Here is a 112,173-nt window from a genome sequence, read left to right as displayed (position 1 = left end):
AGGGTTAAACGTTGTAACGGAGGAGGCGAAGCGCGCGACGGGGTCATTCCGGCCCCGTGCCTGGACAGGCAGCTCGCGCGTTTCGCTGGCTTCAACCGTATCGGGCAGCGTGGTCAAGCACCCCGACCGCTCACGGTCAGATCACCCCGCACGCGACGCGGTCGCCACCACCGCCCAGCGGCATGGGCATGTCGGCGTGATTGTCGCCACCTGCGTGAATCATCAACGCGTGGCCCTTGATGTCCGAGATTTTTTTCAACCGCGGCGCCAGCACCGGATAGGTGGCCATGCCGTCGGCGGTGACGTAGACCGCGGGCAAATCGCCCAAGTGGCCTTCGCCATAAGGTCCGAGGTGTTTGCCGGTCTTTTTCGGGTCGAAATGTCCGCCAGCGGCCAGTGCCGCGCCTTTCTTGCCGTCTTTGGTGCCAGCATCACAGCTGCCGTTTTCATGCACGTGAAAACCGTGAACGCCCGCAGGCAACGAACTCAGCTTGGGCGTGAACACCAGCCCGTAGGCGGTTTCGCTGATGGTGACTTGACCGATGGGTTGTGGCGCGCCGTCGGCGCTGACCAGGTTCATGGGGACATCGAGTGTGGCCGCCTGGGCACCGAGGGAAAGCGAGCCGAGAAGACCGAGCCATAGATAACGTTTCATAAGCGTTCCATCGAAGGGATGAGGGTTCGACGTTCAGGTTTGCTGAACGGCCCGCAGCGTTCGGGGCTGCCTGGGTTTTGAGTGCTCGGTGCTCAGGAGGTTCGCACTGAGTGTTACTCAACGCAGGTGCTGCGGCGGAATGGCATAGGTGCCGACGACATGGGCGACTGCGTCCGGTATACCTTCGGAGTACAGCGACACCTCGCCAATGGCCAGCGTCTTGCCGACTTTCATCAACTGGCATTCACCGATGATGCGCCGACCCGCTTCGGGTTTGCGCAGGAAATTGATGGTGAGGCTGGTGGTGACGGTCAACGGCACGATGCCGATGACGCCCAGCACCGCGACATACAACGCAACATCGGCCACGGCCATCAGCGTCGGCCCGGACACCGTCCCGCCAGGGCGCAGGTCAGCATGATCGATCACCTGGGAGATCGTCGCCCGTTGATCACCCACCGCTTCGACGACGATCCGGGTCTGCGGAAACTCACGGGCGATGAACGCCGAAATCTCTTCCTTGCTCGCCATCTTGTTCTCCTGCGGTGTGGGGGAGACCAGACTCGATGAGCGAAGGCTTGCTTGTCAATGTGCTGTTTGAGCGGGTTGCTATGGCGACACCCCTGCACTCCTTGTGGGAGCGAATTCATTCGCGATTGGCCATCCCATCCAGCAACACTCTATTGGGTTCCAACGTGGGTCTGGTTACACAATGAGATCGCCTGACATATCCCGATATACACGCATGAAGTCACCCCTTCTCAGTGCAACTAATGTAGGTCATTCATTATGGCGAGATAACGAGGCACGGATGCCCAACCCACCGCAATCGCACAGCCTGCGTAAAGGGCGAGTTTCTGAACCGGGCAGGATCTACCTCATCACCTCGGCCACCGAAAAGCGCAAGCCGATCTTTTCTGACTTCCATCTGGCGCGGCTGGTGGTTGAGGAGATGCGCCGTGCTGAGCGCAACGAATGTGCGACCTCGTTGGCATGGGTCATCATGCCCGACCACTTCCATTGGCTGTTGGAGCTAAAGTCAGGATCGCTGGCGCAATGGGTGAAACAGATCAAAGCCTGCAGCGCGGTCGCGATCAATCGCGCTAACCATAGTAAAGAGCGCATCTGGCAGCAGGGTTTTCATGATCGGGCCCTGCGCTACGAGGAAGATTTACTCAAGGCTGCCAGGTATATCGTCGCCAATCCTGTAAGAGCTGGCTTGGTGAGGCGAGTGGGTGACTATCCGCTGTGGGATGCCATATGGATATGAAGGTCGGCAGATAATCCAGGCATTAACCGATAAAAGCCGGGGCACAGCGAAACGGGCAATCCCGATGTGTCGCCTGAAAAATTTTCGCGAATGAATTCGCTCCCACAGGAAGTTCGGTATAGGGCCGGGCGTTGAGTGTTTCAGCCCACAGCACTCAGTGGGCTTAGCTTCAGAACTCTGAGCATGAGCGTTTGGTTTTTCATAATGGATCGGCGTCTGTTTAGAGGAATCGACTTGCACCACTGAACGAATGGACAGTTTCAAAGAGGTCGTGCCCGTATTTAGTTTTCTGGGCTGTTCACGTTGTGGGAGCGAGCTTGCTCGCGAAGACTGTGGCCGGCGCCATGCATGTTCATCCGTCTCACTGGCCTGTTCGCGAGCAAGCTCGCTCCCACAGTGTGGGTGTCGGTCTGCCAGACAGTGCACTGGAGGGTTGCCGTTGCGCAAACCGAGAGGACAATCCCGCCATTCCTCAGCTAGTCTTGCCCTTCGATTCGGCAGTTCCCACGGACGTTGGCAGACGGTGATGGAGCAGGGCGCGTATGCATAAGCTGGTCATCGGTATCGATCTGAGCACGACCACGTGCAAGGCCATTGCCTGGGATGTGCGGGGCATGCTGGTGGCGCAGGCGCGGGCGCCGCTGGCGTTGTCCCGGCCGGCACCCAACGCCTACGAGCAGGACCCCGAAGACTGGTGGCGGGCCACGCAATGTGCGCTGAAGTCTCTGCTGGCAATGATCGAGGGCAAAGTCATCGCCGCGGTCTGCGTGGTCAATCAGCGCGAAACGGTGGCGGTCACTGACGCCGAGGACCGGTTGCTGCGGCCGGCGATTCTCTGGCTCGACGAGCGCCGCAAGGACGAAGTGGCCGCGCTCTGTCAGCGCGTCGGTCACGAGCGGTTGCACGCCATCACCGGCAAACCCCACGACTGGGCCCCCGCCATTTACAGCCTGGCGTGGATGGCGGATGCCGAACCCGAGCGCTTCAGGCAGATTCGACATGTCTACGAACCGCACGCCTGGCTGGTACGCAAGCTGACGGGCGAGTTCCTTACCAGTTGGGCCAGCGCCGATCCGTTTGGCGCTTTCGACATTCACACGCATGCCTGGGCCGAGGACGTGCTCCAGGCGCTGCCCATCCCGCTCAGCACCGCGTGTTTTCCCAACGCTGCTGCCCCGGGCTCCGTGCTGGGCACGGTAACCGGGCAGGCGCAGGCGCTGACCGGGCTTCCAGCGGGCACGCCGGTGGTCGCGGGCGGTGGAGACGGGCAGGCGGGCGGGCTGGGCATCGGTGTGGTCAGTGCTGGCACCGCGTACCTGAATCTGGGCACGGCGATTGTCTCGGGGGTGTATGCCGACACGCCGAGGGTGGACGAGGCTTTCCGCACGATGTGTGCCATCGACCGTCAGGGCTATGTGCTGGAAACCTCGCTGCGCTCCGGCACCTTGCTGATCAACAGCCTGTTGCGACAGTTTTTCGAGATTGACGTGGTCGCTCAACCGGACAGCCTGATTCGTCTTGAAATCGAGGCGTCGCGGGTGGCGCCTGGCAGCGCCGGTCTGATCCTGCTGCCGTACTGGAACGGTGTGATGAATCCGTACTGGGATCAGGACGCACGCGGATGCCTGTTGGGGTTGTCGCCGGATCACGGACGCGCGGAAATTTACCGGGCGGTGCTCGAAGGCATTGCCCTTGAGCAAGCCGTTGCCACACAACGCATGGTCCAGGCCACGGGCGAGCCGGTGAACACGTTCGTCGCCATCGGCGGTGGGGCGGCCAGCCGTCTGTGGTGTCAGATCATTGCCGACATCACCGACCGGCCGGTGATCCGTGCCGCGACCCAGGAAGCCTCCAGTCTGGGCGCCGGCATTGCGGCGGCGGTCGGTGCCGGTTGGTACGAAGACTTCGCCAGCGCGGCGCAGGTCATGACCCAGGACGGCGAGACGTTCTTGCCGAATCCGGCCTTGCGCGAATTTCACCAGGAACTGTTGGCGCTCTACAGCGAGCTGTACCCAAGGCTGCGTGACCTGTATCCGCGCCTCGCGAAGCTCAACCGGCGCTGAAACCGCCATCGACCGTCAACGTCACGCCATTGATCATCCCGGCATCGTCGCTGAGCAGGAAGGCGATGGTCGAGGCGATTTCGCTCGGCTGCACAAAACGTCCCAACGGAATGCGCGCGAGCATCGACGCGGCCTTGACCGGGTCGCTCCAGGCCTTGTCGGCCATCGGTGTCAGGGTCACCACCGGGTTCACGCTGTTGACCCGGATGCCATGCGGCCCCAACTCCACGGCCATGACCCGCGTCATTGCGTCCAGCGCGGCCTTCGAGGCGCAATACGCCAGATGATCACGAGTGCCGACGGCGGCGGCGAGGCTCGAGACGTTGACGACAGCGCCCGGCATACCGCGTTTGATCAGGTCCCGGGCCACCACCTGAGCCACCACCATGGGCGCGCGCGTGTTGACCGCCATCAAGTGATCGAAGGTCGCAACCGACGTGTCGAGAAACGACTCCAGTTCCACGACGCCCGCGCAGTTGACCAGCAGGTCGATTGGCAGCATCGAGGCGACAGCGGCCTGGGTCGCCGCGACATCCGCCAGATCCACTACCAAGGTGTGGTCGCAGTAGGCAAGGTCGGCCGCATTGCGTCCAAGGGCGATGACCTGTGCACCGCAGCGTGCCAGCCATTGCACGGTTTCACGGCCGATGCCCTTGCCGGCCCCGGTCACCAGAATGCGTTTGCCCATGAAGTCGTGAGTGGCCATGGCGGTTGCTCCAGCGTCAGTTGTCTTGTTCGAGCAGTTGCTGCGCGGCGCTTTCGTCGATCACCAGTTCGTGAACGACGTTGCGCAGCAACACCGCGCGAATGATCTCGGCCTTGTACGGCCCACCCGATACCAGCACCACCTTGCCGATCTTGCGCAGGTCTTCAAGATCCAGCGAAATCGCGCGTCGGTTCAACGGGTGATTGACTTCAATGCCGTCGCGATCCAGCCAGCGCCCGAGCAGATCGCCCACGGCGCCGGCGGCGCGCAGTGAGCGGGCGTCTTCGGGATTGACCAGCCCCAGTTCCAGCATCAGCGAGCGTTCGCTGAGATCGCCGACCGTCAACAGCGCCAGATCGGCCTGACGTGCCTTGCCCAGTACATCCTGAACCGAGGCTTCTGCCAGGATCATGTCCCGGTACGGCTCAGAGGGCGCGAACACCGGGGCCGCGAGGTAGTAGTAGGAGCCGCCGAACAGGCCCGCCAGACTAGAGGCGATTTCCACGGTGTTGTTTGCCGACCCGTAATGCAGGCCGCCGAGCAGCGACACCACGGTCATGTTGGGCAGCGCCCGGCCTTGCAGTTCACGCACCGCCTGACGAAGGGTGCGGCCCCAGCCCACGGCGATGATGCAGCCATCGACCAGATACTCCTCGATGCTCGGCGCAACACCCACCCCAAGCACGCGAAAGATGGTCGCCGGATCGTCCGGGGACGGCACCACGGTGACCCGCTCCAGGCCAAACCGCTCCTGAATCCGCTCCTCAAGCTCGATGCACGAGGCCAGCGGTGAATTGATGCGAATCTGCACCACACCGGTTTCACGGCACGTCGCCAGCGCCTTGTTGACCCGCACGCGCGTGATGCCGAGACGGTCGGCGATCTGCTGCTGGGTCATGTTGTTGACGTAGTAGTACCAGGCGATGCGGATGTTCAGTTGATCCTCCGCGTTCACCGTTTCGGTGTCGGCGGTCAGTTCCGAATAGCGATTCTGCACGGCAATGTCCTTGGTCAAGCCTGATTCGCGGCACGCCTTACTTCACCGCGCCCATGGTCAGACCTTGTACCAGATGCTTGGAAACCATCAACGCGAAAATAATCACCGGGAACACGATCAGCGTGCCGGTGGCCATGATCTCGCCCCAGGGCAAATCGTAGCCGCTCATGAAACTGGTCGCGGTGACCGGCGCCGTGCGGGCGACGTTGCGGGTCAAGACCAATGCGTAGAGCAACTCGTTCCAGGAAAAGATGAACGAGAAGATCGCCGACACGGCAACGCCCGGCATCGCCAGCGGAAGGGCGATGCGCCAGAAAATGGTGAAGCGCGACGCACCGGACAAGCGGGCGGCTTCGTCCAGGTCCTTCGGCACGCCACGAAACTGATCCGTGCAGATCCACACCACGATGGGCAGGTTGAAGGTCAGGTAAATCAGGATCAGCACCAGATGCGTATCGATCAGGCCCAGGTTGCGTGCCATGAGAAAGATCGGCAGCGCGACGACGATCGGACTGAGCATGCGGTTGGTGATGAACCAGAACCACAGGTCCTCCTTGCCCTTGAACTCGAAACGCGCCAGCGCATAGGCGGCCGGCGTGCCGAGGCCCACCGCCAGCAGCGTGGTGCAGACGGCCACGATCAGCGAGTTGCCGAGGCTGTGCAGCACATCGCGCTCGAACAACACTTTGACGTAGTTATCCAGGTGCGGCGTGAACGCCCAGATCGGCGGCGAGGCGAGGGCTTCTGCTTGCGTCTTCAAGCTGGTGGCCACCATCCAGTAGAAGGGGAAGACCGCGAACAGGAAGATCGCCAGCAGGCCAACGAGATGCCAGGCGTTGACCCTCATGCGAGGGCGTGCGTGTGCAGGGGTGCTGGCCATCGTTGGAACGTTTGCAGCAGGAACGGTGGCCATGTCAGATCTCCCGGTAAACGAATTTGATGTACAGGCGCGCCAGCACGATGGTCAGAATCAGCATCAGGATCGCCTGGGCCGAGGCCACCCCCTGATCGAACACCCGAAAGCCGACGCGCTGGATGTACACGCTCACCAGTTCGGTGGCAGCACCCGGCCCGCCACGGGTCATGGTGAACACGGTGTCGAACATCTTGAGAATGTCGGCGGTGCGCAAAATCAGAATCACCGTGGCACTGGGCAGCAGGAAGGGCAGTTGTACATAGCGCACGATCTGCCAACGGCTGCGGGTTTCCAGTCGCGCCGCTTCTTCGATTTCATTGGGGACCATGGTCAGCCCCGCCAACAGCACCAGTGCGCAGAAAGGGGTCCATTGCCAGATGTCCATCAGGGCCACGGCAATGAACGCGTTGGTGGTGTCGCCCAACCATTCGACCGGCCCCGCGTTGAGCATCGCCAGCAAGGCGTTGGCGACGCCGAAGTCGCGGTTAAAGATCAGGCGCCCGATCAGACCGGCGACGGCGGGTGCCGTGGCCAGTGGAATCACCAGGCTCATGCGCGCCAACAGCTTGAACCCGGACAGGCCCGGCTTGTGCAGCATCAAGGCGATGATCAGGCCCAGCGCCAGCTGAATCGGCACCACGGTGACCAGAAACAATCCGGTACGGCCCAGCGCTGCCCAGAACGAGGCGTCGTTGAGCACATTGAGGTAGTTGTCGAAGCCGATGAACGGCGTCGGGTCCTTGGGGCGCGCCAGGTTGTACTGGCGGAACGAATTGACCAGCGCGAACACGGTCGGAAAAATGCCGATCAGCGCCAGCGCGACAGTGGCGGGCGCAAGGAAGGAAAATGCAGCCCGGGTGTTGTTCCACAGCGTCGGGAACACCGGTTTTTTGTGGTTGGACATATCACATTCTCAGAGCATCTGTTTCTGCCAAAGGCGTAGGAGCGCGCTTGCCCGCGATTGCGATGCGAATGTCACCCTCGCGACGCCTGTACGGACGCCATCGCGGACAAGCGCGCTCCTACAAGGGGCTTTCTATTTCAGCAACTTCACCTTGCCGTCGTAGTAACCCGCTTTCTTGAGGATGTCCTCCATCTTGCTGCCGATGGCCTTGGCACCGGCCTCAACGCTGGACTTGCCGAGCATCATTGAGGTGCCGTTTTCGCCGACCACTTCAGAGATTTCAGGCCATTGCGGGAAGCGTGGACGATAGTCCGGTACGCCGCCTTCCCACGAAGTCACCATCGGCTGAACAAACGGGTACTTCTTCTGCACGTCCGGGTCTTTGTAGACCGACATCCGGCCACTGACGCCTCCCGCTTCCAGGTAAGGTTTGGCCATGGCTTCAGAGGTGACCCACTGAATGAACAGCCACGCGGCCGCTTTCTGTTTGTCGCCGGAATTGGCGTTGACCCCGAGCGAGAAACCGCCCAGCGCAGGCTTCAGACCCGCTGGCCCCTTGGGCTCGGTGGCGACCGCCAGGCAATCGGTGATTTTCGATTTGGCGGGGTCGGCCAGGGTGCTGTAGAACGCCGACCATTCAGTGATCATCGCCACTTTGCCTTGGGCAAGGGCGTTGACGGCTTCGTTATGGTCATAGTCGACGATGCCCGGCGGCATGAATTTCATCAGGTCCTGACGGAACTGCAGACCTTCCTGAGAGGCCTTCGAGTTGAGGTTGGATTTGAAGTTGGCGTCCAGCAGCGAACCGCCGAACGGCCAGAGGAAACGCATGAAGCTGTCCGCCGACTGGGTTTCACCGCGCCGCGATTGCAGGGCATAGGCGTAACGGTCCTTGGACTTGTCGGTGAGCTTGGGCGCATAGACCTTGAGCAACTCATCCCAGGTCGCTGGCGGTTTGTCGAAACCGGCGTCCTTGAGCATGCATTTGTTGTAGAACAGCAGGCCCGAGTAGTTATCGAAGGGCAGTCCGTAGGTCTGACTGTCCCAACTGCCGAACGACTCGAGCAGGATCGGGAAGAAACCGTCAAGCTTCAGGTCCGGGTCGGCCAGCTTGGCGTCTTTGGTGAACGTGGTGATCGGCTCCAGCCAGCCATTCCCGGCGAACTCACCGATCCACACCACGTCGGTCAGCACCACGTCCAGAGGTTCGGCGCTGCTGAAGCGCAGCACTTCCTGCTCGCGGGTATTCTCGTACGGGATGATTTCGTAATTGACCTTGATCCCGGTCTTTTTCTCGAATTCCGGCAGCAGCTTGATGGCAGCAGCGTAGCCGGGGCGATCGAGAAAGATGGCTTTGATTTCGGTGCCTTTATAGGGCGCTGCGGCTTCTTCCAGTGTCCAGGCCTGAGCAGCACCAGACCCCAGCGCGACGGAAAGGGCGAGGGCATTCCATACCAGCTTCTTCATTACGTGACCTCATTATTATTGTGGGCGAGGATTACGCGTTGTCTGCGCTCACGCGCATCGGGAGTTACAACTTCTTATGAGTCAGTCTCTTGCTCGGCGTTGGGCAAAATGATCGTTTTCAGCGCACCGTCGAGAAACTCCGAGGGGTAACTGAAAGCCTTGGTGGCGTGTTGAAGGTCGAAGCGGTGGGTGACCAGGCAATCAACATCCACCAAGCCTTGCGCGACCAGTTGAATCGCCCGGTCGTACACATGGCCCATGCGCCGTGACAGGCGAATGTCCAGCCCCTTTCGACGCAACAATGAGGCGCTCAATGGCGCGTATTGATCGCCGTCGGGAATGCCCACCAGCACCACTCGACCGCCAATGCGCGCGGATTGCGCGGCAATCTGAAACCCTTCGGGCGAATTCGTCGCTTCCAGAACCAGATCGACGCCGCGGCCATCCGTCCACTCGGCAATCGCGGCGTGGTCGGCGGCCACTTCATCGGCACCCAACTGGCGGGCTTTCTCGGTGCGGTAGTTGATCGGGTCGATGGCGTAAATGGCTTTTTTGCACATCATCCGCGCCAGTTGCAGCAGGCACAGGCCGATAGGGCCGCAACCGATGATGGCGACCGTTTCAAACAGTTTTTTGCTGCCCGCCAGGTCCATCGCATGAATCGCCACGCCCAGGGGTTCGAGCATGACGGCCTGGACCGGCGTGAAGTGGTCGGGAACGGGATAAATCTGGCTGGGCGAGACCACGATGTACTCGGTCATGGCGCCGTGGGTGTGGGGCGGCGAACCCAGGAATTGAACGTGCGGGCAGAGGTTCACATGACCGCGATGGCACCATTCGCACTGGCCACAGGGTTTGGCCGGATCAACCGCAACCAGCTGGCCGGCTTTCAAACCCAGCGCGGGTTGATCCTCGACCACGCGGCCGGCGAATTCATGCCCGGCGATAAAGGGCTGCGTGATACGTGCATGGCCGATGGCGCCTTCCTTGTAGTAATGCAGATCGCTGCCGCAGACCCCGACAGCGCTCACCCGCAACAACACTTCGTCGCCAACCGGCACCGGCACCGGCTTTTCACCGATGCGGATGTCACGGATGCCATGGATGTATGCAGCCCGCATTCGGTGCGCTCCTTGACATTTGTATTTTTAGAATTACAAATGATCGTAGGACGAAATAGTTTGATGTCAAGTGCGCTACCGTTAATGGATCGGTATGCGTGCCTACGAAGTTTGCATACGGTCATCCAACAACAATAATTTCAGGGGACACGATTTTGACTGAGCTCAGTTTGAGTGGCGTCGAGAAAGCCTATGGCGACATCAAGGTGTTGCATGACATCCACCTGAGCATCGAAAGCCGCGAATTCGTGGTGTTCGTCGGGCCTTCCGGGTGTGGCAAGTCGACCTTGCTGCGCTGCATTGCGGGGCTTGAGAGCATCACCCAAGGGCAGATCCGCATCGGCGCGCGTGACGTGACGTTCCTGGAACCGGCCGATCGCGGTGTGGCGATGGTCTTCCAGTCCTATGCGCTGTACCCGCACATGTCGGTCTACGACAACATCGCCTTCGGCCTCAAGATGCAGAAAATCCCGAAGGACCAGATCGAGGCCAAAGTGCGCAACGCTGCGCGCATCCTGCAACTCGATCCCTTGCTGGATCGCAAACCCAAGGCACTGTCCGGCGGGCAGCGGCAGCGTGTGGCCATTGGTCGAGCGATCGTCCATGAACCGGAAGTCTTTTTGTTCGACGAGCCACTCTCCAACCTCGACGCCTCGCTGCGGGTGCAGATGCGTATCGAGATCGCCAAACTGCATGCCGACCTGCAAGCAACCATGGTCTACGTGACCCATGACCAGGTCGAAGCCATGACCCTGGCCGACAAGATCGTGGTGCTGAACAAAGGCTGCATCGAACAGGTCGGCTCGCCACTGGAGCTCTACCACCATCCACGCAACCGCTTTGTTGCCGGCTTCATTGGCTCGCCGCAGATGAGCTTTTTGAAGGTGTCAGCGGCGGCGGTCAGTGCTGAGGGGGTTGAGGTGATCCTGCCCGGGGGCGGGCGTCTGTGGGTGCCGGTGCAGGGCGAGGGTGTGAAGGCGGGTGATGCGCTGACCTTGGGGCTGCGTCCTGAGCATCTGTCCGAACGGGGGCAGGGAGACGCGCAGATTCCGGCGAAAGCGCTGGTCGTGGAGCACCTCGGCGGAGAGACGTTTACTCACGCCGAGACCGCTGACGGCAGTGACCTGATGATCAAGGGCGACGGCATGTCCCAGGTCAAGGCCGGGCAACCACTGGCGATTGGCGTGTCCGGGGGGCGATGCCACCTGTTCGATGCGCAGGGACAGGCGTTGCCGCATCGGGTCCATTACACCGCGCGGGCGACTGAAAATAGCCTGCAATCACCCGGTTCAGCGGCGGTTGCGGGGTAACGGTTTAGCGCTCGGTAATGCCAGAGAGGTCATCCCAGAGCGGTTTCTTATAATTTTTTCTTCAGTGATGGCCTTTTGCGCCGATACAGCCCTGGGCCCGATGCGTTATCGGGCAGATGTTTAAACCAAGGAGCTGTAGATGCGTATTACCAGTGTTTTGATGTTGGCGGGCACCTTGCTGCTGACCGGTTGTTCGTCGCTGATGCAACCTGTCGATAACCAGACGGTGCAGCCAAGCGCGCAAGACGGCGCTCAAGTCGTGTTCATGCGCAGTGCGTTTACCGCCAAGGCGATCGACGCATCGCTGTATGACGTCACCGGCGGCAAGACGCAATTCGTCGGCATTCTGTCCAACGACACCAAGATCGCTTACCCGACCGCCCCAGGCCATCGCACCTTTATGGTCGTGTCCGAAGCCGCCGATTTCCTGGAAGCCGATCTGGCGCCAGGCAAGACCTACTACTCGATGGTCACTCCCCGCATGGGCATGTGGAAAGCACGCTTCTCCCTGTGGCCGGTGGCGCGCGATCCAAAGGCTGAATACAGCCTGCAATCCAAGGATTTCAAAGACTGGATCGGCGACACCAAACTGGTCACCAACTCACCCAAATCGCTGAACTGGTTTGAAACCCACAAAGCCGATGTCGAAGCCAAGCGCGTTGAATACTGGCCGGTCTGGCAGAAGAAAAGCCCAGCTGACCTGCAATTGCGCACCTTGCAGGCCGCTGACGGACAGTAACCTGCTGTAAGTCCTGACGTCAGCGGGTCGCACGTCTTACCCATTTGGTAATCATGTCGCCACAGGTAAGCCGTGCAGCGCAAAAGCGATTACTGCGCCTGAACCTGCGCCAACGCGCCCAACTGATCAGGCTTGCCCGCCACCACCACCAGATAACGCCGCTGCTCGGGTGTGTCGTTCTGCACGATCTGTCGGATCGGGCCGATAGTGTTGACGATGGCCGACCCCGCCGGGTTGGTCATGAAGGCTGACAACGGCTGCAGGTTGCCACTGCCATCCGGCTTGTCGGCCAGTGCCAGGGTGTAAGGCTGCTTGGGTTCAAGGCCCGTGACCGCCGCTTGCAACACTTGTGTCAGGCCCTGGTTGAACAGCGTGACGCTGGTGGGTGCTTGATCCGCAGGCTTGCCAACCGCGTTCAAACTCAGGTGCGCAGCTTGCCCGGCCACCCCCAGCGGCTTGAGGTTGTCGGTGCCAGCACCTTTCTCCACTGCCTTGGGCACATAGGCAATCGCTTGCGGCGCCTGGCCAATCGGGATGTTGGCGATGACCTTGTTGCTCAACGTGTCAATCACCGCAAACGCATCGGCGTTTTCCAGGCCCACATAAATACGGCTGCCGTCACCCGACGGCCAGATGCCGTGAGGCAAGTTGCCGACCGGGATCGTCGCAACTTTCTCGAACGTATCGGTGCGATAGACCTGCACCTGATTCAGCCCACCCACGGTGATGTAGGCGAACGAGCCATTGGCGTTGTTGACCAGGTTGACGTGGTTGGCAATCGGCCCGATGTCCAGCGTCTTGATCAGCTTGAACGGAGGCGTGGCTTCAAACACCTGCGCTTTGCCGACATCCTTTAGCGTGAACCAGACCTGCTTGCCATCGGCGGACGCGGCGATATTCGGGCAGAACGGGCTGGCTTGTGGCACGTGGCCGACGATCTTGTGATCGGCCACGGACACCACCACCGTTTCCGGATTGAACGAGGAGCAGATGTAACCGTATTTGCCGTCCGGCGAGAAAATCTGCATGCCGGGCCCTGCCGGTGTCTTGATGCGAGTCTTTTCCTCGAAGGTCTTGGCGTCGATCACCGATACGTAATCCTCGCCGCGCACGGTCACCCACACCTCTTTGCCATTGGGGGTGAAAAACGCTTCATGGGGCGCTCGCCCAACGTAGGTCTTGTGCTTGACGGTGTTGGTTTGCGTGTCAATGAACGACACCGAGTTGGTGCCGATGGAGACCACCGCCAATGTCTTGTGATCCGGCGAGAAGCCTAGTCCGTGCACCAGCACTTCGCCTTTGTACAGCGGGCTCAGGTTACCCGGCTGTGGGTCGCCGAGGCTGATTACCCCGAGCAGTTTGTTGTCTACCGGATCGGTGACCGATACGGTATTTGAGAATTGCTCGGCTGCGTAAAGGCGATCCTGATGGGAGATGGGAATGTCCTTGGCCGAGGCCTTGCCGGGAATCTGTCCGGCGAAACTGGACATCGAAGCGGTTATCAAGGCGCAGGTCAGCAGCGCCATAGGAAAACGAGGGAGGTGCATGAGATTTCCTTCTTTTCGTGAAGTCAGGGAGTGACGATCAGGGCTGTGCCGTGATCGGTGCCTGGGTCGGGGAGGCGACAGAGGGCGGCAACGGATCGCCGATGGCCAGGCGCATCGCGGCGATTTCCTGCTGTTGCTCGACGATGATTTCCTGGGCCATGCGCTTGAGCTGTTCGTTGTGGCCGTACTTGAGCAGGGTCACGGCCATGTCGATGGCGCCCTGATGATGCGCGCTCATCATCGCCACGAAATCGCGGTCAATGTCGCCGGTGGGTTTGCTGTCCATGCCGGCCATCATCGTTTCCATGGCGGCAGCGTTTTCGCTGAGGAAGGGAGCCTCGGCGCTCACGGGATCGGGAGCCCCGTGCTCATGGCCTTCGTGACCCATGGCGGCGGACACCGCGCTCATCAGTAGCAGCGCGACGCCGCAGCGCAATGAAGGGCGGGTGAGTCGTAACATGTGCGTTTGCTCCTGTCTGAAAGCGTTCACAGGCAGGACGCACGGCGCAGCGGGTTATTCCATCGGCAGGTGCATCATTCGATTTCCGACGCCGACTCCCCCAAGTGATCAATGTGCGTGAAGCGCTCGACCAGAAAGTCGATCAGGCTTCTCACGCGGGCGGACAGGTGCAGTTGCTGCGGGTAGACCGCGTAGACGTCTGCCCGGGTCGGGGTCTGGTCTTCGAGCACCAGGCGCAGGCGGCCGCTGCGCACATAACGGGCGATGTCCCACTCGGCTCGCAGCAGAATGCCGTAGCCCTCCAGCGCCCAGTTCAGGGCGACCTCACCGTCGTTGCACCCCAGCGCGCCGCGCACCTTGATGTTCTGCGTCTTGCCGCCGTTGGTGAAGCTCCAGACGCCGTAGGGCGTTTCGTTTTGCCGCAAGAAAATGCAGTTGTGCTGTTGCAGGTCGGCCAGCCGCGTCGGCACGCCATGCTTTTCCAGATACAGCGGCGAGGCGCACAACAGGCGGCGGTTGGAGGCGATCTTACGCGCATGAAACGCGGCGTCCGGCAGGGTGCCGAAACGGATGCCCAGATCGAAGCCGTGGGTGGCGAGGTCCAGAGGGTGATCGCTGATTTCGAGCTGGATCTCCACCTCCGGGTAGCGCGCAAAAAACGCCGCGAGCGCCGGGCCGATATAGCGCCGGCCAAACCCCAAGGAAGCATTGACGCGAATCAGGCCCTTGGGCGTGGCGCGGCTGCTGCTCACCAACTGTTCGACCTCCTCGATCTGCGTGAGAATTCGCGCCGCGTGGGAAAAGTACAGCTCACCCTCGGTGGTCAGGCTCATGGATCGCGTGGTGCGGTTGACCAGACGAATGCCGAGCCGCGCTTCCAGTGCGCTCAGTCGCTTGCTCACGGCGGGCGGTGTCACCCCCAGCTCCCGCGCCGTGGCGGCTAGGCTGCCTTGTTTGGCGAGGAGGTAGAAAAACTGCAGATCCAGGGACTGATTCATTCGTAACTCAAAGTTATGGATGTAGTGATTCTGGGGCACTCACTGCGTGGCGCTCACTACATATACTCCGCTCACACCCTGCTTGAACAGCCCGGTTCAGGCGGCATAACAAAAACGTGACGAGAGTGGAGTTGATCATGAACGCATACAACATTGCAGCGATCCCAGGCGACGGCATCGGCGTTGAGGTCATCGCAGCCGGTGTGGAAGTGCTGCAGGCCTTGTCGAAAAAATCCGGCTTCGCGCTGGAGTTCAAGCACTTCGACTGGAACTCGGACAATTACCTGAAGAATGGCTACTACATTCCCGAAGGCGGCCTGGCTGAGCTCAAGACGTTCGACGCGATCTTCTTCGGCGCAGTCGGCGCCCTCAATGTGCCGGATCACATTTCCCTGTGGGGCCTGCGTCTGCCGATCTGCCAGGGCTTCGATCAGTACGCCAACGTGCGCCCGGCGCGCGTGCTGCCCGGCGTGAAAAGTCCGCTGCACAACGGCGACCAGATTGACTGGGTGGTGGTGCGCGAAAACTCCGAAGGCGAATACTCAGGCAATGGCGGACGCGTTCACCGTGGTTTGCCGGAAGAGGTTGCCACCGAGGTGTCGGTCTTTACCCGTGCCGGTGTCGAGCGTATTCACCGCTTCGCGTTTGAACTGGCGCAAAGCCGGCCCCGCAAACACCTGACCATGGTCACCAAGTCCAACGCCCAGCGTCACGGCATGGTCTTGTGGGACGAGATTTTCTACGAGGTGGCCAAGGACTTCCCGGACGTTAAAGTCGACAAGGAGCTGGTGGACGCCGTGACCACGCGCATGGTGCTCAAGCCTTCAACGCTGGACGTGATCGTCGCCACCAACCTGCACGCCGATATCCTGTCGGACCTGGCGGCGGCGTTGTCGGGCAGCCTGGGCATTGCACCGACGGCCAACCTCAACCCGTCGCGCCAATTCCCGTCGATGTTCGAGCCGATTCACGGTTCGGCGTTCGACATCACCGGCAAAGGCGTTGCCAACCCGGTCGCCACCTTCTGGACCGCGGCCATGATGCTGGAGCACCTCGGTGAGCCTGCTGCCGCCCAGCAACTGATGTCGGCCATTGAGGCCGTCACTGAAAGCGGGTTGCACACGCCGGATCTGGGCGGCACGGCGACCACGCGGCAGATCACCGATGCAGTGCTGGCGCTGATCAATCGCTGAGGCGGCGCATCGATTCAAAGTAATGCAGTTATCGCCGAGGGGCAGGGCCCCACCTGATCCCTCGGTACTTCCTGACAACAATAAAAATCAGGGCCCTGTCATGAAAAGAATACTTGGCAAACTCTACGTACAAGTCCTTATCGCGGTCATTCTCGGCGCCATCGTCGGGGTGTTCGTTCCCGAAACGGCCACCGCGCTAAAACCCCTGGGCGACGCGTTCATCAAGCTGATCAAAATGCTGCTGGCACCGGTGATTTTCCTCACCGTGGTCTCGGGCATCGCCCGCATGGAAAGCATGAAAGAGCTGGGGCGCGTCGGCTTCCGCGCGCTGCTGTATTTCGAAGTGGTGTCGACGTTGGCGCTGGTGGTCGGGTTGGTCGTGGTCGATGTGTTCAAGCCGGGCGCCGGCATGAACATTGATGCAGCCACGCTCGATACCTCAAGCCTGGCGACCTACACCACCGCCGCCAAGCACGCCTCGTTCATGGATTTCATCATGAACATCATTCCCGACACCATCGTCGATGCCTTCGCCAAGGGCAACGTGCTGCAGATTCTGCTGTTCTCGATTCTGCTGGGCGTCGCGCTCGCTCAGGTCGGCCCTCGCGGCAAGGTCTTCGTCGACGCGCTGGACAGCCTGATGCAGGGCATGTTTCGCATCGTCAACATGGTCATGCGTCTGGCGCCGATCGGCGCGTTCGGCGCCATTGCCTTCACCATCGGCAAATACGGTTTCGGCTCGCTGTTCTCCCTCGGCAAACTCATGGCGTGTGTGTACCTGACGTGCGCGGTGTTCGTGATTTTCGTGCTCGGGCCCATCTGCCGTTACAGCGGTTTCAGCCTGTGGAAGTTCCTGCGGTTCATCAAGGAAGAACTCTTCACCGTGCTGGGCACCAGCTCGTCGGAGTCGGTGTTGCCGCAGATGATTTCCAAGATGGAAAAAGCCGGTGTGTCGAAACCGGTGGCCGGGATGATCATTCCTTCGGGGCTGACGTTCAATCCCGACGGTCAGGCGATCTATTACACCATCGCCGCGATTTTCATCGCGCAAGCCACCAACACGCCACTGACCCTGACCGATCAATTGATCGTACTGGCCGTGCTGATGTTTACCTCCAAAGGCTCGGCAGGCGTCACCGGTTCAGGTTTCATCATCCTCGCGGCCACCCTGGCATCGCTGGGCACCATTCCAGTGGCGGGGATGGTCCTGCTGTTGGGTGTTGATCGCTTCATGTCCGAGGCGCGGGCAATCACCAACACCATCGGCAACGGCGTGGGCACCATGGCCATCGCCAAATGGGTGGGCGCGCTGGACACGGAGAAGATGAACAGGGCGCTCAACGGCGAGCCTGAACCGGAAAAGGCCGAGTCTGTCGGGCCCGAAAAGCCGGCGGTCACTGCGTCGAATGCTCCCGGGTTGCTGCCGGCGCTCAGTCGCGTGTCACAGGGCTAGCGCAACGTTATTCCGGGCGTGCAGTGGATGAACGTCGATGACTTCAGCCACTGCGAGTCCGGGTAATAAATGAACACCAGTTGACCGTCCTTGAGCGTGTCGATTACCGGCCGCGCGGCGGCAGTCGGCACCGCAGGGCAACCATGGCTTCTGCCGATTCGCCCGTTTGCACGGGCGAAGTCGTTGCTGACGTAATCGGCACCATGGATGACCACGTCCCGTTCGAAGGCCCGGTCGTTTACCCCCGGCTCAAGGCCGTCCATGCGCAGCGAATAACCGTTGCGCCCGATATAGGTCTCGCGGGTGCTGTAGAGGCCAATGCTGGACGCCAGGCTGTCCGGCGCGTTGGAAAACTGCGTGGCCAGGTTATCGCCGCTGTTGCGGCCATGGGCGACCAGCTCGTGGAAGAGCAAGGTGCGCGTGGCGAGGTCGAAGACCCACAGGCGCTGCTCGGTCGAGGGAAGCGAGTAATCGATAACGGCGAGTTTTGTGGTGGGCGTGTTGGACGTCGACATCCGGCATTGCGCCGATTGCACGGCCAGTTCGATGACCTGAGGATTGGCGTCCGGCGCGGCACGGATCAGGGCGGCGCTCAATCCCTGCCCGCTTTCGGCGCAGACCAGCGCGGGGCACAGCGACGCGATCATCATCAGTAAAAACAGCTTGGTTGCCATGCATTACGCTCGCTGGGAAACGGCATTGCCACCCCTCAATATCGTCAACCGTGCAACGTGGTTGCAAGCACCACTCGTCCCGACGCTGAAAGCCGTTGCATAAAGTTAAAACGCCACTATGCTGCTTCCAGCGAGCTGGTCTCAGGTCGCAGTAGGTCTTTGGCGTCTCCCAACAACACCCATAACCCGTCGACGACTGCTTGCGATGTTCCGGTTCACCCGTGGCGGACCTGCCTGGATGGCGGCCAGCGGTGAGGCGGGTGCAGGTGCGATCGGCCTTGAACAGAAGGTTCGACGATGCGCCTTATTTGCCTTTCAATCTGCCTGCTGATGGCGACGTTCGCGGGCCAGTCGCAGGCGGCTGACGCGCCTCCGGCGCCGGAAGCCGTGGTCAGCAAAGCACAAGTGCTGGAAGAAAAAGCGGCTGACAAGGACGGTGCGACACCGGCCGTGCCCAAGAGCGAAATCATCACCCAATCCGAAGCCCAGGCCGTTGACCCTGAGGGTGCGGCGTCGGTGGACGATGCCATCGTCTGCCTCTCGCGCACGATCTACTGGGAAGCCAAGGGCGGCACTGATGCGGACATGTCGGCGGTGGCCAACGTCGTGCTCAACCGGCTGGGCCATGAGGGCTATCCGGACACGATCTGTGGCGTGGTCAAGCAGGGTTCAGAGAAGAAGGCCTGCCAGTTTTCCTGGTGGTGCGACGGGCGTTCCGATCAGGTGAAGGAAGATGATCGCTACGCCGCCTCCAAGGAAATCGCCCGCAAGGCGCTTAACCAGCAACTCACCGACAGCACCAAGGGCGCCATGTACTTCCACGACCGCAACGTCAAACCCGCTTGGGCCAGCGAGTACATCAAGACGGCAGAGACCGGGAAGTTTCTTTTTTACAAACCGAGGGACGGGAAAGCGAAGTAGGGTGTAGATACCTGATCCAGCGCACAGCGGGTGTGTCGATTCTGTCTCCCACAGGGACCGAGTCAATGCGCGCAGCGAGGATGCAGTCCAGGTGGAAGTGAGCGCGCTCGCGAATGCGGTGTATCAGCGACGTCATTGCCCAATGACCCACCGCATTCGCTACCCTCGTAACCTCGGACGTCTCCTACAGTGATCGAGTCAGTCCGCACAAGACAGCGGCGGGCGTTCACATGGTGGCTACTGCTTCACCCCAAACATCGCGGTCCAGTAAATGCCGGCGTCGCTTTTCGGATCGGTGGCGTAGGCGGCGCCCAGGTCGCGGAAGTCGGGGTTCATCAGGTTGGCGCAGTGACCGGGGCTGGCGAGCCAGCCTTCGACCACCTTGCGCGCGCTGTCTTGCCCGGCCGCGATGTTTTCGCCGATTTGCTGCCCGATATACCCGGCGAGTTCTGCCCGGTCGCCGGGGGTGCCGCCGTTGCGGCCTTTGTGATCGAAGTAATTGTTGTTGGCCATGGAACGTGTGTGCCCCTCGGCAGCCGTGGCGAGGGTGTCGTTCCACGCCAACGGCGCAGCGGCCGAGAACGGTTGACCGCCACACTGATGCGGCACGCTGCGGGCGGCGTTGATCAGCCCAAGTATTTTCTGCCCCTCGGCCTGGGCGTTGCCCAACCCACCGGCCAGCAAAGGCCGTGCCAGCACGATGCGCCAGTCACGGTCATTGCGGCTCACGCCCACGTCGACAAACTGCGGGTCCAGGACCACCTGACAAAAACTTTCCTGAATGGCTTTCATTGCCGACGCCGCGTCACGCGGGCCGGACAACGAGATCGCCTGGACGGTCACCATGGGATAGGACGCTCGGGCCAGCACCTGTTGCAGATCCACGCTGCCGGTGGGCGGCAGGTTAAGGCGTGAATCGGCCGTCAGGGGAGGGAGTTCTTGAGACACGACGTTGGCGCAGGGTTGCGCCTGGCTGCGAAAGCTGTTGATCGACTGCACCAGTTGCGTTTCTTCACTGGCCTGCGCGGTGCCGGTGACCATCACCAGCCATGAAAAGGCGGCAAGACCCATAGAAAATGATGTGAGGCGCATGAAGATCTCCCTTGAACTGACTGCGGCCATGATGCGCGATTTTGCCTGTATCGAAATAGTCTGAACGAAACAATCTGAACGAAACAATCCACGGAGGTTGCAATCGAGTGACTGCTTTTTGCAATCGTTGCGATAAAAATGCTGCGCGTACCGTGGCCGCGCGAAGGGATTGCCGGGCGGCAGACGCGGCGCGATGGGTCATTGCGTGGTGACAGGGGACAGCAAGCCTGCCCATTCCTTCAACGCATGACTGTTATCACCCGAGCCCGTCTTCTTGGGGGCGGTGAGGATTGAGAGGATGAGCGCCTTGCTTCACTCATCACTCACAAGGAATACCGCCATGACCCTCCAAGCCAAACTCGACGCCTTTAAAGCTGACTTCGTTGCAGGCAAGCCTCCGTACAACGCCCCGGCACCCGTGCACGTGATCATGAAGCGCGCCACGGATGAACTGATCGCATCCGGTCAGGCCCAACGCACACTGAAAGTGGGTGACAAGGCGCCGGTCTTCACCCTCAACGATCCCGAGGGCAATCCGGTGTCCTCCGCCGAGCTGCTGGCGAAAGGGCCGTTAGTGATCAGTTTCTACCGGGGTGTCTGGTGCCCGTACTGCAACATGGAGCTGCAGGCACTGGAAGAAGCCTTGCCTCAGTACCGTGAACTGGGCGCGAATCTGGTGGCAATTTCTCCACAGGTTCAAGCCAACAGCCGCAAATCGGTGCGCCAGAACCACCTGACCTTCCCGATTCTCAGTGACGTTAAAAGTCAGGTGGCCGAGGCTTTCGGTCTGCGCTTCAAACTGCCGGATTACCTGATCGACCTGTATAAAGGTTTCGGTAATGACCTGCCGACCTTCAACGATGACGCCAGGTGGGTACTGCCGATGCCGGGTCGTTTCGTGATTGGTCAGGACGGGTTGATCACGTACGCCGAGGTCAATCCCGATTACACCCTGCGTCCAGAACCGACCGATCTGTTGCCAGCCTTGCGCGGCTGAGCAGTGTTGTGAAACCAGGCTGCCACCTCCCGTGGCAGCCTTTTTGGCGTGCAGGCTGTTGCAACCTTCGTGTATCAGCGATGCTGCGCACTGCCCGAAGAGCAATTGAAGAAGGAGTGCTGATGGACCGTCTGGCCGCGATGGAAACCTTTATCTGTGCCGTGGAAACCGGGTCGTTCTCGGCTGCCGCCAAGCGTCTGGGCGTAGGGCAGCCCGCGGTGTCGAAGTCCATCGCCTCGCTGGAGGAAACCCTGGGCACGCGCCTGTTGTTACGCACCACACGCGGATTGACGCCAACCGAGGCCGGGCAGGCTTACTACGACGCCGCCAGACTCACGGTCGATCACGCCAACGAAGCCGATGCCGCAGTGCGCGGGGTGGGCTCGGGCTTTACCGGGCGCTTGCGAATCAGCGCCGCAACGACCTTTGCCAGCCTGCATGTGGTGCCTTATCTGGGGCCATTGCTCAAGCAGCATCCGGGGTTGAACATCGAGGTGATTCTCGATGATCGCAGTGTCGACCTGGTGGAAGAGGGCATCGACGTGTCGCTGCGCATGGGTGTGCTGGACGACTCATCGATGACGGCGAAAAAGATTGCTCAAGGACGGCGACGGGTGATTGCCACGCCTGCGTATCTGGCGTGCCATGGGACTCCTGTCCATCCACGGGATCTTGAAGGGCACCAGGCGGTGATCTATAACCGCGCCGGGGGCGGCGATACCTGGCCGTTGCGCCGGGGAGACGAAACACACAGCGCATCGGTGGGCGGGCGTTTGCGCGTGTCGGCCGCTGAAGGGGTTCGCGCGGCGGTGAAAGCCAACCTCGGCCTGGCGATGGCCTCCGAGTGGATGTTCGCGCCGGAGCTGGCGAGCGGTGAAGTGGTGACCGTGCTGGATGACTGGACGTTACCGTCCATTGACCTGTGGGCGGTGTTCCCCGCAGGCCGCATGACCAGCGCCAAGGCCCGGGTGTTCGTGGATTACGTCGCCGCGCTGCTGGGCAATGAACGCCCAGACAGCGTTTGAGCGGACCGTGGGTTACAGCGTCGCCTTGACCTGCAAGCCGACGATCAGGGTGTTGTCGATGTCCTCGCCATAGAACGCGCCCGGTTCAATGATGTACTGCACCGAGGGGCGCACGGTCAGCCATGGCGCGATCTGTGCGCCGTAGGTCATCTCCACCAGACCTTCGCCGCTGGCCAGGTCAGGGAAGTCCTGACCGTTGGCCAGCGCTGCGTTTTCCTGCACGTCCCGGCTGCGCGAGTTGAAGAAGGCGCGACCGTAGCCGATGGCGACGGTGTCGTTGGGGCGGGACACAAAGGTTTTTTCAGGGCAAAGCCGGTCGAGTCCCAGCGACGGAACGGCGCGGCGGCAGCGCTGGCATTGGAGAACTGACCGAACACGTGGACATTGCGGCCGCTGACATCACTTGAGTTCCAGATCGCCTGGTCCATCAGGAAATACGAACCCTCACGCCCGGCGACTTCCTTGCTCGTGCCGATGCGCGGGGCGTCGGACGTGTCGTAGTAATAGCCGACGCGATACTCGCCGGGCAGCTCGCCGAGCACGTTGTAGATCGCTTCGATGGGCAGAATGTTGCCCGTGCTGTCTTTGGGCGCTATGTCCCAGGCGCGACTGGATTCGCCGTTGCTGGCGGCGTCGACCTTGAATGCGGCGACCTGCAACGCGAAGTTCGGCGTGAAGCGGTACTTGGCCATCGCCCCCAAGTGGGCGTTAGGGTAGTTGCTCCAGCCGCTGCCGCCTGACATCGCCAGTGGATGACCGCAGAAACCAGCGTTCATGAAGTTGCACAGAATCCCGCTGCTCAGGCCGCCCAGGTCGTTGCCCATCGCCATGTAGCCCAGCTTGACGTTCAGTGCAGGGGTGAAGAGGGTGTTTTCGTAGCTGAGCTCGGTCAGCCGCGTGTACAGGCCGCCGTAGTTTTCCTGCACCGGCAGGCGGTTGCCCACCAGATCGCCGGATCCATCGTTGCCGCGTCGGTCGTTGAGCCTCAACTGCACTTTGCCGCCGCTTTCCAGGCCCAGCAGTTTGCCGAGATCAAACTGCGCACCCAGCTTGATGTTCTGTGAATAGCGGGTGCCACGCTGTTTGCCGCCGTGAGCGTTGTAGACCGTCTCCCCGCTGTAGTCGCCGGTGATTTTCACGCCCTGTGCGGCCAGTCGGCTACGGCTGCCGTCCCAGTCACCCGTCATCGTCGACTGCTCCAGCCAGTCATCGGCCAGGGTCGGCGCGGATGCGGCCATTGCCAATACGGAGCCGACGACCAGCGCTGTGGAAATGCCACGGCGCGAGCCGGGTTCGAACGTGAATTGCGAAGGATTGCTCATTGATCAACCTGAAGGGCAGTCGCTCGTCACGGGGACGACAGCGTAAAAAGAAGAGGGCCGCGCGCGGGCGCGCTCGCAAGCGGGCGCAATGAAACCATAAAATGGACTAACTGGTTAATCTGTTTTTGCGATGACGGGTATCGTTGCTGTCCATAGTCATCAGGTTGCGCACAGCCATTCAGGCCTGACGGCGCGTTGAAGCTTGAAGTTGTTGCGAAGGGGGCGGGTGTACGGGCCATCCCAGCCGTTCAATTCAGGTCCTTCAATTCAGGTGCTGGGATCACGCCAGCGCCTGGATCAACCGCTTGAAGGCAGGCAGCGCCGGGTTGTCGTTATCCCTGCGCGACACTCGATACAGCTCCGCATGCAATTGCGCATCGCTGAGCGGGCGAAACGCGAGGTTTTCGCTGTGCAGCTGCGTGGCCGAGGCCGGAACGATGGCCACACCCAATCCCGCCTTGACCATGCTGATCACGGTGTGGGTCTGCCCCACGTGATAAACGTAACGCGGGGTGACGCCGGTCATGGCGAACAGCCCTGCGATGCAGTCGTAGAAATACCGGCCTTCATCGGGTGCATACATCACGAACGGTTGCAGATCGAGGTCGCGCACGACGATGGCGCGCTTTTGCGCAAGCGGGTGCTGCTGCGGCAGCGCAACCAGCAAGGGTTCACGACTGATCAACTGGGCGTCGAGGGTGTCGTGATCACTGACTTGCCTGACGAATCCCACGTCGATGCGGTGGGCGGCCAACGCGTCGAGCTGCGCGCTGGACACCATTTCCTTGAGCGTGAACTGCAACCCCGGCAGTTCCTGGGCGGCACGGGTCAGCAACGCTGGAATCATCTGGTACGCGCTGACGGCCGTAAACCCCAGCGTCAGGTTGCCGGCTTCACCCCGCGCCAGGCGCCTAGCGCCTTCCGCGGCCTGATCGGAGAACGCCAGAAGGTGCCGGGCGTCCCGTAAAAAGCCCAGACCGCCGGCTGTTAGTTTCACCGAGCGATTATTGCGTTCCAGCAGCTGGATACCCAACCCGCGCTCGAGCAACTGAACCTGACGACTCAACGGTGGTTGCGTCATGTGCATTCGCGTCGCTGCCCGCCCGAAGTGCAGCTCTTCGGCCACGGCGACGAAACAACGCAACTGGTGTAATTCCACGATTCAATATCCGCATCAGTCCATACAGTCTCTATGTTAGACCTGAATCGATCGCTGCTCCTATCATCGGCGTGAGAGTTGTACGACAACAAAAACAAAATGCCCGCCTTCAACGGAGCGGGTGGGAGACACATCATGCTCAGCAAGTCCCTTCCCGCGGATTTCGTCGACGCGCAAGCGAAGGTCGGCCGCCACCGTTTTCTCATTCTTTCGATGATCTTCATTGTCACCGTGGTCAACTATGCGGACCGGGCGACCATGTCCATCGCCGGCACTGGCGTGGTCAAGGACCTGGGGCTGGACCCGATGATGCTCGGGATGATTTTTTCAGCATTCGCCTGGGCCTATGCGCTGGGGCAGATTCCGGGTGGCTGGCTGCTTGATCGCTTTGGCGCGCGTCGCGTCTATGGCTGGAGTCTGGTGCTGTGGTCGTGCTTTACGATGGCGCAGGGCACCGTGGGCTGGTTTGGCCTGATGGGCGCCTCGGCCGCGATGAGCCTGTTCGCCATGCGCTTCATGCTGGGGCTGGTCGAGTCTCCGGCGTTTCCCGCCAACAACCGCATCGTGTCGTGCTGGTTCCCGACCAGTGAGCGCGGCACCGCGTCGGCGTTGTTCAACTCGGCGCAGTACATGGCCGTGGTGCTGTTCACGCCGCTGATGGCCTGGCTGACCCACGCGCTGGGTTGGGAACATGTGTTTCTGTGGATGGGCGGGCTGGGACTGGTGCTGAGCCTGTTCTGGTTCGCGCTGTACCGCGAACCCCACAGCCACAAGCGTTTGAGCAGCAAGGAGCTGGACTACATGCGCGAAGGCGGCGCTTTGGTGGATCTGGAGCTCAATCGCAAGGCGCAGAAGAACAAAGCGACGTTCAAGGAAATTAAACAGCTGTTCACCAGCCGTACGCTGTGGGCGATTTATCTGGGGCAGTACTGCATCACTGCGCTGACGTATTTTTTCATCACCTGGTTCCCGATTTACCTGATCAAAGGCCGTGGCATGACCATCATGGAAGCCGGCTGGGTGGCCGCGCTCCCGGCGATCTGCGGGTTTTCCGGCGGCGTGCTGGGCGGGATGTGCTCGGACATGCTGATTCGTCGTGGCGTGCACCCGTCGGTCGCGCGCAAGACGCCTTTTCTGATCGGGATGGTGATGTCGACCGTGCTGGTGATGGCAAACTTCGTCGACGCCAACTGGATCGTCATCGCGCTGATGGCCTTCGCTTTCTTTGGCAAAGGTCTGGCGGCGGTGGGCTGGGCGGTGCTCTCAGACACCGCACCCAAAAACATGGTGGGCTTGAGTGGTGGGGTGTTCAACGGTATCGGCAACATCGCCGGGATCATCACCCCCGTAGTGATCGGCTACATCGTGGCCACCACGGGGTCGTTCAATATCGCGCTGTGGTTCGTGGCGGCACACGGGCTGTTGGGTGTTTTCGCCTACGGCGCTTTGGCCGGCCGGTTTGAGCGGGTGGAGTTGCGCTGATCCCTGGCTGAATTCACCCGGCGCTGCGCGACGCGAACACGTCCTTGAGCACCGGCGCGGCGGACATCGCCTTCGGCCAACCCACATAGAACGCCAGATGAGTCACCACCTCGGCCGCCTGTTCACGTGTCAAACCGTTGTCCATGGCCCGGTTGAGGTGGAACGTCAGTTGTGCCGACTGGTTCTGCGCGATCAGTGCGGCGACCGTAATCAGGCTACGGTCCCTCGGCGTTAGATCAGTGCGGCGCCAGAGGTCGCCGAACAGCACATCGTTGGTGTAGCGCGCCAGCCCCGGCGCAGTGACGCCCACCGAGCCTTCAACCGCGGCACGGCGTTTGGCTTCACTCTCCTCATTCAGTGTGAGCGGTTCGCTCGGCGGTGGTGTGATCTGCTCGGGATCAAGGCCCCGTTCAGCAAACACCTGCTTCGCCACGCCCACCGCCGACATCGCGTTGGGCCATCCGCTGTAAAACGCCAAATGGGTGATCAGGCCGGTGATCTCGACGGGTTTGACGCCGTTGTCCAACCCCAGCTTGATGTGCCCGGTCATCTGCGCGGTCTGTCCACTGGCGAGCAGGGCGGCGAGGGTGATCAGGCTTCGGTCGCGAGGGGGCAGGTCCGGACGTTTCCAGACTTCGCCAAACAGCAAGTCCGTCGTGTAGCGGTAAAGCTGCGGGGTGACTTCAAGGACATCCGGCGACGGTTGGGGGTCAGGGCGGGACTTGCCTTCCTCTGCGCCCGCCAACGCTGAGAAGAACACACTGGCGAGCGTGGTTGCGATCAACTTCATACCTTTGTCTCCTGAAAAAGGGTCCATCTTAGTCAACCCTGACGGGTGGATTAAGGGGCGTGCGCGGGATGCCGTCATGAGCAGCGTTCACCAATGGAGGACGCTGCGCGTGATCCGGAATTATTTGGGATGAATAACAGGGAGTTCGCCACGGCGGGAAAAGCCCTGCCGCCAGTACTGCGCAAACGCAGGACTGGGGCAGGCGTGGGATGAGCTCAGCGGGGCGGGATCACCGGTTGACGGCTTTCTGCAAGTGAGCCGGGTAACGGTCACCGACAATCTCGATGGCCTTAAGGGCCGAGTCGATGGCCTGCAGATCGGTGGCGGTCAGGACGATGTTGGCGGCACCGACGTTTTCCTCAAGCCGATTCAGTTTGGTGGTGCCGGGAATCGGCACGATCCAGGGTTTCTGCGCCAGCAACCAGGCGATGGCGATCTGTGCGCGAGTGGCGCCTTTGCCGTCCGCAATCGTGCCCAATACGGCCACCAGCTGGGCGTTGGCCTTGCGGTTTTCTTCGCTGAAACGCGGCAGGCCCTTGCGGAAGTCGTCGTCAGCGAACGTGGTGTCAGCGTCGATGGCGCCGGTGAGAAACCCTCTGCCGAGCGGGCTGAACGGCACGAAGCCGATGCCCAGTTCCTCCAGTAATGGCAGGATTTCCTTCTCCGGCTCACGCCACCACAGCGAGTATTCGCTCTGCAGCGCCGCCACGGGCTGCACCGCGTGGGCGCGGCGAATCGCATCGGCACCCGCTTCGGACATGCCGAAATGCCGGACCTTGCCCTCGGCGATCAGGTCCTTAAGCGTCCCCGCCACGTCCTCAATCGGTACGTTGGGGTCCATACGGTGCTGATAAAACAAGTCGATGCGATCGGTCTTCAAGCGTTTGAGCGACGCTTCGGCCACGGCGCGAATGGTCTCAGGGCGGCTGTCCAGACCTTGCGGCGGTTCGCCGTTCTTGAAACCGAATTTGGTGGCGATCACGATCTGGTCGCGAAAGGGGGCGAGCGCCTCACCGAGCAGTGCTTCGTTGGTGAAAGGGCCGTAGGCTTCTGCGCTGTCGAAAAACGTGACACCGCGCTCGAAGGCGCCGTGGATCAATTTGATGGCGGCGGATTTCTCCGTCGCAGGGCCGTAGGCGAAGCTCAAGCCCATGCAGCCAAGGCCGATGGTGGACACCTGCAGACCGCCTTTACCCAGTGTGCGTTGTTGCATGTTCTGTCTCCTTCGATAGGTTCGAACTACCTTATATTCATGTACCTTCTTCAACAATCCGCTCAACGTTGCATGGCTACATGAGGTTAATTCATAAATGATTCGAGCCGACTTGCCGGAACTGACGGCCTTCATCGCCATTGCCGAGCACCAGAGTTTCAGTGGTGCGGCCCGGGTGCTGGGCGTGTCGCCCTCGGCGCTGAGCCATTCGATGCGCAACCTGGAGGCGCGGCTGGAAATGCGTCTTTTCAACCGCACCACGCGTTCGGTAGCATTGACCGAGGCGGGCGAGCAATTGCTGCAGGGCGTGCGCCCTTTACTCAATGACCTCACCAATGTAGTCAATGAAGTCACTTCCGCGCGTAATACCCCGTCAGGTTCGATTCGGATCAGCGCTTCAGAGTCGTCGATCAGAACGCTGATTCACAACGTCGTCCCGAAGTTTCTGGAGGACTACCCACAGATCCATATCGAGCTGATCGCCGACAGCCGGTTGGTGGACATCGTGGGCGAGGGCTTCGATGCCGGCATCCGGATTTTCGACGATGTACCCAAAGACATGATCGCGGTGCGTTTCGGCCATGACATTCACTTTGGTGCGGTGGCATCGCCTGCGTATCTGTCGCGGCATCCGGCGCCTCAGCTGCCCCATGACCTGAAAGCGCACCGCTGCATCCGCTTCAAGTTTGCCAGTGGTGCGCTTTTTCGCTGGGAATTCGAATACATGGGGCAGAGCACCAGCGTCGACGTTGACGGGCCGATGACGATGGACAACATCAACATGATGATCGAAGCCGCGCTGAACGGCATCGGCATCGCCTGGGCGCCGCTGACGCAGGTCGAGGACCATCTGAAAGAAGGGCGCCTGGTGCATCTGCTGCCGGAATGGAGCCCGACCTATCCCGGTGTCTGCCTGTATTACCCGGCCAACCGTCACCCGCCAATGGCCTTGCGGTTGTTTGCCGAAGCGGTACGGGCGTGGGCGCAGTCGCGGCAGCCCAACTGATGTCATCGGCATCGATCCATTTGGGTCGGTTTTCTGACTCGCACCGGCACGCCACACGCTCTTTGAATTGGAACCATGAGGATCATCAATGGCCCGTGACAGTTACAACGACCTTCTTGCGTTTCTGGCCGTGGCCCGAGAGCGCAGTTTTACCCGCGCGGCGGCTCAGCTTGGGGTGTCCCAGTCGGCGCTGAGCCATACCATTCGCGCGCTGGAGACTCGGCTCGGCGTGCGCTTGCTGACCCGCACCACCCGCAGTGTTGCGCCCACAGAAGCGGGAGAACGGCTGTTCAACAGCCTGGCGCCGCGCTTCGAAGAAATTGATGCCGATCTCGCGGAAGTTCTGGCGTTTCGTGACCAGCCGCGCGGCACGATTCGCATCACCGCGACGGACTATGCTGCGAACTCGGTGCTCTGGCCGCGTCTGCTGACCTTTCTGCCTCAATACCCGGACATCAAGGTCGAAATCATGACCGACTATGGGCTGACCGACATCGTCGCCGAGCGTTACGACATCGGTGTGCGCCTGGGGGATCAGGTCGCCAAAGACATGATTGCCGTGCGCATTGCGCCGGACATGCGGATGGCGATCGTCGGTGCTCCCGGCTACCTCAAGGACCACCCGGCGCCTGAAACACCGCAGGCGCTGACGCAACACAACTGCATCAACCTGCGTTTACCGACCCATGGCGGATGTTACGCCTGGGAACTGAGCAACGGCGACACCGAGGTTCAGGTCCGCGTCGAGGGCCAACTGACGTTCAACGGCGCGTACCAGATGCTTGAGGCGGTCCTGGCCGGGTTCGGTCTGGCGTACATTCCCGAAGACCTCGCCAGACCCTACGTGGCGTCCGGCCGGTTGCAGTGGGTGCTGGAGGACTGGTTTCCGACGTTCCCCGGGTTTCACCTCTATTACCCGAGCCGTCGTCAGTCGTCCCGTGCGCTCACCCTGGTGGTCGATGCCTTGCGGCTGTCGAAGGGGGCGGTTTGAAGCCCTCATCGACGCATTAATGTGTTCTTTTCCATGAGATGTGCTCATAGCGGCATACCCTTTGCGGGGCTTAATCGCTCCTTTCGAGGCACGTTTTTCGGCGTGTCCCCGGCAACGTCAAGCAGGACTTACGATGCAACTGGAATGGCTGGAAGACTTCATCGAACTGGCACGTACGCGCAGTCTGTCGCGGGCGGCGGAGAACCGTTGCGTGACACACCCGGCGTTCGGGCGGCGGATTCGCGCGCTGGAAGACTGGGTCGGTGCGCCGCTGATCGAACGCAAACAACCGTTGTCGCTGACCCCGGCGGGGTTGTTGTTTCTGGATGCAGCGACGCAGTCGATGGAGTTGCTGCTGGCGGCCCGCGCGCAGTTTCAGAACATCGGCCTTAACCGCGATGAGCCGCTGCGGATCGCGACCGGCCGCACCTTGGCCAGTGAATTCTTCCCGGACTGGTATCAGTCGCTGCACGAACAGTTCGGCGCCTTTGCGGTGTCGCTGGTCACGGGCGGCGCACAGGAAGCGATCGTCAAGTTGTCAGCGGGCGAGGTGGATTTGCAACTGATCTTCTCCAGCCCACTGACCCGTATCCTGATCGACAGCGAGCGCTTTGACTCGCGAGTCCTGGCGCAAGAGGTCTTGTTGCCGGTCAGTGCGCCCGATGGTCAAGGCCTGCCCATGTTCTCGATCCACCCCGACAGCGATGCATCGAGCATTCCCTGGCTGGGGTTCTCGCCGACGCTGTCGTTGCGCGGCGTGCTGGCGCAGCACCTGGCCAGGCTGCCGCAACGTCTGGCCCTGCGAATGATCTATCAGGCTGATTCCTACGAGGCGATTCTGGAAATGGCCAGACGCGGCAACGGTCTGGCCTGGCTGCCCAGAATGGTGGTGCAGGAAGCGCTGGCCTCGGGACAGTTGGTCATCGCTGGCGGCCCTGAGATGCACATCGGCTTTGATATCTCACTGCACCGTCTGCGCTCGAATCGCAGTGACCGTGTGATGCGGATCTGGGACGGGTTGGGTTGATCGGGTCTTGCTGAGAGGCGCAAATACCTGCCCTGTTATTGTGCGTCTTGAAAAAAACACCTCCCGCGCTCGCGTCTGAAATCCCCGTGGCAACGGCGTCGTGCCGAACAGGCTCAAGGCTGTGCCCAAACAGCAATTGTCGAACCGCTGACCCTGATTCACTTTGGCTCCGGGCCGGACAGTCACGAAGGCGCAGATCGTCGATCACTGTCCGGTTGTTTTCACCCATAACAATGACTGCCGTCGCGTCCGCCAGGCGCCCAATGCCCGTGCGGACAGGATCGCTAACTGTGAAACAGACCCGGAAGCCACTCCCATGACCACTCACGCATCCACCGTGCACTCGGCACAGGCAACGACCCGGCGAGGGCCGTGGAAAGAGATTGTCGCCGCCAGCTTCGGCAACGCGCTGGAATTCTATGACCTGCTGATCTACGGCTACTTTGCGGTGGTCATCGGCAAGCTGTTTTTCCCCTCGGACAACGAGACGACCTCGTTGCTGTTGGCCGTAGGCTCGTTCGGGATATCGTTTCTGATGCGTCCACTGGGTGCAATCGTCCTCGGTTCGTACGCCGACCGGGCGGGGCGCAAAGCGTCGCTCACCCTCTCGATCCTGATCATGCTGATCGGCACAGCGTTGATTACGTTCACGCCTTCCTACCAACAGATTGGAATGGCGGCGCCGCTGTTGATCATCGTCGCGCGGATGCTTCAGGGCTTTTCCACCGGCGGTGAATTCGGCGCGGCGACGGCGTTCATGGTCGAGCATGCCGACGCCAGCCGTCGCGGTTTCTTCGCCAGTTGGCAATTGTCGACGCAAGGGCTGGCCACGGTGCTGGCGGCCGGCGTCAGCGCCTTGCTCAGCTACGCGCTGAGCGACGTGCAACTCAATGACTGGGGCTGGCGCGTAGCGTTTGGTGTCGGTCTGTTGATCGGGCCCGTCGGGTTTTACATTCGCAGTCAGATCGATGAGACCCCGGACTTTCAGAAAGTCGTGGCCAACGCCGAGCCGAAAACGCCGCTGCGCGACGTGCTGATCAAAGGCCATGTCAGCCTGTTGCTGGCGATCGGCGTGGTGGCGGGCGCCACGGCGTTCAACTACGTGCACAAGCTCTACATGCCGACCTATGCGCTTAAACAGTTGCAGATCGCTGCGACATCTTCTTACCTCGGTGCGCTGGTGACCGGGATCACGCTGATGATCATGGCGCCGGTGTTTGGCAGTCTGTCCGACCGTTACGGGCGTTTCAGGGTGCTGACGATTGCGCTGCTGATCACCGGTCTGTCGTCGTATCCGATGTTCGTCTGGCTCAACCATTTTCCCAGCGTGTCGACGCTGCTGATGGTCCAGGCCATGGTGGGCGTGCTGATCGCGGCGTGCCTGGGCCCGATTCCGGCGATGCTCGCCGATATCTTCCCGACCAGCATCCGCGGCACCGGCCTGGCGCTGAGCTACAACTTTTCGGTCACCCTGTTCGGCGGCTTCGCCCCGCTGATCGTGACGTGGATGATCGAGGCCACGGGCAGCAAGCTGGCGCCGAGTTTCTACGTGGTTGCGACGTCGCTGGTGAGTGTCATCGCCGTGATTCTACTGGGGCGGCGCATGCGTCACAGCACGCCGGCCTGAGCCTGTCACCCATCCATTTCCATTCATGAATTGAGTGCTGCCGCAGCCCATAGAGGGGCCACGGCTCGCGTATGCCATTGTCCGTTGGAGGCCCAAATGAAGACCCTTGAGCAAGTCCGTGCATCGCTGAAACCGTATCCGATCGAAGTTGAATTCCCGGATATCCGTCGCTGGAAGGAGGGCACCGACGGCGTCGATTATGTTCACAGCTTCGACAGCGGCGTTGCCGGGCCTCATGTGATGATCATGGCCCTGACCCATGGCAACGAAGTCAGCGGTGCAATCACGGTCGATGCCTTTCTTGCGCGCGAACTGCGCCCGCGACGAGGGCGGTTGACCCTGGCATTCGGCAACGTCGAGGCCTATCACCGCTTCGATCCTCAGAACATCGACGCCACCCGTTATCTGGACGAAGACATGAACCGCGTCTGGTTGCCCGGCAAGCTTGACGGTGAACTGGACTCCATCGAGTTACGTCGGGCACGCCAGTTGCGCCCGGTGGTGGACACCGTGGACCTGTTGCTGGACATCCACTCGATGCACGAAGAAGCGCCGCCGGTGATGATGTGTGGCGCGCAACGCAAGGGCATTGATTTCGCGGCAACGCTGGGCGTGCCGCAGACGGTGGTCGTCGATGCAGGGCATCCGAATGGGCGTCGGCTGCGCGACTATGAGGGCTTCAACGATCCGTCGAGCGCCAGGAACGCGCTGTTGATCGAGACCGGTCAGCATTTCTCCAGGCGCAGTCGTCAGGTGGCACTGGACACGGCCGCGCGCTTTCTGGTGACCACCGGCACGGTGTCGCCGGAGGACGTTGTCGAGTTCATCAACACGCAAACGCCGCAGCCGCAGCGGTTTCTTGAAGTGACCGACCCGGTGGTGGCCGACAGCATGGATTTCAGCTTTGTCGACGATTTCCGAGGCCTGGAGTTGATCGAACAAAAAGGGACGGTGATCGCCCGTGACGGCGACACCGACATCGTCACGCCCCATGACCATTGTGTTCTGGTGCAACCCTCGCTGCGTCATCTGGGCGTGGGCGTGACGGTGGTGCGGCTGGCGAAGATCCTGGACGTGGCGCCTGAGCGTTTGTCGTTCTGATCAGGCGGGGCGCTGTGGTTGTATGGCACTCCGGACAAACCCGGCGCCGACATCGCCTCAGAAGCGGTTATGATGCGCGGGTTAGCCCCTCCACGTGATCGTCGTCGTGGAGCCTTCGCCCAGAGTCAGGATTCTCATGTACACCATCACCCGCCTTGAAAACACGCCGCCCGAATCGATCCAGAGTCAGATCATGCAGATGGTGGTCGATTACGTGACCGACATCAGCATGGTCGGCATTGTCGCGAGCAACCCGCTGTATCAGCTGTATCAGTACGGGGTCGGGCACGAGGTTCATCAGTACCTGCAAGCCATGAATGGCTCTCGGGGTTTCCCGGTCGAGCTGATCGTCGCTCTGGATGACGAAGACCCTTCTGTGGTCATCGGCTTCTTGTTGTACCTGCCGGTGCAGGACGATCCGGAAGCCTGCGCGGTGGCGTATATGGCGGTGCACGCCAGCCAGCGTCGACGCGGGATCGCCCGAGCGATGCTGCGCCAGATGATCGAGCGGTATCCTCATGCGGAGTTGGCGTGCTTCGCCGGCAAGGTGCCGTATTTCGAGGCCATGGGGTTTCGGGTTTTGACGGCGCGGGGGCCGCAGGTCGTGATGAATACCCGTGACCATCAGACTGAGGGCTTGCTTGCAGTGCTGGACGTCGCACCGATCTACAACTCGGTGGAGGTACGGCAAATCCACGCGTATTTACTCAAACAGCATGGCAAGCGGGCCATGACCGATGCTGAAAAGCAGCGGGACCGTCACCTCGATCAAATGACGCGGCAGGCTCGATTAATGGTGCAGGAGCGGTTGAATCAATAAGCAGGTGAGCCGTCACATGTGCACTTCCACCGCCAATGGCAGATGGTCGGATAAATGAGTCCAGGGCCGAGTGCCAAGAATTTTCGGGTCGTGGCTGGTGGCGTTGCGCAGGTATACCCGGTCCAGTCGTAGCAACGGAAAACGTGCAGGGTAGGTTTTCGCCAGTTTGCCGTGACTGCGCTCAAAGGCCTCGTGCAGGTATTCGCAACGGGCCAGGCGTTTGTTTCCCTGCAATTGCCAGTCATTGAAGTCACCCGCGATAACCACAGGCGCGTGTTCCGGCAATGAATCGAGCAGCGCGCACAGCAGGTCAAGCTGCAATTGCCGATGGCTTTCGAGCAGGCTCAGGTGCACGCAGATCGCATGCACCTCGTCATGCCCCGGGACCTGCAACACGCAGTGCAGCAAACCGCGCCGCTCTGGCCCCGTGATCGACACGTCCAGATTGCGGTAATGCAGAATCGGGTATTTGGAGAGCAGGGCGTTACCGTGGTGTCCTTCGGGGTACACCGCATTGCGGCCGTAAGCGAAGTCGCTCCACATGCTGTCGGCCAGAAACTCGTAATGGGAGGTCTCGGGCCAATCCGAGAACCGCTCGGCATGCCGGTCGTGGCCGCCAAGCACCTCTTGCAGAAACACCAGGTCGGCGCCTGTACTGCGCACCGCTTCACGCAGTTCCGGAAGGATGAAGCGTCGGTTCAGCGCGGTGAAGCCCTTGTGGGTGTTGACCGTCAGCACGCGAAGTCGGTGGACATCACGCACGCCAGCCATGTCCGTAGGGGGAACACGGGTGCCTGCAGGGTCGGGGTTCACGCGCACGCTCCTGTCGCGGGGGATGTGCTAATTCCGACCCGGCAGCCACTCGGCAGTTCAGCTTTATTCGGCTGAGGTCCAGATCAGTATTTTTGATCACACCCGCGTGTCTACGGTGGGGCGGCGAGACAGCAGCAACGTCAAGGCCAGCGCAAGGAGCGACAGCAGGGCGGCGAAGAAGAAGATCCAGCCGTAACCCATGCCTAGCGCGATCGCGCCCATCAAGGGCCCGGCAATCGCCAGCGCCAGGTCGAAGAACACCGCGTACGCACCCAACCCGGCACCGCGGCTGCTGTTGGGCACCTGTCTGATGGCCTCGACACCGATGGCCGGGTACACCAGCGACAGGCCGAAGCCGGTGAGTCCCGCGCCGATCAGGGCTACGGTGGTGCTCGGTGAAAGCCACAGCAACACCAGCCCGATGGTTTCCACCGACATGCAAGCAATCGCCGAACGGAAACCACCAAAACGGGTGATCGCGTTGATGAAAAAAAGTCGGGCAACGATGAAGCAGATGCCAAACACTGTCAGGCACCAGGCAGCGCCTTCCCAGCCTCGGTTAAGGTAATAGAGCGTGATGAAGGTCGTCAGGGTGCCGTAACCGATCGACGACAGGGTCAGGCTCAATCCGTACGGTGCCACGCGGCCGAACACCGACCAGAAGGCCATGCGCTCACCTCGAACCACGGGCACCGGCGGCTTGTTGCGGATCAACAGCAGCGCGCCAGCGGCCAGCGCGGTGAGCACCAGGCCCAGGCTGACAAAGCCCAGCGCATCGACCATCACCACGCCCAAGGGCGCACCGATCGCAATCGCGCCGTAGGAGGCGATGCCGTTCCAGGAAATGGAGCGCGCCGTGTGCTCGGACCCGACCTGCCCAATGCACCAACTGATCGTGCCGACCCCGATCAACCCTTGAGACCCGCCGAGGATGAGCCGGGCGATCACCAGAATGATCAGGCTGGCCTGCGCATAGGACTCCAGCAAGATTGCCACCACCGTCAGCACACCGCTCAGTGCGATGCCGGAGAGGCCGTACACGATCGCCCGCTTGGTGCCGATGGTGTCGCAGATCCTGCCAGCCACCGGGCGGCTGAGCAGGGTCGCCAGGTATTGCGATCCGATCACCAGACCCGCCACCACCGCACTGAATCCAAGCTGATTGTGCACATAGCCGGGCATGACCGCGATGGGCAAACCGATGCACAGGAAGGCAACGAACGTGTAAAAAACGATGGAAACGATTTGCAGCGTGATCGTCAGTGAGCTGGCGTTTGGAGCAGGCGTGTTTGGCGGCAGGGCGGCAGACATGGGACTCTTCGCTGGAGCGGTGGGAGTGCGTCATCATCGCGCGGGATCAACAGAAATGAAAGCAGGCTAACGATGTAAACCCGCCTGACTGGAGGATCCCTGGGCGTTCACCGACCCGCAAAACCATCGCTCATAAAAAAGCCCCGTCGCGTGGACGGGGCTTTCGGTAAAACGCGTAGCGGCTTAGAACACCACGCCCTGGCTGCGCAGGTAGTCGTCATAGGTGCCGCTGAAGTCGGTCACGCCGTTAGGGCTCAGCTCAATGATGCGCGTGGCCAGCGACGACACGAACTCGCGGTCATGGCTGACGAAGATCAGCGTGCCCGGGTAGTTTTCCAGCGCCAGGTTCAGCGCCTCGATGGATTCCATGTCCAGGTGGTTGGTCGGTTCGTCCATGACCAGAACGTTCGGTTTCTGCAGGATCAGCTTGCCGAACAGCATGCGGCCTTGCTCACCACCGGAGATGACCTTCACCGACTTGAGGATCTCGTCGTTGGAGAAGAGCATACGGCCCAAAGTACCGCGAATGATCTGCTCGCCTTGCGTCCACTGGCCCATCCAGTCGAAGAGGCTGACGTCGTCTTCGAAATCGTGGGCGTGATCCTGAGCGTAGTAGCCCAGTTCAGCGCTTTCAGTCCACTTCACCGAACCGGCGTCCGGCGTCAGTTCGCCCATCAGCGTGCGCAGCAGGGTGGTCTTGCCGATGCCGTTCGGGCCGATGATCGCCACGCGCTCGCCAGCTTCGACCGTGAAGCTGAAGTTCTTGAACAGGGTCTTGCCGTCGAAGCCTTTGGACATGTGCTCGATGGTCACCGCCTGACGGTGCAGCTTTTTGGTCTGCTCGAAGCGGATGAACGGGCTGACGCGGCTCGAAGGCTTGACCTCGGCCAGCTGGATCTTGTCGATCTGCTTGGCGCGAGAGGTGGCCTGCTTGGCTTTCGACGCGTTGGCCGAGAAGCGGCTGACGAACGTTTGCAGCTCGGCAATCTGGGCTTTCTTCTTGGCATTGTCCGACAGCAGCTGCTCGCGGGACTGGGTTGCCGCCGTCATGTACTCGTCGTAGTTACCCGGGAACAGGCGCAGCTCGCCGTAATCCAGGTCAGCCATGTGGGTGCACACGCTGTTGAGGAAGTGACGGTCGTGGGAAATGATGATCATGGTGCTGTTACGCGCCGTGAGAATGGTTTCCAGCCAGCGAATCGTGTTGATGTCCAAGTGGTTGGTCGGTTCGTCGAGCAACAGCACTTCCGGATTGGAAAACAACGCCTGAGCGAGCAAAACGCGCAGCTTCCAGCCCGGCGCGACTTCGGTCATCGGACCGAAATGCTGTTCCAGCGGAATACCCAGACCCAGCAGCAGCTCACCCGCGCGGGATTCGGCGGTGTAGCCGTCCATTTCTGCGAACTCGGTCTCAAGCTCGGCCACGGCCATGCCGTCTTCTTCGCTCATTTCCGGCAGCGAATAGATACGGTCACGCTCGGCTTTGACTTTCCACAGTTCCTCGTGGCCCATGATCACGGTATCGATCACGGTGAATTCTTCGTAGGCGAACTGATCCTGACGCAATTTACCCAGGCGCACGTTCGGCTCAAGCATGACCTGACCGCCAGAAGGCTCCAGATCACCGCCCAGAATCTTCATGAACGTGGATTTGCCACAGCCGTTGGCGCCGATGAGGCCGTAGCGATTGCCGTTGTTGAATTTGACCGAAACGTTCTCGAACAGCGGTTTTGCGCCGAACTGCATCGTGATATTTGCTGTGGAAATCAATTACCTTACCTTTCAATAGCTTGGAAGTGACCGACCGCCGCTTGGGCGTGCATAGGGCAGCGGATGAGCCAGGGAGCTCGCGCCTGTCACGATCTTCAGTGAACCCGACAGGCAAAAAAACCACCTCAGCGTCGACCTTGTTCAGGGCGCTGGGCAGCTTGTATGCGGGATTCATGCCGGACAGTGGCGCGCATTGTCGCATAGCTGGGATGACAGATATATGGGGGAGGGCCAGCCTGACCCATCGAAATCAGGCTGGCAGCCGTTTCATGGCACGGATGCGACGAAAAGCCGCTTCACGCAATGGCATCGCTCAGGAACGCCTTGATGATGGACTTGACGGAGGGGTTGACCTTCACGTCGCTCAACGCCTTGGCGGTGAACCATTTGCAGTCGGCGATTTCGTTTTTGGGAGAGGGCGTCACGATGAGCGTGACCGAGACTTCGAAAACGTGATGCAGCACGGTCTCCGACTCAAAGCGGGTGACATAGGACAAATCCTCGAGAATAAGGCCGGTCTCTTCACGTAATTCCCGCACAGCGGCTTGCGCGGGAGACTCTCCCGCCTCGACTTTCCCGCCCGGCAGGTTCCAGCGTGCCTTGGGTTTGCGCACGTACAGAATCTCGTCGTCTCGTCGGCAAATCACCGTGGCGCGTTCTTTCATTGAATGTTCCTCCACCGTACAGCTTGTGAGATGCACCCAAGGTGCGAAATGTCACGCAGCTGTCATAAAAGCTTCATGAATGGCTTGGAAGCATTAACGGTGCCAACGTTCCCTGTTTCATCGGCCTGTACGGCCGCTCCTTTAACCCTAGCAGCGATGTGCGCGCGCAGCCTTTGAATCACGGCTTGGTCGGGGCCGCTTTCTTTTGGGTCGAATGCGTACGGTCGGTCTTCGATGGGGTGGCGTGCCTGACAGGCGACTGTTTCTCGACTGCTTTTTTATCGGTGCCTGCGGGCTCGGGGTTTGCGGGCTTCTTCTCGTAGCCTTGGGCATCACCGCCATTACCACCGGCTGGTGAGGATGGGTTTACGCCGGGCGGTAACGCTGAGCCCCCTGCTTCGGCGGCCATGCCATGGGGTGTAAACAGTGCCGTAATACCGAGGGTTAAAAATCCTGCCGTTAACAGGTGGGACAGTTTGGGCATGCTCATGAGGTGTCTCCCGTCTGACTGACGTTTTGTTTACGTTTAGGCATCTGTGGCGATGCCAATGTGCTGTCAGCGCGACGGACGGGCGCCAGGCACTTAACGCTGCGCGTTTCTGGCGCGTTACGCACAACACTGGGGCCTCGGTACACAGCGCTGTGGGAAACGGTAGCGCCCATTTTTGTCTGACGTGTTTCCGAGGCTCGGCCTTTCATGGCTAGCTCATTGATATTGCAAACGTTTTGAACGCTGTTTTTCTTCTTCGATTCTGTGGCACACTTTCTGCTGTCTATTCCGCTGTTACATACCTAGTTCCGGTATAGCGGAATAAACACCTTCTAGCGGAGTTCATCACATGCATCGCGGACCTTCTTTTCTGAAAGCTTGTGCGCTTGTACTGGCAGCCACAGCAACCCTAGCGACCACGGTTCAAGCGGCTGACAATAAGCTCGACAGCGTGTTGCAACGCGGCCACCTGGTGGTGGGCACGGGCAGCACCAATGCTCCGTGGCACTTCCAGGGCGCTGACGGCAAATTGCAGGGGTTCGATATCGACATCGCGCGTATCGTCGCCAAAGGTCTGTTCAACGACCCGACGAAGGTCGAGTTTGTGGTGCAGTCGTCTGATGCGCGGATTCCGAACTTGCTGACTGACAAGGTCGACATGAGCTGCCAATTCATCACCGTTACCGCCAGCCGCGCGCAGCAAGTCGCGTTTACCCTGCCGTACTACCGCGAAGGCGTGGCGCTGCTGTTGCCCGCCAACAGCAAGTACAAGGAAATCGACGACCTCAAGGCCGCCGGTGAGGGTGTGACCGTCGCCGTACTGCAAAACGTTTACGCAGAAGAGTTGGTTCACCAGGCGTTGCCCAAAGCCAAAGTCGATCAGTACGACAGCGTCGATCTGATGTACCAGGCGATTAACTCCGGCCGTGCGGACGCCGCCGCCACTGACCAGTCTTCGGTCAAGTACCTGATGGTGCAGAACCCTGGCCGTTACCGTTCCCCAGCGTTCGCCTGGAGCCCACAGACCTACGCGTGCGCCGTGAAACGTGGCGATCAGGACTGGCTGAATTTCGTCAACACCGCGCTGCATGAAGCCATGACCGGCGTTGAATTCCCGACTTACGCGGAGTCCTTCAAGAAGTGGTTCGGCGTCGAGCTGCCGACTCCAGCCATTGGCTTCCCGATGGAATACAAGTAACCCGCACTACATCACCGAACTGACGGGGCGGGGAAGGCCGTGATGTCTTTCCGTCCCAGGTACTGCTGACCATGAATTATCAGTTGAACTTTGCAGCCGTCTGGCGGGATTTCCCCAGTCTGCTGGCGGGGCTGGGTCTGGGCCTTGAGCTGGCCCTGATCTCGATCGCCATCGGCTGCGTGATTGGCCTGATGGCGGCGTTTGCGATGCTGTCTCGCTACCGGGCGTTGCGCGTGGTGTCGTCGGTGTATGTCACGGTGGTTCGCAATACGCCGATTCTGGTGTTGATCCTGCTGATCTACTTCGCCTTGCCCAGCCTGGGAATCCGCATGGACAAGATCCCTTCGTTCATCGTCACCCTTTCGCTGTACGCAGGGGCATACCTGACGGAGGTGTTTCGCGCCGGTCTGCTGAGCATTCACAAAGGCCAGCGTGAAGCCGGTCTGGCGATCGGCCTTGGCGAATGGCAGGTACGGGCCTACATCATCGTGCCGGTGATGCTGCGCAATGTGCTGCCAGCGCTGTCGAACAACTTCATCTCGCTGTTCAAGGACACCTCGCTGGCGGCCGCCATTGCCGTGCCGGAGCTGACCTATTACGCGCGCAAGATCAATGTCGAAAGCTACCGGGTCATCGAAACCTGGCTGGTGACCACGGCGTTGTATGTCGCGGCCTGTTACCTCATCGCCATGCTCTTGCGCTACCTCGAACAGCGCTTGGCGATTCGCCGCTAGGAGGCCCCAGACATGTACGAACAACCGACCTGGTTGCATGAGTTGTGGATCGCCCGCGAGGCACTGTGGGCCGGTTTTCTGACCAGCGTGCAGTGCGCTGGCCTGGCAATCATCTTTGGCACCGTCATTGGTGTGTTTGCCGGGTTGATCCTGACCTACGGCAAGCTCTGGGCGCGGCTGCCATTTCGTTGCTACGTCGACCTGATCCGTGGCACGCCCGTTTTTGTGTTGGTGCTCGCCTGCTTTTATATGGCCCCGGCGCTGGGCTGGCAGATCAGTGCGTTTCAGGCCGGCGCACTGGGCTTGACGCTTTTCTGCGGTTCCCACGTCGCGGAAATCGTGCGCGGAGCCTTGCAGGCCATTCCGCGGGGCCAACTGGAGGCGGGCAAGGCCATCGGCCTGACGTTCAGCCAGTCGCTCAGTTACGTGCTGCTGCCGCAAGCGCTGCGACAGATCCTGCCGACGTGGGTCAACTCGTCCACCGAGATCGTCAAGGCGTCGACCTTGCTGTCAGTGATCGGCGTGGCCGAGTTATTGCTCAGCACACAACAGGTGATCGCGCGCAATTTCATGACCCTGCAGTTTTACCTGTTCGCGGGATTTCTCTTCTTCGTCATCAACTACGCCATCGAGCTTCTTGGGCGGCAAATTGAAAAACGGGTGGCCTTGCCATGACACAGACTCAAACCGCGACCGCTGCACCGGCGTTGCTGAGCATCGAAGGACTGCACAAATCCTACGGCCCTGTCGAAGTCCTCAAGGGTGTGGACCTGAAGATGAACAAGGGCAACGTGGTGACCCTGATCGGGTCCAGTGGCTCTGGCAAGACCACGCTGTTGCGTTGCGTCAACCTGCTGGAAGAGTTCCAGGGCGGGCATATCCGTCTCGAAGGGCAGGACATCGGCTACAGCGACGTCAACGGCAAGCGCGTGCGTCACCCTGAAAAGGTCATCGCGCAGCACCGGGCCATGACCGGCATGGCGTTTCAGCAGTTCAACCTGTTCCCGCACCTCACCGCGTTGCAGAACGTGACCCTGGGGTTGCTCAAGGTCAAAAAACTCCCCAAAGATCAGGCCGTCGCCCTCGCTGAAAAATGGCTGGAGCGCGTCGGTCTGCTAGAGCGGCGTAATCACTACCCAGGCCAGTTGTCCGGTGGGCAGCAACAGCGTGTGGCCATCGCTCGTGCCATTGCGATGAACCCCAGCCTCATGCTGTTCGACGAAGTGACCTCGGCCCTCGACCCGGAACTGGTGGGAGAAGTGCTCAGCGTGATCAAAGGCCTGGCCGAAGAGGGCATGACCATGTTGTTGGTCACCCACGAAATGCGCTTTGCCTATGAAGTGTCCGATCAGATCGTCTTCATGAATCAGGGTCGCATCGAAGAGCAGGGCCCTCCCAAGACATTGTTCGAGCAGCCCAAATCGGCGCGCTTGAGCGAATTCCTCAAGAACATTCGTTTTTAAACGCTCAAACAAAGGAGATTTTTCATGAGCATTACTCGTTACGGCGCTGGCAGCACCGCAGGTGGCGGCCAGCCACGTCCATTTGCCCGCGCGGTAGAGGCTGACGGCTGGTTGCATGTCTCCGGCCAGGTACCGGCGGAAAACGGCGAGATCATTGTTGGCGGCATCGTTGAACAAACCCATAAGACGATGCAGAACCTAGTGGCGATTCTGACTGAGGCCGGTTATGGCCTCGAAGACGTGGTCCGTGTCGGTGTCTGGCTGGAAGACCCTCGGGATTTCTGGAGCTTCAACAAGGTGTTCGGTGAGTACTTCACGCCCGAACACGCCCCGGCCCGTGCCTGTGTACAGGCGAACATGATGGTCGACTGCAAGGTCGAGATCGACTGTATTGCTTATAAAAAGAAAGGCTGAAAGAGGTTGCCCTTGTAGGAACGCGCTTGGCCGCGATGGCGGTGCGTCAGGCAATGATTTTTTTGCAGGCACACCACAATCGCGGGCAAGCGCGCTCCTACAGTCACTGTCGTGCTTGTAAACTGCGTGCCTCATTCAGGAAAGACCCGCTCAATGGAAAGCACCACCATGACCGAAGACACCATCAAGCGCCGGGCCCGTGGTCTGGACCGGGCGTTCGATATTCTTGATTTCCTCAAGGAAAAGGGCACGCCGCTGCGGCCCAATGAAATTGCCAGCGGCATCGGCAGTCCCAAGTCGACGGTGTATGAGTTGGTCAGCTCCCTGCTGGAGCGGCGCATCCTCGAAACCGTGGGCAAGGACGGCCACGTGTACCTGGGGCGTCAGCTGTATTTCCTCGGGCAAGCGCATCTGCGGCATTTCGATTTCACTCGCGAGGCTGAAGTCAGCCTGTGTGAAATCGTCGACCAGACCCGGGAGACCGCGCAGATGTGCCTGCTCAACGGTCGCAAATACACCGTGGCATTGATGAAGGAGGGCGCGCGACATTTCCGCATTTCCTCGGACATCGGTGAAGATGCGCCGATTCCATGGACCGCTTCGGGACGCCTGCTGCTCGGGCACTTGAGCGATCAGGAAATCATCGACCTGATCGACCCCGAGGATTACATCCTCCCGGACGGTCAGCGACTGCCGCTGGAGACCTTCCTCGCCGAGATTCGGAAAGCGCACGACGAAGGCTTTTTCTCCTTCAACAGCATTGCCGACACCTTCACCCACTGCTTCGCTGCACCGGTGAAGGACAATCAGGGCATCTGCATTGCAACCCTGTGCATTGTCGCCCCTCGGGCCGATGCGACCGCACACTACGACGACTATCGACGGGTACTGATCAACAGCGCCAACAGCCTGGCCCGTCGCGTCAACGACTGACGGGGTCGCCGACGAGTCGCGATCCTTACCGAACAAGAACTCTGGAGAACAGACATGACGATTGCTGCACTGGAAAAAGGCGCCGCCAACCCCGGCGACCAGCTTGTACGGGATGTGAGCCTGCCCGCGCTGGTCATCCACGACACGGCGCTGGAACACAACCTGCGCTGGATGCAGAAATTCGTCAGCGACAGCGGCGCGGAACTCGCACCGCACGGCAAAACCAGCATGGTCCCGGCTTTGTTTCAGCGTCAGTTGCAGCACGGCGCCTGGGGCATGACCCTGGCAACCGCCGTGCAGACCCGAGCGGCTTACGCCCACGGCGTGCGCCGCGTGTTAATGGCTAACCAGTTGGTCGGTGCGCCGAACATGGCGATCATCGCCGAGATGCTCACGGATTCAATGTTCGACTTCCATTGCATGGTCGACCACCCGGACAACGTCAAGGCGCTGGGCGAGTTCTTTGCACAGAAGGGCCTGCACCTGAACGTCATGATCGAGTACGGCGTGGTGGGTGGCCGTTGCGGCTGCCGTAGCGAAGAACAAGTCATGGCCCTCGCGGACGCCATCGCCGCACAACCGGCGTTGAAGCTGACCGGTATCGAAGGCTATGAAGGGGTGATTCATGGCGATCAGGCCGTCAGCGGGATTCGCCAGTTCGCCGCGTCGCTGGTGCGTCTGGCCGTGACCCTGCAAGACAAAGGCGCGTTTGCGCTGGACCGTCCGATCGTGACCGCGTCGGGTTCGGCCTGGTACGACCTGATTGCCGAAGAGTTCGACAAACAACAGGTTCGCGACCGTTTTCTCAGCGTCCTGCGCCCCGGCAGCTACGTGGTGCATGACCATGGCATCTACAAAGAGGCGCAATGCTGCGTGCTGGACCGTCGCCACGATCTGAGCGAAGGGCTGCAGCCGGCACTGGAAGTATGGGCTCACGTGCAGTCGATGCCGGAGCCGGGGTTTGCGGTGATCGCATTGGGCAAGCGTGACGTGGCGTTCGACGCTGGCATGCCGAACCCGATCAAACGTTACAAAGCCGGTGTCGTGCCTGCTGAAGGCGATGACGTGAGCGCCTGTAAAGTGACTGCCGTGATGGACCAGCATGCGTTCATGACCGTCGCGCCAGGCTGCGAGCTGAAGGTGGGCGACATTATTTCTTTCGGCACCTCGCACCCTTGCCTGACGTTCGATAAGTGGCGCACGGGGTGCCTGGTCGGCGATGACCTGAGCGTCATCGAAACCTTTGACACCTGTTTCTGACGGAAGCCTGCGATGAGCGAATTTCTCAGTCACAGTCACCCACGGGTGGCGCTGATCGGCGAATGCATGATCGAGTTGCAGCAGCATGCCAACGGCACGCTCAAGCAGAGTTTTGGCGGCGACACGCTGAACACTGCGGTGTACCTCTCACGGCTGCTGGGTTCGGCGGCGCAGGTGGATTATGTCACCGCCCTGGGTGACGACAGCTTCAGCGATGCCATGTGCGCGATCTGGGCAGAAGAGGGCATCGGTCTGAGCCGCGTGCAGCGGTTGCCGGGACGTTTGCCTGGGCTGTATTGCATCCAGACCGATGCCCAGGGCGAGCGGCGCTTTCTCTACTGGCGTAACGAAGCGGCTGTGCGTGAGTGCTTCACCACGCCGGCGGCCGATCCGATTCTGGCGGCTTTGCCGGAGTACGACGTGCTGTATTTCAGCGGCATCACGCTGGCGGTGTTGGGCGAAGTCGGGCGTGCCCGGCTGTTGTCGACCTTGGGCGACGCCCGGGATCGCGGCGCTCGCGTGGTCTTCGACAACAACTACCGGCCGCGCCTGTGGCGCAGTGTCGATCAGGCGCGCCAGGCGTATCGGGCGGTCATGCACGAAGTCGATCTTGCGCTGCTGACCGAGGAGGATGAACAGGCGTTGTTCGATTACGCCGACAGCGAGGCGATCATGAGCGCCTACCGCGACATGGGTGTCAGTGAGGTGGTGATCAAGCGAGGGGCACAAAGCTGTCTGGTGCGCGCGGACAACCGCCGTTACGAGGTGCCCGCGCATCCGGTGCACAACGTTATCGACACCACCGCAGCAGGCGACTCCTTCAGCGCCGGGTATCTGGCCCGGCGTCTGCGTGGCGGCAGTCCGCAGGAAGCGGCGGAAGCCGGGCACCGTCTGGCGAGCCTGGTGATTCAGCATCCGGGCGCCTTGATTCCGCGCAGTGTGATGCCGGCTTGAATCGCTGACGCAAATCCTTTAGGCGCTTGCTTGCCCGCGATTGCGGTGTGTCATTCACCTTTGCGGTGTCAGACCGAACGCAATCGCGGGCCAGCGCGCGCCTACAGGTCGGTTTTTGCAGTTCAATCCCGGTAAAACACCTGCACCAGGTGATAACCGAACTTGCTCTTCACAGGCCCATGCACCGTACGCAGCGGCTTTTTGAAAATGACCTGGTCGATCGCTCCGACCATCTGGCCGGGGCGAACTTCACCCAGGTCGCCGCCGCGCTTGCCGGACGGGCAAGTGGAATATTTCTTTGCCAGCACATCGAACGCTTCGCCCTTGGCGATTCGCTGCTTGAGCTGCTCGGCTTCTTCAGCCGTCTTGACCAGAATATGGCGGGCTTGAGCTTTCATGATGAAATCGCCTCGATAAAAAAGCCGCGCATTATGCCTTTACGGCACGATTTCAGGTAATTTCCTTCACCTTGGCCGGACGAGCGTACGCCAACCTTCGGCGAACGTTGGTGCGGGTCGATGGTCGCACTTGAACAGTGTTGACCTGCTGTCTTCTTAAAACCTTTATGTGCGGTGTGACTTATGGATTTCCCGGCGTTGTTGAAGGTTCTTGCCACCCAGGACGGATCGGATCTTTACCTCTCCACGGGAGCGCCGCCGTGCGCCAAGTTCAACGGCGTGCTCAAGCCGTTGGGCACCGAGGCGCTGAAGCCCGGCGACGTGGCGCTGATCGCCGAGGGCATCATGGACGCCGAACAGCGTCTGGATTTCGAACGTGAGCTGGAGATGAACCTGGCCTTTTCCCTGTCGGGAATCGGCCGTTTCCGGATCAACATCTTCAAGCAGCGCAACGAAGTGTCCATCGTCGCGCGCAACATCAAACTCGACATCCCGAAATTCGAAGACCTGCACCTGCCGCCGGTCTTGCTCGACGTGGTCATGGAAAAGCACGGCCTGGTGCTGTTCGTAGGTGCGACCGGATCGGGTAAGTCGACCTCTCTGGCCGCGTTGATCGATCACCGCAATCGCCACGCTAGTGGGCACATCATCACCATCGAAGACCCGGTGGAGTTCATTCACAAACACAAAAAGTCGATCATCAACCAGCGCGAAGTGGGGGTAGACACCCGCAGTTTTCACGCGGCGTTGAAGAACACGTTGCGTCAGGCACCCGACGTGATCCTGATTGGCGAAATCCGTGACCGCGAAACCATGGAACATGCGCTGGCTTTCGCCGACACCGGCCATTTGGCGATCTCGACGTTGCACGCCAACAACGCCAACCAGGCGCTGGACCGCATCATCAATTTCTTCCCCGAGGACCGCCGTCCGCAGTTGCTTCACGATCTGGGTAACAACCTCAAGGCGTTCGTGTCCCAGCGTCTGGTCAAAACCAGGGACGGCAAGCGCAGAGCGGCCGTAGAAGTGATGCTGGGCACGCCGACCATTCGCGACCTGATCCACCGCAACGAGCTGACCGAGCTCAAGGGCATCATGGAAAAGTCGACGAATCTGGGCATGCAGACTTTTGATAATGCGCTGTACGACCTGGCAGTTGAAGGCGCGATCACTGAAGACGAGGCGTTGAAAAATGCCGACTCGGCGAACAACGTGCGGCTGCGTTTGAAGCTTCACAATGAAGGTGGCGTCACCCATATCACCACACCGCCCCCGGCGCCACAGCCTGCCGCGCAGGTGGACGTGAAGGATTGGGGGCTGGTGGATGAGCGGGATGAGCCGGGTTCCTGAAGTCACCATACGGTGGGCAGGATTAAATATCACTGGAGCCGACTTGCTGCGGGCCGCGATCAAACGAAGGCTGGAGATCAGTCACCCTCAATGCGTTTGGACTGACGCATTCGCCAGCAAGCCGGCTCCTACAGAAACGGCGTCGAGCCCAGGTCTACCTCGCCAGCCAACCACCATCGATATTCCACGCCGCGCCGCGTACCTGCGCCCCGGCTTCACTGCACAGGAACAGCGTCAGCTCGCCCAGCTGCGAGGGCGTGACGAACTCCAGTGACGGCTGTTTCTCTGCCAACAGGTCATGTTTGGCTTGCTCGATGTCTCCGGTTTCGGCGCCGCGATCGTCAATCTGCTTCTGAACCAGCGGGGTCAGCACCCAGCCCGGACAGATTGCGTTGCAGGTGACCTGGGTGGTGGCGGTTTCCAGACCGACGACCTTGGTCAGGCCTATCACGCCATGCTTGGCTGCGACATACGCGGCCTTGCCTGTTGAGCCCACCAAGCCGTGCACCGACGCGATATTCACGATCCGGCCCCAGCCTTTGGCTTTCATGCCCGGCAGCGCCAGGCGGGTGCTGTGGAACACCGAGGACAGGTTGATCGCAATGATCTTGTCCCAGCTCTCGACCGGGAAGTCTTCCACGGCATCGACGTGCTGGATGCCGGCGTTGTTGACCAGAATATCCACGCCGCCGAACTCACGCTCGGCGTAGGCGATCATGTCGGCGATCTGGGCCACGTCGCTGACGTCCGCAGGGTGATGGCCGACCTTGCCACCATATTGCTTGACCTGCTCGATCACGGCCGACGCGTCGCCAAAGCCGTTCAGCACCAGATTCGCCCCGGCCTTGGCGAGGGTCAGCGCGATCCCCAGGCCGATGCCGCTGGTGGAGCCGGTGACCAGTGCGGTTTTACCTTGCAGACTCATGTTCGATTCCTCATACGATGCCGGTTGCATAGAAAGTGGCGATGACCACGAACACCGCCAGGGTCTTGATGATGGTAATCCCGAAGATGTCCTTGTACGCCTCGCGGTGGGTCAGCCCCGTCACCGCAAGCAACGTGATGACCGCGCCGTTGTGCGGCAGGGTGTCCATGCCGCCACTGGCCATGGCTGCGACCCGGTGCAGGACTTCCAGCGGAATATTGGCGGCGTGGGCCGCGGCAATGAAACTGTCGGACATCGCGGCCAGCGCAATGCTCATGCCGCCCGACGCCGAGCCGGTAATGCCCGCGAGCAAGGTGACGGTGATCGCTTCATTGACCAGCGGATTGGGAATGGTCTTGAGCCCGTCGGCCAATACCAGAAAGCCCGGCAGGGAAGCGATGACCGCACCGAAGCCGTATTCCGATGCCGTGTTCATGGCAGCCAACAGCGCGCCGCTTACTGCGCCTTTGCTGCCTTCAGCGAGTTTCGACTTCACGGCACCAAAGGCAAACAGCAGCACAAAGACGATCCCCACCAGCAAGGCGGCTTCCACGGCCCAGATCGCGGTGATTTTCGAAATCTCGGTCTGAACGGGCGTAGCCATCCCGGGCAGCGCCAATGTGTGCGTCTTGCCATACCATTGCGGAATCCACTGAGTGAACAACAGGTTCATCACGCCAACCAGCAGCAATGGCGCCAGCGCGATCCAAGGGTTGGGCAGCTTGATGTCATAGGCGGTTTCCGGCTCGTTGCGCAACTCGGTGCCGTAGCCTTCGCCTGCGCGTTGTGCCTTGTTGCGCTGGCGCGTCAGGAACAGCATGCCGGCGCAGAACACGAATGCGGTACCGATCAAGCCCAGCCACGGTGCCGCCCAAGCGGTGGTGTTGAAGAAGGTCGACGGAATGATGTTCTGAATCTGTGGCGTGCCGGGCAGGGCGTCCATGGTGAACGAGAAGGCGCCGAGCGCGATGGTCGCCGGGATCAAGCGTTTGGGAATGTTGCTCTGGCGGAACATTTCCGCGGCGAACGGATAGACCGCGAACACCACCACGAACAGCGAGACGCCGCCATAGGTGAGCAGGGCGCAAACGAGCACGATCACCAGCATGGCTTGGCGCGTGCCGAGCAGGCCAATGGCCGCCGCGACGATGGAGCGGGAGAACCCGGAGAGTTCGATCAGCTTGCCGAACACGGCGCCGAGCAGGAAAACCGGGAAGTAGAGTTTGACGAAGCCGACCATCTTGTCCATGAACACGCCGGTAAAGGCGGGCGCCACAGCCGATGGATCGGTCAACAACACAGCGCCAAGCGCAGCGATGGGGGCAAAAAGGATAACGCTATAACCACGGTATGCAGCAAGCATCAGCAGCGCGAGGGCTGCCAGCGCGATGATCACACTCATCGAGTGTCTCCTGTTGTTTTTGTTATGACTGCGGTCCAGCCGCGTACAGGAGGTATAGCTACTTTCGTGCCATTAAGCTAAGTGATTGATTCTTATGACCTTTCTGATGAGTCACGATTGGGCAGCGGCAAGCTATGTCTCTGATGAGAGACTTACGTCCTTGCAAACATGACGATCCTGCTCGCTGGCGCAAACAAATCAGCCTACGGGACCCCGCGCCGGAGGCGTTTTGAGAATGTTCACGGAAAATCCGGATTCAGAGACGCCGAGTCTCATTATTGAGACTCGGCGATGCCCAGCGCTGCCATTTTTTTGTACAACGTGGATCGTCCCAGCCCCAGTTGTTGAGCAGCAAGGATCACGTTGCCTCGGCAGTGCGCCAGTTTTGCTTGAATCAATTCGCGATCGAATCGCTCGCGCGCCTCGCTGTACGTTTCACCAGACACCGGCGCAGGCGACTCCGTAACGCCTTCAATCGGCACCAGGGTGCCGATGGCGGCGCGGATCTCATCCGCGCCGAGCTGCAAATCGTCGCTGTGCAACGCCGCGCGCTCCAGCACGTTGCGCAACTCCCGGATATTGCCAGGCCAAGCGTGCTTGCCCAGCATCGCCATGGCGCTGGGTTGCAACTCATGCTGACTGCGCAGTTCTTCCAGAATGGCCTCGCTCAGCGCCGCAAGATCGTCCAGACGTTCGCGCAATGGCGGCACGCCGATGGGCAGCACACTGAGGCGGTAGTAGAGGTCTGCACGAAACGCTCCACGCTTGATCGCTGCTTCCAGATCCGTCGACGTCGCCGCTATCAGGCGCACGTCGCTTTTGATCATTTCGTTGGAGCCCACGGGCTCGTATTCCTTTTCCTGCAGCACCCGCAGCAATTTGCTTTGTAGGGGCAGGGGCATGTCGCCGATTTCGTCAAGGAACAGCGTGCCGCCTTCGGCCAAATAGAATTTGCCCTGTCGCCCGCGCCGGTCTGCGCCGGTAAATGCGCCCGGTGCGGTACCAAAGAATTCCGCTTCCAGCAGCGTCTCGGGAATTGCCGCGCTGTTGATGCTCACGAACGGCTTGTGGGCGCGGGGCGATGTGTTGTGAATGGCGTGGGCGAGCAATTCCTTGCCTGTCCCGGTTTCCCCCAACAGCAACACGGGGGAGTCGGTGCTGGCGCTGCGTCGGGCGCGACGCTTGACCTCAAGGCTCGCCAGGCTGTTGCCAATGAAATGCGCAAAACTGTATTTGGCCTGCCGGGCGCGCAACAGCGAGCGGGTCGAGGCCAATTCCTGCTGCATGCTGAGGTAACGTTTGAGCAGCGGCGACAGCGCATGCAGTTCATCGAAGAGGGCGAAACCGATTGCGCCGATCACGCCACCGACATCGTCATGAATCGGCAAGCGCATGACCACCAGCGGGTCCTTGGCGGTGTCCATCATGTCCAGCAGGATGGGTTGGCCATTGCTGGCGACTTGTCGCAGCAGGCTGCCGGGAATCACTTTTTCGCAGGGTTGACCCACCGCCCGACTGGCGTCTTCCAGGCCGAAGCGCCTTGCATAGCGCTCGTTGATCCAGACGATTCGCGCTTCCTTGTCCACGATCACAGTACCTTCACTGGACTGCTCGATGATTTCGAACAACGAACGGATGGCGAGTCGCCGTACGCGTCGGTAATCCTTGAGGCTGTCACTGTCTTTCATGCACTGTTCCGTCGTTTCCGTCCCCGGCATCTGGCCGAACAGACTGCTGGTGATTGCTTTGTTCAGTTGAAACCCGGATGTGCTGCCGCCAGCAGTTCCTTGGTGTAGGGGTGCTGAGGGGCGTCGAACACGTCGTGGCTGGCGCCTCGTTCGACGACTTTGCCGTCCTTGACCACGATCAGGTCGTGGGCGAGCGCCCGCACGACCGCCAGATCATGGCTGATGAACAGATAGGTCAGACCATGCTTTTCCTGCAGTTGGCGCAACAGCGCCACTACCTGCTTCTGCACGGTGCGATCCAGTGCAGAGGTGGGTTCGTCGAGCAAAATCAAGGCAGGTTTGAGAACAAGCGCGCGTGCAATGGCAATGCGTTGCCGCTGCCCACCGGAAAATTCATGGGGATAGCGATGTCGGCTCAACGGATCGATACCGACTTCCTCCAGTACACGAATCACTTCGGCCTCACAGCAGACCTTGTCCAGTTCGCTGTGGACTTCCAGGCCCTCGCTGATGATCTGCGCCACTGACATGCGAGGACTGAGGCTGCCATAAGGGTCCTGGAAAACCACCTGCATCTGCTTGCGCCATGGCCGCATCTGCTTCTGGCTCAGGGTGTCCAGCGCGTGACCCTTGAAACGGATACTGCCACGGGATTCCAGCAAGCGCAGAATTGCCTGACCAAGTGTCGATTTTCCTGACCCAGACTCGCCAACAATGCCGAGGGTCTTGCCGCGTTCAATGCTCAGACTGACGTCGTCGACCGCCTTCAGGTACTCATGGTGACGATTGAAGATGCCACCACCCAGCGAGAACCAGACACGCAGGTTATCGACTTCAAGTACTTTCTCACGTGTGTCACGAGGCAGCGGTTCGCCCGCAGGCTCCGCGTCCAGCAGCAACCGGCTGTAAGGATGCTGAGGGTTCTTGAACAGCAGGTGGCAGTTGGACTGCTCGACGATTTCACCTGCGCGCATCACGCAGACTTTCTGGGCGATGCTATGAACCAGGTTCAAGTCGTGACTGATCAGTAGAAGTGACATGTTAAGACGTTGCTGTAACTCTTTGAGCAGCAACAGGATTTTTCGCTGTACCGTGACGTCCAGAGCCGTGGTGGGTTCATCGGCAATCAGCAGTTCCGGCTCGCACGCGAGCGCCATGGCGATCATCACCCTTTGCCGTTGCCCTCCGGAAAGTTCGTGCGGATAGGCTTTCAGGCGCTTCTTGGGATGCTGGATGCCGACCAGTTCAAGTAACTCGAGAATGCGAACCTTGGCCTCTCTTCCGGTCAGCCCTTTATGCAGCAGAAGCGTTTCCCCGATCTGTTTGGCCACGGTGTGCAGCGGGTTCAGCGAGGTCATCGGTTCTTGAAAGATCATCGCGATCTGATTGCCGCGAATGCGCCGCATCAGTTTGCCGTCTGCGCCCAGTAATTCCTGGCCGCGATACCTGATGCTGCCGGTGCTGACCGTGCCGGCTTGGGGCAGCAGTTGCAGGATCGAGTGCGCGGTCACGGACTTGCCAGACCCTGACTCACCGACCAGTGCCAGGCACTCACCGGCAGGAATGTCCAGACTGAGGTTCCTGACCACAGTATTTCCATTAAAAGACACCGACAAGTCGCGGATTTCAATCAGGTTTTTAGACATGTCAGGACCTCGGGTCGAAGGCGTCGCGCAACGCCTCGCCAATGAACACCAGCAACGACAGAATCAGCGCCAGCGTGAAGAAGGCGGTGAAGCCCAGCCAGGGCGCTTGAAGGTTTTGCTTGCCCTGACCGATCAATTCACCCAGCGACGCACTGCCTGCCGGCATGCCGAAGCCCAGGAAGTCGAGGGCGGTCAGGGTTGAAATCGCACCGGTCAGAATGAATGGCAGGTAACTCAGCGTCGCGTTCATGGCATTGGGCAGGATGTGCCGCATGATCACCTTGCGGTCATCCAGCCCTAAGGCCCGCGCCGCCTTCACGTATTCAAGGTTGCGTCCGCGCAGGAATTCGGCACGCACCACGTCCACCAGGGCGAGCCACGAAAACAGCGCCATGATCCCCAGCAGCCACCAGAAGTTGGGCTCGACGAACCCCGAAAGAATGATCAGCAGGTACAACACCGGCAACCCCGACCAGACTTCCAGCAGCCGCTGGCCGAGCAGGTCGACCCAGCCGCCGTAATACCCCTGTAAAGCGCCGGCAGCGATGCCGATCAACGCACTGATGACGGTCAGCGCCAGCGCAAACAGGATCGATACCCGCGAGCCGAAAATGACCCGCGCCAGCACGTCCCGTGCCTGGTCATCGGTGCCCAGCCAGTTGATGGCGGAGGGCGGACTCGGGGCAGGCTTGTTCAGGTCGTAGTTGGGTGTGTCATCGCTGAACGGAATGGGCGGGAACAGCATCCAGCCATCGCCCTTGCTGATCAATTGCCGTACATAGTCGCTGCGATAGTCGGGCTGGAAAGGCAACTGACCGCCAAACTCCTGTTCGGTGTAGCGTTTGAACGCAGGAAAGTACAGCGAGTGTTGATAGCTGAGCACCAACGGCTTGTCGTTGGCGATCAACTCGCCGCACAGGCTGACCAGGAACAGGCCGCAAAACAGCCACAGGGACCACCAACCACGGCGGTTGTTGCGAAAGCGCTCGAAACGTCGGCGAGCCACCGGAGACAGTCTGCGCATCAAGCATTCCTCGCGCTGAAGTCGATTCGGGGGTCGACCAGGGTGTAGCAAATGTCCCCGACCAGTTTTATCAGCAGTCCGAACAGCGTGAAGATAAACAGGGAGCCAAACACCACCGGGTAATCCCGGGACACCGCGGCCTCGTAACTCATGCGTCCCAGGCCGTCCAGCGAGAAGATCACCTCGATCATCAGCGAGCCTGCGAAGAACACGCTGATGAACGCCTGGGGAATACCCGCCACGACCAACAGCATGGCGTTACGAAACACATGCCCGTACAGCACCCGGCGTTCGCTGAGGCCTTTGGCCCGCGCCGTGACCACGTACTGGCGCGTGACCTCATTGAGGAAGGAATTCTTTGTCAGAATGGTCAGCGTCGCAAAACCGCCGATGACCAGCGACATCACCGGCAAAACCAGGTGCCAGAAGTAGTCGGCGATCTTGCCCAGCGTCGTCATCTGATCGAAGTTCTCAGACACCAGCCCCCGCACCGGGAACCAGCTCAGCGACGTGCCGCCGGCGAACACCACCACCAGCAACATGGCGAACAGGAACGCAGGCATGGCGTAGCCGATGATGATCGCCGTGCTGCTCCAGATATCGAAATGGCTGCCATGCTTGACGGCTTTTCGGATCCCCAGCGGGATCGACACCAGGTAGGTGATCAGCGTCGCCCATAGGCCAAGGGAGATGGACACCGGCATCTTTTGCAGGATCAGATCGGTGACCTTGGCCCCGCGGAAAAAACTGTTGCCGAAGTCCAGTTGCGCGTAGTTCTTCAGCATCAGCCACAAGCGCTCATGCAACGGCTTGTCGAAGCCGTACTGGTGTTCGATTTCTTTGATCAGCTTCGGGTCAAGACCGCGACTGGCGCGGGATTGCCCTGTGTTCATGGTTTCGGTGTGTCCGGCGCCGATCGTGCCGCCCGCCACACCTTGCAGCTTGGCGATGGCCTGCTCAACCGGACCGCCCGGTGCCGCCTGCACAATGAAGAAATTCACCAGCAAAATGGCCAGCAGGGTGGGGATGATCAGCAGCAGGCGCCTCATCAGGTAGCCGAGCATTATTTGACCTCCGAAGGGATGGCCGACGCGCCCCGTTGCTGGGCGAATTGTTCGTTGGTCAGGGCTTGTGGGCTGATTTCCCACCAGGTGTCGATGGCTTCACTGTTGCTGGCCTGGACTTTGGGAATGCCGAATCGGTTCCACCACACGGTCGAGGAGCCCGGCGGGTAATAGTTGGGAATCCAGTAAAAGCCCCATTGCAGCACGCGATCAAGCGCATGGGCGTAGTCGATCATCTCAGGCTTGTTGTCAGCCTTGGCCAGGCCAGTGATCAGGGTGTCAACGGCGGGGTCGCGCAGCACCATGTAATTGCTGGAGCCTGCGTCTTTCGCCACCTTGGAGCCGAAATTGTTGTAGAGCTCCATCCCGGGCGATGTAGACACCCCGTACCCGGTCACGATCATGTCGTAGTCACGGGCCATCACGCGGTTCAAATATTGTGCCGAGTCGATCCGGCGGATTTCAAAATCGATCCCGATCTGCGCCAGGTTGCGCTTGTACGGCAGCAGAATTTTCTCGAAGCCGCTCTGGCCATTGAGGAAGGTGAAACTCAAGGGCTCTCCGGCGGCGTTGACCAGTTTGTCGCCCTTGGGCATCCAGCCGGCTTCCTCTAACAACGCCAGCGCTTGCAGCTGTTTGTCGCGAATGAAGCCGGTGCCGTCTGTTTTGGGCGTATGGAACACGGTAGTGAACACTTCCGGTGGCACCTGACCGCGTAATGGCTCCAGGATCTTCAGTTCGGATTCGGTGGGCAGTTCGGTGGCCGCCAGGTCGCTGTTCGAGAAGTAGCTGTTCTGGCGAACGTAGACGTTGCGCATCATCTGCTTGTTGGTCCACTCGAAGTCCCAGAGCATGGCCAGCGCCTGACGCACGCGGCGGTCCTGAAACTTGGGGCGGTCTAGATTGAAGACGAATCCTTGAGAGCTTTGCACCGAACCTTTCGCCAGATGAGCGCGCTGCAGGCGACCTTCGGTCAACGCGTCGCCGTCGTAACCGATGGAATAGCCGGTGGCGGAGTATTCACGGTTGTAGTCGTAACCACCGCCGCGCAATACCTGCCGCGCGACGTCCGTGTCGCCAAAGTATTCGACTTTGAAATGATCGAAGTTGTACATCCCGCGATTGACCGGCAAATCTTTCGCCCACCAATCGGTGTTGCGCTCGAAGGTGATGCTGCGGCCAGGGTCGACCTGACCGATACGGTAAGGACCGCTGCCGACAGGCGCCTCGAAACCGCCGCCGTTGGCGAAGTCGCGGTCTTTCCACCAGTGCTCCGGAAATACCGGGAGCGAAGCGAGGTCCAGCGGCAAGGTGCGGCTCTCGTTGCTCTTGAAGTCAAAGCGAATTTGCGTGGGGGACTCGACTTCCACGCCTTGCACGTCGCCGAACTCGGTGCGATACGACAGGCTGCCTTGGGTCATGAGCAGGTTATAGGTGAAACGTACGTCTTCGGCGGTGATGGGCGTGCCATCTGCGAAACGCGCCTTGGGGTTCAGATAGAACCGCAGCGACATGCCGTCGGCGGCGCGCTCCATCTTTTCGGCGATCAGGCCGTACACCGTGTAAGGCTCATCCAGCGATTTGACGGCCAGCGGGGAATAGAGCAGCCCGTTGACCTGGGACACGCCGGTGCCTTTGTCCAGATACGGCATGATGTGGTCGAACTGACCGATTTCCTGCGCCGAGCGACGCATGCTGCCGCCTTTTGGGGCGTCGGCGTTCACGTAGTCGAAATGCTTGAAGTTGGCCGGATAGCGAGGAGCCTCGCCGTAAACGGTCAATGCATGTTGAGGGGCGGCGGACAGGGCTTGAAAACCTGAAACAAGGACCAGCGTTGCTACCATCAGCGATGAAAAAACAAAACGCATTACACGAATCCTGACTGATGTCGTGGCACAACATCAGGGTTGAAGGTCATGAGCAGGCGATTGCGGCGTGCCCTTTGGTTTTTTATTGGTTACCTCCGGTGGCAAGGTACCGTAATGCCGGAATCTTTGTAACCGCACAATAGTGGGGGTTGATAACTTCTTTACCGTGCGGTGCGGCCTGGACGCATTTCAAGGGGCGATCACTGGCGCAACCGGCCAAATCAAAGCAATTTCTTTGCCGGAATCGTTACAGCAGCGGTGTGCGGTGCGCTAAATACAAACGGCCCGCTTTTAAGGGCGGGCCGTTCGAGGCGTTGCTACGGTGTGAATCAGTCCTGACGACTGGTCACTTCCAGAAGGTGGTAGCCGAACTGGGTCTTTACGGGACCTTGCACCACATTGACCGGGGCGCTGAACACCACGGTATCGAATTCCTTGACCATCTGGCCTGGCCCGAAGGATCCGAGGTCACCGCCTTGACGGCTGGATGGGCAGCTGGAATTGGAGCGTGCTACTTCGGCAAAATCAGCGCCGCCTTCGATCTGAGCTTTGAGTTCGTTGCATTTCTCTTCGCTGGAAACAAGGATGTGGCGGGCAGTGGCCTTAGCCATTTGGAGTACTCCTGTCAAAAAAAGGAAAGAGCCTACCGGATTAAGGGGCCGTTTTCCCGAAAAAGTTCCGGTCTGGCTATCGAGGGGGCGATCTGCTGTCAGTGAGCGAAACTCGGGATTAGTACGCCTAGAGTCCTTTGCGAAACAATAACTGAGCATGATCGACATAAAGTTTTACTGGATCGATGCTTTTTCGAACAATACCAGCGGTCTGGTTAATCGTGTCGACATGATCCATCGGGTAATCGGAGCGAATGACTTTCCCCAAGTGCGAGCTGTAGCGTCCTACCAGGCCGTCGTTGAACGCGGCTTCCCTCTCAAATAGCAGTGTGTAACTGCGAAGTGCCAAGTGGAGTGGGTCAAAGGCATTTCGCCCTTCACTGATCAGCGGATGCTGAATGCAGCCACTCCAGGAATAGTAGTGCACGCCATCGACGCGCTCGGCGCCTTCACCTCCCCACTCCAGGGGCAGGCCTTGCGGGTATGCGCTATTGAACCGCGCCACACCCTCGGTGGTCAGGCCATCCAGCGCCAGAAGCGGGTCTTGCGGGAGTTCGGGGTTACCCCCGAGCAGCGCAAGGAAATGAGCAAAGCCCAGCGTCAGCCGCGAAGCCAGTCGCTCGGGCATCTCGCCGGGTGAAAAAGCGCGACGGACCCGGTCCGCGACCTCCGACCCGTGATTCGGGCCGCTGACGGAAGTCACCGAGGCGACCCAGTCTGGTCTGACCGCGGCAGCGTAGCGAGACGTCAGCGCCCCCTGACTGTGGCCGATCAAGTTGACCTTCAAATAGCCTGTGCGTTTAAGGAAGCGCTCGATCTGATCCAGCAGTTGTTCTCCGCGTGTCTCGTTGTCGTGAACGCCGGAAACGGCCGGCACATGAACCCGACAACCGGCCTTTTCCAGGGCTTGAACGATGCCATGGAACATGGCGAATTCGCCGACACGCTCGAAACCGAACAATCCGTGAACCAGCAGGATGGGGTATTTGGTGGTGACTTCCGTGTACATGAGGATGACTCCCGTTTGATTGCTGAGGCGCACGAGAGTAAGGGGCAACACGCTGCGCGCAACGGCCTGTTGCGGGGTGCTTTTGAAGGGGTGCAGGCGTCTCCGAAGTTGTCGTTGGAAGGCTAAAACCCGGAGGAAAAGGCCTGTGCGCCAAGGAGGCGATGCTGCGCCGTAATGTCCCGGTGTCACGGAGCACATTTCCCACAGAGTCGATCCAGAACGTGACAGGCGATTGCTGTCATTGCGACAGGCGCATGAGAAGTCGGCCGTCGCTGTTTGACCGACTTCCCATAAACAGATGTTACCTGTAGCGCAGTTTGTTCACGGCTTCGCGCAGCAGGTGTTCGGTGCCTTCCCAGCCCAGACAACCATCCGTCACCGACACGCCGTAGCGCAGGGATTCGCTCAGCGGCTGACAGCCTTCGAAGAGGTGACTTTCCAGCATCATCCCGATCAGCGTGTTATCGCCCGCCAGACGTTGTTGCAACACATCGTTGAAGACCTGAGGCTGGCGCAACGGGTCCTTGCCGCTGTTGGCGTGACTGCAATCGACCATGATTCGAGCGGCGATGCGGTTTTTGTCGAGGCTGGCGTTGACCTTGCCCACACTCTGCGCATCGTAGTTTGGCCCGCTGTGACCGCCGCGCAACACGATGTGCGTGTCCGGGTTGCCTTGGGTCTCGATGATCGCCGGATGACCGTGACGATCGATGCCAAAATGACGGTGTGCGTGAGCGGCTGAGCGAATGGCGTCGCAGGCCACGGCCACGCCGCCGTCGGTGCCGTTCTTGAAGCCGACCGGCATTGGCAGCCCGCTGGCCATCTCCCGGTGGATCTGCGATTCAGTGGTGCGCGCACCGATGGCCACCCAGCTCAACAAGTCGTCGAAGTATCCGGCGGCCATCGGTTGCAGCAACTCGGTCGCAATCGGCAGGCCGAGTCGAATCATTTCCCGCATCAGGTGACGGGAGAGCGTGAGGCCGGCGGCCATGTCGTCACTGCCGTCAAGATGCGGGTCGTAAGCGAGGCCTTTCCAGCCGACGGTCGTGCGTGGTTTTTCAACGTAGGCGCGCATCACCAACAACATCTGATCACTGACTTCGGTCGCCAGGCTTGCCAGCCGCTCGGCATATTCGAGAGCCGATTTCGGGTCGTGGATCGAGCATGGACCGATCACGACTAAAAGACGGGTGTCTTCGCCATTGAGAATGGCGCGCACGGATCGGCGATGAGCTTCGACTTGTGCGATCAAGGCAGCATCCAGCGGCACCTGGTTCTTGAGTGCCAAGGTGCTGGGCAGGCGTTGTGGCGCGGGGTGGCTGTCGATCAAGGTCACAGGACGGGACGGCAGGTCGGACAGGTTGTTAGCGGCGACGGATGAATTCATGAGTAAGGCTTCCTGGTCGGCGGGCGTTTCCCGCACGGACCTACTGAGGTGTTCGACAATTGGCCGTATTGGCTGAGTGTGTGGATTTGCCACCTGTCAGTGACCGATCGGAGGCGGCAGGCTGTCCCGAACGGAGGTTGCTAAATCGCCATGCGAAGTCGATGTCGTTGCGGTAATAGGTGCTGTAGTTCATGTCATGTTCCTCGATTCGAAGCGAAAGTCAGGTTTTTGAAGGGCTAAAAAAACGAAACCCCCGGTCGGGAGGCCGACCGGGGGTAGAGTTATCTCTGGTTGGCGTCCCGTGATTCGTGGGCGCCGTTTGGGTATCAGGCGCGCCAGTGGCTAAACCAATACCCATAAAAATAAGCAGCAGGCGACGCGATCGTCAGCGCATCCCACCCAGCGGACTTCGCCACCGAACGCAAGGCGTCGGCAGGGCGATGAAGCGGTGAAAGGCTGGAAAGCAACATGATCGGTCTCCGTTGAATGACGCCGAGCTTACTTCAGCGGCATCCGGTTATTCAATTGGAAAATTCAATGGAATCGATTGATAGGGTATAGCCGTATGCGTTGAAGTGGTCATCGCTGTGTGTCGCAGTAGAATGTCGCGACAGTCAGCCGCAGCACTTATCGTCGTGCGCGGGTAACGGGTGATCAGGAGGATCTGCAGTGTCCACGAACGAGCAGCACGGCAACAAGCAGGGTCAGCGGCACCGATCAGCACCGGTGTTGTGGGCGGCGGCCCAATCACTGTCCGTGGCGGGCGACGTTGCCGCCAATGTGCGGCGCCACCTGCGTTTCATGGAGATCGCCGCGGAGCAGGGCGTCCGGTTTCTGTTGTTTCCGGAGCTGTCGCTGACCGGCTACGAACCTGCGATGGCTCGCGGGCTAGCCTTCACCGAACTGGACTCGCGACTGCAGCTTTTAAACAATAAGGCTCAAGCGTTGAAGATGGTCACTGTGGTTGGCGCGCCATTGCTCAGCAGGACGCGAGCTGATGTCCAGATCGCCGCGCTCACACTCGGGCTTGATGTCGGGGCACGTGTTTACACCAAGCAGCATCTGCACAGCGGCGAAGAGTCGGTGTTCACGGTTGGCTCAGGCGGCGCTTCTGTCGACTTCCAGGAGGAGCGGGTGCATCTGGCGGTCTGCGCGGATTTCAGCCATGCAGCGCATGCGCAGAAAGCTGCCACAGCGGGCGCCACCCTTTACGCCGCGAGCGTATTGATCTCAGGTCCCGGCTACGCGAACGATTCCGGCTTACTCCAGGATTACTCAAGGACCCACAGGATGCCTGTCTTGATGGCAAATCATGCTGGCGTCACCGGCGGCTGGCAGTCGGCCGGGCGTAGTGCGTTGTGGGCTGAGACCGGGGAGCGGGTCGCGCAGATCGCTGGCGTGGGTGAGGGCCTGCTGATTGCTTCGCGCACTGAAAGTGGGTGGACGGCGCGCACCTTGACTGTTTCTCTTTAAGTAGCATGCGCTGATGATCGTGAAAAAAGTGAATCTTCGCCTGTCCCTCGCCTCGATCGATGATCTTCCGTTCGCCCGAGAACTCACGCGCGTCAACATGCGCGCTTATTACGCCCAGTACGGCTTGATCTGGCAGCCTGCGGCGTTTGACGCCGAATGGCCTTCGCGCGAGAGTTACTTGATTCACAGGGAAAGTTGTCTTATTGGATTTCTGGGAATCACTGTCGAGAAGAACTACCTGTACGTGCGCGATATTCAGTTGGTAGAAGCGTATCGCGGCGAGGGTGTCGGGGCGTGGGCCATGACGCGCATTGCGCACATGGCAACTGAGAGGCGATGTGAACGCATACGGTTGAAAGTGTTTAAAAGCAATCCCGCAACAGCCTTGTACCGCAGGCTCGGCTACGCGAGCGTGGGGGAAGAAACGGCGTTGCTCTGGATGGAACGCCTTGTAGACGAGCGCTGACAAGCAGTGTGCGCGGTAGTGTCTTACTGCCATGGCGGATATTTTTGTTTATGACTGCGGTATGGGCAGGCGATTAGCACCAACTTTGCAGAAACATCCTACAAATAACAGGATGTAAATAACTTACTCTACTTCTGAACCGTTGTTACTCAGCGTCGTTGCGGGTATGACACCAACTTTCATTCCCAGCAGCACGGCCACTTTATGCGATTCGCCGCGCCGGCCTTTTTTTCGGCCGGAAAGTATTTGATAAGTCGTGGCCGGGTCAACACTGTTTTCCCGTGCAAACTCTTGAACAGATTTACCTTGTTGTTCCAGCCAGGCCTTGGCTTGTGCTGCGGTGCGGATTCCGGGCATAGTTCAAAACCGTTCAAGTCTGTTTAAATTTATCTCGATTCTACCATTCGTAAGGATGGGGTCAACAAGGTTGTGCATTCAAATGAGTGGAATAGGTGCCCGTATTAGGGAAGAACGCGAGCGCTTGGGGCTGTCGCAACGAGCATTCGGAGAAATTGGTGGAGTGGAGCCTAATGCGCAGGGCAAATACGAGAACGGGGACCGTACACCCAAGGCCGACTATCTGGCAGCGGTCGCTGCAAAGGGCGTCGATGTGCTCTATGTGCTAACGGGCGGGCGCACGCCGGCGCCCGTTGAGAACCTCAGCGAGGTCGAAGAATGGGTGCTGGGCAGCTATCGAACATTGGTCAAAGAGGATCAGGACGCGATTTTGCGATTGACCACAACACTGGCCGAATACAAGGCGAGCTACGCGCCGGAGAAGAAAACGCTATCGGAGGAAGATTGATACTCATTGACGTCTGCAAAGCGTGCGTTTGAAGATTTTTTCAAGTTTCATGGTCGATGGTGATACGTTGTCTCGATATTGTTATCGATTCTCTGGCACGGCCGTTCGAAGCGTTTTTCGAGCTAGGTCATGCACTTTCTTTTTTGCTAAGGTGACGACCATTCGTCATAAACTGTTCGTGAGGTGTCTGCTTGATTAGGGTGCTGGTTGTCGATGACCACGATCTGGTTCGGACAGGTATCACGCGCATGCTCGCTGACATCGATGGTTTGCAGGTGGTGGGTCAGGCCGACTCCGGCGAAGAGTCGTTGAAGAAGGCCCGCGAACTCAAACCGGATGTGGTACTGATGGACGTCAAGATGCCTGGCATCGGCGGACTGGAAGCCACTCGCAAACTCTTGCGCAGCCACCCCGAGATCAAGGTCGTGGCGGTCACTGTGTGTGAGGAGGATCCGTTTCCCACCCGCCTTCTGCAAGCCGGGGCTGCGGGCTACATGACCAAGGGCGCCGGCCTGACCGAAATGGTGCAGGCGATCCGTCTGGTGTTTGCGGGGCAACGCTACATCAGCCCGCAAATTGCTCAGCAGCTGGCGCTCAAGTCATTCCAGCCACAGACCAGCAATTCACCCTTCGATCTGCTGTCCGAACGGGAAATCCAGATCGCCTTGATGATTGTCGGTTGTCAAAAAGTACAGACCATTTCAGACAAACTTTGTCTGTCCCCCAAAACTGTTAATACCTACCGTTACCGTATCTTCGAGAAGCTTTCGATCGGCAGCGACGTTGAGCTCGCGTTGCTGGCCGTACGTCACGGCATGGTCGATGCCAGCGCCTGAAAATGACCCAGCCGTTTGATCCAAGTGCATTCCTGTCCACCTGCAGTGGCCGTCCCGGCGTGTATCGGATGTTCGATACTGAAGGGCGGCTTCTTTACGTCGGCAAAGCCAAAAACCTGAAGAAGCGTCTGGCGAGCTATTTCCGCAAGACCGGCCATGCGCCGAAGACCAGTGCGCTGGTCGCCAGGATCTCGCAAGTCGAAACCACCATCACCGCCAATGAAACCGAGGCGTTGCTGCTGGAGCAGACGCTGATCAAAGAGTCGCGGCCGCCTTACAACATCCTCTTGCGCGACGACAAATCCTACCCGTACGTGCACTTGTCCGATGGTGAGTTTCCGCGGCTGAGCATCCATCGCGGTGCGAAAAAGGCCAAGGGCCGTTATTTCGGTCCTTACCCCAGCGCTGGCGCGATTCGCGAAAGCCTGAGCATTTTGCAAAAGACCTTTCATGTGCGTCAGTGCGAGGACAGTTTCTACAAGAACCGCACGCGACCCTGCCTTCAGTATCAGATCAAACGTTGCAAGGGGCCGTGTGTCGGTCTGGTCGAGCCACAGGTGTACGCCGAGGATGTGCGTCACTCGGTGATGTTCCTCGAAGGGCGCAGCAACGCCTTGACCGACGAATTGAACTCGCTGATGGAAAAGGCGGCGATGGACCTCAACTTCGAGCACGCCGCCGAACTGCGTGATCAGATCGGCTTGCTTCGACGCGTGCAGGATCAGCAGAGCATGGAAGGCGGGACGGGCGATGTCGATGTCGTGGCCGCGTTCGTCAATCCGGGCGGTGCTTGCGTGCATCTGATCAGTGTGCGCGGTGGTCGCGTCCTGGGCAGCAAGAACTTTTTTCCTCAGGTGGGTATCGAGGAAGAGGTCGGTGAAGTCATGTCGGCCTTCCTGGCTCAGTATTTCCTGGGAGGCGGCGAGCGAGAGCTGCCAAGCGAAGTGATCGTCAACGTGGTAAATGAAGATTTCCCTGCGTTGATCGAAGCCATCGAGGCCTCGCGCGGTCGTGAAATCACCATCAGTCATCGTGTGCGAGGCACGCGGGCTCGCTGGCAGCAGTTGGCGGTCACCAACGCAGAACAGGCGTTGGCTGCGCGATTGGCAAACCGTCAGCATGTCGCTGCTCGCTTCGAGGCGTTGGCTGAAGTTCTCAAGCTGGACGAGCCTCCGCAGCGTCTGGAGTGTTATGACATCAGCCATTCCAGCGGCGAGGCCACGGTTGCCTCCTGCGTGGTGTTCGGGCCTGAAGGGCCGATCAAGTCAGACTACCGTCGCTACAATATCGAAGGTGTCACAGCGGGTGACGATTATGCTGCCATGCATCAGGCCCTGACCCGGCGCTTCAGCAAGATCAAGGAGGGTGAGGGCAAGCTGCCCGACATTTTGCTGGTGGACGGTGGCAAAGGTCAGTTGAACATGGCACGCGACGTTATGAATGAGCTCGCGGTGCCCGACCTGATTTTGCTCGGTGTCGCAAAAGGCGCCACCCGCAAGGCGGGTTTTGAAACCTTGTACCTGAACGATGCCGCCCACGAGTTCACCTTGCGGGGGGACTCGCCCGCATTGCATCTGATCCAGCAAATCCGTGATGAAGCCCACCGGTTCGCGATCACCGGACACCGTGCCCGTCGTGGTAAAACCCGACGCACATCAACGCTCGAAGGCGTCGCTGGGGTAGGTCCGACGCGTCGCCGGGACCTGCTCAAGCACTTCGGTGGATTGCAAGAACTGTCCCGCGCCAGCATCGAAGAAATTGCCAAGGCGCCCGGAATCAGCAAAAAGCTCGCAGAGTCGATTTATGCAAACCTGCACAGCGAGTAGAATGCTCGCTCACCTCGTAGCCAGTTGTGCCGATGAATATCCCTAATCTGATTACCGTATTACGTGTCCTGCTGATTCCTATCTTCATTCTATTGTTCTACCTGCCTTATTACTGGAGCTACACGGCGGCCAGTTCGGTTTTCGCTTTAGCAGCGGCCACCGACTGGCTCGACGGCTACCTGGCCCGACGCCTTGAGCAGAGCACGCCATTCGGTGCGTTCCTTGACCCGGTCGCCGACAAGCTCATGGTGGCTGTGGCGTTGGTATTGCTGGTGCAGGCCCACGCTAATTTCTGGCTGACATTGCCAGCGGCGGTCATCATCGGACGCGAGATCGTGATTTCGGCGCTTCGCGAATGGATGGCCGAGCTGGGCGCTCGTGCTCAGGTCGCGGTGTCAAACCTGGGCAAATGGAAAACCGCCGCACAGATGCTCGCGTTGGTCATCCTTTTGGCAAACCCGCCGGCATTCACGTTCTGGGTTGTGCTGGGTTACGTACTGCTGATGGTAGCGGCGGGGCTGACGTTGTGGTCAATGGTGCAGTACCTCCGGGCCGCGTGGCCGCATCTGCGCACTACGACAGATGAAAAATAAGTTTTTTTAAATCAAGGGGTTGACGGGGTCATTTGAATCTATAGAATGGCGCCCACACCAAGCGGGAATAGCTCAGTTGGTAGAGCACGACCTTGCCAAGGTCGGGGTCGCGAGTTCGAGTCTCGTTTCCCGCTCCAGTTTGTACGCGTTTAGTGTTAGTGGTTAGAGCACTTAACGTTTGAGGCCGAGTAGCAAAATGGTTATGCCGCGGATTGCAAATCCGCTTACGCCGGTTCGATTCCGACCTCGGCCTCCACTATAAACGAGCTCTGTAGATCGCTGATTTACAGAGCTTTTTTATTGGCGCTGCGAAAGATTTTCTGTCTCATTTTGAGGCACATCAAGCTTGCTTCACTGGGAAGGGATGTATATATTCCCAGCTCTTGTCAGCCATGACAGCGACTTTGCTACACCGCTGCATGCACCTCGCCCTGATGGTGAAATTGGTAGACACACCGGACTTAAAATCCGTCGTCCGAAAGGATGTGCCGGTTCGACTCCGGCTCGGGGCACCATCTAGATCAGCCGCTTATGGAGCAATCCTGAGCGGCTGAGTCGTTTCTGCGTTCTCGAACAATGACTCCGGTGATCCAAGCGCTGGCATGGCAGCTCCAACCGCTCGGTTACCGCGGCATGAACCGAAGCTGCCAGCTGCGGGGAATGGCGGCGGACACTGCGGCCAATATCAGCGTGGACACCCCGCTGACGACCATCGCCTTGATCCCGAAGGATTGAGCCAAAAGGCCACCCATGATGGCTCCGGCCAACATGCCCGCCCAAGGGATGAGCTGCACGCGCCAACCATTGCGACGTTCGCCCAGGCACCAGCGGCCTAACCCTCGTCCAAACCTGGACAGCGCTCCCGTTACGTAGGTCAGTCCGATTGGCAGGCCGTTCACTTCCTCGACGACGGCATTGATCATCCCCATCGAGATCACGGCCAGGAGGAACGGGGCGGCACCTTCACCCGACACTCCGCACAGGCAGAGCAAGGCACCAATCGCCAGGAGTAGCGGCCAGGCGCGTCGCCTGGAAAAACGGGCAGCCATGACGCCTAGCGCATTTCCGATGACAAAGGCTGCGATAAGCATGCTGATATGAAGGGCGAGGGCAGCGTTTGACTGGTCGATGGAAACCGCCAGCCGCGTGGTGTTACCGCTCATAAACGAGACGAAGTCGCCGGTGACCATGAATCCGATCGCGTCGGTCATGCCTGCGATAACGGACAGCGTGCCGACAAACAAAAGTCCGACACGTCCCCGGAGGCGAGCGAATCGCTTGCCCGCTACATTTACAGTCATCGCATCAGGAAGCACCGTTACCTCGTCACAATCATCAAGCGCGCCGGAGGGAAGAGCGGGTTAGCTCAGCAGACGCCACTTTAGCAAGATGGACGTGCAAACGGGCGGTCGAAACAGCGTGGCCAAAGGCTTGGGCGTAATCCCGTGAGGGGGACCCACGGCCTCACGCATCTATTTCCCTTCCTGCTTCTCTCCGTGTGCGGTCGCTGCTTCCTTGTGCAGCGTCTCTGTCTCTGCGCCCGCGTTGGCGCCGGATGATTCTTCGCCTTTCTTGCTGGCTTTCTCTTGATTGGATTCCTTGGGTTGCGCGTGATTGTCGACGGGCAGTGCAGTCTTGGGATCGTTATCTTGCGCGACCGCCAGTAATGGGCCGGCCGACAGCAGGCCCGTCAGCACAAAGCCAGTGATTAACCTGTTCATGATCGTAACCTCTTCAAGGGTGTGTGGAGTTTGAGGCGCTGCGGGTCTGAAGGTGCTGGCGAGCGGACGAGTGGAACACTGTCCGACACGCCAGCGCACTGTTCAGCCCGCGATGATCGCCCGCAAAAACGGGGCTGTTCGGCTGGCCTTGGCCTTCGCGACCCTTTCCGGTGTGCCGCTCGCGACGACTTTACCGCCTTGGTCGCCCGCCCCTGGCCCGATATCGATCACCCAGTCACTCTGCGCCACGACGCGCATTTCATGCTCGACGACGATGACTGTGTGTCCGCCGTCCACCAGCGCATTGAGTTGTTTGAGCAGGCGGTCCACATCGGTCGGGTGCAGTCCTGTCGTCGGTTCGTCCAGCACGTATAGCGTGGCGCCGCGCTGCGTGCGTTGCAGTTCCGTTGCCAGTTTGATGCGTTGCGCTTCGCCGCCTGACAGTTCTGTCGCGGGCTGCCCCAGCCGCAGGTAGCCCAGACCGATATCACGAAGAACGGTCAGTGACCTGAGCACGGCCGGTTGGTCGACGAATACATCGACGGCCTGCTCGACGGTCAGTTGCAGCACTTGGGCAATGTTGAGGTCTTGCCAACGGATGGCGAGGGTGTCGGGGTTGTAGCGGGCCCCGTGGCAGGTCGGGCAGGGCGCGTAAACGCTCGGCATGAACAACAGCTCGACACTGACGAAGCCTTCCCCTTCGCAGATCGGACAACGGCCTTTGGCAACGTTGAAGGAGAACTGACCGGCGTCGTAGCCTGCCGCTTTCGCGTCTTCGGTGGCTGCGAAGAGTTTGCGGACGTTGTCGAACAGGCCGGTGTAGGTCGCCAGGTTGGAGCGAGGGGTTCTGCCAATGGGTTTCTGATCCACTTGGACCAATCGCTTGATGGCGTCGAGTCCTTCCGTGATGCGCCCGCCTGTAGGCTGCGGAGCATCATCTTCGAGGCTGGGTTCTTCCTGGTCGTTATTGCTGGCAGCAGGGCGGCCCAGTTCCGCGCCGACCAGTTCCAGTAGCGCCTGGCTGACGAGGCTGGACTTGCCTGAGCCGGAAATGCCGGTCACTGCGCTAAAGCATCCCAGCGGAAACTCGGCCGCGAGGTCATTGAGATTGTTTCGTGTGATGCCTTCCAGGCGCAGCCAACCGGTTGCGGTGCGCCTTGCGGTGCGCAGGTTGCTGTGTTCGGCGAACAGGTGCAGGCGGGTTTGTGACGCCTGGACCTGCGCCAGCCCTGCTGGCGGGCCGCTGTAAAGAATACGCCCCCCATGTTCACCGGCCGCGGGGCCGACGTCGATCAACCAGTCGGCACGGCGCATGGTCTCCAGATCGTGCTCGACAACGAAGAGGGAATTACCCGAAGCCTTCAGTTGCTGAAGGGCCGCAAACAGCGCTTCGCTGTCTGCAGGGTGCAGTCCGGCTGACGGTTCATCCAGCACGTAGATCACGCCAAACAGCTGAGACCCGAGTTGCGTCGCCAGGCGCAGGCGTTGCAGCTCGCCCGAAGACAGTGTCGGCGTGCTGCGCTCCAGGGCCAGATAGCCCAGGCCAAGACCGGTCAGGGTGCTGACCCGCGCGAGCAAGTCCTGCGCAATCCGCTGAGCCGCCAGGCGCTTCTCGATCGACAGGTTCGGCGTCGCCCGGACGTCGGGCGCGCTGTCGTGTGAGGCGCCGCCGGCCTTGACGCGTTGCTTGCGCGCGTTGTCGATCTGCTGACGATCAAGGGCGTGGCTGTCGGGGTTGGCGTCGAATGCGCCTTTAGCCACCGGGCGCAGGACTTCAGCCAGTCGCAGCAGTGGCATGCGTGAGAGTTCACCGATGTCCAGACCGGCAAAAGTGACAGAGAGGGCTTCGCGCTTCAGTCGCTTGCCATCGCACAACGGGCAGGGGCTGCCGCGCATGAATTGCGATACGCGCTTTTTCATCAGGGCGCTTTGCGAGTGGGTGAAGGTGTGCAGCACGTAGCGACGGGCGCCGGTGAAGGTGCCCTGATAGCTGGGCTCCAACTTGCGTTTGAGTGCCACTCGGGTTTCTTCAGGGGTCAGGCCTGCATACACCGGGACGGTGGGTTGCTCCTCGGTGAACAGAATCCAGTCGCGTTGTTTTTTCGGCAGATCACGCCAAGGGATGTCGACGTCGTAACCAAGGGTGACGAGGATGTCGCGCTGGTTCTGCCCTTGCCACGCCAGCGGCCAGGAGGCGACAGCGCGTTGGCGAATGGTCAAGGAGTCGTCGGGCACCATCAGGTCCTCGGACACTTCATAAACGCGGCCCAGCCCATGACATTCAGGGCATGCGCCCTGGGGCAGGTTGGGTGAGAAGTCCTCGGCGTACAGCATCGGTTGCCCGGGCGGGTAGTTGCCCGCCCGCGAATACAGCATGCGGATCAGGCTGGACAGCGTGGTGACGCTCCCGACCGATGAGCGTGTGCTCGGCGTACCGCGTTGTTGCTGCAAGGCCACGGCCGGTGGCAAGCCCTCGATGGAGTCGACGTTGGGCACGCCGACTTGATCGATCAAGCGTCGCGCGTAAGGCGCGACCGATTCGAAATAGCGGCGTTGAGCTTCGGCATACAGCGTGGAGAACGCCAGTGACGACTTGCCCGATCCGGAAACCCCGGTAAACACCACAAGCGCGTCGCGGGGGATATCGACGTCGACGTCTTTGAGGTTGTGCTCGCGAGCGCCACGCACGCGAACAAAACCAGGTTGCTCAGGCGCGACGGTAAAGGAAGCAGAGGATTGTGTATCGGCATCGTCAGGCAAATGTGGCGCGGTGGTCATGTGCGGGCCTTGGGTCGCGGGTGGCAAGGGACAGATCGCAAGGGGCGAGCTTAACCGGCATCGGGGACTTTCGGGGTATGCCCTGCATCGTCGTGTTTGCCCCCGGTCATGGGCTGCTCTTTGCGGCTCTCGTTCGTGCGCTCGCGATCGTCCGCGACGTCTGCCGGCGTTGCCTTCGGGTCGTTGATTTCCTTGCCGGGAAATGAATGCTGTGTCATGCCTTTTCTCCTGTTGATTCGCATAACGCTTCCGCTGCCTGCAGGCCTTTTAGAAAACCGGCCAATGCCGCCTCTTCAAGCCGCAAACCCTTGCGTTGTCGTGAGCGCGGCAGTTTCGCCAGTTCGCCAATGACGAAGGCTTCCAGAACCGCCGGGTGGATGTAGCATTTGCGGCACACGGCAGGGGTGTTCCCCAAGAGCCGGGCGACTTCCTTGACCATGGCGACGATGTGTTTCTTCGCGTCGGCCTCCGGTTCCCAGTCCAGTTTGCGCAATGCGGCCAAGGCCATCGCGCTGCCTGCCCAGGTTCTGTAGTCCTTGGCAGTGAAATCAGAGCCGGTAAGGTCGTGCAGGTATTGATTGATGTCTGACGACGTGACGGTGTGACGATGGCCTTCCTCATCCAGGTACTGGAAAAGGTTTTGTCCCGGCAGTTCCATGCAGCGCTTGATGATATTGGCCAGGCGCCGATCGGTAACGCTGAGTTGATGTTCCACGCCGCTTTTGCCGCGAAACTCGAAAATGATCTTGCTGCCGTGCACGTCCACGTGTTTGTTGCGCAGGGTCGTCAGGCCATAGGATCGGTTGTCCCGGGCGTACTGGCTGTTGCCGATGCGGATCAGCGTCTGGTCCAGCAACGAGACCACCGCCGCCATGATCTTCTCGCGCCCCATGCCGGGGACTGCCAATTGGGCCTCTAGCTGCTTGCGCACCTTGGGCAAAACCGTCCCGAAGGCGATCATTCGGGAATATTTGTTTTCATCCCGAATCTCCCGCCAGCGAGGGTGATAGCGGTATTGCTTGCGCCCTCGGGCGTCGCGTCCGGTGGCTTGCAGGTGGCCGCGCGGATCGGCGCAGATCCACACGTCGGTGTAGGCGGGCGGTATGACCAGCGCATTGATGCGCTTGACCTCGACCTCGTCCCGGATGCGTTCGCCCTGAGTGTCGAAATACGCAAATTTGCCGCGCAGGATTTTGCGAGAGAACCCCGGCTGGCTGTCGTCGACGTAGTGCAGATCCTTGGGCAAATCTTCAATGAGGGTGGCGTCCGGCATGAGCGGCAATCCTGAGTACTGGTCTTTGCATTGACCGTCCCGGTGCGCAGTGGTGCCGATTATTTGGTGCGGTTTGCGCTTGGCGTCAGGCGAGCAGCGCCACCGATTTGATTTGCGCCCAGAGCTGCTGCCCAGGATGGAGGTGTAACTGGTCCCGCGAATAGCGCGTGATTCGCGCCAGCAAGGGTGTGCCTTCGGCATCCAGGCGTATCAGCACATGGGCCGCGTTGTCGGCGGCGACTTCGCTGACGACGGTAACGGGCAGGCGATTGAGAATGCTGCTCTGGTCGTCGGGTTGCAGGTTGAGGCTGACGTCGCGTGCCTGAATCTTGAAGCGCAAGGGTTTGCCCGCTTCCAGTGGCGCGTGCGCCACTCGAATGGACAAGCTGCTGGCCGGCAGTCGCACGGTCACCAGGTGATAGGCCGTGTCGTACGCGCTCACCTGACCCTCGATCACCACGCCAGCGTCATCGCCCAAGGCCAGCGGCAGGTCCAGACGGGCCAGCGTTTCGCCGATGGGCCCGCTGGCCAGCGCCTTGCCGTCACTGAGCAGCACCAAGTGGTCGGCAAGACGCGCGACTTCATCCTGGGAGTGGCTGACGTAAAGCATGGGGATGTCGAGTTCGTCGTGCAGGCGTTCAAGGTACGGCAGGATTTCGCTTTTGCGACGGGCGTCCAACGCCGCGAGCGGTTCATCCAGCAACAGCAAACGAGGGCTGGTGAGTAAGGCGCGGGCAATGCCGACGCGCTGGCGTTCGCCGCCGGAAAGTGTGTCGGGCTGACGCGCCAGCAGGTGATCGATGCCCAGCAATGTCGTGGCCTGATCCAGTTTGACCCTGCGTTCACTGGCTGCGATGCGCTTGAGGCCGAACTCCAGGTTGCCGCGTACTGTGAGGTGCGCAAACAGACTGGCTTCCTGAAACACATAGCCGAGCGAGCGTTTGTGTGGCGCGAGAAAAATACCGTTGGCACTGTCTTGCCAGACCTCGCCGTTGATGCGAATGAACGCGTCTTGCGGCTTTTCAAGCCCCGCGATGCACCGCAGGCAGGTGGTTTTGCCCGAGCCGGAATGGCCATACAGCGCGGTGACGCCGCGCCCCGGAAGAGACAGGTCGACACCGAGCGAGAAATTCGGGAAGTCCACATTCAGACGAACGTCGATGAAGGGCGTCATGGGTCAGTCAGCTCCAGGCCGATTTGGTCTTGCCGCTGGAGTAGAGCGCCAACAGAACCAGAAATGAGAACACCAGCATGGCCCCGGCCAGCCAGTGGGCTTGGGTGTATTCCAGCGCCTCGACGTGGTTGTAGATCTGTGTCGACACCACGCGGGTTTTCTGCGGGATGTTGCCACCGATCATCAGCACCACGCCGAATTCGCCGACCGTGTGCGCAAAGCCTAGAATCGCGCCGGTGATGAACCCGGGACGCGCGAGCGGCAGGATCACGGAGAAAAACGTGTCCCATGGGCTGGCACGCAGGGTCGCGGCGACCTCAAGCGGCCGAGGGCCGATCGCCACAAATGCATTTTGCAGAGGCTGTACGACGAAGGGCATGGAATACAGCACGGACCCGATCACAAGGCCGGTGAAGCTGAAGGTGAGGGTGCCCAGCCCCAGGCTCTGGGTCAACTGACCCAGTGCGCCATTCGGGCCGAGCAACAACAGCAGATAAAAGCCGATCACCGTCGGTGGCAATACCAGCGGCAATGCCACCACGGCGCCAATCGGTCCTTTGAGCCAGGATCGGGTGCGTGCCAGCCACAATGCGATGGGCGTGCCGATAATCAGCAGGATCACGGTGGTCAGTGACGCCAGTTTCAGCGTCAGCCAGATCGCCGAGAGATCGGCATTGTCGAGTGGCATTTACAGCTGATACCCGAAGGACTTGATCACCGCTGCGGCTTTCGGGCCTTTGAGGTATTCCATGAGCGCTTTGGCGGCGGCGTTGTCCTTTCCTTTATTGAGGATGACAGCGTCCTGCTTGATCGGCTCATGCAGGTTGGCCGGGACGACCCAGGCCGAGCCGCCGGTCAGCTTCCCGTCCTTAAAGACCTGGGACAGCGCGACGAACCCCAGTTCGGCGTTGCCGGTCTGCACGAATTGATACGCCTGGGCAATGCTCTGACCTTCAACGATCTTGGGTTGGGTGGCGTCGGTCAGGCCCAGCTTGTCGAGTACCTGAGTGGCGGCCAGGCCATAAGGCGCAGCTTTGGGGTTGGCGATGGACAGGTGCGCGTAGGTGTTGTCCTTGAGCACCTGACCTTTGTCATCCACATAACCGTCTTTCGCCGACCACAACGCCAGGGTGCCGACCGCGTAAGTGAAGCGCGAGCCTTTGACGATCTCGTTTTCGCTCTCAAGCTTGGCCGGGGTGGTGTCGTCAGCGGCCAGGAACACGTCGAAGGGCGCGCCGTTCTTGATTTGCGTATAAAACTGGCCCGTGGCGCCGAACGAGGCCACCAGCTTGTGACCCGTATCCTTTTCGAAATCCTTGGCGATGGCCTGGATCGGCGCGGTGAAGTTCGCGGCGACGGCCACCTGGACTTCATCGGCCCACGCACCCGTCGCCGAGAGGGCGGCGACGGCGAGGGTCAAGGATTTGAGCGTAAGGCGAAGGGCGGTTGCGCGCATGAAACAGCTCCGTGGTGATCTTGTGAGGTGATGACGGACGTCAACCGAATACCGGCCAAACGCTATGCAGTGAAATATATAGCGAGTGGTCACCTCAAGGAAGCCTGTTTTTTTGCGCGCGTGACCAGGCCCGCGTCAGTGTTTGACGCCCGCCAGTCGTTCGAGGGTTTGAATGGCGAGTTGGCGGGTCCATTGCTCAGCAGGCAGTTGATGCTTGATCCCGACCGCCTGACCCGCCCAGAGGTTCATGAAACCACTGTCGCCTTGTGGTTCGGCCTTGGCGCGCAGCGGCATCAGTGCACCGCCGGCGGTGGGGAAAGCTGGCGCAGTGGCATTGACCGGGCCGATCTCCCGCATGATGCGATTGACGATTCCCCGTGCGGGGCGACCGGTGAACAGATTCGTCACAGCGGTCTGGCTGTCGGTGGCGGCCCGCAGCGCCGCTTGATGCAACTTCGAGGTCTTGGCTTCCGGGCAAAACAGGTAAGCCGTGCCCAGCTGCACGGCCGAGGCGCCGAGCATGAAGGCCGCGGCCACACCACGACTGTCGGCGATCCCTCCCGCTGCGATCACTGGCACGCTGACCGAGTCGGCAATTTGCGGCACAAGTGCCATGGTGCCGACCTGGGTGTCCAGCGCGTCGCTTAAGAACATGCCTCGGTGGCCGCCTGCTTCGTTGCCCATGGCAATAATCGCGTCGCAGCCATGCTGCTCAAGCCAGACGGCTTCTTCGACGGTGGTCGCAGAGGAAATCACCTTGGCCCCAGCGGCCTTCACGCGCTTCACGTAGTCGGCAGATGGCAGGCCGAAGTGGAAGCTGACCACCTCAGGTTTCAGCTCTTCCACCAGCGCGCAGCTCGCTTCATCGAAGGGCGCTCGGTTTGATGTCGGCGTCGGTGCGTCGAAGTCTGCCCCCAGTTCCTGATAGTAAGGCTGCAGCAGGTCTTTCCACGCCTTGGCTGCCTCGGGGTTCGCGTCCGGGTTCTGGTGGCTGAAAAAGTTGAGGTTCAAGGGGGCGCGAGTCGCGGCCCGGATCGCGGCGACCTCTTCGCGGATCTGGTCGTGGCTGAGCATGGCGCAAGGCAACGACGGCAGGCCGCCGGCTTTGCCGACTTCGATGGCCAGTGCGGAGCCTGCTGCGCCAGCCATCGGCGCAAGCAGGATAGGCACCTCGATGCCAAGCAGTTTGAGGATGCGGGTGTCGGGCCAGGCGATCATGGGCAGATTCTCCAAAGGCGGTAAGAAAAGGCGTGTTTCACAGGCTTGGGCGGGTGAAACCGGAGCAAGCAGATAGACGTGGATTGCACCGTTTCAGAAGGTGAGTTGATTTAATAGTCGATCAGTCTAATATGCAACCCCATGAATGAAATGATCGCAAAACCCAAACGTCGTGGCCGTCCACCTAAAGTGGCTCGCGACGACCAGTTCGACACCCGCACGGCGCTGGTGCGCTGTGGGGTGGAAGTCCTCACCGAACAAGGCTTCATGGCGACGGGTATCGACGGCATTCTCAAACGTGTCGGCGTGCCGAAAGGCTCGTTCTATCACTACTTCCCCAGCAAGGAAGTCTTCGGGCTTGAAGTGCTGGAAAGCTACGCCGGTTACTTTGCCAGGCGCCTTGATCGCTGGTTGCTCGACGAAACGCTGACGCCGCTTGAGCGTTTCGCCGGCTTCGTCCAGCATTCCAAGCTCAGCATGGCGCGCTACGGCTACCGCCGTGGATGTCTGGTCGGCAACATGGGCCAGGAAGTGAGTGTGCTGCCGGAAGGTTTTCGTGAGGCGCTGGAGAGCACCTTCCTCGACTGGCAACAACGGCTGAGTGTCTGCTTCGAGGCGGCCAAGCAAGCAGGTGAATTGCCCGCAACCGCCGATTCACAAGCGCTGGCGGCGTACTTCTGGATTGGCTGGGAAGGTGCCGTACTTCGCGCCCGACTGGTTCAAAACGACAGCCCGATCAACACCTTTATCGCCGGATTTCTTCGCGGCTTGCCGCGATGATGCCGGCTCCCTCTTTATTCACGACTATTTATAGACGACCGGTCTATAACGGAGGCGTAGCATGTTCAACGGCATTCTGATCGACAAGGACGACAGCGGTTATCACGTCCAGCTGACCGCCATCGACGAAGCGCGTTTACCTGAGGGTGACGTGACCGTGCGCGTGGCCTACAGCACGCTGAACTACAAGGACGCGCTGGCCATCACCGGCAAAGGGCCGATCGTGCGCACGTTTCCCATGGTTCCGGGGGTGGACCTGGCAGGAACGGTGGAGCAAAGCAGCAACCCTGATTTCAAACCGGGCGATCAGGTGCTGCTCAATGGCTGGGGTGTCGGCGAGGGGCACTGGGGTGGTCTTGCGCAAATGGCGCGGCTTGAAGGCAAATGGCTGATTCCGCTGCCAGTGGCGTTCACGGCATCTCAAGCCATGGCCATCGGCACCGCGGGTTACACGGCGATGCTGGCGGTCATGGCGTTGGAGAAGAATGGTGTGACCCCGGACAAGGGCGAGATTCTGGTGACCGGTGCCAATGGCGGCGTGGGCGGTTTCTCCATCGCGATTCTGGCGACGCTGGGTTACCGCGTTGTGGCCTCGACAGGGCGTCTGGAAGAAAGCGAATACCTCAAGCAGTTGGGCGCAGCCGAGGTGATCGACCGGACAACGTTGTCGCAACCAGGGCGACCGCTGGCCAGGGAGCGCTGGGCGGGGGCGATTGATTCGGTCGGCAGTCATACCCTGGCGAATATCTGCGCCAGCATGCGCTACTGGGGTACGGTCGCGGCGTGCGGCCTGGCACAAGGCATGGAGTTTCCGGCCTCGGTGGCGCCGTTCATCCTGCGCGGTGTGACGCTGGCCGGGATCGACAGTGTCATGCGCCCGCGTCAGGACCGTATCGACGCGTGGGCACGTCTGGCAACGGATCTGGATCCGGCGCGGTTGGCACTGATCACCCATGAAATCGGTTTGGGGGAGGTGATCGAAACCGCGCACCGGCTCATGGACGGGCAGGTGCGCGGCAGGGTGGTGGTCAACACGCAGCGCTAAGATGCTTAGCGTGCGCGGGCAAGGCCATAGATGAAGTCGCTCGACTGCAGGATCTTGACCTGCGCCATCGCCGGGTGTTTTGGGTTGATCATCAGGCACCGGGTTTGCACCGTTGTCGCCGATGGCAGTATCAGCCCCAACTGCTCGGTGCGCTCCAGCCAGGCGGTACCGAAATCCATGCTGGCCTTGTCGGCCGGCAAGGCATCCCAACCGGCGGGCAGTTGCTGCAAGACGGGCTCGTGGTACAGCGCCGGGTTGTCGGGCAACTGCAGCTCAACGAGCTTCAACGGTAGGCATGGCACGTGTCCCGCCAGCATGACGGCGTCCAGGGCACAGCTGGCGGTACTCAGGCCGAGGTACAGCGCGGGGTGCTGCGGATGGTTCCACCGGCCACCGTACAGCGCCGCGCCGGCGCCCGTGAGTTCGCTCACGTTGCTCGCCTTGCCGATTCGCCAGGCCCGCATCAGACGACACCGCCATGCAGCAACGCCGCCAGCGTGCGCCGGACCTGGATGGCGCCTATTTCGGTTTCGCAAAGGGTGATCGGGGTCTGGTCATTGAGGGCACGGTTGGGCGTCATCATCCAGCGGCGGGCGGTGTCCTGATCTTCGAACACCTCCGCAGCGCGGACCGCCAGGGCGGCGACACGGTCCAGCCGTTCGGAACCCACCAGATCAAGCGGTCGCTGCTGCCGCTGGCGACGCTCCAGTGTGGAAACCGATGTGCTGAGCAACGCTTCAAGCTGACTGTTGCTGAGCTGGAAAGCGCAGCGCACCGTTTTGACCCAGCCGGGAGGAAACCCGGTGCGAATGTAGGCCAGGCGTTCAGTTTCGTTGCGCGTATTGAGTTGATCGGCAATCAGCCAGAAGGCGGGGGCGGCGTTGTTGATCGATGCGTGAGAAATGGCTGGCACGTCCATGCTCCTTGATTCAGGTTCCAGAGCCGGGGACGTTACGCCCCTCTCAGCGTTTCTCAAGCGCCAAGCTGTTACAGGTATTTGCCTGGGCCTCACGGTCCAGCAACTTGCGTTTGCGTTCCGCGCCCCAGCGATAACCTGACAGCCCACCATCGCTGCGCACCACCCGATGACAGGGGATCGCCACGGCGATGCTGTTCGCCCCGCAGGCCTGCGCCACGGCGCGAAACGATTTTGGTGCGCCGATCTGCCGGGCGATCTCGGCGTAACTGGCGGTGTTGCCCGGTGGAATCAACGAGAGCGCGTGCCAGACCCGCTGCTGAAACGCGGTGCCCTGCACGTCCAGCGGCAGGTTCAGGCCGACACCGGGCGCTTCGATAAAGCCCACCACGTGCGCGATCAGTTGCTCGAATTCGCGATCTCCGCCGATCAGCGTGGCGGTGTGGAACTGGTCCTGAAGGTCCTCGACCAACTGGTTGGGGTCGTCGCCGAGCAGAATCGCGCACACGCCGCGCGGGCTTTGCGCGACCAGAATCGATCCTAGAAAGCATTCGCCAACGGCAAATCGAATCGCCGTGTTGGCGCCGCCCTTGCGGTACGCCGAGGGTTTCATACCGAGCAATTTGTCACTGGCCTCGTAGAAGCGGCTGTTTGAGTTGAATCCTGCGTCATACATGGCTTGCGTGACAGTGCCCGTTTTGTTGTCGGGCGCTGTCAGGCGGGAGCGTACCCGGTCCGCTCTGTGGGCGCTGGCATACGCCTTGGGCGTGACGCCGGTCACCGATTTGAATACGCGGTGGAAATGCCAGGGGCTCAGGCCGGACTGCTCGGCCAGCTGATTCAGGCTGGGTGCTTGCTCGGCCTCCGCGATTTGCCGACAGGCTTGGGCTACCAAGGCGGCGTGCTGGCCTGCGAGGTGCGTCTGATCCGCCGACGCGCGTTTACTGGGGCGATAGCCCGCCGCTTCGGCCAAGGCGGCATTGTCGAAAAACTCGACGTTCTCCGGGCGTGGCAGGCGCGAGACGCTGCTTGGCCGGCAGTAAATGCCGGTGGTGCGCACGGCGTACACGAAGTGCGAATCGGCGGCAGGATCGCGCGCCAACACGGCTGCCCAGCGTGGGTCGTGTTCAGTGCGTTGAGCGGCGGACCGGGCTTTGTTGCGGTGCATGGCGGTTACCTTCGCAGCGGTTACCTTCGGAAGAATTCGCTGTGCCAAAGATAGCGTGGGTGGAGGGCGATGAAACTCCGAGTCTTGCGCTCAAATTCAGGCCAGCATGGGCGGCAATGTGCCGAGCAGCGAAACGGCCGCCAGCGCCGCCGCGCCGAACAGGCACTCGAACAGCACGCTGACCCGCAGTACCGATACCCGAAGATCGGGGCCTCGGGCCAGGCGCCTGTTCAACGCCGCGAGCGCCAGCATGCACAACACCATTCCCACTTTGACGGCCAGCACCTGACCGAAACCGGACAGTGCCGGTTCTGGCCAGAACGCGCCGCTCAGGGCCCGCACGTTGATCATGCCGGTCACGACGATCAACGCGACCAGCCCATAGCCGATGCCGCTGAAACGCAGCAGCACGGCCCGCACGTCGACTGCGCTGCCACCGGTCAGCAGCACGGCCAGCATGAGCAGTCCGCCGAGCCAGGCGCCAACACCGATCAGGTGCAGCGTCTGGTTGAGGATCAGCAGCTGACCCGGTGTGCCGTCGTACATTGCGCCATGCCCCACAGGCGACAGGGTCAACAGCATCAACGTATTGACCAGCAGGCAGAGCCTCGGCCGCAAACGCCCCCTTGGCAACGAGAGCAGCACCGCGAGCAGGCAGAGTACGAGATGGACGATCCACACATGGCCGAAAAAGGTATGGCCAAGCACTGAGCCGATCGTCTGCACGCTCACCGCGTCTTGCCAGTCATCTGCCATGTTCGCAGCGGTGAGCATCAGCCACGCGACGGCACTCAGCAACGCGAGGAAAGCGAGACCGGCCATTGCCCGGTCGAGGCGACGGGTCGCTCCGGCTTCAAAGGACGACAGGTAAGAGGTGAACAGAACGCAACGAAACAGCCCGACGCCGAACAGCAGAAGGACTGCGCCAAAATGCAGGAATCGGCACAGAATCAATCCGTCTTGCATGGCGTTATGGCGTCACCTGGAACCGATAACTCCCTTCGCTCTTGTGCGTGTCCACCGACACAGCGTGCCACTCGACCTTGTACTTGCCCGGCGCCAGCGGCATCGCAGGCACAACGATCAGGACTTTCTTGTCCGCGGGGTCGGTGGTGACACTTTGGGTCTGGATGATTTCAGTGCCCTGGCCGGGACCGTCCAGACTGATGGCGACTTTGGTGAACTTCTCTTCGACGCCCTCGGAGAAGGTCAGGCGCAGTTCCTTGGGCGTGGTCACTTCGCTGTCGGCCGCTGGGAGCTGGCTTTCCAGATGCGCGTGAGCAAAGGCCGCGGTAGTGACCAGGCATGCCAGCAGAGGGAGGCAGGAGAGGGCTTGCTTGAAGCGTAGGGCAGACATCAAAGGCACCTTTGGTGATGGGCAGCGTATTGCAGCAACGTTCGTGACAGGAACCGATACGTGTCGATTCCGACAAATTCGAGCGCTACTAGACCAGAAAGTGTCTCCCGACTCCAGTTAAAAACGGCCTCGTCGATTCATGCCGGCAACCCTTTCTGTGCAGTGCGCGCCATGATCTGCAGATCTTCGAAGGGGTTCTTGCCGATCAGCATGAACGCATGTGTGGGACTGGACCAGTACACCACATTCAGCCCCATCCGCTCTTCGCTCGCGAGCTGTCCGCTGCCGGTTTTGGCCGTGGTGATGCACAACGCAAGCGGCCCATGGCGCGCGTCGAGGTAGGTCAACTGACCGATGAGCACGCCTTCGTAGTCGAGAATCTGGGCGCGCCGGAACTCGGCGCCGGGCAGGGCGATTGCATCGGGCGTCAGCGGCAGGCCCAACTGCTGGCCGACCGAGCTCAACTGCACCCGGTGCGAGTTGGCATCGGCCGTCAGGTTTGCCAGGGTTTGCGGGGTGTACAAGGCCATGTATTCGGCCACCGAAGCGCGCCAGCCGCCATCGGTTTCGGCGCTTTGCCAGTTCATGAACAGACGATCAGCGGCGATCCCTGCCACCACGAAACTCGCCGCAGTCGCGAGAAATCCGCGGCGGCTCATGGTTGCCCTGTGTGGCGCTGCGTGTGGCGGCAATGAATCGAGCATGGCTTGCAGGCGATCGGTCGGGGCGTCGTCGAGTACGGAATCGAACGCAGTCCGGAACGGCAAGTCACCGCACTTGAGCTGATCAAGGCGCGCGGCAACGGGCGGATCGGTGCGAAGCATCTGGTCAATAAGCTGCCGTTGTTCGCGGTCCAGCTCGTCATCCAGATAGGCCACCAACAATTCGTCCGTTGGTGGTGAGAGTGCGTTGTGGTGTGTCATCGCCGTTCTCCTGTCGATTTATCCGACATGGCGCGTGGTGTTGCGGTTTCAGCCAGCTTCAAACGTGCAGCGGCCAGTCGGCTCATCACCGTGCCAACCGGAATATGCAGGATTTCGGCAGTTTCTTTGTACGAAAGCCCCTCGACGTACGTCAGGAAAACTGTTTCGCGCTGTGCCTCAGGCAGGGCGTTGACGCGCTTGATGACCTGCGCGGCCAGCACTTCGTCCTGCGCCTGGCTTTCGCCGTCGAACGACAGCTCATGCTCGGCGTCGACGAAACCCTGGCCCTGACGCACCCGTTGTGAGCGAAGCTCGTTGAGCCAGATCGAGTGCATGATCGCCAACAGCCAGCGATCCAGCCGGGTACCGGTCACGAACTGCTCGGCGCGCTCCAGGGCGCGCACGCAGGTGGCTTGGACCAGATCGTCCGCCAGGTGTTTTTGTCGAGACAGCACTAACCCGTAGCGCCACAGGCGTGGCAACAACTGGCCCAGTTCGCTACGAAACTCAGCGTCTCTGGCTATAACCGCCTCCCGATTTCACTCATCTGAAACGTTTGGTCACTCAGGTCTGGGGCGCCGAAGCGATGGCGTCGGCCAGATCTTCGTATTCTTCACAGGTCGTGCTGCACAGTGCCTTGATTTTCACCAGTTGTTCCTGAGCAAGGTCCACGCGCCCTTTGATGACGTAGGCCTCACCCAGGTATTCACGCACTTGTGCGTAATTGGGGTCCAGTGCCACGGATTTGAGGTAATAGCCGATGCCTTCGTCGGTACGGCCCAATTTGCGGGTCGCATACCCACGATAGTTCAGCGCCTTGGCCGTGTCCGGGTTTTTCAGGGTGTCGAGCAACACCAGGGCTTCTTCATAGCGACCGTCCTTGGCGAGACGATAAGCGTAATCGGTGCGATCGGCATCCGACGTCGCCTTGCTGGTCTGCATCGTGCACTTGCGGGCCTTGCTGTCCCACACCTGGCCTTTCGGGCAGTTGGGCTTGGGTGGTGCGGATTCGTCGCCCGAGGCGCGGGCCTGACCTGCAAGCAACGCCAGCGCCATGCAGGCGCCGAAAAACAAGGGGGTCCGGTATCCAGCAGCAGCGTTGAGGCAGGTTTTCATATGGGTCATGCTCCGTAAATCCGATCAAAAAAGGGCGGTCGTGTCATAAGCGCTCAACCGAGCCGGTTCATTCCCGGGGAATTCAATGCTCAACCTCGCATGCCGCCGCGTTGCGGTCCCAGCATCCGGCGCAATGTGCTGTCGCCGACGATGTAGTGATGCCACAGCGCTGCACCGGCATGCAGTCCCGCCAGCAGAATGATTGCCCACGCCACATTGTCATGCAGGCCGCCCAGCGTGCCGCGCCAGTCATGATCAACGACGAAGGGGGCGGGAATCGGGAACAGGCCGAAAAATGTGAAGGGTTCACCCTGCGCCCACCGAAGCAGGAAGCCCAGCGCCACTTGTGCCAGCAATAACAGGTATAGACAGCCATGGCCGACTTTGGCAGCCATATTGACGGCCGGGTGGGTGTCCGATGCAGGACGGTTTCCGCCGAACAGTCGCCAGGCAATACGGGCCGCGATCAGCAACGCCATGGCGATGCCCAGTGAAATGTGAACCGACTGCAGACCTTTGCGCAGCGGCGTGCCCTTGGCCAGGGTTTCCCAGAGGTGCGCACTGGCGAACATGAAGATCACCACAGCCGCTGTCGCCCAGTGGAAGCTGCGCGTCAGACGGTCGTATCGTTGGGAGGAGTGGGTGGGGAGGCCCGAAATCGTGCTGTTCATGAAAGATCCCTGAGTGTGTTGAGTAATGAACACGCCAGCAGGAGAACTTATTCGGTAGGTTGCGAAGGAATTTTGCGCAGTCAGCCGGGACACCCAGCGCGCGCGTGAAGGGTTGCGTCGCGCAGGACGCAATCCTTCGGTGGGCGTGGGGGTCAGACCTTGAAAAAACTCACGCGCTCGGTCAGCACATCGGCCAGATTCGACAGCTCGCGACTCGAGCGTGCCACCTGATTGGACCCCACGGCAGTTTCCAGTGCCGAGTCGTGGATGCGGTTGATGTTATGGCTGACGTCTTCCGCCGCCACGCCCTGCTGTGCCGCGGCACTGGCGATCTGGGCGTTCATGTCGTTGAGCGCGCCGACTTCATGGCGAATTTTCACCAGAGACGTCTGGGCTTCCTGAGTCTGCGCCACCGTCCGCTGCGCCATCTCGCGGCTTTCACGCATCAGATCGGCGGTCTTGCCCGCGCCACTCTGCAACTGGCCCACCATGTTGCGGATTTCCTGCGTGGATTCCTGGGTGCGTGTCGCAAGCGAGCGGACTTCATCGGCCACCACGGCAAACCCCCGGCCGGCCTCGCCGGCACGAGCAGCCTCGATGGCCGCATTAAGGGCCAGCAGGTTGGTGCGCTCAGCAATGGAGTTGATCACCGCGACAATGGTCTCAATGGCCTGGCTGTCACTGGAGACCTGAGTCACCGAATCAGCGGCGGTTTCCAGTTTTTCGGCGAGCGCGTGCATGGCCTGCGCGGTGTTCTCGACCATACGCTTGCCGTGTTCGACTTCATGATCGGCGGTCTGTGTCGCGTTGGCGGCTTTCACGGCGTAGCCTGCGACTTCCTTGACGGTGCTCGCCATCTGATTGATCGCGGCGGCCATGTGTTCCGTCTCGCTGGCCTGCAGGCGCATTTGCTCGCTGTTACTGTCGGAACTGGCGCGCAGTTGAGACGACGAGCCCATCAGCTCCATCGCGGCAGCACGTACCTGAAGGATGGTGGCCGACAAGTGCGCGTTGGTAGTTTTCAGTGCGCCCATCACGCTGTCGGGGAAGGGCGTGTCGATCCGCTCGGTCAGTTCGCCTGCGGCCAAGCGACGAATCGACGTCGCGACCTCATGGGGCTCGGCGCCGAGTGTCGATTTGATGCTGCGAATGATCAGCAGCGACGCAATGATGCCCAGCAACACGGCGATACCGCTCGAGACGAGCATCAACGAGGCGAAATGCGCGGCCGTCACACGGACGAAGCCAATGTGCTCGCCGATGGACGTCTCTTCGAGATCGATCAGTGCATTGATACGGTTCAGCCATTCCTTGTAGGCGCCCGCCACTTCGGCCATCAGCACGGACTGCGCCCCTTCGATGTCACCCTGCTGACGCAAGCGCAGCGCCTTGTCGGTGGCGGTCAGGGCGCTGCGTTCGATGGCCTTGATGCTGCTGAGTAACGCCTGTTCCTGTGCGGTCGCGCTCTTGGTCTGGTAGATCTGGTCCATGGGTGCTGCCGATGCCTGATACAGCGCGTTCAGGCGGTCGATGTCGCGCAGGTAGGTGGCCAGCCCCTGATCATCGCGCACCAGCACGGCGTCGCGAATCGCGATCGCCCGGTCATGGACGCTGCCGCGGAAGTTGATTGCATAGCGCTGTTTGACGGTTGCGTCTTCGCTGACGTCTGTCAGGGTCGACTCGATCAGGCCGACGCGTTGGACGCCGACGAGTGTGACCAGAATCATCAGCGCAAGGACCAGACCAAACCCCAGGCCCAGGCGTTTTGCAATCGTGAGCTGCTTAAACATATCCGTAACGAACTCCGATTCAATGGTGATATTAGAGAGCTATCATTTGCGCACCTTATACACCGGCCTGATACCGGTGGCAGCTAGCTTTTTCGATGAGCGCGATAGTTTATTTTCGTGAACTGAGCTGTACCGGTGTGCTGGAAGCATGGGGCAACGGCCGAGGGCGTTGTTGGCGCGTGCTGTCGAGGGAAGCCTTGGACGATCGGAGCGGTCCTGCGCAGGCGCGAACGCCAACGTCCTGCGTTGCGCGCGTCCGCGGTTTGAAACTATGGTGGGTTTCTTTCAGGTCGGGGCGGGCCCGCTACGACCGTTTTTCCGCATAAAAAGGATCTGTCATGCGTTTTTCTCCCTTAGTCGAGCGAATTTCCGGCCATGGCGTTGCCGCATGGGATATTCATCATGAGGCCTTCAACGCCCAGCGCGACGGCGCCGATGTGATCATCCTGAGCATTGGCGACCCCGATTTCGCCACGCCTGATTTCATCACGCAGGCGGCCATCGACGCATTACGCGCCGGCGATACGCACTACACCGACATCGCCGGTCGACCAGCGCTGCGGCAGGCCATTGCCGAACGGTATTCGCAACGACTCGGGCGCAGCGTGCCGGCGGACAACGTCATTGCCGTGGCCGGCGCACAGAATGCGTTGTTCATGGCCTCGATGTGTCTGTTACAGGCGGGGGATGAAGTGGTCGTGCTTGACCCGATGTACGTCACGTATGAAGCGACGCTCAAAGCATCGGGGGCCACACTGGTGCGCGCGACCTGCTTTCCCGAGGATGGTTTTCGCCTGCGTGAGGCCGCATTGAAAAGCGCCATCACGCCACGTACCCGCGCCATCTTTCTGTCCAACCCCAATAACCCCACGGGCGTCGTGCTGGACCGGCAGGAATTGCAGTGCATTGCCGATCTGGCCATTGCCCATGACCTGTGGGTGGTGGTGGATGAGGTCTACGAGAGTCTGTGCTATGAGCGCGAACATCAAAGCCTCGCCAGCTTGCCGGGGATGGAAAAACGTTACGTGGTCATTGGTAGCCTCTCCAAGTCCCACGCCATGACGGGGTGGCGGGTTGGCTGGATGATCGCCGATGCCGAACTGATCGGTCACGCTGAAACCCTGGCGTTGAGCATGCTGTATGGCCTGCCGGGGTTTGTGATGGAAGGTGCGCTCGCCGCAGTGAAGGCCCATGAACCGGTCACACGTGAGATGCGCGAGACCTACCGGCGTCGCCGGGATCTGGTAGTCGGACGTCTGAGCGATTGCCCGGGACTGGCAGTGTTAGTGCCCGATGCCGGTATGTTCGTGCTGGTGGATGTGCGCGGAACCGGTCTGGGTTCGCTGGATTTCGCCTGGCGACTGTATCGCGAAGCCGGTGTTTCCGTCCTCGATGCGGCAGCATTTGGCGAGCCCGCCCAGGGGTTTGTGCGTTTGTCATTCACCTTGAGCGACGAGCAACTGGCCCAAGCCTGTGAAAGGATTGCCGGCTTTGTTGATCAACTTCCCCGGGCGGTTTGATTGCACGGGAACTTGCCTGATCCTGTGAGTGATCAGGGCAAGTTATATTAGTCTTGGCCGTCTCCCGCGTGTTGAATGAACCGGGTAGTGCAGATTAGATGAAAAATTATTTAATAAAAAAAGCCACCGCACTGACGTGAGGTGGCTAAAAAAGTCTTACCAAAGGAATGATGAAGTGGAGCAAGATTCGATTGCCTGATGCTGCGGAGTCACCAGGCAGTTGAGTCGTGTGCTTCATCGCCGACAACGGTAACACCGGATCAATGATTTCAACTATTACGAAGATCGATAGTGACTATCACGACTCGTTTCTGAACCACTGGGCGGAAAAATGCTAAAAGTTTTTCGGTCCGGGGAGCACACCCGACACAAAACCGAAGCGTTTTGCGCTTCAGGAAACAATAAGGAAATGGGCGTGAAGCCCGTAGATTTACCGTGGATTTCAATACGGATTCGATGTATTTAGCCCATCTGCCATAGCCTATATTCCACCGTTTCAAACTTCGCCTGAACTCAGGGGGATGCCTCGTATCTTAGGGGTTGCGGAACGCTGGGCCTTAATTGAGACAGGGGATAATAATGACGTTTGTGAAATGGAACCTCATGACGCTTGCGGTTTCGCTGGGCGTGAGTCAACTGGCAACGGCAGGGGTTGTCAGTGATCAATCGGAAGCCAAGGGGTTTGTCGAAGACAGCAGCCTGACCGTCCACCTCAAGAACTACTATTTCAACCGGGATGGCAAAAACGGCGGCGGCGATCGTAAAGACTGGACGCAAGGTGTGCTGGGCAATTTCAGTTCGGGGTTCACCCAGGGCACGGTCGGCTTCGGGGTTGATGCCTACGGTTACTGGGGCATCAAGCTGGATGGCGGCGCAGGCACCGCAGGCACGGGTAATTTGCCGGTCGATCGCCACGGCGATCCTGAAGATGAATATGGCACCGCAGGCGGTGCGATCAAGATGCGTATCTCCAAGACAGAGTTGCGCTACGGTGATCTGATGCCGACCGCGCCGGTATTCGCTGCCGGTGGGTCGCGGTTGTTCCCGCAAACCGCGACGGGTTTCAACCTGTTGAGCAGCGACATTGCCGGGCTTGAACTGGACGGGGGGCACTTCACCGGCGGCAACGGGCCGGTCACCACTAACCACGATCACGATATTTATGCGTCCTATGCGGGCGTCACGGCATCGAGCATTGACTATGCCGGCGGCAAGTACACCTTCAACGACAACCTGACGGCGAGTCTGTATGGCTCCAACCTCCAGGATGTCTGGGACCAGTACTACGGCAATATCAACTACACCCAGGCCATCACGGGCGACCAGTCGGTAAACTTCGACTTCAATATCTATCGCACCAATGATGCCGGCTCCGCAAAGGCTGGTGATATCAGCAACACGACATGGTCGCTGGCAGCCGCTTATTCATTCCTGACTGCCCACACCATCACGCTGGCTTACCAGAAAGTTCACGGCGATACGCCGTTTGACTATGTGGCGTTCGGGATTAATGGCCCCGGCGATACCGCGGACTCGATCTTCCTGGCGAACTCGGTGCAATATTCCGACTTTAACGGACCGGGCGAGAAATCATGGCAGGCGCGTTATGACCTGAACATGGCGACTTATGGCGTACCGGGTTTAAGCTTCATGGCGCGCTATATCACCGGTGATGACATCGATGGTTCGCACATGCCATCCAATAGCACCTACGTCAACTATGGATATGGCGACGACGGTAAGCACCACGAGATTAACGTCGAGGCCAAATACGTGGTTCAGTCGGGTCCTGCAAAAGACCTGTCGTTGCGTATGCGCCAGGCGTTCCACCGAGCGAACAGCGATCAGGCCGAGGGCGACGTGAACGAATTCCGTTTGATCGCCGACTACCCGATCAACGTGTTCTGATGCGCTAGGCACGACAAAGAAAAAGCCAGGCAGTCCGCAAGGGTGCCTGGCTTTTTTTGTGCCTGCCGGAAATCACTCAGGCGTGTGGTCACCCCGGATCGAGAAGTTCGACATGTGTTCCAGGCCCTTGATCAGGCCCGAGTGATCCCAGCCGCTGCCACCCAGTGCCGCACAGGTGCTGAATACCTGTTGCGCATTGGCAGTGTTGGGCAGGTTCAGACCCAGTTCACGGGCACCTTCCAGTGCCAGGTTCAGGTCCTTCTGATGCAGGGCAATACGGAAGCCTGGATTGAAAGTGCCCTTGATCATGCGCTCACCGTGCACTTCGAGGATCTTCGACGAAGCGAAGCCACCCATCAGCGCTTCACGCACCTTGGCCGGATCCGCGCCGTTCTTGGAGGCGAACAGCAGGGCTTCAGCCACCGCCTGAATGTTCAAGGCGACGATGATCTGGTTGGCGACCTTGGCGGTCTGGCCGTCGCCATTGCCACCCACCAGGGTGATGTTCTTGCCCATGGTCTGGAACAACGGCAATGCGCGGTCGAAGGTGCCTTGGTTGCCGCCGACCATGATACTCAGGGTCGCGGCCTTGGCGCCGACTTCACCGCCCGACACCGGTGCGTCGAGGTATTGCGCGCCAGTGGCGTTGATCCGGGTGGCGAAGGTTTTCGTCGCGGACGGAGAAATCGAGCTCATGTCGATCACGACTTTGCCGGCGCCGGTGCCTTCGCTCAGGCCGTTCTCGCCGAACAGCACGTCGTTGACCTGTGGGGTATCCGGCAGCATGACGATGATGAATTCGGCTTCCTGCGCCACTTCACGGGGGTTGCTCAAGACCGTCGCGCCGCCTTCGACCAGTGAAGCGGGTGGCGCGACGAAGTGCTTGGACAGAAACAGCTGATGACCTGCTTTTTGCAGGTTTTCTGCCATTGGCAGGCCCATGATGCCGGTGCCGATGAATCCGATGTTAGCCATGAGATGTTCCTCTTGTTTATGCCTGATGCGGTCTCCTGTAGGAGCGTGGCTTGTCCCGCGATCGAACGGGAACCGGTCGTAAAATCAGCTCGTGATGTGCGTCTGGCACACCGCTCAATCGGGTTTTACTGCTGCTTCGCAGCAGATCGCGGGACAAGCCACGCTCCTACAGGATTTGCGTTGGTGTTAGAACCGCGAGCCTGTTCAGATCAAGTTATGGGTTTTCAGCCATCCAAGGCCTGCTTCGGTGGTGGTCAGCGGCTTGTATTCACAACCGATCCAGCCGCGATAACCCAGCTTGTCCAGATGCCCGAACAGGAAGCCGTAGTTGATCTCGCCGGTGCCGGGTTCGTGGCGGCCGGGGTTGTCCGCCAGTTGGACGTGGCGAATCACCGGCAGGTTCTTTTCCAGGGTCCGGGCCAGATCGCCCTCCATGATCTGCATGTGATAGATGTCGTATTGCAACGACAGATTGCGGCTGCCGACTTTCTCGCGGATGTCCAGTGCCTGGGCCGTGGTGTTGAGGTAGAAACCCGGAATGTCGAGGGTGTTGATCATTTCCATGACCAGGTCGATGCCCTGAGTCTGCAGCTTGTCCGCCGCGTACTTGAGGTTGTCGACGAAGGTCTTTTCGATCAGCGCATCGTCAAAGCCTTGTGGCTTGATCCCCGCCAGGCAGTTGACCTGGGTATTGCCCAGCACTTTGGCGTAGGCAATCGCCAGATCGACGCCGGCATAGAACTCTTCGACCCGGTCGGGATGGCAGGCAATACCGCGCTCGCCTTTGGCCCAATCCCCGGCGGGCAGGTTGAACAGCACCTGGGTCAAGCCGTTGGCGTCCAGTTCGGCCTTGATCTGCGCCGAGCTGAAGTCATACGGAAACAGGTACTCGACACCGCTGAAGCCCGCGTTGGCGGCGGCTTCGAAGCGTTGCAGAAAGTCCAGCTCGGTGAAGAGCATGGACAGGTTGGCGCATAAACGGGGCATGGTGGCTCCTTGTTCTCACTCTTGTTGAGGGGCGTCAATCAGTCCAGCAGGCTGATGGCGGTCGGGGCGTCGTCGCGGTGTTCGGCCAGCGATTCGAATTCATTGATCGCGTTGATCTCGGTGCCCATGGCGATGTTGGTCACACGCTCCAGAATGATCTCGACGACCACCGGAACGCTGTACTGCTGCATCAGGCTGGACGCTTCGGCAAGGGCGGCCTGGATATGTGCCGGATCGCTGACCCTGATCGCCTTGCAGCCCAGCCCTTCGGCGACCGCAACATGGTCGACGCCATAGCCTTCCAGCTCCGGGGCGTTGATGTTGTCGAACGCCAGTTGCACGCAGTAATCGATGTCGAAGTTGCGCTGTGCCTGACGGATCAGGCCCAGGTACGAGTTGTTCACCACGACGTGGATGTACGGCAGCTTGAACTGCGCACCGACGGCCAGTTCTTCGATCATGAACTGGAAGTCATAGTCGCCGGACAGCGCAACGACCTTGCGGCCTGGATCGGCTTTCGCCACGCCCAGCGCTGCCGGAATGGTCCAGCCGAGCGGGCCTGCCTGGCCGCAGTTGATCCAGTGACGCGGCTTGTAGACGTGCAGGAATTGCGCGCCGGCGATCTGCGACAGGCCGATGGTGCTGACGTAGCAGGTGTCCTTGCCGAAGAACTGGTTCATCTCTTCGTAAACACGTTGCGGCTTGACCGGAATGTTGTCGTAGTGCGTCTTGCGCTGCATCGTGCGCTTGCGTTCCTGGCAGCTGGCGAGCCAGCCGCTACGGTCCTTCAGCTTGCCGGCGGTGTGCCATTCGCGGGCCACTTCAAGGAACATCGCAAGGGCGGCGCCTGCGTCCGAGACGATGCCCAGGTCCGGCATCAGTACCCGGCCAATCTGCGTCGGTTCGATATCAATGTGGATGAACTTGCGACCCTCGCTGTACACCGAAACGGTGCCGGTGTGGCGGTTCGCCCAGCGGTTACCGATGCCGAGCACCATGTCCGATTCCAGCATCGTGGCGTTGCCGTAGCGGTGGGACGTCTGCAGTCCGACCATGCCTGCCATCTGTGGATGGTCATCTGGAATCGTGCCCCAGCCCATCAGGGTCGGGATCACCGGGATGCCGGTCAGTTCGGCGAATTCCACCAGCGCGTCCGAAGCGTCGGCATTGATGATGCCGCCACCGGCCACGATCAGCGGGCGCTCGGAGGCGTTGAGCATGGCCAGGGCTTTTTCGATCTGATTGCGACTGGCTTGCGGTTTGATCACCGGCAGCGGTTCGTACGCGTCGATGTCGAATTCAATCTCCGCCATCTGCACGTCGAACGGCAGGTCGATCAGTACAGGGCCCGGACGACCGCTGCGCATCAACTGAAAGGCTTTCTGGAACACGTAAGGCACTTGGCCCGGCTCCATGACGGTGGTCGCCCACTTGGCGACCGGGGAAGCGATGCTGGCGATGTCGACCGCCTGGAAGTCTTCCTTGTGCATGCGGGCACGGGGCGCTTGCCCGGTGATGCAGAGGATCGGAATCGAGTCGGCAGACGCAGAGTAGAGGCCGGTGATCATGTCAGTACCGGCAGGGCCGGACGTGCCGATGCAGACGCCGATGTTGCCTGCGATTGCCCGGGTGTAACCCTCGGCCATGTGTGAGGCGCCCTCGACATGACGTGCCAGCACGTGATCGATGCCGCCGAGTTTCTTGAATGCGGCGTACAACGGGTTGATGGCAGCGCCGGGGATACCGAACGCGGTATCGACCCCTTCGCGACGCATCACCAGAACGGCGGCTTCGATGGCTCTCATGATGGTCATTTGTTAGTCTCCTGAACTCGATAGTTTTTGTACGTAGTTCTTTATTTTTTGTACGCAAGCAGCGTGATTTGAATTGAAGTTTTTGTGAATGGCTGCTTTTGGCAATTCTGTCGGTATCAGGAGTATCGAATGGATCGTTACACAGAGCTGCGCAGCTACGTGCTGGTGGCCACTCATGGCAGCTTCGCCGCGGCCGCGCTGGTCGAAGGCGTGACCCCGGTCATCATGGGAAGGCGACTCAGTGCGCTGGAGGATCGACTGGGCGTGAAGCTGATTCACCGGTCAACCCGTGGGCTGACCCTGACCGACGCAGGTGATTCCTATCTGGAAAACGCCAAGCAGGTGCTGCAGTCGTTCGAAGAGCTGGACGCGAGCATTAGCGAAAACGAAAGCAGTGTGCGCGGCCACCTGGTGGTGTCGGCCCCGGCAGGTTTCGGACGTCAGCACGTGGCACCCCATGCGCCGGAATTCCAGGCGCGCTTTCCCGATCTGCAGCTGTCCTTCAACCTCACGGACAACGTGGTCGATCTGGTGCGTGAGGGGTATGACATGAGCATCCGCATCGGCGAAGTGCTCGACCCCAACTACGTGGCCATCAAGCTGTTCGCCAACAAACGGGTGGTGTGCGGGTCGCCGCAGTATTTCGTCGAACACGGGTTCCCACAGGCGCTGGAGGACCTGGCCGAGCACAACTGCCTGTCCTTCAACCTCCAGGGCGGACAGCATCGTGGCTGGACATTTCTGCGCGACGGCAAGCAGGTGGCGGTCAAGGTGGCCGGGAATCTGTACTGCAACGACGGCGAGCTGCTGTACGACTGGGCCAAGCGCGGCCTCGGCCTTTGCTGGCGTTCAACGTGGGAGATTCAGAACGAAATCGACAGTGGCGCACTGGTGACGGTATTGGATGAATTTGCGTTGCCCAGTTACGACATTCAGGGGGTGTACCCGCAGCAGCATTACCTGCCGGCAAAGGTGCGGTTTTTCATTGCTTTTCTCAAAGAGGTGTACAACCGGCCGGGGTATTGGAAGCAGGGGTGAATGGGCTTTGGTCCGCGACATTGAGCAAAACATTTCCGCTGGGAGAGCGAGCTTGCTCGCGAAGATTTATGGCCTGACGACAGAGCTGTATCGAATTGACCGGCGCTATCGTGAGCAAGCTCACTCCCACAGTGGAGTCACACAGCTGACTGATCCGCGACTAAAAAGCGCAACCTATCAAATCAGCTCCACGGAAACCGGCGGCAATCCGCGAATTTCACCCACCGCCAATCCCGGCCCTTTGGTCAGGTACATGCCGGTGTACGACCCCGTGGTGATCACCAGGTCCGGCGTTACACTCAGGCCATTTTGCGTGTGGTGATTGACCACCCAAGGCAGCAAGCGGCGCGGGTCACCGGCCGGGTTTGCACCGTCACCCGGCACGATGTCTTCATCGGCGAAGGTGAAGGTCAGTGCGGGTTCGACGAAGGGAAAGCTGGCGTCGTACGGCACAAAATGGCCCACGATCAACGCGCCATGGTTGAGCAGATCGCCGAGTGCCAGCAAAGGCTCGATCTTCGGCCATGCCGCAAAACGACTCGACACCACTTCGATGGTGGCGCCCATGGAACCGATGCTGCCCAGTACCTCTTCATCAGAGTAGGGCTCGTCACGGGGGGCGAATTCGCGGTTCAGGCGAAAGGCGATTTCCAGCTCCAGAATCGGCGCCGGGTAGTCAACGCATTCCACCTGACTGCCACTGGCAAACAGGCCGTCTTCAGGCAACAGTGCGCCATTGATCGGGCCGCCGTGGGTGGATTTTGAGCCGACTTTCCAACCGCCGACGGTCGTCTCACGCAGGCGCAGGATTTCCCGCTGCAAGGCATAAGCGCTGGCAGCATCAGCGGGCACGTATTCAGGACGAATCTCGGTGAGTTTCTGACCGTCGCGCATGGCGTCGACGATCAATTCGGCAATGTTCGCTGGGTGAGACGGTGGATTCACGCGGGACTTCCTTCAGGCAATTGAATGGAAAGCGCTCCACGGCCAAACCTTTCAGGGCCGCGGAGCCAGCAGGGCTACTCTAACCTCATTTGCTCACGACCGCCGACACCGGGCTTTGGGCGGAGGGCGGCCCGGACGACGGCAACGGGCCAATGACGGGGGCTTCAGGCAGGGTGAATTTATCTTCAGGCTTCATCCGCAAGGCCAGAATCACGCCGATCGCCATCAGGACCACACTGCCCGCAAAGGGCAGTTCCCAGCTGCCAAAGCGGTCGATCACATAACCTGAGACCACGGGCGACAGGATCGCGGCCGCCGCTGAGCCGGTGTTCATGATCCCGGAAGCGGTGCCGCTGTATTGCGGGGCGATGTCCATGGGAATCGCCCACATCGGGCCAATGGTCATTTCCGCGAAGAAGAAGCCACCCGCCAGGCACAGCATGGACACATAGACGTTATGGCTGAGCATGACCGGGATCACGCAGAGCAGCGTCAGGAACATGCAGATCGCAACCATCCAGCTGCGTGAGCGCTTCAGGCATTGGGTCTTGATCAGCAACCGGTCGGTAACCAGCCCGCCAAGGGTGTCACCGACCACACCGGCGAGGAACACCGCCGATGCGAAAATGGCCGATTTCTTAAGGTCCATGTTGTAGCTGTGCAGGAAGTACTGCGGAATCCACGACAGGAACAACCACAGCGTCCAGCCGTAGCAGAAGTAAACGACGGTCACCGGAAACATGCGCTTGAAGAGCGGCTTCCAGGGCACTTTCGGTGGCTTGGGTTTTGGCGGCGGCAGCAGCGCCAGTTCTGCCGGTGTGATGTGCGGGTGGTCCTTGGGATGCTCGGTGAAGACGAACGCCCAGAGCACGACCCACACCAGGCTGATCGCACCGCAGACAAAGAACGCGGCGCGCCAGCTGTACGCGGCCATGATTGCGACCACAGCCGCGGGCGCTACGGCATTGCCGATGCGGGCTGCGGAGTGGGTAATGCCTTGGGCGAAGCCGCGTTTTTCCTGAGCGACCCAACGTGACATGGCGGCAGTGGCCGCAGGGAAGGTGGCGCCTTCACCCAGGCCGAGCAGCAAGCGCGCCGCGAGCAGCGAAAACAGACCACCGGCAAAACCGGTGAGCACGGTCGCGAGCCCCCAGAGTGCGCCGCAAAAAATCAGCGTGCGGCGTGCGCCATACTTGTCACTGATCCAGCCGCCGATGATCTGGAACACCAGATACGGATATGCGAATGCCGAGAACACCAGGCCGATCTGGGTGTTGGACAGGCCGAACTCGGTGCCGAATCCGGAGGCGGCCGTGCTCACGTTGACACGGTCCAGGTAGGTGATGAAGTACATGACGCAGAGCATGAGCAGCACCATGCTCGTAGGGCGAAGGCGGAACAGTTTCATGACGCTATCTCCAGTTTCTTATTGTTCGCGCCAGTGGCGCGTGAGTCGGGATAGGGCAGAAGCAGGTTGCAGGCCTCAAGCGGCAAGTGAGTTGCCGCTTGAACGGCTGTTCATCGCTGGAAAGGGACGTGCTGCGAGCCGATGAAATCCATGGCCGCGGCCACGCCGCTGCCGCTGAGTTTCACCCCGGCCATTTGCAGGCCCATCTCGCAACCGGCCAGAGTCGCCATCAACGTCAGGTCGTTGCAGTCACCCAGATGGCCGATGCGGAACATCCGGCCTTTCATTTTGCCGAGCCCGGTGCCCAGTGACATGTCGAAGCGTTCGTAGATGACCTTGCGCACCTGATCCGCATCCACGCCGTCGGGCGTCATCACGCCCGTCAGCACGGGGCTGTACACCGACGGGTCCGCGCACTGGATCGGCAGCCCCCAGGCATTGACGGCCGTCCGGCAGGCTTGCGCCAGGCGGTTGTGGCGGGCGAACACATTGTCCAGGCCTTCGCCGAGGATCATGTCCAGCGCTTCGGACAGCCCATACAGCAGGTTGGTATTGGGGGTGTACGGCCAGTAACCGGTCTTGTTCATCTCGATGATTTCGTCCCACGCCCAGAAACTGCGCGGCAAACGTGCGTTTTGACTGGCAGCGACGGCTTTGGCGGACACGGCGTTGAAACTGATGCCCGGCGGAAGCATCAAGCCTTTCTGCGAACCCGACACCGTCACGTCCACGCCCCATTCGTCATGACGATAATCTGCCGAGGCCAGGCCTGAGATGGTGTCGACCAACAGCAGCGCAGGGTGTCCGGCAGCGTCGATGGCCTTGCGCACGGAAGCGATGTCGGATGTCACGCCGGTACTGGTTTCGTTGTGCACCACGCACACGGCTTTGATGCTGTGTGCGGTGTCGCGGCACAAACGCGCTTCGATCTTGTCGGCGTCCACGCCATAGCGCCAGCCTTCGATGCCTGGCAAACCGAGGAACTCCGGCTCGATGCCCAGGCTTTCAGCCATCTTCTTCCACAGCGTGGCGAAGTGACCGGTTTCGAACATCAGGACCTTGTCGCCCGCGCTCAGGGTATTGCACAGCGCCGCTTCCCAGGCGCCTGTGCCGGAGGCCGGATAAATGATCACGGGCTGGGTGGTTTTGAAGACCTGCTTGATACCCGTCAGCACCTTGATCCCCAATTCGGCGAACTCAGGACCTCGGTGGTCGATGGTGGGGTAGCTCATGGCACGCAGAATGCGGTCCGGGACCGGGCTGGGTCCAGGAATTTGCAGAAAATGACGACCGGCTGGGTGGAAATCGAGCTTCATGGTGGTACGCCTCTGTTTTTGTATTTTGAATGCAAAATACATTAGCAGTGGTTTGGCGTGCGTCAAATGGGCGTGCGCAAGCGCTTAATAACGCGATTTTTTACCGCAGAGGCCGAAATTCTGTCTTAGTATCCGAGCATCACTGTGAGGACTTTGTATGCAAGATTCAGATTTCTCGATGCCCACGGAAGGCGTGAAGCAACTGCCAAAGCTGGAGCGTCAACGTCTTCATGACACCGTGGTAGAGCATCTGCGCAGCTTTATCATTGAAGGCACACTGGGCGCAGGGACCAAACTCAACGAGCGTGAGTTGTGCGAGACCCTTGGTATTTCCCGCACGCCCTTGCGAGAAGCGCTGAAGGTTCTGGAAGCTGAAGGGCTCATCGAGATCTCACCCAATCGGGGCGCCAGCGTTGCCCGTATGTCGGAATTGGACATCCGCGAAGCGTTTGAGCTGATGAGCGGTCTGGAAGCGTTCGCCGGAGAACTGGCGTGCGAGCGGATCACCTCTGAAGAGCTGGACGAGATCAAGGCGCTGCATTACGCGATGGTGGTGTGCAAAAACCAGAATGACCTGCCCGGCTACTACCAGCGCAATCGTGCGATTCACGACCTGATCAACCTCGCTGCCCGCAACTCGGCGCTGCGACAGACGTACATGGCGTTGAACGGGCGAATACAGGCATTACGTTTTCGCTCGAACCTGCAAGCGCCGAAGTGGGAACGTGCGGTGCACGATCACGAAGACATGATCCAGGCGCTGGAAGCGCGCGACGGTAAACGCTTGAGTGCCATTCTGCGGCAGCACCTGTTGGCCAAGCGCGATGCATTGATGCTGATGCTGGGGCAGGGAAGCGAATGAACGGAACAGCAACTGCCGACACGTCGATCCGCTGCTGTTTAACCGTTGCCACACTCATCACCCAGCCGGGTGTATTCAAGTTTGTGCGAGACACCCTTGCTGTCCAGGTATTCCATTTGTGCCTTGACCGGGCCGCATGCGTTGGTCGCTGAACTGGCGTTACTGATTCGCACCACCTTGGCGATGTCGAGGTCCTGCGAGTAGTCGTACTGAACGTCCGTGGCGGCTGTGGCCGCTGTCTGGCCGGGCGTATCGTTGGCCGACGCGAACAGACTGAACATCGACAAAGCGGCAAACAGTGCGTATTTCATGACGGGCTCCAACGAAGCAATAGTGCAAGCGGCGATAGCGAAAGGGCTGGCTGATGGCGTCATTCTAGGGAGTGCGTCGGTTCGCTTAGAAATACTGTCTGTCGATAGGCGTCATCACGTGTGATGATGCGCACGAACCGGTGCTTTGCTGTCGGTAAAAGACCTGTTACCTGTTTAGAGAGGGATAACGTACGCCGGGCATTATTGTTTGACGCGGCGGAATAAAAGCGGATCAAGCGCGTCTTGCAAGGGACATTCACTGAATGCATCACGTGTTCACACTTTCCCTGTTCGAGACGCTGACTTTATGAAAACCCGTCCTTTGAAACTGAGCAAACTTCGCGCTGCGTTGGCGATCGCCGCATTCGCCCTGACCTCGGTCGGCATGGCGAGCGCGGCATCGGCTGCGCCGGTCCACAACATCGTGCTGGTGCATGGCGCATTCGTGAATGGCGCTGGCTGGAAGCCGGTGTACGACATTCTGGTCAAGGACGGCTATCACGTCTCGGTGGCTGCACACCCTTTGACGTCTTTCAATGATGACGTCACAGCCGTCAAACGCATTTTGGCGATGCAGGACGGACCGACCATTTTGGTCGGGCACAGCTATGGCGGCGCGGTGATTTCCAATGCGGGTGAGGACGCGCACGTTGCCGGGTTGGTGTATATCGCCGCCCACGCGCTGGATGTCGGTGAAACCGAAGCGGCGAACGGCAAGCTTTACCCCAATGCCACCAAGGCGGTGAAAAAGACCGACGACGGCTTCCTGTACCTCGATCCGGCGTTTTACCCTGCCGATTTCGCCGCTGACTTGCCCAAGGCTCAGGCAGAGTTCGAAGCCAATGCGCAATTCCTGACGTCAGCTTCCGTGTTCACCACGCCCGCCACGGTGGCCGCCTGGAAGACCAAGCCCAGCTGGTACGCAGTGGCCAAAGCGGATCGGATCATCAACCCGGACCTTGAACGCATGTACGCCAAGCGCGCTAATGCGCACACCATCGAAATCGACGGTGCCAGTCATGCGGTATACGAGTCGCATCCCAAGGAAGTCGCTGCGCTGATCGAACAGGCCGCGCAGCACGCGCAGGACGCGCCGTGATTCGATTGTCGTAGCCGTCTGGCTTGCTGGCGAACGCGCTCTTGCAAGCGCAACCGTCCGCAAGCCGGGCCACTACGCCGCGCGGTTCACCCGCGCTTCGAGGTCCTTGCGAAACAGCTCCGGGCGGCTCAAGTAATGCCCGAATGCCAGCACTTCCCACTGACCGTCGATCTCCAGGGCAAATGCCGGGACGCCTTGCGCACCCATGCGTCGCATGACGGCATGGCTGCTTTCCAGATGCTGTTCGATACCGTCATCGAGCAGCGCCAGGAGTTGGCCTTCGAACGTTTGTGGGTCATAACCCAGCACTTCGGCCACATCGATGATCACGGCGATATCGGCAATCGCCCGACCTTCCTGGTAATACGCGACCTGCAAACGCTTGAGCATCTCCACCCCGCGTCCGGACAGCGCTTCTGCGGCCAGCATCGCGGCGATCGGCAGTGAGGAGTCGAGCACCACGTCGTCGCGTTCCTGAAGCCCATTGACGTAAGCATCGCCAAACGTCTGTTTGCTGTAGAAGGTGATGCGCGTTTCATGGGGACGAACGAAGTCGCGCCATTCGGGTGACATTGTGCGGCGCTTGTCCCCGGACAGCATGCCGATGCCCTGTGGCTGAACATGAACGCCCGGGACACTCATGGCGGCGTTGATCATCGGCGCTGCGCCATAGCACCAGCCGCAGAAGGGGTCATACAGGTAATGCAGGGTTGCAGTGCTCATGCCGGGTTCCTCCAGAGGCGATAGGGGCGTTCAAACCAGTGCCGGGTAGTCGATATAGCCGCGTGCATCACCGCCGAAAAAGCTGTTGCCATCGGCCGGGTTCAGCGGGTGGTTCCCCTGCAGGCGCGCTGGCAGGTCGGGGTTGGCAATGAACGGGCGCCCAAAGGCGATGAGGTCGGCGCGGCCTTCCTGTAAGGCACGTTCGGCGGTGTGTTGGTCATAACCGCCCGCCAGCATCAGGACGCCTTTGAACTCGCTGCGCAGACGCGCAATGATTGCGTCCCAACGTGGATCGAATTGCTCGTCGCGCACGGTGCCCACCATGGCCGGTTCCACCAGGTGCAAGTAAGCAAGGTTAAGGGTGTCGAGTTGGCGAACGATGTAGCTGAAGGTTTCTTCCGGAGTCTCATCGCCCATGCCCATGAAGCGCCCCATCGGTGTCAGGCGCACGGCCACGCGATCCGCCCCGATTTCTTCGACGACCGCGCGAGTGACCTCCAGCACCAGTCCTGCTCGTTTTTCCAGGGAGCCGCCGTATTCATCGGTGCGATGATTACTCGCCGAGTTAATGAACTGATCCAGCAGATAGCCGTTACCGGCGTGAATCTCGACGCCGTCCATGCCTGCCAGCAGCGCGTTGCGCGCGGCGACGCGGTAGTCCTCGATGATCGCTTGAATGCCTTCGACGGTCAGGGCTTGCGGGACCGGAACATCGCCCCAGACGCCATGGCCGTGCTCATCAAGGATGAACGTCTTGCCCGGAACCGGCAGGGCACTGGGTGCCACCGGCAACCCGCCCTCAGGCTGAAACACGGGGTGCGAGACGCGGCCGACATGCCACAACTGCAGGAAGATACGGCCGCCCTCGGCGTGCACCGCGTCACTGACCTGTTTCCAGCCGGCCACCTGTTCAGCGGTGTGGATGCCGGGTGTCCACGCATAACCCTGGCCTTGCTGCGAAATTTGGGTCGCTTCGGTGACGATCAGTGCCGCAGACGCGCGCTGGCGATAATACTCGACGTTCATCGGGGTCGGCACGTTGCCGGGTTGACCGGCACGGGAGCGGGTGAGCGGCGCCATCGCCACGCGATGGTTGAGCGTCAGGTTGCCAAGCTTAATGGGGGAAAAGAGTTTCATGAGGGTTGCCTCGCAGGCTTGAAGGGTGTGTTCGATGGCTCTACGGTAGGCGTTCGGGCGGGGCGGGAGAATGGGTCGACGGCGCAACGGTGCTTCGCGTTCAGCGCAATGCTGACGTTCCAGGCGTCATTTCTGGCCAGCCAAAAAAAGCCCCGCAAGGGCGGGGCGCTGATGTAGGTTCACGGCGAGGCTCATCGGGTGACGAGCGGATCGATTCCCATGATCCGGTTGCCCATCGAGATGCCCCAGTCGACCATCTGCGCGCCTTCGCGCAATTGATCGCGCTGCCACGCGTCCAGCGCTTTGTGCAGCTCAGGCTGGTGCTGGAGTGCCTGGGCCAGCGCCACCGCATTGGCCGCCGCCTTGGCCGTACTTCCTGCGGTGTGTGGCCGTGGAATAAACGCGGCATCGCCCGTCAGCAACGTCCGGTCAAACACCATGCGAGGGACTTTAAGGTCCAGGATCGACTGCACGAAAATGGCCGGGGTGCGGCAAACCAGCTCAAGAAACGCGGGATTGATGCGCCCCTTGGCCACCGCCCGGAAGGCGGCTTCCTGCGCGGGCGCCATGGCACCCGGTGGCACCGAATGCAGGCGGCGCAGGCCAGCGTGGTCCGTCAACGCAGCGTCCAGCTCGGCGCCGGGCGCGGCTTTCAGGTACCAGAGCCAGTTGAACCGGCGTTCGCCAACCCGGGTTGAACCGTCCGCGCCGGGCACCATATACGTCAACATCAGCGACTCGGGGCTTTGCTGAAACACGAAATTTTCGTAGAGCAGGGCCTTGGCCTGATCCGGTAGGTCGCGTTCGTCCACCAGCCCGCGCCACACCAGATACCCCGAATACTCGGGTTGCACATCCGGCAGCACAAGACTGCGGACTGTGGAGTGGCCGCCGTCGGCGCCAATCAATAGATCGCCTTGTACCTGCTGGCCGCCTTCAAACGTGGCGGTGACTGCGTGGTCGTCTTGCTGGATGTCGATCAGGGTCGCGCCACGGTGATAATGCTCGCTGGGCAGACCCGACATCAGCGCGGCGTAAAGGGTGTTCCAGGACGTCTGGGTCTGAGGCATCACCTGGTTGTGGCGGATCTTGCCAGCAGCATCCAGAAAGACCCGGTGCCGGGAGCGCACACCCAGCGCATGGGTGTGCTGGATGCCGGAAAAATCGAATGCCCTCAACACATCAGGTTGCAGCACGATGCCGCCGCCCCGACTGTCCAGCGCTGCGGGTGAACGCTCGAACACCTCGACCTGCCAGCCGATCGCGCGCAACGCCGTCGCCGCGAACAACCCGCCCAGTGAGCCCCCGATGATCAACGCTTTGCCCGCAGGTGCGGGTACTTGATGGGGAGATGAGTCGTTCATGGGGCTGCGCTCCAGGTGCGATGAATGCCGACACACTAGAGCTGCTGCCGTGTTCGGAGAATCCGCCGCTGACGCAAAAGCGCATTGCGCTGGGTGCAAGAGCGTCAGCTGGACATCATCTCCTGCATGAACGCTATAAACGCCTTCACCCGCTTCGAGCCACGGTGGTTGGGCAGGTACAGCGCCGAGATTTCGCTTTTGGCGTTGTCCGGGTAGGCCGGGCTGTTTTCGAACAGCTCGACCAGCCGTCCGGCGTCGATGTCCTGATCGATCAGCCAGTCGGGGAGCAGAGCGATGCCAGTGCCTGCCAGCGCCAGTTCACGAAGGACCTCGGCGTTGTTGCTTTTGAAGCGGCCGTTGACGGAGACGCGAGTTTCTCCGTCGATCGAGAGAAAGGTCCAGGCTTGCTGGGGATTGCCGAAATTGAAGCGCAGGCAGTCGTGGTTGGAGAGTTCAGCCGGTGTCTGTGGCTTGCCGTGCTGCTCGAGGTAGCCAGCGCTGGCGATTACCCGACGCCGAAACGTCCCGACCGGGCGGCTGACCACGCCGTCCATGGGGGCAGCGGAGCCCAGGCGTATCGACAGGTCAACCCGCTCGCTAAACAGGTCAACAATGCTGTCGGTGAGGGTGATGTCCAGTTCCAGGCGAGGGTAGCGACTCATCAGTGCACCCAGCTTCGGTGCGATGATGGTCCGCCCGAAAGCGGTTGGCACCGAGATGCGCAGCGGACCCGAAGGCTCGTCGTCACTGTCCATCACGGTCGCGTCGGCGTCCGCCACGTCTTCGAGAATCTTGCGTGCGCGCGAGTAGTACGCAGCGCCGGCGTCGGACACCGTGACCTGGCGGGTCGAGCGGTTGAACAGCACGGTCCCCAACTCCGCTTCGAGTGAGTCGATCATCCGCGTCACACTGGACGTCGCCATGCCCAATTGTCGGGCCGCGGCTGAAAAGCCTTTGGCGTCGACGGTTTCCACGAACATCTTCAAGGCGAGCAGCTTGTCCATTGACCTTCCGTCATACCTGCGGTGTAGGGCCGCAGTGTAGGCGGTCGGTGCGAGCTCGCCAACGGCAGTATTCAGCGGTTTTGGCTCACTGAAGGTATCGTCGGCCAGTCGGGCATGTTCGCGATCCCCAGTACGTCTATTTTTCCCTGAGGCGTCACCCACACAAACAATGAACTGTCGTACTCGCTGGCAGCCGCGTGTTTAAAGCCTGTCTGTTTTTCAAAGTCGCTGATACAACCGCTGTGGGTGACCAGGATGAGATTGTGCTGCGCCTGTTTGTGCGAGAGCACATCATCGCGCATCGTCTTCCCGCAATCCGCCAGCCATTGTTGGCTGACAGATCGGGCGTCAAACATGAACTGCGCGGTCTGTGCGGTCCGGGTAATCGGGCTGTGCATGATGTCCGTGTTACCCAGTCCCCATCCTGCATAGGAACGGCCCAGTTGCTGTGACTCCGTGCTGCCAAGCCGGGTGATCCCGTCGGCTGGCCCCAGACATGCATTGCTGGAACGGTCGCACCGCTCGGCGTGCCGTACGAGGACCACCACATCGCCCCGGCGCCAATGTTCCTTCAGGCCGATGACGTCCGGCGACTCTGGATTTCTCATGTCCAGAATCGCCGGCGACACCGGCCAGACAATGAAGCCCGTGGTCATGGTGACCATCAGCGCGATGCCGAGAATGATCGAGCGACGTGAGCGATTTCTTCCTCGTTTGAAAAACACGGGCCATCTGATTGAACCGTTGGACATGGGTGTCACCTGATACCTGTTGCACGGGTGAAGACGGGGAGTGCGAGCGCACGCTCGACCCGAGAATGCGATGAGCGCCACGTTAAGGATCGGGAAGTGGAGCGGGGGTGAAGGCACTGTGAAAAATTTGCGGGTCACGAAAGTGACACAAACGGAAAACGCCGCTATGGCATTCGCACTCGATTGCAGAACAACGGCATTCCTTTATGGAATCCATACTATAAAAAACATGAATTTTGTTTATGGACGCCCGCCCTCTACCCTAGACGGACCACACGCCAAAGGACCTGACATGAGCGTTCAGCCGCCATCCGCCCCTTCACAAGCCTCTGCTGCCGACCCGTCCGTCGCTGAGCGTCACTGGAAGCGCAACCTGACCGTCTGCGTTTTCGGTGCCTTCACCACGATCGTCGCCATGACGCTGTTGCTGCCGTTCCTGCCGCTGTATGTCGAACACCTGGGCGTCAGTGATCCCGCGGCCATCGTGCAATGGTCGGGCGTGGCATTCGGTGCGACGTTTCTGTCGGCGGCGCTGACGGCACCGCTCTGGGGGCGCTTGGGCGATCGCTATGGGCGCAAGCTGATGTTGATCCGGGCAAGCCTCGGGATGGCCATCGCGATGTCGTTGATTGGCCTGGCGGAGAACATTTATCAGCTGGTGGGGTTGCGCCTGTTGGCCGGGTTGTTGGGCGGGTACGCGTCGGGCGCGACGATTCTGGTGGCGACGCAGACCCCCAAAGAGCGCTCCGGCTGGGCACTGGGCACGCTGTCGTCGGGGATCATGGCAGGCAATCTCACCGGCCCCTTGATTGGCGGGCTCCTGCCGCCACTGATCGGCATACGCAACACGTTCTTTCTGGCGGGTGGCGTGATCTTCCTGACCTTTCTCGCCACCTTGTTTCTGATGAAGGAAACACCGCGTCCCAAACGCGCCGCTGGAGCACCCAAGCCGGTGACGGTGCGCCCATGGGACGTGATTCCGGATAAAAAGCCGGTGGTCACGATGTTCGTGGTGGCGTGTCTGGTGATGTTCTCGATCATGTCCATCGAGCCCATCATCACGGTGTACCTGATCCAGTTGCACACCAAGAACGTGACCTTGATGGCGGGTCTGGTGATGTCCGCGACGGCCTTGGCCAGCGTGTTGTCGGCATCGCGCATCGGCAAGCTGGCGGACCGCATCGGTCATTGGAAGGTGGTGATCGGTTGCCTCAGCGCGGCGGCTGTGCTGCTGATCCCGCAGGCGTTCGTCAGCAACGAATGGCAACTGGTGGTATTGCGCTTTCTCATGGGGATCGCGTTGGGTGGTCTGCTGCCGTGCATCGCCGCGATCATTCGTCACTCGGTCCCGGACATCGTGGCCGGGCGAATGTTGGGTTATTCCACCTCAAGCCAATACGTCGGTCAGGTACTTGGGCCGCTGACCGGCGGTTACCTGGGCGGCCATTTCGGCATGCCGATTGTGTTCATTGCCACCTGCGTCTTGATGGCGGCGTGTGCGGCAGTGATGCTGGTCATGCGCCCGGTGAGTGTGCGGTGACAACCGTCAGAGCACGTGGGCCTCGCCTGCCGTCGACAGCCTGACGGTACTGCCCAAGGGCGGAATATTGATGCCGGGGTTGCGCACGTTCAGCGTGCGATGGGGGATCTGTTCCCCGCCAGCCGTGGTTCTGGCGGCAAGTTCCAGCGTCAGAATGCAAGAGCTGCCAGTAAAATCGATGTCCGTCACGCGCCCGACACTGTAGGGCCCCGACTCAGCGGCATCGTGCGTGACGACCGTCAGTTGTTCGGGGCGCAGCAGGATTTGCGCGGCACCTTGTCGGCGCGGTTTGAGCACGGGTACCGAGCCCAGTTCGCAGGTGGCGATATCCCCCTCGACCCACGCAGGCAAGATGATCGCGTCGCCTAGAAACACGGCGGTCTCCTCGTCAACCGGGTGGCGGTACAGTGCCATCGGGGAACCTGCCTGCACCAGCTTGCCTTGACGCATGACCGCCAACTGATCGGCAAATGACAGCGCTTCTGCCTGGTCGTGAGTCACCAGAATCGTGGTGATGCCCGCGTCAGACAACAGTTTGCTGACCGCCTTGCGCATGCTGCTGCGCAGGCCGGTATCGAGCGCCGAAAAGGGTTCATCGAGGAGCATGATGCCGGGGTTTTGCGCCAGCGCCCTGGCCAGCGCGACACGCTGCTGCTGACCGCCCGACAGTTCGTGTGGCCAGCGTTCGCCCATCGATTCATCGAGCGAGACCATCTCCAGCAACTCGCTGATGCGTCGGCGTCGAAACGCGCGATCACCCGAGAGGCCGAAACCAATGTTCGCGGCCACAGACAGGTGAGGAAACAGCGCGCCATCCTGCGGTACGTAGCCGATGTTGCGCAGGTGCGCCGGCACCGCGCGGGTTTCATCGACCAGCCAGTCGCCTTGCAGGGCAATGCGTCCACGGTCCGGGAATTCAAAGCCTGCGATCATCCGCAATAACGTGGTTTTGCCGGACCCCGAAGGGCCGACGATCGCGGTGCGACTGCCTGCAGGAATCGACAGGCTGACGTTGTCCAGCGCCCGGACATTTCCGAAGGATTTATAAAGCGCGTGCAGCTCAAGAGCGTTCATCGGCCTGCCGTACGTTTGGATTGGTGATAGAGAAGGGCGGTCAGCGGTAACGACAGCAGGACCATGATCAGGGCGTATGGAGCGGCGGCCGCATAGTCGATCTCACTGGTCATGGCCCAGAACCCGGTCGCCAGCGTGCGTGTGCCGCTGGGCGAGAGAAGCAGGGTAGCGGTCAGCTCGTTGGTGATGGCCAGAAACACCAGCGCGGCGCCGGCTGCTGCCCCAGGCGCTGCAAGGCGCAAGGTGATCAGCCACAGGGCCTGGGTCGGCGTGCGACCGAGGCTGCGGGCGATGTTCTCCAACTCGACCGGTGCCTGGGCAATGCCGGCGCGCAGGCTAACCAACGCGCGGGGCAGGAACATCAGCAGATACGCCAGCAACACGGTGATCACGGTCTGATAGATCGGCCGCGCCACCTTGATGGTGATGGTCACCAGCGCCAGCGCGACCACGATGCCCGGTAACGAACTGGTGATGTAGTTGCAGCTTTCCATCAGCCGGTTGAACCGACTTGGCGCGCGAATCGACAGCCAGGCGATGGGGAACGCGGCGGCCGTGATCAGCACCGCACCGACGGACGCCAGCATCAGGGTCTGTCGCACGGCGTCGAGCAGCCCGTCCTGCTGCCAGGCCTCGCTGCCTCCGGCGATCAGCCATCTTGCCAACGTAATGAGCGGCACGCCGAGGGCCAGAAGAGACAGGCTCATTTGCAACAGCAGGCACAACGCCGTGGCCGTTCTCGACAGCTGCCAGAGCTGCGGTTGGCGTGCACTGCCTGACCCCACGCGGGCGTAACGCGCGTTGCCTCGGGCAGCGGACTCCAGCGTCAGCAACAACAGGCACAGCAGCGCCAGTACACCGGCGAGCATGTTCGCGGCCGGCCCGTTAAAAGACGACTGGAACTGGTCGAAAATTGCCGTGGTGAACGTGTCGAAACGAATCATCGCAAACAGGCCGTACTCTGCGAGCAGGTGCAGTCCGATCAGCAACGAGCCCCCGCAGATCGCCAGCCGCAGTTGCGGCAACACGATGCGCAAAAACACCGCCAGCGGTTTGAGGCCCAGCGATTGGCCCACGTCCTCGATGGCGGGATCCAGTCGCCGCAAGGTCGCGGCGATGGGCAGGTAAAGAAAGGGGAAGTAGGCCAGCACGGACACCAGCACGGCGCCCGATAACCCATGCATCGAGGGCACCAGACTGACCCATGCGTAGCTGTGGACGAACGCCGGAACAGCAATGGGCGCGGTGGCGAGCAGCGACCACAGCCGACGTCCCGGCAAGTCGCTGCGCTCCGTCAGCCAGGCCACCGCCAGCGACAGCACGATGCACAGCGGCAAGGTGATCAGCACCAGCATCAGGGTATTGAGCAAGAGCTCCGCGACCCGGGGGCGAAACACCAGCTGGACGATGCTGTCCCAGCCACTCTGAATCGCGATGAAAATCACGAAACCCAGGGGCAGCAGCGCCAGCAGCGAGATGACCCATGAGCTGCCGGTGATCCAGGCGGCGAAATGCCGCCCCTGTTTGCGCCCGCGCGAAGCCGCCGTGGGCGCAGAACCGGTCACAGGCGCGTTTGCCGAGGTGGACATCCGTTCCAGTTGCACAGTCAGAGAAGTCCCGCCTGGGTCATCAAGTCCACGACCTTTTTACTGTCCAGTTTCGACGCGTCAACCGCCGGCGCATCGAGTTCGGCCAGTGGCGTCAGCTGGGCATTGGAGGCCGCGCCCTGGCCGACGGCGTACTCAAAGGATTTGCCATCCTTGAGCACCGCCTGGCCTTCCTGGCCGGTGATCCATTTGATGAACGCCTGCGCCTGCTCCTGATGCTTACTGGAGGCCAGCACGCCGCCACCGGAAATGCTCACGAAGGCGCCCGGGTCCTTGTGCTTGAAGTAATGCAGGGAGGTGTTCTTGCTGTTTTCGCCGGTTTTGGACTGATCGACGAAGCTGTAGTAGTGAAAAATCACGCCGCTGTCGACCTGACCGGCGTTGACCGCCTTGAGCACAGCGCTGTTGCCACGATAAGCCGTGAAGTTGGCTTTCATGCCTTTGAGCCACTGCAGCGTTGTCGCTTCGCCTTTCAGCGCCAGCATGCCGCCGACGATGGCCTGGAAGTCAGCGCCGGCGGGCGACGCAGCCCAGCGACCTTTCCAGCTCGGGTCGGCCAGATCCAGGATCGACTTGGGCAGTTGCTCCTGGGTCAGTTTGTCCTTGTTGTAAACGAACACCGTCGAGCGCGCCGCGATGCCGACCCAGTTGCCATGAGCCGGGCGGTAAGCCGAGGCGACTTGTGACAGGGTCGTCGGTGCGATCGGAGCGAACAGGCCGGCGCCGTCGACGAGCACCATGGAAGGGGAGTTTTCAGTCAGGAAGACGTCTGCCGGGGACGCCTTACCCTCCTGAACGATCTGGTTCGCCATCTCGGTGTCATCGCCATTGCGCAACGTGACCTTGATGCCTGTCTCTTTCGTGAAGCCCTCGACCCAAGCCTTGGTCAGCCCTTCGTGCTGGGCGTTGTACACGACCAGGCCGTCGTCGGCCCAGACGCCGGCGCTGGAACAGGTCATGGCGGCGAGCAGGGCAGCTTTGAAAAAGGTGGGTCTGTGAAAGGTCATTGTCAGGGTTCCCGAGGAGGGTGGTAGAGATGGGCCAATCCGTGTGAGCGTCCAGCAAGCAGTGTAGAGCCAATCCTCTCAATGCGAATCATTAGCGCATGAGAGGGAGTGGCAAATTAATGTTGGGGATGAGAAAAAATCGTCAAAACGGTGTGTACAACTCGTCAAATGACGAGGCTGCAATGCCGTAGCTGTGCCAGTGACAGCTTCCCTACGTTCAAGGGTGCCGGTCGCCGTCAGGGCGTTTATCGCGCGGTTGATCATCGCCTTAGCCAATTAACGAAACCATGACATAACGCCCCCGATAATGTGCGCCGACTGGCAGTAGTGGGAGCGACGGCACGGATATGTACGAAAACTGATGGATATCAAACACAGCCTCAAGCAACGAATCGTAATTGTCTTTGCCCTGATGAGCGCATTAGTGGCGGGCGTATTTGCGCTCGGCATTATCGCCACTGTGCACATTGTAGAGACCCGACTCACCACCATCAGCCTGGGCGGCAACCTGCATCGTTTGCTGACGCAAGACCGTATCGAGGATTGGCGTCATCGTCCGGATAAAGACGAGTTGTTCTATGCCGAAGACGGGATTGGCGACGTGGCGATGAGCGATGACCTGAAAGACTTGAAGCCGGGTTTTCAGGAATTCTTTCGGGGCAAGAAAGCCTATTACGCCATGGTCGAATCGGTGGGTGAGCGACGCTACGTTTTGCTCCGCGACCAGCGCAAATTCGAGAAGCGCGAACGCATTCTGTTCGCCGTGGTGCTGGTGGGGTTCATCCTCAGTGTCATGCTCGCGGTGCTGCTTGGACGCCTGCTCGCTTCGCGGGTCATGGCGCCGGTGTCGCGGCTGGCCGGACAGGTCCGGCACCGGGATCAGCTCCTCGAACTGGCACCGACCCTGGCCGACGATTACGCACGGGACGAAGTGGGCGCGCTGGCGAAATCCTTTGACGAAACGCTCGGCCGGC

General features: G+C 60.4%; 107 protein-coding genes, 3 tRNA genes and 3 pseudogenes (1 of these 113 only partly in view). 43 read left to right on the top strand and 70 right to left on the bottom strand.

What is annotated here, in order from left to right; genetic code table 11:
• Positions 1–136: 136 nt before the first annotated feature.
• The gene (gene sodC / locus AB4N84_RS26145; protein WP_460043899.1) at positions 137–655 is read right to left on the bottom strand and encodes a superoxide dismutase [Cu-Zn] SodC; all 519 of its coding nucleotides are present in this window, start codon (positions 653–655) and stop codon (positions 137–139) included.
• A gap of 117 nt (positions 656–772) precedes the next feature.
• Positions 773–1,186 (bottom strand): PaaI family thioesterase, encoded by a 414-nt coding sequence (locus AB4N84_RS26140; protein ID WP_074750412.1) that lies wholly within the window; start codon positions 1,184–1,186, stop codon positions 773–775.
• A 280-nt stretch (positions 1,187–1,466) separates the two neighbouring features.
• Between AB4N84_RS26140 and AB4N84_RS26135 the strand changes: the two genes are divergently transcribed.
• Entirely contained in the window at positions 1,467–1,925 is a 459-nt protein-coding gene (locus AB4N84_RS26135) for an REP-associated tyrosine transposase (RefSeq protein ID WP_460043898.1), read from the top strand.
• 542 nt (positions 1,926–2,467) lie between these two features.
• Complete coding sequence (locus tag AB4N84_RS26130; RefSeq protein ID WP_460043896.1) at positions 2,468–3,988, top strand: xylulokinase; 1,521 nt, start codon at positions 2,468–2,470, stop codon at positions 3,986–3,988.
• Here AB4N84_RS26130 and AB4N84_RS26125 read toward each other — a convergent pair.
• From AB4N84_RS26125 to AB4N84_RS26100, 6 genes are all read right to left on the bottom strand, one after another.
• On the bottom strand, positions 3,975–4,694 hold the full coding sequence (locus AB4N84_RS26125; protein WP_460043894.1) for an SDR family oxidoreductase: 720 nt from the start codon (positions 4,692–4,694) through the stop codon (positions 3,975–3,977). The genes AB4N84_RS26130 and AB4N84_RS26125 overlap by 14 nt on opposite strands.
• Before the next feature lie 16 nt (positions 4,695–4,710).
• Positions 4,711–5,691 carry a sugar-binding transcriptional regulator gene (locus AB4N84_RS26120; protein ID WP_460043893.1) on the bottom strand — a complete coding sequence of 327 codons (981 nt, stop codon included), beginning with the start codon at positions 5,689–5,691 and terminating at the stop codon, positions 4,711–4,713.
• Between the two features lie 37 nt (positions 5,692–5,728).
• A complete protein-coding gene (locus tag AB4N84_RS26115) occupies positions 5,729–6,604 on the bottom strand; it encodes a carbohydrate ABC transporter permease (RefSeq protein WP_460043891.1) in 876 nt (291 codons plus the stop codon).
• A gap of 1 nt (position 6,605) precedes the next feature.
• Positions 6,606–7,511 (bottom strand): carbohydrate ABC transporter permease, encoded by a 906-nt coding sequence (locus AB4N84_RS26110; RefSeq protein ID WP_346830643.1) that lies wholly within the window; start codon positions 7,509–7,511, stop codon positions 6,606–6,608.
• 132 nt (positions 7,512–7,643) lie between these two features.
• Positions 7,644–8,978, bottom strand: a complete 1,335-nt coding sequence (locus AB4N84_RS26105; protein WP_460043889.1) for an ABC transporter substrate-binding protein — start codon at positions 8,976–8,978, stop codon at positions 7,644–7,646.
• A gap of 74 nt (positions 8,979–9,052) precedes the next feature.
• Positions 9,053–10,099, bottom strand: a complete 1,047-nt coding sequence (locus AB4N84_RS26100) for a zinc-dependent alcohol dehydrogenase (RefSeq protein WP_460043887.1) — start codon at positions 10,097–10,099, stop codon at positions 9,053–9,055.
• Between the two features lie 155 nt (positions 10,100–10,254).
• Between AB4N84_RS26100 and AB4N84_RS26095 the strand changes: the two genes are divergently transcribed.
• Together AB4N84_RS26095 and AB4N84_RS26090 are read left to right on the top strand one after the other, a co-directional pair.
• A complete protein-coding gene (locus AB4N84_RS26095) occupies positions 10,255–11,409 on the top strand; it encodes an ABC transporter ATP-binding protein (protein ID WP_460043885.1) in 1,155 nt (384 codons plus the stop codon).
• A gap of 139 nt (positions 11,410–11,548) precedes the next feature.
• Positions 11,549–12,148, top strand: a complete 600-nt coding sequence (locus tag AB4N84_RS26090) for a hypothetical protein (RefSeq protein WP_074750436.1) — start codon at positions 11,549–11,551, stop codon at positions 12,146–12,148.
• 89 nt (positions 12,149–12,237) lie between these two features.
• On the opposite strand, the gene AB4N84_RS26085 is transcribed toward AB4N84_RS26090, so the two are convergent.
• From AB4N84_RS26085 to AB4N84_RS26075, 3 genes are all read right to left on the bottom strand, one after another.
• Entirely contained in the window at positions 12,238–13,695 is a 1,458-nt protein-coding gene (locus AB4N84_RS26085) for a YncE family protein (RefSeq protein WP_460043883.1), read from the bottom strand.
• A 37-nt stretch (positions 13,696–13,732) separates the two neighbouring features.
• Positions 13,733–14,155: a DUF305 domain-containing protein gene (locus AB4N84_RS26080; RefSeq protein ID WP_460043882.1), complete on the bottom strand. Its 423-nt coding sequence runs from the start codon at positions 14,153–14,155 to the stop codon at positions 13,733–13,735.
• Between the two features lie 74 nt (positions 14,156–14,229).
• Complete coding sequence (locus AB4N84_RS26075) at positions 14,230–15,153, bottom strand: LysR family transcriptional regulator (RefSeq protein ID WP_460043881.1); 924 nt, start codon at positions 15,151–15,153, stop codon at positions 14,230–14,232.
• A 137-nt stretch (positions 15,154–15,290) separates the two neighbouring features.
• Here AB4N84_RS26075 and AB4N84_RS26070 point away from each other — a divergent pair, with 137 nt between their 5' ends.
• Positions 15,291–16,346 carry a tartrate dehydrogenase gene (locus tag AB4N84_RS26070; RefSeq protein ID WP_074750444.1) on the top strand — a complete coding sequence of 352 codons (1,056 nt, stop codon included), beginning with the start codon at positions 15,291–15,293 and terminating at the stop codon, positions 16,344–16,346.
• Positions 16,347–16,446: 100 nt separating this feature from the next.
• Positions 16,447–17,799 (top strand): dicarboxylate/amino acid:cation symporter, encoded by a 1,353-nt coding sequence (locus AB4N84_RS26065; protein ID WP_460043879.1) that lies wholly within the window; start codon positions 16,447–16,449, stop codon positions 17,797–17,799.
• Here AB4N84_RS26065 and AB4N84_RS26060 read toward each other — a convergent pair.
• Entirely contained in the window at positions 17,796–18,473 is a 678-nt protein-coding gene (locus AB4N84_RS26060) for a murein L,D-transpeptidase catalytic domain family protein (protein ID WP_460043878.1), read from the bottom strand. The genes AB4N84_RS26065 and AB4N84_RS26060 overlap by 4 nt on opposite strands.
• Before the next feature lie 330 nt (positions 18,474–18,803).
• Here AB4N84_RS26060 and AB4N84_RS26055 point away from each other — a divergent pair, with 330 nt between their 5' ends.
• Positions 18,804–19,394, top strand: a complete 591-nt coding sequence (locus tag AB4N84_RS26055) for a cell wall hydrolase (RefSeq protein ID WP_460047150.1) — start codon at positions 18,804–18,806, stop codon at positions 19,392–19,394.
• 237 nt (positions 19,395–19,631) lie between these two features.
• Here the strand turns inward: AB4N84_RS26055 and AB4N84_RS26050 are convergent, their stop codons facing one another.
• Positions 19,632–20,486, bottom strand: a complete 855-nt coding sequence (locus AB4N84_RS26050; RefSeq protein ID WP_074750451.1) for a CAP domain-containing protein — start codon at positions 20,484–20,486, stop codon at positions 19,632–19,634.
• A 340-nt stretch (positions 20,487–20,826) separates the two neighbouring features.
• Between AB4N84_RS26050 and AB4N84_RS26045 the strand changes: the two genes are divergently transcribed.
• Both AB4N84_RS26045 and AB4N84_RS26040 read left to right on the top strand, forming a co-directional pair.
• Positions 20,827–21,483 (top strand): peroxiredoxin-like family protein, encoded by a 657-nt coding sequence (locus tag AB4N84_RS26045; RefSeq protein ID WP_460043877.1) that lies wholly within the window; start codon positions 20,827–20,829, stop codon positions 21,481–21,483.
• Positions 21,484–21,605: 122 nt separating this feature from the next.
• A complete protein-coding gene (locus tag AB4N84_RS26040) occupies positions 21,606–22,508 on the top strand; it encodes a LysR family transcriptional regulator (protein WP_460043875.1) in 903 nt (300 codons plus the stop codon).
• A 12-nt stretch (positions 22,509–22,520) separates the two neighbouring features.
• Here AB4N84_RS26040 and AB4N84_RS26035 read toward each other — a convergent pair.
• Both AB4N84_RS26035 and AB4N84_RS26030 read right to left on the bottom strand, forming a co-directional pair.
• Positions 22,521–23,746, bottom strand: a pseudogene (locus AB4N84_RS26035) (carbohydrate porin).
• A 364-nt stretch (positions 23,747–24,110) separates the two neighbouring features.
• Positions 24,111–24,989: a LysR family transcriptional regulator gene (locus AB4N84_RS26030; RefSeq protein ID WP_460043873.1), complete on the bottom strand. Its 879-nt coding sequence runs from the start codon at positions 24,987–24,989 to the stop codon at positions 24,111–24,113.
• Positions 24,990–25,124: 135 nt separating this feature from the next.
• On the opposite strand from AB4N84_RS26030, the gene AB4N84_RS26025 reads away from it, so the two are divergent.
• Positions 25,125–26,471, top strand: coding sequence for an MFS transporter (locus AB4N84_RS26025; RefSeq protein ID WP_460043872.1), 1,347 nt, complete (start codon positions 25,125–25,127; stop codon positions 26,469–26,471).
• A 13-nt stretch (positions 26,472–26,484) separates the two neighbouring features.
• Here AB4N84_RS26025 and AB4N84_RS26020 read toward each other — a convergent pair whose 3' ends face one another.
• Together AB4N84_RS26020 and AB4N84_RS26015 are read right to left on the bottom strand one after the other, a co-directional pair.
• Complete coding sequence (locus AB4N84_RS26020) at positions 26,485–27,261, bottom strand: carboxymuconolactone decarboxylase family protein (protein WP_460043871.1); 777 nt, start codon at positions 27,259–27,261, stop codon at positions 26,485–26,487.
• Between the two features lie 229 nt (positions 27,262–27,490).
• Positions 27,491–28,474, bottom strand: a complete 984-nt coding sequence (locus AB4N84_RS26015; protein ID WP_460043869.1) for an aldo/keto reductase — start codon at positions 28,472–28,474, stop codon at positions 27,491–27,493.
• Between the two features lie 97 nt (positions 28,475–28,571).
• Between AB4N84_RS26015 and AB4N84_RS26010 the strand changes: the two genes are divergently transcribed.
• From AB4N84_RS26010 to AB4N84_RS25985, 6 genes are all read left to right on the top strand, one after another.
• Entirely contained in the window at positions 28,572–29,480 is a 909-nt protein-coding gene (locus tag AB4N84_RS26010; protein ID WP_460043868.1) for a LysR family transcriptional regulator, read from the top strand.
• An 88-nt stretch (positions 29,481–29,568) separates the two neighbouring features.
• Positions 29,569–30,471, top strand: a complete 903-nt coding sequence (locus AB4N84_RS26005; protein ID WP_460043867.1) for a LysR family transcriptional regulator — start codon at positions 29,569–29,571, stop codon at positions 30,469–30,471.
• A 133-nt stretch (positions 30,472–30,604) separates the two neighbouring features.
• Positions 30,605–31,498 carry a LysR family transcriptional regulator gene (locus AB4N84_RS26000; RefSeq protein ID WP_074750467.1) on the top strand — a complete coding sequence of 298 codons (894 nt, stop codon included), beginning with the start codon at positions 30,605–30,607 and terminating at the stop codon, positions 31,496–31,498.
• Between the two features lie 316 nt (positions 31,499–31,814).
• Positions 31,815–33,125 (top strand): MFS transporter, encoded by a 1,311-nt coding sequence (locus AB4N84_RS25995; RefSeq protein ID WP_460043866.1) that lies wholly within the window; start codon positions 31,815–31,817, stop codon positions 33,123–33,125.
• Between the two features lie 96 nt (positions 33,126–33,221).
• On the top strand, positions 33,222–34,226 hold the full coding sequence (locus tag AB4N84_RS25990; RefSeq protein ID WP_460043865.1) for a M14 family metallopeptidase: 1,005 nt from the start codon (positions 33,222–33,224) through the stop codon (positions 34,224–34,226).
• A 136-nt stretch (positions 34,227–34,362) separates the two neighbouring features.
• Positions 34,363–35,046, top strand: a complete 684-nt coding sequence (locus AB4N84_RS25985) for a GNAT family N-acetyltransferase (RefSeq protein WP_460043864.1) — start codon at positions 34,363–34,365, stop codon at positions 35,044–35,046.
• 12 nt (positions 35,047–35,058) lie between these two features.
• Here AB4N84_RS25985 and AB4N84_RS25980 read toward each other — a convergent pair whose 3' ends face one another.
• The 5 genes from AB4N84_RS25980 to AB4N84_RS25960 form a co-directional block, all read right to left on the bottom strand.
• Positions 35,059–35,817 carry an endonuclease/exonuclease/phosphatase family protein gene (locus AB4N84_RS25980; RefSeq protein ID WP_460047149.1) on the bottom strand — a complete coding sequence of 253 codons (759 nt, stop codon included), beginning with the start codon at positions 35,815–35,817 and terminating at the stop codon, positions 35,059–35,061.
• Positions 35,818–35,955: 138 nt separating this feature from the next.
• Positions 35,956–37,170: an MFS transporter gene (locus AB4N84_RS25975; protein WP_460043860.1), complete on the bottom strand. Its 1,215-nt coding sequence runs from the start codon at positions 37,168–37,170 to the stop codon at positions 35,956–35,958.
• Between the two features lie 183 nt (positions 37,171–37,353).
• On the bottom strand, positions 37,354–38,940 hold the full coding sequence (locus AB4N84_RS25970) for an ABC-F family ATPase (RefSeq protein ID WP_074750477.1): 1,587 nt from the start codon (positions 38,938–38,940) through the stop codon (positions 37,354–37,356).
• Positions 38,941–39,236: 296 nt separating this feature from the next.
• Entirely contained in the window at positions 39,237–39,605 is a 369-nt protein-coding gene (locus AB4N84_RS25965) for an NUDIX hydrolase (protein ID WP_460043857.1), read from the bottom strand.
• A gap of 178 nt (positions 39,606–39,783) precedes the next feature.
• Positions 39,784–40,095 (bottom strand): hypothetical protein, encoded by a 312-nt coding sequence (locus AB4N84_RS25960; RefSeq protein WP_074750481.1) that lies wholly within the window; start codon positions 40,093–40,095, stop codon positions 39,784–39,786.
• Between the two features lie 349 nt (positions 40,096–40,444).
• Between AB4N84_RS25960 and AB4N84_RS25955 the strand changes: the two genes are divergently transcribed.
• From AB4N84_RS25955 to kdgK, 8 genes are all read left to right on the top strand, one after another.
• Entirely contained in the window at positions 40,445–41,293 is an 849-nt protein-coding gene (locus tag AB4N84_RS25955; RefSeq protein WP_460043856.1) for a transporter substrate-binding domain-containing protein, read from the top strand.
• A 71-nt stretch (positions 41,294–41,364) separates the two neighbouring features.
• Positions 41,365–42,027, top strand: a complete 663-nt coding sequence (locus AB4N84_RS25950) for an amino acid ABC transporter permease (RefSeq protein ID WP_074750485.1) — start codon at positions 41,365–41,367, stop codon at positions 42,025–42,027.
• Positions 42,028–42,039: 12 nt separating this feature from the next.
• Positions 42,040–42,702, top strand: a complete 663-nt coding sequence (locus AB4N84_RS25945) for an amino acid ABC transporter permease (RefSeq protein ID WP_074750487.1) — start codon at positions 42,040–42,042, stop codon at positions 42,700–42,702.
• Positions 42,699–43,490: an amino acid ABC transporter ATP-binding protein gene (locus tag AB4N84_RS25940; RefSeq protein ID WP_074750489.1), complete on the top strand. Its 792-nt coding sequence runs from the start codon at positions 42,699–42,701 to the stop codon at positions 43,488–43,490. Before AB4N84_RS25945 ends, AB4N84_RS25940 begins: the two co-directional genes overlap by 4 nt.
• 24 nt (positions 43,491–43,514) lie before the next feature.
• On the top strand, positions 43,515–43,904 hold the full coding sequence (locus tag AB4N84_RS25935) for a RidA family protein (protein WP_074750491.1): 390 nt from the start codon (positions 43,515–43,517) through the stop codon (positions 43,902–43,904).
• A 168-nt stretch (positions 43,905–44,072) separates the two neighbouring features.
• Complete coding sequence (locus AB4N84_RS25930) at positions 44,073–44,837, top strand: IclR family transcriptional regulator (protein ID WP_074751350.1); 765 nt, start codon at positions 44,073–44,075, stop codon at positions 44,835–44,837.
• A 54-nt stretch (positions 44,838–44,891) separates the two neighbouring features.
• A complete protein-coding gene (locus tag AB4N84_RS25925) occupies positions 44,892–46,097 on the top strand; it encodes an amino acid deaminase (RefSeq protein ID WP_460043854.1) in 1,206 nt (401 codons plus the stop codon).
• A 12-nt stretch (positions 46,098–46,109) separates the two neighbouring features.
• Positions 46,110–47,051, top strand: coding sequence for a 2-dehydro-3-deoxygluconokinase (gene kdgK / locus AB4N84_RS25920; RefSeq protein ID WP_074750495.1), 942 nt, complete (start codon positions 46,110–46,112; stop codon positions 47,049–47,051).
• 122 nt (positions 47,052–47,173) lie between these two features.
• Here kdgK and AB4N84_RS25915 read toward each other — a convergent pair whose 3' ends face one another.
• Positions 47,174–47,449, bottom strand: a complete 276-nt coding sequence (locus AB4N84_RS25915) for a peptidylprolyl isomerase (RefSeq protein ID WP_037009819.1) — start codon at positions 47,447–47,449, stop codon at positions 47,174–47,176.
• A gap of 183 nt (positions 47,450–47,632) precedes the next feature.
• On the opposite strand from AB4N84_RS25915, the gene AB4N84_RS25910 reads away from it, so the two are divergent.
• Positions 47,633–48,799, top strand: a complete 1,167-nt coding sequence (locus AB4N84_RS25910) for a PilT/PilU family type 4a pilus ATPase (protein WP_460043853.1) — start codon at positions 47,633–47,635, stop codon at positions 48,797–48,799.
• A 154-nt stretch (positions 48,800–48,953) separates the two neighbouring features.
• Here the strand turns inward: AB4N84_RS25910 and AB4N84_RS25905 are convergent, their stop codons facing one another.
• From AB4N84_RS25905 to AB4N84_RS25855, 11 genes are all read right to left on the bottom strand, one after another.
• A complete protein-coding gene (locus AB4N84_RS25905; protein WP_346830674.1) occupies positions 48,954–49,724 on the bottom strand; it encodes a 3-hydroxybutyrate dehydrogenase in 771 nt (256 codons plus the stop codon).
• 10 nt (positions 49,725–49,734) lie between these two features.
• Positions 49,735–51,126 carry a GntP family permease gene (locus AB4N84_RS25900; protein ID WP_460043852.1) on the bottom strand — a complete coding sequence of 464 codons (1,392 nt, stop codon included), beginning with the start codon at positions 51,124–51,126 and terminating at the stop codon, positions 49,735–49,737.
• Positions 51,127–51,401: 275 nt separating this feature from the next.
• Complete coding sequence (locus AB4N84_RS25895; protein WP_460043851.1) at positions 51,402–52,814, bottom strand: sigma-54 interaction domain-containing protein; 1,413 nt, start codon at positions 52,812–52,814, stop codon at positions 51,402–51,404.
• 62 nt (positions 52,815–52,876) lie between these two features.
• On the bottom strand, positions 52,877–54,460 hold the full coding sequence (locus tag AB4N84_RS25890) for an ABC transporter ATP-binding protein (RefSeq protein ID WP_460043850.1): 1,584 nt from the start codon (positions 54,458–54,460) through the stop codon (positions 52,877–52,879).
• Between the two features lies 1 nt (position 54,461).
• Complete coding sequence (locus AB4N84_RS25885) at positions 54,462–55,484, bottom strand: ABC transporter permease (protein ID WP_460043849.1); 1,023 nt, start codon at positions 55,482–55,484, stop codon at positions 54,462–54,464.
• Positions 55,484–56,548, bottom strand: a complete 1,065-nt coding sequence (locus AB4N84_RS25880) for a microcin C ABC transporter permease YejB (protein WP_074750509.1) — start codon at positions 56,546–56,548, stop codon at positions 55,484–55,486. Before AB4N84_RS25880 ends, AB4N84_RS25885 begins: the two co-directional genes overlap by 1 nt.
• On the bottom strand, positions 56,548–58,416 hold the full coding sequence (locus tag AB4N84_RS25875) for an extracellular solute-binding protein (protein WP_074750511.1): 1,869 nt from the start codon (positions 58,414–58,416) through the stop codon (positions 56,548–56,550). Before AB4N84_RS25875 ends, AB4N84_RS25880 begins: the two co-directional genes overlap by 1 nt.
• 329 nt (positions 58,417–58,745) lie before the next feature.
• Complete coding sequence (locus tag AB4N84_RS25870; RefSeq protein WP_074750513.1) at positions 58,746–59,027, bottom strand: peptidylprolyl isomerase; 282 nt, start codon at positions 59,025–59,027, stop codon at positions 58,746–58,748.
• A 127-nt stretch (positions 59,028–59,154) separates the two neighbouring features.
• On the bottom strand, positions 59,155–60,036 hold the full coding sequence (locus AB4N84_RS25865; RefSeq protein WP_460043848.1) for an esterase/lipase family protein: 882 nt from the start codon (positions 60,034–60,036) through the stop codon (positions 59,155–59,157).
• A gap of 301 nt (positions 60,037–60,337) precedes the next feature.
• A complete protein-coding gene (locus tag AB4N84_RS25860) occupies positions 60,338–61,423 on the bottom strand; it encodes a 3-deoxy-7-phosphoheptulonate synthase (protein WP_460043846.1) in 1,086 nt (361 codons plus the stop codon).
• Between the two features lie 326 nt (positions 61,424–61,749).
• Positions 61,750–61,893: a hypothetical protein gene (locus tag AB4N84_RS25855; RefSeq protein ID WP_460043845.1), complete on the bottom strand. Its 144-nt coding sequence runs from the start codon at positions 61,891–61,893 to the stop codon at positions 61,750–61,752.
• A gap of 256 nt (positions 61,894–62,149) precedes the next feature.
• On the opposite strand from AB4N84_RS25855, the gene AB4N84_RS25850 reads away from it, so the two are divergent.
• A complete protein-coding gene (locus AB4N84_RS25850; protein ID WP_460047148.1) occupies positions 62,150–62,896 on the top strand; it encodes a carbon-nitrogen hydrolase family protein in 747 nt (248 codons plus the stop codon).
• 13 nt (positions 62,897–62,909) lie between these two features.
• Positions 62,910–63,362, top strand: coding sequence for a GNAT family N-acetyltransferase (locus AB4N84_RS25845; RefSeq protein WP_460043844.1), 453 nt, complete (start codon positions 62,910–62,912; stop codon positions 63,360–63,362).
• 123 nt (positions 63,363–63,485) lie between these two features.
• Here the strand turns inward: AB4N84_RS25845 and AB4N84_RS25840 are convergent, their stop codons facing one another.
• On the bottom strand, positions 63,486–63,719 hold the full coding sequence (locus AB4N84_RS25840; protein WP_074750521.1) for a DNA-binding protein: 234 nt from the start codon (positions 63,717–63,719) through the stop codon (positions 63,486–63,488).
• Positions 63,720–63,801: 82 nt separating this feature from the next.
• Here AB4N84_RS25840 and AB4N84_RS25835 point away from each other — a divergent pair, with 82 nt between their 5' ends.
• From AB4N84_RS25835 to AB4N84_RS25805, 7 genes are all read left to right on the top strand, one after another.
• The gene (locus AB4N84_RS25835; RefSeq protein ID WP_074750523.1) at positions 63,802–64,167 is read left to right on the top strand and encodes a helix-turn-helix domain-containing protein; all 366 of its coding nucleotides are present in this window, start codon (positions 63,802–63,804) and stop codon (positions 64,165–64,167) included.
• A gap of 191 nt (positions 64,168–64,358) precedes the next feature.
• Positions 64,359–65,003, top strand: coding sequence for a response regulator transcription factor GacA (gene gacA, locus AB4N84_RS25830; RefSeq protein WP_074750525.1), 645 nt, complete (start codon positions 64,359–64,361; stop codon positions 65,001–65,003).
• A 2-nt stretch (positions 65,004–65,005) separates the two neighbouring features.
• On the top strand, positions 65,006–66,829 hold the full coding sequence (gene uvrC, locus AB4N84_RS25825) for an excinuclease ABC subunit UvrC (protein ID WP_460043843.1): 1,824 nt from the start codon (positions 65,006–65,008) through the stop codon (positions 66,827–66,829).
• Positions 66,830–66,861: 32 nt separating this feature from the next.
• Entirely contained in the window at positions 66,862–67,422 is a 561-nt protein-coding gene (gene pgsA / locus AB4N84_RS25820; protein WP_074750529.1) for a CDP-diacylglycerol--glycerol-3-phosphate 3-phosphatidyltransferase, read from the top strand.
• 61 nt (positions 67,423–67,483) lie between these two features.
• Positions 67,484–67,559 (top strand) — tRNA-Gly (locus tag AB4N84_RS25815).
• Positions 67,560–67,604: 45 nt separating this feature from the next.
• Positions 67,605–67,678, top strand: a tRNA-Cys gene (locus AB4N84_RS25810).
• 172 nt (positions 67,679–67,850) lie between these two features.
• Positions 67,851–67,937: transfer RNA gene (locus AB4N84_RS25805), tRNA-Leu, on the top strand.
• A gap of 108 nt (positions 67,938–68,045) precedes the next feature.
• Here AB4N84_RS25805 and AB4N84_RS25800 read toward each other — a convergent pair.
• The 9 genes from AB4N84_RS25800 to AB4N84_RS25760 all read right to left on the bottom strand — a co-directional run bounded on the left by AB4N84_RS25800 (position 68,046) and on the right by AB4N84_RS25760 (position 77,042).
• Entirely contained in the window at positions 68,046–68,738 is a 693-nt protein-coding gene (locus AB4N84_RS25800) for a YoaK family protein (RefSeq protein ID WP_460043842.1), read from the bottom strand.
• Positions 68,739–68,894: 156 nt separating this feature from the next.
• The gene (locus AB4N84_RS25795) at positions 68,895–69,143 is read right to left on the bottom strand and encodes a hypothetical protein (RefSeq protein ID WP_460043840.1); all 249 of its coding nucleotides are present in this window, start codon (positions 69,141–69,143) and stop codon (positions 68,895–68,897) included.
• Positions 69,144–69,245: 102 nt separating this feature from the next.
• On the bottom strand, positions 69,246–71,921 hold the full coding sequence (locus AB4N84_RS25790; RefSeq protein WP_460043839.1) for an excinuclease ABC subunit UvrA: 2,676 nt from the start codon (positions 71,919–71,921) through the stop codon (positions 69,246–69,248).
• Positions 71,922–71,971: 50 nt separating this feature from the next.
• Positions 71,972–72,139 (bottom strand): hypothetical protein, encoded by a 168-nt coding sequence (locus AB4N84_RS25785; RefSeq protein WP_167362030.1) that lies wholly within the window; start codon positions 72,137–72,139, stop codon positions 71,972–71,974.
• The gene (locus AB4N84_RS25780) at positions 72,136–73,194 is read right to left on the bottom strand and encodes a DNA topoisomerase IB (RefSeq protein WP_074750601.1); all 1,059 of its coding nucleotides are present in this window, start codon (positions 73,192–73,194) and stop codon (positions 72,136–72,138) included. The genes AB4N84_RS25785 and AB4N84_RS25780 overlap by 4 nt, the downstream gene beginning before the upstream one ends.
• A gap of 85 nt (positions 73,195–73,279) precedes the next feature.
• Positions 73,280–74,368, bottom strand: coding sequence for a molybdenum ABC transporter ATP-binding protein (gene modC, locus AB4N84_RS25775; RefSeq protein WP_460043838.1), 1,089 nt, complete (start codon positions 74,366–74,368; stop codon positions 73,280–73,282).
• Between the two features lie 7 nt (positions 74,369–74,375).
• Entirely contained in the window at positions 74,376–75,056 is a 681-nt protein-coding gene (modB, locus tag AB4N84_RS25770; RefSeq protein ID WP_074750605.1) for a molybdate ABC transporter permease subunit, read from the bottom strand.
• Positions 75,057–75,824 (bottom strand): molybdate ABC transporter substrate-binding protein, encoded by a 768-nt coding sequence (gene modA, locus AB4N84_RS25765; RefSeq protein WP_460043836.1) that lies wholly within the window; start codon positions 75,822–75,824, stop codon positions 75,057–75,059. It abuts the gene before it with no gap.
• Positions 75,825–75,959: 135 nt separating this feature from the next.
• Entirely contained in the window at positions 75,960–77,042 is a 1,083-nt protein-coding gene (locus AB4N84_RS25760; RefSeq protein ID WP_460043834.1) for an NAD(P)H-dependent flavin oxidoreductase, read from the bottom strand.
• Positions 77,043–77,183: 141 nt separating this feature from the next.
• Here AB4N84_RS25760 and acuR point away from each other — a divergent pair, with 141 nt between their 5' ends.
• Both acuR and acuI read left to right on the top strand, forming a co-directional pair.
• Positions 77,184–77,822 carry an acrylate utilization transcriptional regulator AcuR gene (acuR, locus tag AB4N84_RS25755; RefSeq protein ID WP_460043833.1) on the top strand — a complete coding sequence of 213 codons (639 nt, stop codon included), beginning with the start codon at positions 77,184–77,186 and terminating at the stop codon, positions 77,820–77,822.
• A 61-nt stretch (positions 77,823–77,883) separates the two neighbouring features.
• Complete coding sequence (gene acuI / locus AB4N84_RS25750; protein WP_460043831.1) at positions 77,884–78,867, top strand: acrylyl-CoA reductase (NADPH); 984 nt, start codon at positions 77,884–77,886, stop codon at positions 78,865–78,867.
• Positions 78,868–78,872: 5 nt separating this feature from the next.
• On the opposite strand, the gene AB4N84_RS25745 is transcribed toward acuI, so the two are convergent.
• The 11 genes and pseudogenes from AB4N84_RS25745 to AB4N84_RS25695 all read right to left on the bottom strand — a co-directional run.
• A complete protein-coding gene (locus AB4N84_RS25745) occupies positions 78,873–79,298 on the bottom strand; it encodes an RES family NAD+ phosphorylase (RefSeq protein WP_460043829.1) in 426 nt (141 codons plus the stop codon).
• A 32-nt stretch (positions 79,299–79,330) separates the two neighbouring features.
• Positions 79,331–79,780 (bottom strand): type II RES/Xre toxin-antitoxin system antitoxin, encoded by a 450-nt coding sequence (parS, locus tag AB4N84_RS25740; RefSeq protein WP_460043828.1) that lies wholly within the window; start codon positions 79,778–79,780, stop codon positions 79,331–79,333.
• Positions 79,781–79,829: 49 nt separating this feature from the next.
• On the bottom strand, positions 79,830–80,951 hold the full coding sequence (ada, locus tag AB4N84_RS25735) for a bifunctional DNA-binding transcriptional regulator/O6-methylguanine-DNA methyltransferase Ada (protein WP_460043826.1): 1,122 nt from the start codon (positions 80,949–80,951) through the stop codon (positions 79,830–79,832).
• Positions 80,952–81,047: 96 nt separating this feature from the next.
• Positions 81,048–81,917, bottom strand: coding sequence for a copper homeostasis membrane protein CopD (gene copD / locus AB4N84_RS25730; protein WP_460043825.1), 870 nt, complete (start codon positions 81,915–81,917; stop codon positions 81,048–81,050).
• 4 nt (positions 81,918–81,921) lie between these two features.
• Positions 81,922–82,308 carry a copper homeostasis periplasmic binding protein CopC gene (gene copC / locus AB4N84_RS25725; RefSeq protein WP_074750623.1) on the bottom strand — a complete coding sequence of 129 codons (387 nt, stop codon included), beginning with the start codon at positions 82,306–82,308 and terminating at the stop codon, positions 81,922–81,924.
• Positions 82,309–82,445: 137 nt separating this feature from the next.
• A complete protein-coding gene (locus AB4N84_RS25720; protein WP_074750624.1) occupies positions 82,446–83,231 on the bottom strand; it encodes an anti-sigma factor family protein in 786 nt (261 codons plus the stop codon).
• Positions 83,228–83,725: an RNA polymerase sigma factor gene (locus AB4N84_RS25715; RefSeq protein WP_460047147.1), complete on the bottom strand. Its 498-nt coding sequence runs from the start codon at positions 83,723–83,725 to the stop codon at positions 83,228–83,230. The genes AB4N84_RS25720 and AB4N84_RS25715 overlap by 4 nt, the downstream gene beginning before the upstream one ends.
• Positions 83,726–83,795: 70 nt before the next feature.
• On the bottom strand, positions 83,796–84,287 hold the full coding sequence (locus tag AB4N84_RS25710) for a tetratricopeptide repeat protein (protein WP_460047146.1): 492 nt from the start codon (positions 84,285–84,287) through the stop codon (positions 83,796–83,798).
• Positions 84,288–84,436: 149 nt separating this feature from the next.
• On the bottom strand, positions 84,437–85,018 hold the full coding sequence (locus tag AB4N84_RS25705) for a cytochrome b (RefSeq protein ID WP_460043824.1): 582 nt from the start codon (positions 85,016–85,018) through the stop codon (positions 84,437–84,439).
• A gap of 152 nt (positions 85,019–85,170) precedes the next feature.
• Positions 85,171–86,355, bottom strand: a complete 1,185-nt coding sequence (locus AB4N84_RS25700) for a methyl-accepting chemotaxis protein (protein ID WP_460047145.1) — start codon at positions 86,353–86,355, stop codon at positions 85,171–85,173.
• Positions 86,347–86,745 (bottom strand): annotated as a pseudogene (locus AB4N84_RS25695) (MCP four helix bundle domain-containing protein); the annotation flags it as partial. The pseudogene AB4N84_RS25695 and the gene AB4N84_RS25700, both read right to left, overlap by 9 nt.
• A gap of 401 nt (positions 86,746–87,146) precedes the next feature.
• On the opposite strand from AB4N84_RS25695, the pseudogene AB4N84_RS25690 reads away from it, so the two are divergent.
• Together AB4N84_RS25690 and AB4N84_RS25685 are read left to right on the top strand one after the other, a co-directional pair.
• Positions 87,147–88,304 (top strand): annotated as a pseudogene (locus tag AB4N84_RS25690) (pyridoxal phosphate-dependent aminotransferase); the annotation flags it as partial.
• Between the two features lie 603 nt (positions 88,305–88,907).
• The gene (locus AB4N84_RS25685; protein WP_062381470.1) at positions 88,908–90,236 is read left to right on the top strand and encodes an OprD family porin; all 1,329 of its coding nucleotides are present in this window, start codon (positions 88,908–88,910) and stop codon (positions 90,234–90,236) included.
• 72 nt (positions 90,237–90,308) lie between these two features.
• Here the strand turns inward: AB4N84_RS25685 and AB4N84_RS25680 are convergent, their stop codons facing one another.
• The 3 genes from AB4N84_RS25680 to gcl form a co-directional block, all read right to left on the bottom strand.
• Entirely contained in the window at positions 90,309–91,211 is a 903-nt protein-coding gene (locus AB4N84_RS25680; RefSeq protein WP_460043823.1) for a 2-hydroxy-3-oxopropionate reductase, read from the bottom strand.
• Positions 91,212–91,415: 204 nt separating this feature from the next.
• Positions 91,416–92,198: a hydroxypyruvate isomerase gene (gene hyi / locus AB4N84_RS25675; protein WP_074750638.1), complete on the bottom strand. Its 783-nt coding sequence runs from the start codon at positions 92,196–92,198 to the stop codon at positions 91,416–91,418.
• 38 nt (positions 92,199–92,236) lie between these two features.
• Complete coding sequence (gcl, locus tag AB4N84_RS25670; protein ID WP_460043822.1) at positions 92,237–94,012, bottom strand: glyoxylate carboligase; 1,776 nt, start codon at positions 94,010–94,012, stop codon at positions 92,237–92,239.
• Between the two features lie 129 nt (positions 94,013–94,141).
• Between gcl and AB4N84_RS25665 the strand changes: the two genes are divergently transcribed.
• Positions 94,142–95,050, top strand: a complete 909-nt coding sequence (locus AB4N84_RS25665) for a LysR family transcriptional regulator (RefSeq protein WP_074750643.1) — start codon at positions 94,142–94,144, stop codon at positions 95,048–95,050.
• A gap of 177 nt (positions 95,051–95,227) precedes the next feature.
• Here the strand turns inward: AB4N84_RS25665 and AB4N84_RS25660 are convergent, their stop codons facing one another.
• From AB4N84_RS25660 to AB4N84_RS25650, 3 genes are all read right to left on the bottom strand, one after another.
• The gene (locus AB4N84_RS25660; RefSeq protein ID WP_460043821.1) at positions 95,228–95,995 is read right to left on the bottom strand and encodes a 2-keto-4-pentenoate hydratase; all 768 of its coding nucleotides are present in this window, start codon (positions 95,993–95,995) and stop codon (positions 95,228–95,230) included.
• A gap of 85 nt (positions 95,996–96,080) precedes the next feature.
• Complete coding sequence (locus tag AB4N84_RS25655; RefSeq protein WP_083370600.1) at positions 96,081–97,403, bottom strand: MFS transporter; 1,323 nt, start codon at positions 97,401–97,403, stop codon at positions 96,081–96,083.
• A 110-nt stretch (positions 97,404–97,513) separates the two neighbouring features.
• Entirely contained in the window at positions 97,514–98,719 is a 1,206-nt protein-coding gene (locus tag AB4N84_RS25650) for a pyridoxal-phosphate-dependent aminotransferase family protein (protein WP_460043820.1), read from the bottom strand.
• 157 nt (positions 98,720–98,876) lie between these two features.
• Here AB4N84_RS25650 and AB4N84_RS25645 point away from each other — a divergent pair, with 157 nt between their 5' ends.
• On the top strand, positions 98,877–99,581 hold the full coding sequence (locus AB4N84_RS25645; protein ID WP_074750648.1) for a GntR family transcriptional regulator: 705 nt from the start codon (positions 98,877–98,879) through the stop codon (positions 99,579–99,581).
• Between the two features lie 38 nt (positions 99,582–99,619).
• Here AB4N84_RS25645 and AB4N84_RS25640 read toward each other — a convergent pair whose 3' ends face one another.
• Positions 99,620–99,892, bottom strand: a complete 273-nt coding sequence (locus tag AB4N84_RS25640; protein ID WP_460043818.1) for a DUF2790 domain-containing protein — start codon at positions 99,890–99,892, stop codon at positions 99,620–99,622.
• Between the two features lie 307 nt (positions 99,893–100,199).
• Between AB4N84_RS25640 and AB4N84_RS25635 the strand changes: the two genes are divergently transcribed.
• Complete coding sequence (locus AB4N84_RS25635) at positions 100,200–100,991, top strand: alpha/beta fold hydrolase (protein WP_460043817.1); 792 nt, start codon at positions 100,200–100,202, stop codon at positions 100,989–100,991.
• 72 nt (positions 100,992–101,063) lie between these two features.
• Here AB4N84_RS25635 and AB4N84_RS25630 read toward each other — a convergent pair whose 3' ends face one another.
• From AB4N84_RS25630 to pmrG, 5 genes are all read right to left on the bottom strand, one after another.
• Positions 101,064–101,714 carry a DsbA family protein gene (locus AB4N84_RS25630; RefSeq protein ID WP_460043815.1) on the bottom strand — a complete coding sequence of 217 codons (651 nt, stop codon included), beginning with the start codon at positions 101,712–101,714 and terminating at the stop codon, positions 101,064–101,066.
• 30 nt (positions 101,715–101,744) lie between these two features.
• Positions 101,745–102,851 carry an alkene reductase gene (locus AB4N84_RS25625; protein WP_460043813.1) on the bottom strand — a complete coding sequence of 369 codons (1,107 nt, stop codon included), beginning with the start codon at positions 102,849–102,851 and terminating at the stop codon, positions 101,745–101,747.
• Between the two features lie 191 nt (positions 102,852–103,042).
• Positions 103,043–104,215 carry an FAD binding domain-containing protein gene (locus tag AB4N84_RS25620; RefSeq protein WP_460043811.1) on the bottom strand — a complete coding sequence of 391 codons (1,173 nt, stop codon included), beginning with the start codon at positions 104,213–104,215 and terminating at the stop codon, positions 103,043–103,045.
• A gap of 104 nt (positions 104,216–104,319) precedes the next feature.
• The gene (locus AB4N84_RS25615; RefSeq protein WP_460043810.1) at positions 104,320–105,219 is read right to left on the bottom strand and encodes a LysR family transcriptional regulator; all 900 of its coding nucleotides are present in this window, start codon (positions 105,217–105,219) and stop codon (positions 104,320–104,322) included.
• Between the two features lie 71 nt (positions 105,220–105,290).
• Positions 105,291–105,884, bottom strand: coding sequence for a lipopolysaccharide core heptose(II)-phosphate phosphatase PmrG (pmrG, locus tag AB4N84_RS25610; RefSeq protein WP_460043809.1), 594 nt, complete (start codon positions 105,882–105,884; stop codon positions 105,291–105,293).
• A gap of 379 nt (positions 105,885–106,263) precedes the next feature.
• On the opposite strand from pmrG, the gene AB4N84_RS25605 reads away from it, so the two are divergent.
• Entirely contained in the window at positions 106,264–107,511 is a 1,248-nt protein-coding gene (locus AB4N84_RS25605) for an MFS transporter (protein ID WP_460043807.1), read from the top strand.
• A gap of 6 nt (positions 107,512–107,517) precedes the next feature.
• On the opposite strand, the gene AB4N84_RS25600 is transcribed toward AB4N84_RS25605, so the two are convergent.
• From AB4N84_RS25600 to AB4N84_RS25590, 3 genes are read right to left on the bottom strand one after another with little or no spacing between them, the layout of a single operon-like run.
• Positions 107,518–108,585: an ABC transporter ATP-binding protein gene (locus tag AB4N84_RS25600; protein ID WP_460043805.1), complete on the bottom strand. Its 1,068-nt coding sequence runs from the start codon at positions 108,583–108,585 to the stop codon at positions 107,518–107,520.
• A complete protein-coding gene (locus AB4N84_RS25595; RefSeq protein ID WP_460043804.1) occupies positions 108,582–110,174 on the bottom strand; it encodes an ABC transporter permease in 1,593 nt (530 codons plus the stop codon). The genes AB4N84_RS25600 and AB4N84_RS25595 overlap by 4 nt, the downstream gene beginning before the upstream one ends.
• Positions 110,175–110,191: 17 nt before the next feature.
• Positions 110,192–111,199 (bottom strand): iron ABC transporter substrate-binding protein, encoded by a 1,008-nt coding sequence (locus AB4N84_RS25590; RefSeq protein ID WP_460043803.1) that lies wholly within the window; start codon positions 111,197–111,199, stop codon positions 110,192–110,194.
• 361 nt (positions 111,200–111,560) lie between these two features.
• On the opposite strand from AB4N84_RS25590, the gene AB4N84_RS25585 reads away from it, so the two are divergent.
• On the top strand, positions 111,561–112,173 hold the 5' end (the start) of the coding sequence (locus AB4N84_RS25585) for a sensor histidine kinase (RefSeq protein ID WP_460043801.1). 683 nt of this gene lie beyond the right edge of the window; 613 of the gene's 1,296 nt are visible here — the first part of the coding sequence; it begins with the start codon at positions 111,561–111,563; the stop codon falls past the right edge of the window.

Source organism: Pseudomonas sp. S2_H01 (genome assembly GCF_054668305.1).
Note: the sequence above shows the minus strand (reverse complement) of the source record. Positions and strands in the feature narration are given on the sequence as shown.

Bases quoted from the DNA above. Each gene is read 5' to 3' on its own strand.
- sodC (WP_460043899.1), bottom strand. From the start codon at position 655: ATGAAACGTTATCTATGGCTCGGTCTTCTCGGCTCGCTTTCCCTCGGT.
- AB4N84_RS26140 (WP_074750412.1), bottom strand. From the start codon at position 1,186: ATGGCGAGCAAGGAAGAGATTTCGGCGTTCATCGCCCGTGAGTTTCCG.
- AB4N84_RS26135 (WP_460043898.1), top strand. From the start codon at position 1,467: ATGCCCAACCCACCGCAATCGCACAGCCTGCGTAAAGGGCGAGTTTCT.
- AB4N84_RS26130 (WP_460043896.1), top strand. From the start codon at position 2,468: ATGCATAAGCTGGTCATCGGTATCGATCTGAGCACGACCACGTGCAAG.
- AB4N84_RS26125 (WP_460043894.1), bottom strand. From the start codon at position 4,694: ATGGCCACTCACGACTTCATGGGCAAACGCATTCTGGTGACCGGGGCC.
- AB4N84_RS26115 (WP_460043891.1), bottom strand. From the start codon at position 6,604: ATGGCCACCGTTCCTGCTGCAAACGTTCCAACGATGGCCAGCACCCCT.
- AB4N84_RS26110 (WP_346830643.1), bottom strand. From the start codon at position 7,511: ATGTCCAACCACAAAAAACCGGTGTTCCCGACGCTGTGGAACAACACC.
- AB4N84_RS26105 (WP_460043889.1), bottom strand. From the start codon at position 8,978: ATGAAGAAGCTGGTATGGAATGCCCTCGCCCTTTCCGTCGCGCTGGGG.
- AB4N84_RS26100 (WP_460043887.1), bottom strand. From the start codon at position 10,099: ATGCGGGCTGCATACATCCATGGCATCCGTGACATCCGCATCGGTGAA.
- AB4N84_RS26090 (WP_074750436.1), top strand. From the start codon at position 11,549: ATGCGTATTACCAGTGTTTTGATGTTGGCGGGCACCTTGCTGCTGACC.
- AB4N84_RS26085 (WP_460043883.1), bottom strand. From the start codon at position 13,695: ATGCACCTCCCTCGTTTTCCTATGGCGCTGCTGACCTGCGCCTTGATA.
- AB4N84_RS26080 (WP_460043882.1), bottom strand. From the start codon at position 14,155: ATGTTACGACTCACCCGCCCTTCATTGCGCTGCGGCGTCGCGCTGCTA.
- AB4N84_RS26075 (WP_460043881.1), bottom strand. From the start codon at position 15,153: ATGAATCAGTCCCTGGATCTGCAGTTTTTCTACCTCCTCGCCAAACAA.
- AB4N84_RS26070 (WP_074750444.1), top strand. From the start codon at position 15,291: ATGAACGCATACAACATTGCAGCGATCCCAGGCGACGGCATCGGCGTT.
- AB4N84_RS26065 (WP_460043879.1), top strand. From the start codon at position 16,447: ATGAAAAGAATACTTGGCAAACTCTACGTACAAGTCCTTATCGCGGTC.
- AB4N84_RS26060 (WP_460043878.1), bottom strand. From the start codon at position 18,473: ATGGCAACCAAGCTGTTTTTACTGATGATGATCGCGTCGCTGTGCCCC.
- AB4N84_RS26055 (WP_460047150.1), top strand. From the start codon at position 18,804: ATGGCGACGTTCGCGGGCCAGTCGCAGGCGGCTGACGCGCCTCCGGCG.
- AB4N84_RS26050 (WP_074750451.1), bottom strand. From the start codon at position 20,486: ATGCGCCTCACATCATTTTCTATGGGTCTTGCCGCCTTTTCATGGCTG.
- AB4N84_RS26045 (WP_460043877.1), top strand. From the start codon at position 20,827: ATGACCCTCCAAGCCAAACTCGACGCCTTTAAAGCTGACTTCGTTGCA.
- AB4N84_RS26040 (WP_460043875.1), top strand. From the start codon at position 21,606: ATGGACCGTCTGGCCGCGATGGAAACCTTTATCTGTGCCGTGGAAACC.
- AB4N84_RS26025 (WP_460043872.1), top strand. From the start codon at position 25,125: ATGCTCAGCAAGTCCCTTCCCGCGGATTTCGTCGACGCGCAAGCGAAG.
- AB4N84_RS26020 (WP_460043871.1), bottom strand. From the start codon at position 27,261: ATGAAGTTGATCGCAACCACGCTCGCCAGTGTGTTCTTCTCAGCGTTG.
- AB4N84_RS26015 (WP_460043869.1), bottom strand. From the start codon at position 28,474: ATGCAACAACGCACACTGGGTAAAGGCGGTCTGCAGGTGTCCACCATC.
- AB4N84_RS26010 (WP_460043868.1), top strand. From the start codon at position 28,572: ATGATTCGAGCCGACTTGCCGGAACTGACGGCCTTCATCGCCATTGCC.
- AB4N84_RS26005 (WP_460043867.1), top strand. From the start codon at position 29,569: ATGGCCCGTGACAGTTACAACGACCTTCTTGCGTTTCTGGCCGTGGCC.
- AB4N84_RS26000 (WP_074750467.1), top strand. From the start codon at position 30,605: ATGCAACTGGAATGGCTGGAAGACTTCATCGAACTGGCACGTACGCGC.
- AB4N84_RS25995 (WP_460043866.1), top strand. From the start codon at position 31,815: ATGACCACTCACGCATCCACCGTGCACTCGGCACAGGCAACGACCCGG.
- AB4N84_RS25990 (WP_460043865.1), top strand. From the start codon at position 33,222: ATGAAGACCCTTGAGCAAGTCCGTGCATCGCTGAAACCGTATCCGATC.
- AB4N84_RS25985 (WP_460043864.1), top strand. From the start codon at position 34,363: ATGTACACCATCACCCGCCTTGAAAACACGCCGCCCGAATCGATCCAG.
- AB4N84_RS25980 (WP_460047149.1), bottom strand. From the start codon at position 35,817: ATGGCTGGCGTGCGTGATGTCCACCGACTTCGCGTGCTGACGGTCAAC.
- AB4N84_RS25975 (WP_460043860.1), bottom strand. From the start codon at position 37,170: ATGTCTGCCGCCCTGCCGCCAAACACGCCTGCTCCAAACGCCAGCTCA.
- AB4N84_RS25965 (WP_460043857.1), bottom strand. From the start codon at position 39,605: ATGAAAGAACGCGCCACGGTGATTTGCCGACGAGACGACGAGATTCTG.
- AB4N84_RS25960 (WP_074750481.1), bottom strand. From the start codon at position 40,095: ATGAGCATGCCCAAACTGTCCCACCTGTTAACGGCAGGATTTTTAACC.
- AB4N84_RS25955 (WP_460043856.1), top strand. From the start codon at position 40,445: ATGCATCGCGGACCTTCTTTTCTGAAAGCTTGTGCGCTTGTACTGGCA.
- AB4N84_RS25950 (WP_074750485.1), top strand. From the start codon at position 41,365: ATGAATTATCAGTTGAACTTTGCAGCCGTCTGGCGGGATTTCCCCAGT.
- AB4N84_RS25945 (WP_074750487.1), top strand. From the start codon at position 42,040: ATGTACGAACAACCGACCTGGTTGCATGAGTTGTGGATCGCCCGCGAG.
- AB4N84_RS25940 (WP_074750489.1), top strand. From the start codon at position 42,699: ATGACACAGACTCAAACCGCGACCGCTGCACCGGCGTTGCTGAGCATC.
- AB4N84_RS25935 (WP_074750491.1), top strand. From the start codon at position 43,515: ATGAGCATTACTCGTTACGGCGCTGGCAGCACCGCAGGTGGCGGCCAG.
- AB4N84_RS25930 (WP_074751350.1), top strand. From the start codon at position 44,073: ATGACCGAAGACACCATCAAGCGCCGGGCCCGTGGTCTGGACCGGGCG.
- AB4N84_RS25925 (WP_460043854.1), top strand. From the start codon at position 44,892: ATGACGATTGCTGCACTGGAAAAAGGCGCCGCCAACCCCGGCGACCAG.
- kdgK (WP_074750495.1), top strand. From the start codon at position 46,110: ATGAGCGAATTTCTCAGTCACAGTCACCCACGGGTGGCGCTGATCGGC.
- AB4N84_RS25915 (WP_037009819.1), bottom strand. From the start codon at position 47,449: ATGAAAGCTCAAGCCCGCCATATTCTGGTCAAGACGGCTGAAGAAGCC.
- AB4N84_RS25910 (WP_460043853.1), top strand. From the start codon at position 47,633: ATGGATTTCCCGGCGTTGTTGAAGGTTCTTGCCACCCAGGACGGATCG.
- AB4N84_RS25905 (WP_346830674.1), bottom strand. From the start codon at position 49,724: ATGAGTCTGCAAGGTAAAACCGCACTGGTCACCGGCTCCACCAGCGGC.
- AB4N84_RS25900 (WP_460043852.1), bottom strand. From the start codon at position 51,126: ATGAGTGTGATCATCGCGCTGGCAGCCCTCGCGCTGCTGATGCTTGCT.
- AB4N84_RS25895 (WP_460043851.1), bottom strand. From the start codon at position 52,814: ATGAAAGACAGTGACAGCCTCAAGGATTACCGACGCGTACGGCGACTC.
- AB4N84_RS25890 (WP_460043850.1), bottom strand. From the start codon at position 54,460: ATGTCTAAAAACCTGATTGAAATCCGCGACTTGTCGGTGTCTTTTAAT.
- AB4N84_RS25885 (WP_460043849.1), bottom strand. From the start codon at position 55,484: ATGCGCAGACTGTCTCCGGTGGCTCGCCGACGTTTCGAGCGCTTTCGC.
- AB4N84_RS25880 (WP_074750509.1), bottom strand. From the start codon at position 56,548: ATGCTCGGCTACCTGATGAGGCGCCTGCTGCTGATCATCCCCACCCTG.
- AB4N84_RS25875 (WP_074750511.1), bottom strand. From the start codon at position 58,416: ATGCGTTTTGTTTTTTCATCGCTGATGGTAGCAACGCTGGTCCTTGTT.
- AB4N84_RS25870 (WP_074750513.1), bottom strand. From the start codon at position 59,027: ATGGCTAAGGCCACTGCCCGCCACATCCTTGTTTCCAGCGAAGAGAAA.
- AB4N84_RS25865 (WP_460043848.1), bottom strand. From the start codon at position 60,036: ATGTACACGGAAGTCACCACCAAATACCCCATCCTGCTGGTTCACGGA.
- AB4N84_RS25860 (WP_460043846.1), bottom strand. From the start codon at position 61,423: ATGAATTCATCCGTCGCCGCTAACAACCTGTCCGACCTGCCGTCCCGT.
- AB4N84_RS25855 (WP_460043845.1), bottom strand. From the start codon at position 61,893: ATGTTGCTTTCCAGCCTTTCACCGCTTCATCGCCCTGCCGACGCCTTG.
- AB4N84_RS25845 (WP_460043844.1), top strand. From the start codon at position 62,910: ATGATCGTGAAAAAAGTGAATCTTCGCCTGTCCCTCGCCTCGATCGAT.
- AB4N84_RS25840 (WP_074750521.1), bottom strand. From the start codon at position 63,719: ATGCCCGGAATCCGCACCGCAGCACAAGCCAAGGCCTGGCTGGAACAA.
- AB4N84_RS25835 (WP_074750523.1), top strand. From the start codon at position 63,802: ATGAGTGGAATAGGTGCCCGTATTAGGGAAGAACGCGAGCGCTTGGGG.
- uvrC (WP_460043843.1), top strand. From the start codon at position 65,006: ATGACCCAGCCGTTTGATCCAAGTGCATTCCTGTCCACCTGCAGTGGC.
- pgsA (WP_074750529.1), top strand. From the start codon at position 66,862: ATGAATATCCCTAATCTGATTACCGTATTACGTGTCCTGCTGATTCCT.
- AB4N84_RS25795 (WP_460043840.1), bottom strand. From the start codon at position 69,143: ATGAACAGGTTAATCACTGGCTTTGTGCTGACGGGCCTGCTGTCGGCC.
- AB4N84_RS25790 (WP_460043839.1), bottom strand. From the start codon at position 71,921: ATGACCACCGCGCCACATTTGCCTGACGATGCCGATACACAATCCTCT.
- AB4N84_RS25785 (WP_167362030.1), bottom strand. From the start codon at position 72,139: ATGACACAGCATTCATTTCCCGGCAAGGAAATCAACGACCCGAAGGCA.
- AB4N84_RS25780 (WP_074750601.1), bottom strand. From the start codon at position 73,194: ATGCCGGACGCCACCCTCATTGAAGATTTGCCCAAGGATCTGCACTAC.
- modC (WP_460043838.1), bottom strand. From the start codon at position 74,368: ATGACGCCCTTCATCGACGTTCGTCTGAATGTGGACTTCCCGAATTTC.
- modB (WP_074750605.1), bottom strand. From the start codon at position 75,056: ATGCCACTCGACAATGCCGATCTCTCGGCGATCTGGCTGACGCTGAAA.
- modA (WP_460043836.1), bottom strand. From the start codon at position 75,824: ATGCGCGCAACCGCCCTTCGCCTTACGCTCAAATCCTTGACCCTCGCC.
- AB4N84_RS25760 (WP_460043834.1), bottom strand. From the start codon at position 77,042: ATGATCGCCTGGCCCGACACCCGCATCCTCAAACTGCTTGGCATCGAG.
- acuR (WP_460043833.1), top strand. From the start codon at position 77,184: ATGAATGAAATGATCGCAAAACCCAAACGTCGTGGCCGTCCACCTAAA.
- acuI (WP_460043831.1), top strand. From the start codon at position 77,884: ATGTTCAACGGCATTCTGATCGACAAGGACGACAGCGGTTATCACGTC.
- ada (WP_460043826.1), bottom strand. From the start codon at position 80,951: ATGCACCGCAACAAAGCCCGGTCCGCCGCTCAACGCACTGAACACGAC.
- copD (WP_460043825.1), bottom strand. From the start codon at position 81,917: ATGCAAGACGGATTGATTCTGTGCCGATTCCTGCATTTTGGCGCAGTC.
- copC (WP_074750623.1), bottom strand. From the start codon at position 82,308: ATGTCTGCCCTACGCTTCAAGCAAGCCCTCTCCTGCCTCCCTCTGCTG.
- AB4N84_RS25720 (WP_074750624.1), bottom strand. From the start codon at position 83,231: ATGACACACCACAACGCACTCTCACCACCAACGGACGAATTGTTGGTG.
- AB4N84_RS25710 (WP_460047146.1), bottom strand. From the start codon at position 84,287: ATGGCGCTGGCGTTGCTTGCAGGTCAGGCCCGCGCCTCGGGCGACGAA.
- AB4N84_RS25705 (WP_460043824.1), bottom strand. From the start codon at position 85,018: ATGAACAGCACGATTTCGGGCCTCCCCACCCACTCCTCCCAACGATAC.
- AB4N84_RS25700 (WP_460047145.1), bottom strand. From the start codon at position 86,355: ATGGCCGAAGTGGCGGGCGCCTACAAGGAATGGCTGAACCGTATCAAT.
- AB4N84_RS25685 (WP_062381470.1), top strand. From the start codon at position 88,908: ATGACGTTTGTGAAATGGAACCTCATGACGCTTGCGGTTTCGCTGGGC.
- AB4N84_RS25680 (WP_460043823.1), bottom strand. From the start codon at position 91,211: ATGGCTAACATCGGATTCATCGGCACCGGCATCATGGGCCTGCCAATG.
- hyi (WP_074750638.1), bottom strand. From the start codon at position 92,198: ATGCCCCGTTTATGCGCCAACCTGTCCATGCTCTTCACCGAGCTGGAC.
- gcl (WP_460043822.1), bottom strand. From the start codon at position 94,012: ATGACCATCATGAGAGCCATCGAAGCCGCCGTTCTGGTGATGCGTCGC.
- AB4N84_RS25665 (WP_074750643.1), top strand. From the start codon at position 94,142: ATGGATCGTTACACAGAGCTGCGCAGCTACGTGCTGGTGGCCACTCAT.
- AB4N84_RS25655 (WP_083370600.1), bottom strand. From the start codon at position 97,403: ATGAAACTGTTCCGCCTTCGCCCTACGAGCATGGTGCTGCTCATGCTC.
- AB4N84_RS25650 (WP_460043820.1), bottom strand. From the start codon at position 98,719: ATGAAGCTCGATTTCCACCCAGCCGGTCGTCATTTTCTGCAAATTCCT.
- AB4N84_RS25645 (WP_074750648.1), top strand. From the start codon at position 98,877: ATGCAAGATTCAGATTTCTCGATGCCCACGGAAGGCGTGAAGCAACTG.
- AB4N84_RS25640 (WP_460043818.1), bottom strand. From the start codon at position 99,892: ATGAAATACGCACTGTTTGCCGCTTTGTCGATGTTCAGTCTGTTCGCG.
- AB4N84_RS25635 (WP_460043817.1), top strand. From the start codon at position 100,200: ATGAAAACCCGTCCTTTGAAACTGAGCAAACTTCGCGCTGCGTTGGCG.
- AB4N84_RS25630 (WP_460043815.1), bottom strand. From the start codon at position 101,714: ATGAGCACTGCAACCCTGCATTACCTGTATGACCCCTTCTGCGGCTGG.
- AB4N84_RS25625 (WP_460043813.1), bottom strand. From the start codon at position 102,851: ATGAAACTCTTTTCCCCCATTAAGCTTGGCAACCTGACGCTCAACCAT.
- AB4N84_RS25620 (WP_460043811.1), bottom strand. From the start codon at position 104,215: ATGAACGACTCATCTCCCCATCAAGTACCCGCACCTGCGGGCAAAGCG.
- AB4N84_RS25615 (WP_460043810.1), bottom strand. From the start codon at position 105,219: ATGGACAAGCTGCTCGCCTTGAAGATGTTCGTGGAAACCGTCGACGCC.
- pmrG (WP_460043809.1), bottom strand. From the start codon at position 105,884: ATGGTCACCATGACCACGGGCTTCATTGTCTGGCCGGTGTCGCCGGCG.
- AB4N84_RS25605 (WP_460043807.1), top strand. From the start codon at position 106,264: ATGAGCGTTCAGCCGCCATCCGCCCCTTCACAAGCCTCTGCTGCCGAC.
- AB4N84_RS25600 (WP_460043805.1), bottom strand. From the start codon at position 108,585: ATGAACGCTCTTGAGCTGCACGCGCTTTATAAATCCTTCGGAAATGTC.
- AB4N84_RS25595 (WP_460043804.1), bottom strand. From the start codon at position 110,174: ATGTCCACCTCGGCAAACGCGCCTGTGACCGGTTCTGCGCCCACGGCG.
- AB4N84_RS25590 (WP_460043803.1), bottom strand. From the start codon at position 111,199: ATGACCTTTCACAGACCCACCTTTTTCAAAGCTGCCCTGCTCGCCGCC.